Raw genomic sequence first — 112,639 nt, 5'->3', positions numbered from 1 at the left:
CCGGGTGTCCCACGTGACGATGTCCATACGCTCGCGGAGCTTGGCCCACCAGCCGGGATTGGCCTGGGTCAGGGCGATGCCGGGGCCCCCAGGGCCGCCGTAGGCCACCAGCACCGACCCCTTCGAGGCGCCGGTGGCCTTGAGCCGCCCCAGCTTCAGGGTGATCGTGCGGCCGTCGGGTTTGCTCCAGTCGGCCGGGACCTTGAGGTCGGTGCAGACCATCCCGATCTTGTCTCCGGGGCAGGGGCGCCACTCCTGGGCGGCGGTGGTGGTCGCCGCCGCGGCCGGGGCGGTCAGGCCTGCGCCCAGGAGCGCCAAGGTGAGGGCGAGGGGTTTCAGCATGGCGTTCACGATCCCGCAGAGGGTGGCGGGATCGCGTCAGACCAGGGTTTGATCTTCGCGGCGGGGGTGTCGGACCTGGGTTTGTCAGACCGTCCACTCGGCGCGTGGTTCAGAGGTCAGCTCGGTGGCGGCCTCACGATGTCCGGGCGTGGTGGGTGGGGTGGTGGTCTCGGGGTGTCCGTCCGTGGCGGGTTCGGTCCGACGCTGGGACACCCCGGGTCGGTACGGTGGCCGCCGCAGGCGGCGGGGGTCAGCCCAGCGCCTGCTTGAGGAAGTCCAGCTGCAGCAGCAGCAGGTTCTCCGCCACCACCTCCTGGGGCGTCATGTGCGTCACGCCGGACAGCGGGAGCACGCTGTGCCGGCGCCCCGCCGCGAGCAGCGCCGAGGACAGGCGGAGGGTGTGCGCGGCCACCACGTTGTCGTCGGCCAGGCCGTGGACCAGCAGCAGCGGGCGTTCGAGTTTGCCCGCGTCGGCGAACAACGACGACTTCTCGTACACCTCGGGCTGCTCGTCAGGGTGGCCCAGGTAGCGCTCGGTGTAGCACGTGTCGTACAGCCGCCAGTCGGTCACCGGCGCCCCCGCGACCGCCGCGTGGAACACGTCGGGACGGCGCAGCACCGCGAGCGCGGCCAGGTATCCGCCGAACGACCAGCCGCGGATGGCCACCTTCGTCAGGTCGAGGTCGTCGGGGTACTGCTCGGCCACCCCCTGCAGGGCGTCGACCTGGTCCTCCAGCGCCGGGGTCGCCAGGTCGTTGAGCACGGCCCGCTCGAAGGCCGTGCCGCGGCCAGGGGTGCCGCGCCCGTCGGCCACGACCACGGCGAAGCCCTGCTCGGCGAACCACTGGCTCTCCAGGAAGAGGCTCCGCTGGTTGAGCACCCGCTGGGCGTGCGGGCCGCCGTACGGATTCATCAGGACCGGCAGCCGGCCCGAGCCCTGCTCGTGCCACGACGGCAGCACCACGGCGGTGGCCAGGTCGCGGCGGCCGGAACGGCCGAGCGAGACCCGCATGTCGAGGCCGGGGCGCTCGGCGAACGACGGGATCGGCACCGCCGTGCCGTCGCGCTTCACGACCGTGGCCGACACGCCCTCGGTGTCGAGGCTCTGCTCGGTGAGCACGCCGACCCCGCCCGACATGCGCCCGGAGAACACCCCGGAACGGGTCGAGACGGGCAGCAGCGAGTGGCCGTCCCACGTCCACAGCTGGATCTCTGTCGGGTCGCCGCTCGCGCTGAACAGCACGCTGTCGTGGTCGACGTCGAGTACGGCCCGCACCTGCAACGTCGGCGGCGTGACCGGATGGTCGCCGACGTACAGCCGGTGGCCGCCGTCGGCGGAGGCCACCCAGACCAGCGACCCGTCGTCGAGGTGGGCGGGCACTCCCGTCACGATGTCGACCCAGGCGGGATCGGTGTCCTCGCGGACGAGCGTGGTCGCGCCGGTCGCAGGATCGACCGAGAACAGCCGCATCGTCTTCTGGTCGCGGGTCATCGTCACGATCGACAGCGCGTGGGAGTCCCAGGACGCCGTGGTGAGGTATTCCTCGGTGTACGGCACCGCGACCCGCGACCCGTCGAGCCCCAGCACGAACAGCCCGGTGACCGCGTTGGGCGTGCCGGCCGCCGGATAGCGCTGGACCGTGGCCGGACGGTCGGGGTTGGCCGGGTCGGCGATGTGCCAGACGTTGACCGGCGCCTCGTCGGCCCGCTCGACCAGCAGCGCGTCGCTCGACGGCGCCCACCAGTAGCCGCGCATCCTGTCCATCTCCTCGGCGGCGATGAACTCGGCCAGCCCGTATGTCACCGTCTCCGACTCCGGCGTGGCCAGCGCACGGTCGGCGCCGGAGAGCACGTCCTGGACGCGCAGGGCGCCGCCGGTGACGTAGGCGACGTGCCGCCCGTCGGGGGAGAGCCGGGGGTCGATGACCGCGCCCGGCGTGTCGAGCCGGTGCGCCTGACCGCCGGCCAGGTCGGCCACGTACAGGCCGCCGGACAGGGCGAAGCAGGCCCTGGTCACCGCGGCGTCGGTGGCGTAGGCGACGACGCCGCCCGCGGACTCCCTGCTGCGCTCGCGCCTGGCCCGCTCTTCCTGCGGCAGGTCCTCCTCGTCGGCGTGGAGCGCGCGCGGATCGACGATCAGGCGTTCGACGTGCGTCTCGGTGTCGAGCTCCCACAGGCAGGTCACCGGGTCGTCGCCCGACTTCGACCGCAGGAAGACCACCCGGCCGCCGTCAGGGGAGATCGTGAAGCCCCTGGGCACTCCGAGGGTGAACCGGCGGGTCCTGGCCGACAGTCGCGGGAAGCTCTCACTCATGGGGTCAATCCTGCCAGGAACGCACCATTGTTACGCTCAGGGCTATGACTGATCGACGGCTCCTGCTCGTGCACGCCCATCCGGACGACGAGTCGATCGGCACAGGGGCGACCATGGCGAAATACGTCGCCGAGGGGGCCCACGTCACGCTGGTGACCTGCACGCTCGGCGAGGAAGGGGAGATCATCCCCGGCGATCTCGCCCATCTGGCCGCCGACAGGGATGACGCGCTGGGGCCGTACCGGATCGGCGAGCTCGCCGCCGCCTGCAAGGCGCTGGGCGTCGAGGACCACCGTTTTCTCGGCGAACCCGGGCGCTGGCGCGACTCGGGGATGATGGGCGTGGCCTCCAACGACCACCCGAAGGCGTTCTGGCAGGCGGACCTCGACGAGGCGGCGGGCGAGCTGGTCAAGGTCATTCGCGAGGTGCGCCCCCAGGTGCTCGTCACGTACGACGAGAACGGCTTCTACGGCCATCCCGACCACATCCAGGCACACCGTGTCTCGCGCAGGGCGTTCGAGCTGGCCGCGGACCCCGGCTTCGGTTCGGGCGAGCCGTGGTGGATCGCGAAGTTCTACCACACCGCCGTCGCCAGGTCCGCGCTGCGCCGCACCTCGCAGGCGCTGCGGGAGGCCGCGGTCGGGTTCCTCGTCGAGGACGTCGAGGACATGGCCTACGGCTGCGCGGACCAGGACATCACCACCGAGATCGACGCGCGCCCCTGGATCGGCAACAAGACCGAGGCCATGCGGGCTCACGGCACGCAGATCACCGTAGAGCAGCCGTGGTTCGCGCTGTCCAACAACGTGGGCCAGGAGATCGCGGGCGTCGAGCACTACACCTTGGCGATCGGGTCGCCGGGACTGCCGGTGCCGGGGCCGCCCGTGGAGGCCGGCGGGCTCGGCGAGCCGTACAACCGCGAGAACGATCTGTTCGCCGGTATCCACTAATCTCGATCACTATGGAACATCGCAGCCAGGCCGAGTCGGCGCTGGGCGGGGCGGCGTACGGCATGTTGTTCGTGCTCGGGATCGTGATGGCGGTCGTCGGCGGCTTCACCCACCCGGTGTGGCAGATGGACGGGGTCCCGGTGGCGGCGGTCGTCTGGGTGCTGGCGTTGTTCGGGGTGGGTTTGGGGGCGGGCCGGCTGATGCGCGCCCGGCTGGGCGCGGTCGCGACGGCGATCGGGTGGCTGCTGGTGACGATGCCGTTCACGCTGGAGTTGGGGGCGGGTGACCTGGTGATCGCGCGGGGGGCTCCTGGCTACATCTACCTCTACGGAGGTTTGCTGGCCCTTGTCGGGGCCTATCTGCTTTCGCCCTCGTCGGGGAGGGGTTCATGGCTGTTGCGGGGGTATTCTCCGACTAATCCGATGTAGGGGCATAAAGTAATCTTTGTGCATTTCATCGAGCGGCACGTGGACCCCGCAGCGCATCGCAAGGTCGTCGGCCGCTTCGCCACCGGAGTCGCGATCGTCACGACGCGGCGCGACGGCGTCGATCTGGCGATGACGATCAACTCCTTCACCTCCGTCTCCCTCGAACCGCTGCTCGTGCTCTTCTGCGCCGAGAAGGTGGCCAGGTTCCATGACGCGGTGCTGGAGACCGGGATGTGGGGGGTGTCGGTGTTGCCGGCCTCGATGGAGGACGTCTCGCGTTTCTTCGCCCATCGCGGGCGGCCGCTGAACGGGCAGCTCGCGCGGTGGCCGCATCACCGGGGTGAGACGGGGGCGGCGCTGTTCGACCGGGCGATCGCCACCGTGGAGTGCGTCACCACGGCGGTGCACGACGCCGGCGACCACTCGATCGTGGTGGGCGAGGTGCGGGCGCTGAGCACGCCCTCGGAGGAGGCGCCCCTGCTCTACCACGAGGGCCGCTACAGGAAGCTCTGACCTGCCGTACACGAGCGGGGTCGCATGAGTCGGGCCAGGCACGGAGCCTGGCCCGACTCATCGGTGGCGTTCCCCCGTTACTGGGCGGGGACGCTTTCCGATGGTGACGGCGCGCCCGTGTCCGTGGGGACTCCGGTGTCCGTCGGTGTCACGGTCTGCGTCGGAGGCGCCTCGGTGGGCGGCGCGTCCGTCGGAGCCTCGGTGGGTGGCCCTGAGGGAGGTACGTCGGTCGGCGGCAGCGAGGCCGGCGGGCAGGTGGGGATCTCCTCCGTGGGGCTCGCCGAAGGCGACACGCCGTCGGTCGGCGGCGCGGTGTCGGTCGGCGTCTCGGTGCTCGGAGGCGGCGCGGTGTCCGTCGGCGTCTCGGTGCTCGGAGGGGTTCCGGTGGCGGTTTCCGCGGGCGTCGGGGGCGGCGAGGTCTCGGCCGGCGCCTCGGTGGGCGGCGGCGTGTCGGTCGGTACGTCGGTCGGCGGAGGCGTCTCCGTCGGCGGATCACCGGGCCGGCACGTGACCGTGACCGTCGGGCCGGGCTCGGTGACGGTCACCGTGACCCTCTCCGTCACGGTCGGCAAGGGGATGGGCGTCACTTCGACGCGCGCCTTGCCACGCTTCTTGTACGTGCCCCGGCCCAGCCTCTTCGTGGACTCGGCCGCACCGTCGATGACGGGGATGTCGGCGGTCGCGGTCTTGCACGACCCCCTCTTGCACACTCTCTGCTTGACGGTGAAGAGCGCGGGCCCTTCGTGGGTGAGGGAGACGTCCAGATAGGAGACGCCTCTCTTCTTGACCACCTTCGTCTTGGCGGTGTACTCCCCGGTCGTGGGACTTTCCGATGGGGCTGGAGTCTCGGTCGGGCCGTCGGTTAACGCGACCCTCGCGCCTAGTGGGCTGCCAGAGGATAGGGGTTCGGTCGCTGACGTCTGGGAAATCGCGGCTCCGCCGGCTCCTGCCAGTGCGACGGTGCCGAGCAGCGCGCCCAGGATGGAGAGTTTCATAATCCTGCTCTTGTGGGAGATTTCAGGACCCTGGCCATTATTCCGAGTTGTCAAGATCGGTCAAGACTGAGACGCATGAACAAGCGCTTCCGGTTCCGGCGTGTGGCGAACTGTTTGAACCTCGCCACCCCGCTCGGCCTGCTCATCGCCCGCATCGGCGGCGCCACCCGGCGACCCGGCCCCAACGGGCTCATCCTGGCCTTCGGCTACCGCTACAGATTCCCCGTCGCGAGCGCGTTCACCATCGGAAACGTGGTCCTGACCAGGAGCAACTCGCTGAACCGCCGGCTCGTCCTGCACGAGGACCGGCACGCCACGCAGTGGGCGTGGTGCGCGGGGCTGCCCATGCTGCCGCTCTATCTGATCGCGATGCTCGTCTCGGCGATCGTCTGCGGGGACCGCGCGTCCTACAACGTCTTCGAGCGCCTCGCCGATCTGGAGGACGGCGGCTACCCGTGCGCTCCCCTCCGGTGGCGAACGCGCAGGAGTGGCGATTGACAGCCGTTGTAAAAGGCGCCGTCAGGGGGTGAGCCGGAGCGTGTGCACGGCCGCCTTCTTGACCGACTCCGGCGTGGAGAGCATCGGCAGCAGCTCTCCTCGCGCCCAGGCCTCCGCCTGGTCCTCGTAGTTGTCGTGGAAGGCGTGCCCGGAGGCGCCCGTCAGATTGATCCACTGGGACTTGTCCAGGTCGGACAGGTCGACGATCATGCGCATCGACGGGACGGCGGTGATCTCGTACCCTCTCTGCACGTTCCACCCCGTGGCGTTGACCGCGTCCTTGCCGCCGGGCACGGACAGCGGGCCGCGGTTGAACAGCGCCTCGACCGGCGCGATGCCCGAGGTCCCCAGCGAGCCGTTGACCAGCTCCAGCCGGTGCAGGTCGCCCCAGCGCCACGACGTGACGTCGTCGCCGAGCCGGTCGGCCAGCTCCTGGTGAGCCGAGGCCATCGCCTGGCGCAGGATGTCGTCGCGGGTCTCCTTGCGGTTCTTCGTGGTGACGTCGTCCCAGAAGGGGTCGCCTGGGGCGGCGAGCAGCAGCCTGACGACCTCGTACCATCGGTCGCCGCCGGCCGGCCTGGCCTGCTCGGGCAGGTCGTCGTTGAAGGTCAGCACGAGCACCTGGCGCCACACGGCGTTGAAGTACGCGGCCGCCGCGGAGTCGAGGTCCTCCCGCCTGTCCCACGTCTTCAGCAGCTGCCTGGCCTGGCCGCTGGGCCCTGCCAGGTCGACCCGCATCAGCGCCGGGATCAGCGTCTCCGCGAAGCCGTTGTAGGTGTCCTGCTGGATGCGCGCCATGGCCGCCGCGTCGATCGGGCCCTTCCCGAGCGCCTCCTCGATGAGGTCGCGAATGCGTTCGGAGCGGTAGCCGTACGACCAGTCCTTGGTCAGCAGGGGGCGGTAGCGTGCGGGGTCGATGACGGCGTTGTTCGCCGTGACGATGAACCCGTCGGCCGGCTCCTCCACGGACGGCAGCCGGTCGAACGGGATCGGCTCCGGCTTCCAGTCGTACTCACCCGTCCATCCGGGGACCGGCCAGGTGCCGTCGCCGTTCTCGCGTACGGGGATGTGTCCGGGGGCCTGGTAACCGATCTTTCCTGATGTGTCGGCATAAATCAGGTTCTGGGCGGGCACCTCGAACAACGCCGCCGCCGACTTGAACTGCTCCCAGTCGCTCGCCCTGTTGAGCTCGAAGATGGCGTCGGCCGTCCGCCCCGGCGTCAGCGCCGTCCACTGCAGGGCCACCGCGTTGGCCTCGCCGCTGGGCCGGGCGGTGTCGATCACCTCGTTGATCAGCGGCCCGTGCCGGGTGCTCCTGACCGTGATCGTGACCGGGTCGCCCCCGGCGACCTTGATCTGCTCCTTCCTGGTCGCCAGCTTCAGCCGCTCGCCCCGGTAGAGGTACGTGTCGCCCTCCACCTGCTCAAGGAAGAGGTCGGCCACGTCGGGCCCGAGGTTGGTGAAGCCCCACGAGATCTTGTCGGTGTGCCCGATGATCACTCCTGGCACACCGGAGAAGGTGAACCCGGTCACGTCGTACGGGCACTCCTCCGTGAGCTTCCTGCAGTGCAGCCCCGCCTGGTACCAGACGGAGGGCATCTGCGGGGCCAGGTGCGGGTCGTTGGCCAGCAGCGGCTTGCCGGAGGCCGTGTTCGCGCCGGAGACCACCCACGAGTTGGACCCGACGCCCTCGCGGTCCTCGGTGCTCATGGTGTCCGGCACGGCGTCGAGGGCCTCGGCCGCCTGGGTGAGCAGCCGGCCGGCCCGCCGCCGTGGCTCCGCCTCCTGGTCGAAGCGGCCCTGGGCGAGGGCGCCCTGGGTGACGATCGGGGAGTGGCGGTCGTACGGATAGCCGGGGTAGAGCTGGTCGACCCGCTCCTTGGGCAGCTTGGTGAGCGCGAGCGCGCGGTCGATCTCGCTTTCCACGTTGGAGCGCAGGTCCCACGCCATGGCCTTGAGCCAGGCCACGGAGTCGGCCGCGGTCCACTTCTCCGGCTGGTAGGCGCCGTTCTGGAGCTTCAGCACGGAGTATTCGAGGCTGCGGTCGGAGGCGTTGGGGTTGGCGGCGAGCCAGGTGTTCACGCCCTTGGCGTACGCGTTGAGGTTGTCGCGCGTCTCCGGGGCCAGCCCGCCCAGCTCCTCCTCGGCGACCCGGCGCCAGCCCATGGTCCTGAGCGCCTTGTCGGTCTTGAGCGTGGCGGCTCCGAAGAGCTCCGAGAGGCGGCCGGCGGTCATGTGGCGCCGGAAGTCCATCTCGAAGAAGCGGTCCTGGGCGTGGACGAACCCCTGAGCCATGAACAGGTCCGCGGCAGTCCCAGCGTAGATGTGCGGAATCCCTGATTTATCGCGATAAATCTCCACATTTCCGGATAAACCCGGCAACCGTAGCGATCCATCCACCTGAGGGAACGACGTCCGCACCGTGACGACAAGCACGCCCGCAAGCACCAGCGCCAGCGCGAGCAGAACGGTCAACACCCGAGCGAACCACCGCAACGGCCACGGCATCCACGCATAGGGCCTCACCGACTACCTCCATCATGCCGAAACTGGCATCAAGTCTGACAGCCGAAGATCACTCCTTGGAACGTCGCAACAGGCGCGCTGAGCGCCGGTCACGGGATCAGGACCCGGCGATCAGGCCCAGGTCTGCCCTTCCGGGGTGTCGGCCACGCGGACCCCCATCTCGGCGAGTTCGTCCCTGAGCCGGTCGGACGCCGCCCAGTCTCTCGCCTCGCGGGCCCGGGCGCGGGCCTCCAGCAACTCCCCGGCCCCTGGCGGCAGCACCCGCGTCTTGCCGATCTCGCTCGGCAGGTCCAGCGCGAGCACCTGGTCCAGGTGCAGGAACGCCTCGAGCTTCGCCCCGGGCGCCACCGACTCGTCCCGCTCCAGCTCCCGCAGGGCGCGCAGCGCCGACGGCGTGTCGAGGTCGTCCTCCATGGCCGCCTCCACCCGCGCCACGTGGTCGCGGGGCATGGGCGCGCTGACCGACTCCGACCACTCGGCCACCCGCGAGCGCCACCTGCGCAGCGTGCGGTCGGCGGCCCGCAACGTCTCCCAGGTCAGGTTGAGCTGCTGGCGGTAGCGGTGCTCCATGAAGGCCAGGCGCAGCGCCAGCGGGTCGAGGCCGGCGTCGGCCACGTCGGAGAGCAGCACCACGTTGCCGGTGGACTTGGCCATCTTGCGCCCGTCGAACAGCAGGTGCTCACCGTGCACCCAGTGGCGCACGACCTCGTGCCCGGCGGCCGCGTCGGACTGGGCCCGCTCGTCCTCGTGGTGCGGGAACCTCAGGTCGATGCCGCCGGTGTGGATCTCGAAGCGCGACCCGAGATAGCGCAGGGACATGGCCGAGCACTCCACGTGCCAGCCGGGGAAACCGCGCCCCCACGGCGCGTCCCAGCTCAGCTCGCCGGTGGCGGGTTTCCACAGGGCCCAGTCGGCGTGGAAACGTTTGCGGGGGTCGACGGCGTCGATGCGGTGGGCGGGCTTGAGCGCGTCCAGCCGATTACCAGAAATTTCGCCGTACGAGGGAAAGGTTTGTACGTCGAAGAAGACCGACCCGTCCGGCACCGCGTACGCGTGCCCCTTCTCGACCAGCTTGGCGATCAGCTCGATCATCAGGTCGATGTGCTCGCTCGCGCGCGGCATGTGCTCGGAGGGCCGCAGGCCGAGCGCGCTGGTGTCACGCCTGAAGGCGTCCTCGTAGAAGCGGGCGAGCTCGCTCACCGAGCGGCCCTCGGCCCGCGCCTGCGCGAGGACCTTGTCCTCGCCCTCGTCGGCGTCGTCGGCGAGGTGGCCGACGTCGGTGATGTTCTGGCAGGCCAGCACGCGCACCCGCCGCAGCTCCAGAACCCGTCTGATCAGGTCGGACAGCACGTAGGTGCGCAGGTTGCCCACGTGCGCGTGGCGGTAGACCGTCGGCCCGCACGTGTACATCCGCACCGCCCGCCCGGCGGCGATCTCCTCGACCTGCCGGGTGCGCGTGTCGTAGATCCGCACCATCCGCCGAGCTTAGCCCGAGGTCATCCGCCCAGGAAACCGAGGATGTCCCTGTCGCCGCGCTCGCGCAGCCTGTCCAGGATCTCGTCGCGCGTGGCGAGGTCGGACGCCCCGATCCTGGCCCCGATCAGCCGCAGCCCCTCGATCTCCGAGTTGACCGGCGCGGTGATCCCGATGAGGTAGAGGGCCCGGTTGAGCGGCGGCATGCCGGGAGGAGCGGCGGGCATGTGGCGCGTCAGCAACTCGCCGCCGTCCGACACGGTCAGGAACACGTGGTCGCCGTCGCTCGCCTTGAAGTCGGCAAGCACGTTGCGGATCGACCCCATGGTGGGCTGGTTGTGCCAGCTGATCACCACGTCACCGGACGGCGTGGAGGCGGTCAGCGACCCGCCTGGCGCCATCCCCAGGTACGCCGCGAACCCGGTCGGCAGCGGAGAGCCGGAGCCGCGCAGGTGCTCGGCGTTGATGTCCACCCGGTGCCACCAGCGCCCGTCGCGGGAGCGGAAGCTGCGCCGCGTCTCCGCCACGCCCTTGCGCGGATGGTACGGCTCGGCCTCCCCGCTCGGCGAGGTGCCCGCCACCCGGATCCAGCCCCGCTGCGTCCGCTCGAACCCGGGGCCGCCGGAGTAGGCCCGCACCGAGCTCTCGCTCACGTCGTAGCGGGAGGTCAGGTTCGTCACGATCGTGCTCACCGACGCCTCGCCGCCGGCCCGCTCGATCTCGCGGGCGATCATCTCCCTGATCCCCAGGTATTCGTCGCCGCCCCAGCGGGTCAGGCCGTACTTGTTGCGGTCGATCCGGCGGAAGCGGTCGTCGGCGGTGAGCTGGTTGCGGATGCCGACCAGGCTGTAGTCCTCGCCGATGCGCTCCTGGATCTCCTCCGGCGACAGCGGCGTGCCGGCCACCGCCAGCACCGCCTCCGCCTTCTCGTTGATGCTGCGCGGCCACGGCACCACGTGCGTGCCCAGCACGCGCAGTTGCGGCACGCCCAGGATCCACCGCTCCGCGACGTCCTCCCGCACGCCGAGCTGGGCGACCATGGTCACGGCCTCGGCGAGCGGGTGCGGCCCGTCGGCGAACAGCTGGCGGGTCTTCTCCCTCAGGTCGTCGGCCCCGCCCGCCACGAGCCAGCCGCCGGACTGCTCGTAGCCGGTCAGCAGCGTGCGTACGAACCGCCACGCCGGGATGCCCAGGCTGCGCAGCTCGGCGGCGTGCCACGGGACCGTGGTCTGCAGGTCGTCGGCGGGCACGGCCGAGCCCAGCCGGCCGCGCAGCCACGACACGTGCGCGGCCACCGCGGCGGCCTCCGGCTTGGCGAGCCAGGCCTCCACGTGCTCGCGCAGGTCGCGCTCGATCTGCCTGATCCGCTCCCGCGTCACCGAGAACCGCTGCGCCAGCTCGTCGAGCGTGGCCCGCTGCGTCGCGTACAGCCGGTCGCGGGCGATGGCCCGCTGCCGGTCGTCGAGCGCTCCGAACAGGTCGTCGATCAGCTCGGGCAGCGGCTTGTCCGCCCTGGACGGCGCCGGCACGGCCTCGGGAAGGGGTTCGAGCAGCCGCTCGAACACGCCGGTGAACAACTTCTGCACCACGTCCTTGCCCAGCGTCTCCGGCGTCCGCTCGGCCTCGGCGGGGTCGGAGAAGCGCAGCAGCGGCAGGATGTCGCCGAGCATCAGATGACCCCAGCAGGCCATGGCCAGGCCGGCCAGGTGGCCCGCCACGGTCTGCGTGCCGGCGATGGCGCAGGCACGGTCGAGTGGAATCGCCTGCCACCAGGCCTCGGGCAGCTGCGGCTCCTCCACGATCGGCGCAATCTGACCAGGCGAGGTCCAGCGCAGTGGTGGCGCGAGGTCGCTCAGGCTGAGGTTCATTGAGGTCCAACCGGCAATGGGACGTTATATCCGCAGTTCAGACTATGTGATCAGAGGGACAAAAAGGGGCTCCCCCGTCCGGAATGGGAGATATAGAGCATCGAGCGGGCACGGGTGCAGGCGACGAACAGTATGCTCCGTTCGCGCTGCAGCGCACGAGCCCTGGCGTGTGGTTCCTCCGGCGGCGGCTCGGGCACCACGCCCTCCGCCACTCCGACGAGCGCCACCCGCTCGAACTCGAGCCCCTTCAGGTGGGGGAAGGTCCACGCGCGCACGTCCAGGCCCGACAGCGCCCGCCGGGCGGCGCGCACATGCCGGACGTCACGGGCGCCGACCGCGATCTCCTCGGCGGGCACACCGTCCGCCAGCCACGACTCGACCACGGTCCGCAGCCCCTCCAGCTCCTCCTCCTGGGTGGCGTACGCCCTGACCACCGGCCGGGCGCCGTCGCGCGCCGCGCGCAGGCCGTACATGTCGGTGGCGCCCTTGACCAGGCCGGGCGCGAGGCCGCCGCCGCGCAGCCTGACCACGAACGACAGCAGATCCTGCGGCAGGCGGTAGGAGAGCTTGAGCGTGTGCTGGACGGCGGGAATGCCGACCGCGCCCAGCGCCACCCGCGCGTCGGTGACCCGCTGGTGGGGATCGCCGACCACGAACAGGTCGTCGCGCGCGTGCGGCGCCGCCGCCCGCAGCAGCCGCCACTGGGCCGGGCTGACGTCCTGCGCCTCGTCCACCACGATGTGACGGTACGGCTTGCGCCCGGGATCGACGTCGTCGAGCAGGTCACCCGTCGCGCGCGACAGCAACCTGAGCGCCTCGTCGGTCAGCTCGGCCAGCGAGCGCGCCCCCTGCCCGACCAGCGCCGGTCGCCGGCCCTCCGCGTCGGTCACGATCCGCATGGCCAGGCGATCGGCGTTGTCCACCTCGACCCGCTTACGCACCACCTCATCATCGATCAGAAGGTCGAGTTTCGCAGACAGTTCTTCGGCAAGCCCTTGGGAAAACGTCACGAGCAACACCGGTCCCGCGCCGTGCGCGGCCAGATGAGCGGCCCTGTGCAGGGCGACGACGGTCTTGCCCGTGCCCGCTCCGCCCACCACCAGCACCGGATGCTCGTAGCGTGCGGCCCTGGCCAGCCGGTGGTGCGGCGGATGCAGGAACGTGCACCAGTCAGGCGCGCGCAACACCCGGTCGAGCTCCACCTTGCCGGCCACGAACACCGCCCGGTCCGGGCTGCGCAGCAGCGCCGCGTACAGATCGTCGGGGTCGACCGGCCCCGGCTCCTCCGACGAGGCGCGCCAGGCGTCCAGCTCCCGCCACGCCTGCGCCAGCGTGCCGCCGCGGGCGAGCACCGCGAGCGGGGCGTGCTGGGTGGGCGGCAGCAGGGGTTCCAGCGCCGCCACATCGGCCTCGGTCGTGACCAGCCTGAACAGCGGCAGCGCGTGAAAGTCCAGGCCGAGCGCGAGCAGATCGCCGTCGCAGATCGGGGCGAACAGGCCAGGCGAGCGCACCGACCTGCGTAACGCGGGCTCGACCCGTTCGAGCGCCTCGGCGTCCCACTCCTCGATCACGCCGAGCACCGGGTTGACGCCGAACCTGTGACGCTGCGCGTACGACCAGGCCTCCGGGTCGGGCAGCACCGTACGCAGCCAGAACACGTCCCGCTGCCGTACCACCACCCCGCGATGCCCCTCGGCCAGGCGCAGCGTCGCGACCCTCGCGTCCCTGGCGCCCCGCACCCCCTGCGGATGCGGGGCGCCGGCCACGTTGAGCAGGAACCGGCGCAGCGCGACCACGGCATCCCTGCGCACCGGCGGTGCCAGTGCGCTGAGCTCCCTGGGAAACGCAGGGCCGATCGCGAGCCGCGGCACCGGCTCAGTCCAGGAGAGCGAGCAGGTCGCGGTCCCCGCGCTCGCGGAGCCTGGTGAGCAGGTCGGGCAGGCTGACCGGGCCCGTCATCCCGATCCTGGTGGCGATGACCCGGGCCGCCTGGTCCCTGGTGCCTCCCGGGGCGGTGTACCCGACCAGGCGCAGCGCCTTGGTGATCTTCTCCGCGCCCTGGGCGGCGACCGGCAGGTGCCTGGCCCTGAGCACACCCTCGTCCGACAAGGTCAGGAACAGGTGCCCGCCCTCGCGCGCGCCGACGTCGACCAGGAGGCGCTCGATCGACTCCAGCACCGGCTTGCCGTGCCACGTCATCGTCAGCTCGCCCGCGGCGCTCCTGACCGTCCTGCTCTCGCCCGGCGACAGGCCCAGGTACGACGCGAACCCCGTCGGCAGCGCGCACTCGCCGCCCGCGAGCTGCTCGGCGGTCACGTCGATGCGCAACCACCAGCGCCCGTCGGGCTGCCGGAAACAGCGCCGGGTCTGGGAGACGTCCTTCAACGGCTGGTACGGCTGGCCGGCCTCGTCGGCGGAGCCGCCGTTCGACTCGCCCGCCGGCGCGACCGGCGCGAACGCCTGGAACTGCGGCGGGCCGGCCGGCGGGGGAGCCGCCTGAACCGGGCCGAACGCCGACTGCGCCTGCGGTGCCTGGGCGGCCTGCGGCTGGGGCTGCGGCTGGGGCTGGGGTGCCAGGGTCGCCAGGACGAACTGCCAGGCGGGCACCTCCAGCGCGCGGATCTCCACGTGGTGCCAGTCGGCCGCGCCGATGAGCTGCTCCTTGGGGGCGGCCGGGCCCAGCGTCCGCACCAGGTCGTCCAGGTGGGCGCGGTACGGTGCCGCCTCCTCGCTGGCCAGCCACTGGTCGAGGCGGGCGCGCAGCTCGTCCTCGGTGGCGGTGATCTCCGCCGGGGGGACGGCGAAGAGCTTGGCCAGCTGGTCCACCGCCGAGGGCTCGTCGGTGAAGATCCGGTTCTGCGCCACCGCCCAGCTCTTGTCGTCCAGCCCGGCGAACGCGGCCTCGATGAGCTCCGGCAACGGCTGCTCCTGCCCGGCCGCCTCCATCGGTTCGGGCTCCACGGTGCCCGGCCCGGACGCCGCCCCGTCGCCCTGAGACTCGTGCACCGGCGCCGCATCGGCCCGGGGCCCGGGCTCCGGCGCTCCGTCGGCCCGGGGCCCGGGCTCCGGCGCTCCGTCGGCCCGGGGTCCGGGCTCCGGTGCTCCGTCGGCGTGGGGTCCGGATTCCATCGCTACGGCCTGAGGCTCGGCTTCCGGCGCCGCTACGACGTGAGGCTCGGGTTCCGGCGCGGCGTTGCGCTGGTGCTCGGGCTCCTGCCCGGCCGCGCTCACCGGCTCCGCACCCTCGGGGGAGGACTCCAGCACGTCCTGACCGGGCGCGAGGGCATCGGCCGCGCTTTCCGCCCGCCCACCGAACGGCTGCCACGACTGCTCCGCCTCCGCGGCGGGCGCACCCTCAGCCTCGGCCTCCGCGACCGGCCCCGGACCCACGGCTTCAGCCGCGGGTTCCGCAGCCTCAGGCTCGGCGGCCCGCTCCGGGCTCACGGCTTCAGCGGCAGGTTCCGCGACCGGCCCCGGGCTCACGGCCTCAGCCGCAGATTCAGCGACCGGCGTGGCCCTCGCGGCGCCGGCGCCGGCTTCCGCGACCTGCTCGGCACTCGCGGCCTCAGCGTCGTGGTCGGCCGCCGGCGCGGCTTCGCTCGGTACGGCGGCGAACTGTGCCGGCGCCTCAGCGGCACGCTCACCGGCCGCGTGAGGCGTCTCGTGCTCAACGGCCCGCTCGTGGAGCCCGCCTGCCTCGACGGCCTCCTGACCCCCGCCCGGCTGGCCGGCGGCGACGGCGTGCTCGGCGCCCGGCTGGTCGGCCTCCGCTGGGTGCCCGGCTGCGAGCTCCTGAGACGCGTGCTCTCCCCGCGGGGTCTCACGGGGCGGTTCCCCGGCCGTCCGCGCGGGCTCCGGGCCGGCGGCGACGGGCTCGGACCCGTGAGCCGTTTCCGGTGCGGCCGGTGCGGGGGCCACGATCGGGCCGACCGTGGCCGCGGCCTCGGCCGCCGATGCCGGGCTTTCAGGACGCGGGCGCGCGAGGCGTACCAGGACCGCGGAGAACAGCGTGTTCAGCACCGGCCGCGCCTGGATGAAGGGCTGGTCGACCAGCTCCCGGCTGGTCAGCGCCAGCAGCCCCGCCCACGAGCCGGCCCGGTCGAGCGCGATGGCGACCGCGGGCTCGTCGGCCTCATCGGGGTCCAGGACGTGCAGTGCCGGCAGGACGTCGCCCACCGTCGCCGCGGGCCAGTGCTCCAGGGCGATCTCCGTGAGCAGCTCGCCCAGCGACTCCGGGCCGATGGCCGCGAGCACGTGTGGCATGGGCAGGGTGCGCCACCACGCGTCCGGCAGGTCCGGTTGCCCGGTGAGTAGCGTGATCGTCGACGCGTCGCTCCACCTCAACGGTGGTACGAGGTCGCTCAGGCAGAAATTCATCCCGTTCCGTTCACCAGCCCCTCACGCCGCCGCAGCGGTGCAGCCATAGTCTCGCCGCCCACGGAACAGACCATAGTCCGGCAAAACAGCCCTACGCATCATGCACTACGCATCAGCGCCGAACAGCGGCAAAGCGTAGGCGCACGTAGTCCGCCATCCAGCCACTCTCCCTGCGCAGCGCAGGGGCGGCCAGTTCGTTGACGCGCCGCAACAGGGGCCCCACGATGTCCGGTGGGAGCCCCTCGAGCACCGAGGCGGCGAACGTGTTCACCCAGTCGGCGGCTCCGCCCGGGCACTCGTCGAGAGGTGTCGGCCGGTCGAAGTATTCGAGCAACCTGACGACGAAACCCTCCTGTTCGAGACGCCGGGCGTACTCGGCAGGCGTGGGAAAGTACCACGGCAGGTCCGGTTCGCGCAGGCCGTATTCGCGCCAGGCGGTGAGCATCGCGGCGGTCAGCTCGGCGCAGTTGCCCGCCCCGCCCATCTCCGCGACGAAACGCCCGCCAGGCGTGAGCGCCTCGCGGACGTTCGCGATCACGGTGCCGGGGTCGCGGCTCATCCAGTGCAGCGCCGCGTTGGAGAAGACCGCGTCGTACGGTTCGGCGACGGTGAAGTCGTGCCCGTCGCCGACGATGAAGTCGATGCCCGGATACTGTGCCAGCGCCTTCTCGATCATCCTGGCGGAGCCGTCGATGCCGAGCACGTCGGCGCCCCTGAAGGCGATCTGGGCGGTGAGCACTCCGGTGCCGCACCCGAGGTCGAGCACGCGCTCCCCGGGTCGCGGGTCCAGCAGGTCGACCAGTGGCGCGCCCTGCGTCGAGACGTAGCCGAAGCTGCTGTCGTAGGCGCGACTGTTCCACCGCTCCAAACTCGGCGTGTCGTATCGCAAGACGATCAGCTCACATTCGATCAGACATCGGGCCCCCGTGGCCGTGCTGTCCGTTCACTTTAGAGCCTGAACGTCCCTACGACATATCAAGTCACATCGGACTCATCCCATGCTCTTCGCCCATTGCCGCTTGAGGTACGCCTTCGCCGCGTCTGCCTGCGGAATCGTCAGGATGACCGGAGGGCCGGGCGCCTTGGGCAATTTCGCGGCCTGCTCGGCGTCGAGCGTGCCCTTCATGCGCATCGCCTCGGTGCGCGCGGGCCGGGCGAACCCCTTCATGAGCAGGTTCTGGCCCTCGTCGGAGAACAGGAACTCCTGCCAGAGCCGGGCGGCGGCCGGATGCGGCGCCGTCTTGCTGATCGCCTGCACGTGGTAGCCGCCGAGCGCGGCGTCGCGAGGGATCGTCACCTTCCACGCGTCGGGCTGGTGGGCGCTGCGGGCGGCGTTCAGGTGGTCCCAGGCGACGATCGTGTTGGCCTTGGCCGGGTCGGTGAGCCTGCCCGCCTGCTTGAGCTTGGCGAACAGCGACACCCCCTGCGCGGGCTGCGGCACGCCGGCCCGCATGGAGGCGGCCATCACGCCGTCGAACGCCGACGCCGAGCGCAGCGGGTCGCCGTCGAGCGCGACCCGGTAGCCGGGCTTCAGCAGGTCGGCGAAGGAGGCGGGCGGCTTGACGGCGCGCGGGTCGTACCCGATGGACATGTAGCCCCCGTAGGCCGCGTACCAGCCGCCTGACGGGTCCTTGACCTGGTCGGGCAGGTCCTGCCAGCCCTGCACCTTGTACGGGGCGAACCGCCCGGCTCCGGCGACGGCCACGTCCATCGTCAGGTCGAACACGTCGGGTTTGAGCTGCGCGGCGACGTCGAGCTGGCGCTTGCTGCCGGCGTTGGGCTCGAGCTCGTTGACCTTGATGTCGTACTTGTCGGCGAAGGTGTCGATGATCTCGCCGTAGTTGACCCAGTCGCGGGGCAGGGCGATCACGTTGAGCTCGCCCTCGCGTGCGGCGGCCTCGGCGAGCCGCTCCATGGTGCCGAAGCCCGCCTTCATGGAGGCGGCCTGGGCGTTGACGGGCGGCAGGTTCTTGGCCTCGGTGGAGGCGGAGTCGGTGGACGACGCGCCGCATCCGGCGCTGGCGAGGATGGCTGCTGCGGCGGCGCAGGTACGTACAGTCACACAACGAATACTTACCGCTACATCCGTCCAGGTCGAGGAGGCGCGGCCGGAACGACCCTGGCGGCTACGAGCGTCTCTTCGGGAATCTCCACCAGCGTGCCGTCTTTCTTGCGGACGGTCAGCACCCCGGACTCCCACGACACGAGGATGCCCACCGCGTCGCGAAACCCTTCTGGAACGCGCCTGCGGGTGGTGATCCGTGCGCCGATGTCCTGACTTGTGATCGCGATGACGAGCCGTGCCGCCACGAGTTTGCCACCCTCCGTTTCGGCCAGTCGGCAAGCACGGCAATACTAGGGCGTAGCAAACCGCGGTCAGAGTCATGCCATGGTGCGGAGAGAAGGAGCTCGAGGTGACCTACGTCATCGCGCAGCCTTGCGTGGACGTCCTGGACAAGGCGTGCATCGAGGAATGCCCCGTTGATTGCATCTACGAGGGCGAGCGCATGCTTTACATCCACCCCGACGAGTGCGTGGACTGCGGCGCGTGTGAGCCTGTATGCCCCGTCGAGGCCATTTTCTACGAGGACGACCTTCCCGAGCAGTGGAAGGACTACTACAAGGCGAACGTGGACTTCTTCGAGGACCTCGGCTCGCCCGGAGGCGCCTCGAAGGTCGGGAAGATCGAGAAGGACCACCCGGTGGTGGCCGCCCTGCCGCCGCAGGCAGAGGGCCACTGACGGTCCCGGCACGGAGCGAGCGGGGGCATCCAGGCTGGGTGCGCCCCGTCGCCGAGGCATGCCCGGCGCTCGATACGGCAACGTGACACCCTGGAGAACCGTGAACAACCTGCCCGACTTCCCCTGGGACAAGCTGGAGCCGTACAAAGAGCGCGCGCTGGCACATCCCGGCGGCATCGTCGACCTGTCGGTCGGCACGCCCGTCGACCCCGTGCCCCAGAACGTCCAGGACGCGCTGGTGCAGGCGGCCGACAGCCCCGGCTACCCCTTCACCCACGGCACCAAGGCGCTGCGCGAGGCCGCCGCGGGGTGGCTGCGCCGCCGGCACGGCGTCACCGTCGACCAGCGTGACGTGCTCCCGGTGATCGGCTCCAAGGAGTTCGTCGCCTGGCTGCCCACCTATCTCGGGGCACAGCGGGTGGTCTTCCCCGAGCTGGCCTACCCCACCTACGACGTGGGCGCCCGGCTGGCCGGTGCGGTGGCGACCGCCGCCGACAGCACGCTCGCGCTCGGCCCCGAGCGGGTCGACCTCGTCTGGGTCAACTCTCCCGGCAACCCGACGGGCAAGGTGCTGCCGGTCGAGCACCTGCGCAAGGTCGTGGCGTGGGCGCGCGAGCGCGGCACGGTCGTGGCCTCCGACGAGTGCTACATCGAGCTCGGCTGGGAAGAGGAGCCGGTCTCGATCCTGCACCCCGACGTCTGCGGCGGCTCCCACGAAGGGCTGCTCGCGGTCCACTCGCTCTCCAAACGCTCCAACCTGGCCGGATACCGCGCCGGGTTCGTGACGGGTGACCCCGTCCTGGTCAAGCGGCTGCTGGAGACGCGCAAGCACGCGGGCATGATCATGCCCGCCCCCGTCCAGGCGGCGATGACGGCCGCGCTCGGCGACGACGCGCACGCCGACCGGCAGCGCGAGCTCTACTCCGCCCGCCGTGCCCTGCTGCGCCCCGCGCTGGAGCGGGCCGGGTGGCGCGTCGACCACTCGACGGCCGGGCTGTACCTCTGGGCGTCGAACGGGCAGAGCGCCTGGGACCAGGTGGCCAAGCTCTCCGAAATCGGCATTTTGGTCGCGCCGGGCGAGTTCTACGGACCGGCAGGTGAGCGGCACATCCGCATCGCCGTCACGGCCACTGACGAGCGGATCGGTGCGGCCGTGCGCCGCCTCCAGTAGGATCGCGCGACATAGCCCGCCGCGCGGGCTTGACGCATACATTGATAAGAGCTTCTGCCGAGACAGACCGCGAGTGGAGCGAGCTGATCGATGAGCATGACCTCCATGGTCGTACTCGGGCTGAGCATCGTCACCGTCCTGCTGTTGCTGGGTGCCTTCCTGGCCACCCTGCGGCAGGACAGGAAGGGCCGGACGAGCGCGCCGCCGGCTGAGGTCGCTCCCGTCGAGACCCCGCTGGCCGCGCCGGTGATCGCGCCCGGGCATGCCGGCACCGACTACACCGACCCTCGCACGATCCAGGTCGGCGACCGGATCGAGGTGCAGGGCTCGCCCGCGCGCGTGCTCGGCTCGATGCACGTCTCGTGGCAGGGCAACCAGTGGACCGAATATCTCCTGCGCGACCGCTCGCGCCGCCTGCAGTGGTTGTCGGTGGAGGTGCTCGACGGCGACCCGCCGCACCTTGAGGTGCTGCTCTGGACCGACGTGCCCACCCAGGGCATGGTCCCGGCCAAGAGCATGCTGATCATGGAGGGCGTGGAGTTCTTCCCGATCGAGCGGGGCACGGCCGCGTTCAGGAGCGAGGGAGACACGGGAAACCCCGAAAGGGGCCTGCTCGACTTCGCCGACTACCGCGCGTCGGACGGGCGGCTGCTCTCCTTCGAACGCATCCAGGGCCGCTCATGGACGGCCTGCTACGCCCAGCCGCTGCCGCCCGGCTCGATCTCCATCGTGCGCAGGGCGTCCTGACCGGGCCTCCGGACGGGGCCTCCGGACGGGGCCTCCTGCGGGCGCTACGACAGGTCGACCCGGCGGGCGCTCGCCTGGCCGCCCGTCTGCCAGCCGTCGCGCTCGAAGTCGTTGACCCAGGTGGCGCCGTTGTAGCCGACGCTGTTGAGCGCGTACTTCTCGGCGTGGGCCACCGACCACGCGGCCACCAGCCAGCCGCGCCGCTTCGTGGTGATCGCCGTGCTGCCGAGCGCCCTGGCGAGCTGCTTGCGCGCCGCGGCGGCCCGCGACTTCGGAGCGGGGGTCTTGCCGGCGGGATACCAGCAGTGCACCGCCTGGGGGACACGCCCGGTGAACGCCGCGGCGAGAATCTCGGCCTCGCTTTCGTGCGGGGCATAGGCGTAACCGCCCGCCGAGCGCTGCACGGCCTGCGCCGCCTCCGCCAGCGGGAGCTTGCGGTAGTTCTTCACCTTGACCAGGGCGGCGAAGAACTTGTTGGTGGCGTAGACGGGGTCCATGAGCTGCTTCTTCTTGCCCCAGCCCTGCGACGGGCGCTGCTGGAACACGCCCACGGAGTCGCGGTCGCCGAAGTTGAGGTTGTAGAGCTTCGACTCCTGGATCGCCGTCGCGTACGCGATCACCACCGCCCGCTCCGGCAACCTGCGCCGCGCCGCGACCGCCGCGATGGTGGCCGAGATCTGCGCCTGCTCGGGATCGAGGTTGCGGACGCCGTCGGGCGTGTTGACCACGCAGTACGCGTGCCGCTCGGCCAGCTGGGGTGTCCGCTTGAGAAGGTGGTAGAGGCCCACGGAAATGGCCACAGCGAGAACGATCACGATGATCGCGATGGTGATGACCCCACGGGAGAAGCGCACGCGCACGCTGAAGAACCTACCCGGACGGATAAGCTCCGAGGCCATGAGTCACGTGAGCACCTCGTCACCGATCTCGCCGGTGGTGGACGAGCTGTGGGAGCGCAGGGCGGAGTTGTCGCCCGCCGACGTCGACGCGCGCAACGTGGTGGTCGGCGCTGTCGACCTGCTCGACAAGGGCGAGGCCAGGGCGGCCCGCCTGATCGACGGCGACGTCGTCGTGGACGAGCGCGCCAGGCGGGCGATCCTGCTCAGCTTCACGGTGCTCGGCATGGCCCGCTCGCAGGTGGGCGACTTCCAGCACCACGACAGACACCCGCTCAAGAGCTCGTTCGACGGGGTGCGGGTGGTGCCGGGGGCGATCGCCCGGTGGGGCTCCTACCTGGCGCCCGGGGTGGTGCTGATGCCGTCGTTCACCAACATCGGCGCGTACGTGGACGCGGGCACCATGGTCGACACCTGGGCCACGGTCGGATCCTGCGCCCAGATCGGCAAAAACGTGCATCTGTCCGGCGGGGTGGGCATCGGCGGCGTGCTGGAGCCGCCCGGCGCCGTCCCGGTCGTCGTCGAGGACGACGCGCTGGTCGGCAGCCGGGCGATGATCGTCGAGGGGGCCCGGGTCGGGCAGGGCGCGGTGGTCGGCGCGGGGACGATCCTCTCCGGCTCGATCCCCGTGATCGACGTACGGACGGGCGAAGAGGTCGCCCGCGGCCGCATCCCCGCGTGGTGCGTGGCGGTCAGCGGCACCCGCCAGAAGGAGTTCCCCGGCGGCACGTTCGGCCTGCCCTGCGTGCTCGTGCTCAAATACCTGGAGCCGGGGCAGCGGCACGACAAGGCGGCGCTCAACGAGGTGCTGCGCGAACACGGAGTGAACACCTGATGCTTGACCTGACGCAGGACGTACGCGCGCTGACCGCCGCGATCGTGGACATCGAGTCGGTCAGCGGCGCCGAGCGGCGGCTGGCCGACGAGGTGGAGCGGGCGCTGTCGGCGCTGCCGCACCTGAAGGTCGACCGGTCGGGGGAGACCGTCGTGGCCCGCACCCAGGCGGGCCGCCCCGAGCGGGTGCTGATCGCCGGGCACCTCGACACCGTCCCCGTCGCCGCCAACCTGCCGAGCAGGGTGGAGGGAGACTTGCTGTACGGGTGCGGCACGTCCGACATGAAGGCCGGCGTGGCGGTCGCGCTCAAGCTGGCGGCGGCCGTACCGGCGCCGGGCAGGGACATCACGTACGTCTTCTACGACTGCGAGGAGGTCGAGGCCGAGCGCAACGGCCTCACCAGGGTCGCCAGAGACCACCCCGGCTGGTTGGCGGCCGACTTCGCGGTGCTGATGGAGCCGACCGACGGCGTCATCGAGGGCGGCTGCCAGGGCACGCTGCGCGCCGAGGTCACCGTGACGGGCAAGCGCGCCCACAGCGCCAGGTCGTGGCTGGGGGTCAACGCCATTCACGGGATCGAGCCGGTGCTCGCCAGGCTCAACGCGTACGAGGCGCGGCGGCCGGTGGTCGACGGTCTCCAGTTCCACGAAGGGCTGAACGCGGTCGGCGTGCGCGGCGGGGTCGCGGGCAATGTCATCCCGGACCGGTGTGTGGTGACCGTCAACTACCGCTTCGCGCCCGACCTGTCGATCGAGCGGGCCCAGGAGCACGTACGCGAGGTGTTCGGCGGTTTCGAGGTGGCCTTCGTCGACGCCGCGCCCGCGGCGAGGCCGGGCCTGACGCATCCGGTGGCGGCGGCCTTCACCGAGGCGGTCGGCGGCACGCCGCGCGCCAAGCTGGGCTGGACCGACGTCGCCCGCTTCTCCGCGCTGGGGGTGCCCGCCGTCAACTACGGGCCCGGCGATCCGAACCTGGCGCACCAGCAGGGGGAGTACGTGTCGCTGACGAAGATCGTGGAGAGCGAGCGGGCCATGCTCGACTGGCTGTCCACATGAAAGTGGCCTTCCTCGCCGGCCATTTGGCGGGGAAGACCACTTTCAGTCCCGAGCAGCACCCTCGGCAGTTAGACGCGGGGGAGTCGAAATTCGGTTCCCTGCTTCTTCCAAGAATTTTTATTGGCCGTTGTCAAGGCACTTACCTGCGGTTTTGCCCTGATAGGCACCTTTATCCGCCGGCACGGTACGGCTCCGGCCGCCGAGCGGAGGTGGAACCGGCCGCGCCCGAAGGCGACTAGCGTGACCCGCATGGAACAGTCACGTCGGGAACGCCGTCAGGGGCAGGCCGTCGTCCGCGGCCGCCTCGTCCCCACCTCCACGCACGACCAGCGCCTGCTCGCCCGGCAGGGGCCCTCCGACTGGGTGCACATGGACCCGTGGCGGGTGCTGCGCATCCAGGCCGAGTTCGTGGAGGGTTTCGGCCAGCTCGCCGAGCTGCCGCGGGCGGTCACCGTCTTCGGCTCGGCGCGCACCGGTGAGGAGTCCCCCGACTACACGCAGGGCCGCCGGCTGGGCCAGGCGCTGGCGGAGGCGGGCTACGCCGTCATCACGGGCGGCGGGCCCGGCGTCATGGAGGCCGCCAACCGGGGCGCGCGCGACGTGGACGGCGCGGTGTCGGTCGGGCTCGGCATCGAGCTGCCGTTCGAGCAGAGCATGAACGACTACGTCGACCTCGGCATCGAGTTCCGCTACTTCTTCGTGCGCAAGACGATGTTCGTCAAATACTCCTGCGGCTTCATCGCACTGCCCGGCGGCTTCGGCACGCTCGACGAGCTGTTCGAGGCGCTCACGCTGGTGCAGACGCGCAAGGTCACCTCCTTCCCCGTGGTGCTGGTGGGCGCCGAGTTCTGGGGCGGGCTGCTCGAGTGGATCAAGGCCGCCCTGCTCGGCACCGGGAAGATCGCGCCCCAGGACCTCGATCTGATCACCGTCACCGACGACGTCGACGAGGCCGTGCGCATCATCGCCGACGCCGACCGGGCACGGTCGAAGCAGCAGGAGGAAGAACTGGCGTCCGCCGCCGCCCAGCCCGCAGAGCCCCAATAGGCTGGCCCTTCGTGAACATCTGCGTCTTCTGCGCCTCCAGCCTGCGTATCGACCCGAAATACATCGAGCTGGCCCGGCAGGTCGGCACCGAGCTCGCCAAGCGCGGCCACACGCTGGTGAGCGGCGGTGCCACCGTCTCCTGCATGGGCGCGGTCACCTCGGCCACCCGGGCCGCCGGCGGGCGCACGGTCGGTGTGATCCCGCAGGTCCTGGTGGACATCGAGGTGGCCGACGAGGAATCCGACGAGCTGGTCGTCACCGACGGCATGCGCGAGCGCAAGGGCGTCATGGACGCCCGCTCCGACGCCTTCCTCGTGCTGCCGGGCGGCATCGGCACGCTGGAGGAGCTCTTCGAGATCTGGACCGCGCGGGTGCTCGGCATCCACGACCGCCCCTTGGTGATCCTCGACCCCTGGGGCCTGTACGAACCGCTCAAGACCCTCGTCAGCACCATGTACGACCAGGGCTTCACCCGGGCCGACGTCTTCGACGCGATCTCCTGGACGTCCACCGTGGACGAGGCGTTCGCCCACCTCGAAGCCCGTTCGCAGCCCGTGCGGCCCAGCGTCGCCGAACTCGGCGAGGCGACCGGCTGACCGGATTGCGCTGCTTGCGGTGATGCTGAACGAGCCCCGCCGTATGAGTACGATGCCAATGTGCTGGTCGTACTCGCCATCGCCGCGATCGCCATCTTGGCATGCGTGGTCTTGGTCTCCCTTGGCAGGGGCGGTGAGCTGACCGACTTCCCGCCGGACGTGCCGCCTCTCGAACTTCCCGAGCCCGCGCAGCTCACGGCGGTCGACTTCATGGCGCTGCAGTTGCCGGTCAACCTGGTCGGCTACCACACGCAGAGCGTCGACGAGACCCTGCGCAGGGCCGCCAGCGCGATCAGCGCCCGTGACACCCGGATCGCGGTGCTGGAGCAGCGCGTCTCCGAGCTGTTGTCGAGCCGGCTGTACGCGCGGCAGGAGAGCCACGCCGCGCCGGGAGCCGGTCCGCGCACGGACCACGCGCCGCAGGCCCCTGCCACCTACAGGGAGCTGCCCGAGTCGGGCGACCCGGTGCCCGGTGGGGGGCCCTGGGACGACGACGCGGAGGGGCAGTACGCGCAGTGGCGCGTCCCACCTCGGGATGCCGCCGTCGAGCAGGCCTCCAACGGAGCCTCGCAGGCCGGTGCCGAGTCCAGGGAAGGCGATGACGGCACCGGCGCCGGTCCCAGCTCCGGCGACGGGCCCGCGGACGGTGGCGAGGCCGCGGACCAGCCGGAGGGCGTGCCCCCGGACGGCGAAGGTCCGCAAGACGTGACCCGCGACGGCGAGCGGGGAGAGCCGCCCGCCGACCCGATCGAGGCGGACACGGCCGGTACGGACACGGCCGGTACGGAGACGGCCGGCACGGACACGATCGGCACGGAGATGGGCAGCGAGCCGGTGGCCGGGGAGGCGCGGGGAGAGGCGGAGACGCCCGCGCGCTCCACGCCGGGAGACGATCGGTCGTGACGGAGCCGATCCGCTGCACCTGGCCTGGCATGGCCGACCCGGTCTACCTCGCCTACCACGATGAGGAGTGGGGCCGCCCCGTCAAGGGTGACGACGCGGTCTTCGAGCGTGTGGCGCTGGAGGCGTTCCAGTCGGGCCTGTCGTGGCTGACGATCCTGCGCAAAAGGGAGAACTTCCGCGCCGCCTTCGACGGCTTCTCGATCGTCAAGGTCGCCGCGTACACCGAGCAGGACACCCAACGGCTGCTGGGCGACGCCGGCATCGTCCGCAACCGGGCCAAGATCGAGGCCGCGATCAACAACGCCAGGGCCGCGCTCGAGCTGCCCGAGGGGTTGTCGGACCTGGTGTGGCGCTTCGCCGAGCCCGACGCGGCCGTGCCGAGGGCGATGGCCGACGTGCCCGCCACGACCCCTGGCTCCAAGGCGCTGGCCAAAGAGCTGAAGAGGCACGGCTTCACCTTTGTCGGCCCGACCACGGCGTACGCGCTGATGCAGGCCATCGGCCTGGTCAACGACCACATCGAGGGCTGCCTGGCACGCTCACGCCGACCGTCCTGACACGGTCCGGGGAGACCCGTCAGGCGGCGCCCGACAGCAAGGACGGGCGTGCCCGTCAGGTGCCCTCGAATGTGGGGCGTTCCTTGGCGAGGAAGGCCCTGGTGGCGTTCTGGTGGTCGCGGGTGGCGGCGCACGCGTCCTGCAGGTCGGCCTCCAGCGCCAGCGAGTCGGGCAGCGCGTGCGTCGCGGCGTAGGCCAGCGCCCGCTTGGTGGCGGCGTACGCCACGGTCGGGCCCTGAGCCAGCGACCCGGCGAGCTCCCGCGCGGTCTTCAACACGTCGTCCGGGGGGACCACGCGCGTGACCAGCCCCAGCTCCAGCGCGCGGGCCGCGTCGACGGGCTCGCCGAGCAACATCAGCTCGGCGGCCCTGCCCCGGCCGACCAGCCGCTGCAGCGTCCACGACGCGCCCGAGTCGGGCGCCAGCCCGATGCCCGCGAACGCCAGCGCGAACTTGGCCCTGTCGGACGCCACCCGCAGGTCGCAGGCGAAGGCCAGGGACGCGCCCGCGCCCGCCGCGACGCCGTTGACGGCGGCCACCACCGGCTTGCCCATGGTGGTGATGAGCTCCACGATCGGGTTGTAGTGCTCGCGTACGGTGTCGGCCAGGCCGCGGCCCGCCTCCAGGTTGCCGGCGTGCTCGTGCAGGTCCTGGCCCGCGCAGAAGGCCCGCCCCGAGCCGGTGAGCAGGACGGCCCTGACCGCGGGGTCGGCCGCCGCCCGGCGCAGGGCGTCGAGGAGGGCCTGCTTGGTCTCGGCGGTCAGCGAGTTCATCGCGTCGGGACGGTCGAGGGTGATGGTGGCGACGGCGTCGGCCACGTCATAGCGGATCAAAGCAACTCCCTGTCGACGAACGCGGCGGCTGCGGGCAGCAGCCGGGTGGCTTCCTGCTCGAAGTAGAGCCTGGCCTTCTCGCCCGGCCAGCCGGCGGGCAGCAGTTCGGGCGGCAGCCCCGGGTCGCGGAACAGGAAGTTGCGCCAGCCGTGCACGAGCCTGCTCCTGGTGGCGAACACCTGGTCGGCCGGTGCCCCCTCAGGGAGCCCGCTGATCAGCGTGTCAGCCTCGGCCAGCCAATGCTCGTATGCCTCGCCGATGGCGGCCAGATCCCACGCCCTGGCGACGAGCTCGCGGGGGTCGCCCTCCAGGGCCGAGTCGAACCTGTCGGCCCGCACGCCCTCGCTCTCGAGCAGGTTGTCCAGCTCGATCGACGAGCGTGGGCCGATCCAGGCCGTCTCCGACAGCGCGGCGTAGCCCAGGAACGTCAGATCGGCGCGGAGCCGCTCCCTGCGAGGGCGGTCCTTGACCGGTCCGAAGACGATCAGATGCCACCTGCCGTGCCAGATCAGCGTTCCGGCTCGGTAAATTCTCAGTGCCGCCTCATCCAGGCGCCTGACGCACTTCGGCGTCAGCCCGTAGCCGGGGCCCTGAGGGAGCCTGACCGGTTGCAGCCAGCCCTGCCGGACCATGCGCGAAACCGCCGTACGCACGGCGGGAGCGGCGATCTCCAGGGGTTTCATAAGCCGGACGAGAGCGGCCACGGTGGCCTGCCCACCGCGCGAGCGCAGGTGGTCTCCATAGAGGTCGAACAGAGCGGCGCGAGCGTGCACGAAGTCCAGTTTGGACGCGATCGCCGACCTCGACAACGCATTCTGGGAGGAGATCGTTACCCATGAGCGCTCTCGATGCGGGAGAATAGGACATCACAGAAGACGTGAATGCGCCGACCACCCCCGATGGGCGGTCGGAAATCGCGGGCCGCGGGAGCCCAAGGCAGGAAGGGAAACACGCATGGCGGCGATGAAGCCGCGGACCGGCGATGGTCCGCTCGAGGTCACCAAGGAAGGGCGCGGCATTGTCATGCGGGTCCCCCTGGAAGGTGGCGGCCGGCTCGTCGTGGAGATTTCCGCCGACGAGGCCAAGGCGCTCGGCGAGGCGTTGAAGAACGTCGTCGGCTGAGCGCTCCCGAGAGACACCTTTTGGTTCTACGACCCTGGCGATAATCCGGCGCCAGGGTCGCTGACGTTCGAGGAGAGATTCCGTGCCCATTGAGACCACTGCGTCGGTGGTCGCCGAGGTTTCCGACGATCCCGAGCTGCTGGCCGTCCCCTACACCTCTGACCTCACCCCAGCGCACGCGGTCGAGCTGCACCTGCCCGTGACCGACCTGCTGGCACACTACGAGGCCAAGGGGGAGGCTGGAGAGGTTGTCGAGGTCCCGGTGGCACGGGGCGGCGGCGTGGGCCGCGTGCTGCTCTACGGCGTCGGCGACGGCTCCCCGCGCGCGCTGCGCCGGGCCGGTGCGGCGCTGACGCGCAGGGTCAAGGGCAAGGACACGCTGACCGTGGTGACGCCCGGCGGCGACGAGGCGGCCTTCGCTGAGGCGGCGCTGCTGGCGGCGTACTCGTACAAGATCGGCAAGGTGGGCAAGCCGGCCGTGCGGACGCTCGCGTTCGCGGGGGCGGACGAGGCTCAGGTGCGCCGCGCGCAGGTGGTCGCCCAGGCGGTGGCGCTCGCCCGCGACCTGGCCAACACGCCGTCCTCGGTGAAGAACCCCGCCTGGCTCGCCGAGCGGGCCGCCGAGAGCGGCCTGCCGGTCAAGGTGTGGGACGAAGAGCGCCTCCAGGCCGAGGGCTTCGGCGGCATCCTCGCCGTGGGCCGCGGCTCGGCCAGCCCGCCCCGGCTCATCCAGCTCTCCTACACGCCCGAGCGGCCGGCCGACCGGCACGTGGTGCTGGTGGGCAAGGGCATCACGTTCGACTCCGGCGGGTTGTCGCTGAAGCCGACGGACAACATGAAGACCCAGAAGACCGACATGGCGGGCGGAGCGACCGTGATCGCCGTGCTCGGCGCGCTGGCCAGGCTGGGCGCGCCGGTGCGGGTCACCGGGCTGGTCGCGGCCGCCGAGAACATGCCGTCCGGTACGGCGCAGCGGCCCAGCGACGTCATCAAGCACTACGGCGGCCGCACCGTCGAGGTGCTCAACACCGATGCCGAGGGGCGCCTGGTGCTGGCCGACGCGCTCGCCTACGCCGACGCCGTCCTCGACCCCGACGCGGTGGTCGACGTCGCCACGCTCACCGGGGCGATCACGGTCGCGCTCGGGCGCAACGTGGGCGCCGTCTACTCCACCGACGACGCGCTGGCCAAGCAGCTCGTCGACGCCGGTCAGAGCGCGGACGACCGGCTCTGGCGGATGCCGCTGATCGAGGACTACGTGCCCGCGCTGAAGTCGCCGATCGCCGATCTCAGCAACGTCGAGTCGGGGTCGAGGTTCGGTGCCGGGTCGATCACGGCGGCGTTGTTCCTGCGGGAGTTCGCGGGGCAGCGGCCGTGGGCGCACCTCGACATCGCCGGCGTCGGTCGCAGCACGGTCGACGAGGGCACGCTGAGCAAGGGTGCCACGGGGTTCGGCGTGCGCGTGCTCCTGGAGTGGCTCACGCGCACCTGACGGGCGTCAGCCGGCGATCTTGATGGCGGCGAGCAGGCCGTCGCCCAGCGGCATCAGCACCGAGCGGAGCCGGTCGTCCGACTGCACCAGCTTGCCCACCTCGCGCAGCGTCACCGTCTCGGGGTCACGCTGCGCCGGGTCGGCCACCCGGTTGTGCCACAACATGTTGTCGAAGGCCACGATGCCGCCCACGCGCAGCAGCCGGACCGCCTCGGAGAGGTAGTCGGCGTATTCGTGCTTGGCGCCGTCGGCGAACACCATGTCGTAGCCGCCGTCCGACAGCCGTGGCAGCACGTCGAGCGCCCGGCCCGAGATGAGCCGCACCCGCCCGCCGGAGAAGCCCGCCTCGGCGAACGCCTGCCGGGCCAGCCGCTGGTGCTCGGGCTCGACGTCGACACTCGTCAGCGTGCCGTCCGTGCGCATGCCGCGCAGCAGCCACAGACCGGAGACGCCGCAGCCCGTGCCGATCTCGACGACGGACTTGGCGTTGACCGCGGTGGCCAGGAAGCACAAAGCCGCCCCGCCACCGGGAAGGATGGGCGTGGCCCCCATCTCCAGCCCGCGCTGCCGCGCAGCGTGCACGATCTCATCCTCATGATGGAACTGCTCCGCATAGGCCAGAGTGGCCTCCACCGGAGTGGTCATCGGCCGCCTCCCCCCACTTTCGTGCGATTGTCGCAAAAGGTCATACACGTGATTGGTGTCGATCGCAGCCTATGGGAGACACGCCGGGACGGGAACTCAGGAGGGACCTGAGGCGTTGCAGGTTTAAACGGGCTTTGCCGGTCCGGAAGGCAGGCAGTGCGCACGAAGGGACGAAACCAGGCACTATGGCGGTAGCGGTGGTCCCAGAGAGAGGAGTTCTGGTGGACGAAAGCGACCACCAGACAGATGCTCCGGTGTCGTCTGACTGGACTCCTCCCACGTGGGAGGAAGTGGTGCGGACCCACTCCGCACGGGTATATCGGCTGGCGTACCGGCTGACCGGCAATGTCCACGACGCGGAAGACCTGACCCAGGAGGTCTTCGTCCGGGTCTTCAGATCGTTGTCGAGCTACACCCCCGGCACCTTCGAGGGATGGCTGCACCGGATCACGACCAACCTGTTCCTCGACATGGCGCGGCGCAAGCAGCGCATCAGGTTCGAGGGGCTGGCCGACGACGCCGCCGAGCGGCTGCGCGGTCGTGAGCCGTCTCCTGCCCAGGCGCTCGACGACGCTCATCTGGAGCCCGACATCCAGGCCGCCCTCGACGCGCTCGCCCCGGAGTTCCGGGCCGCGATCGTGCTCTGCGACATCGAGGGCCTGTCCTACGAAGAGATCGCGGCCACGCTCGGCGTCAAGCTGGGCACGGTCCGAAGCCGGATTCACCGTGGCCGGGCGCAGTTGCGGGAGGCACTCGACCATCGAGCCCCCCGTAATTCTCAACTCCCCCCGACCGTGACCCGTGGGGAGGAAAACTGATATGGCTCATCTTGGAGAACGCGTATCCGCGCTTGTCGACGGGGAGCTCAACCACACCGAACGCGAGCGCGCGCTTGCCCATCTGACCTTCTGTGCTGACTGCCGGCGAGAGGTCGAGTCGATGCGGGCGCTGAAGTCGCGCCTGCGCTCGCTCGACGATCCCGCGATGCCGGCCGACCTGACGATGTCCCTGCTCCGGATGGCGGAGCCGGGAGGGCCGCTGCCCCCGAGGGAGCGCCCTTTCCCCACCCGCACCTTCGGCGGGGTGCCCATCCCTGGGCCGCACAGCATCGCGCCTCTCGACAACCGCCCGCGCCGGGACGCCGCTGGTGGGGCCACGGGCCCTGGGCGCGGTGGTAGGCGGCGCACGACCTACGTGGCGGTCGGGGTGGTCTCCGCGGCCGTCGCGCTCGGCACGTTCTTCGCAGCCACCGGCGTGGGCCAGAGCAACCCCGCGCCCCCGGTCGAGCTCTTCCAGCGGCCCGATCGCAACTCGCCGACGAGTGCTCCCCCCACCGCCACACCTTGAGATCGCACCATGCCTGGGATACTTGGGGTGGCGTAGTCAACGACGCGCGGGGCATACGATCTGGGTTCGGGATTTGTCACAGGCGATTCCTGACAAATGCTTTATGACCCTCGTATGCCGCGAGAGCGAGGATTGCGGTGGCCGAGCCAAGGAGTGGTGAGACTTAGATGACCGACGAGACGCGCCCCAACGAAGGACGCACGACGTCGGACTACCCCGAGCCACAGGGGCGGCCGGACTTTCTGCCCGCGGATGACGCGTCCGAGCACGAAGGCAAGCGGCCCGAGCCGCCCGCCTCGTTCGGCACCTCCTGGGGCGACCCGTCGGGCCGTTCCGAACGTTCCGGCGCGCCACCGTACGACAGCCGCCCGTCCGGCGGCTCTCCCACCGGCGGCGGGGCCGCGCCGGACACTTCCGGGCCGCGGCCCGGTGCACCCTCGTTCGGCCCGCCCGACCCGGGCACCCGCTCCCATGACGATCCGCCGTCCGAGCCGGGCGTGCGCCCCTACGGCGGCCCGCCGTCCGATCGGGACTCACGCTTCCATGACGGTCCGTTCTCCGGGCTCGCCGAGAGCGGCACGCAGGAAAATCCCGCCTTCGGCCGTCCTGACGGCGGTGAGGGCGGCTACGACCGTCCCGATGGCGGCACGCAGGAGAACCTCGCGTTCGGCCGCCCTGACAGCGGCACGCGGGTGTACGAAGCCCCGCTCTTCGGCGGCCCGCCATCCTACGGAGGCGCGCCCCCGCCGCCTCCGCGCCAGGCACTCGGCATGGGCGCGGGCTGGGCGCCGCCGCCCTCGGGCGCGCACAGCCACGGGAGCAGGCCGCGCCGCATCCCGAGCACCGGCTTTCTCATCTCGACCGCCGTCGTCATCGCCCTGATGGCCTCCCTGCTCGGCAGCGTCGGCACCTACCTGCTCACCAAGCCGGCCAGCGACAACGACCCCGGCTACAGCCTGGGCCCGGTGCCGACCGGCGCCACCGACCGGGCCCCCGACTCGGTGGCGGGCGTGGCGGCCCGGGTGCTGCCGAGCGTGGTCTCCATCGAGGCCGGCAACGGCACGGCCACCGAAGGCGCCTCGGGATCCGGCTTCGTGATCAAGAACGGTTACGTGGTGACCAACAACCACGTGGTCTCCCCGGCCGCCAAGGGCGGAGAGATCAGGATCATGTTCAACAACCGCAAGACCACCTCGGCCCGCATCGTCGGCCGCGACCCCGGCTCCGACCTGGCCGTGATCAAGCCCGAGGACACGTTCGGCACGCCCGAGATCACCCTCGGCAACTCCGACCAGGTCGTGGTCGGCGACCCCGTGATCGCCGTCGGCTCCCCGCTGGGCCTTACCGGCACGGTGACGACCGGCATCGTCAGCTCGCTCAACCGCCCGGTCATCGCGGGCGACGACACCGGCGCCAGTTCCGAGGAGCCCGCCTACATCAGCGCGATCCAGACCGACGCCGCCATCAACCCCGGCAACTCCGGCGGACCGCTCGTCAACGGCCGCGGCGAGGTCGTCGGGGTCAATTCGGCGATCGCCACCCTCAGCCGCTCGCTGAACAGCCAGAGCGGCAGCATCGGCTTGGGCTTCGCGATCCCCGTCAACCAGACGCGGCGGGTGGCAGAAGAGCTGATCGCCACCGGCAAGGCCAAGCGTCCCAAGATCGGCATCCTCCTCGACCGCGACTACAAGGGCCAGGGCGTACGCATCGCCTCCGAGCCGGTCGGCGGCCAGCAGCCGGTCGACGCCGACGGGCCCGCCGGCAAGGCCGGGCTCAAGGCGGGTGACGTCATCCTGGAGATCGACGGGCTCGCGCTGCAGGACGGCAACGAGCTGATCGCGCTCATCCGCAGCAAGGCGCCCGGCTCCACGATCAACATCAAGTTCCAGCGCGCCGGCCAGGAGCAGAGCGCCACGCTGACCGTGGAGGCCGACGACCAGCCCGCCCCGACCCCGTCCTGAGGGCGTTCCGTCGTCGGTAGATCGGCTGCTCCTCCGCAGCAGCCGATCGCTCCTCCCTTTACGGCACAGCCGACGGAGCCCCACCCGCCGTCGTGCGTGACCGGCCTTCCAGGGTGACGCTCACCGGCTTCCCCGCCGCGCCGCCGTAACGAACCGGGCTCGGCCGTCCGCGTGGTGACAAGGCACCCGGGTCCGCGTGCGGGGATTCGTGGGCGGCGGCTCGGCTGTTCGTGCGGTGTGCGGGCGTTCCAGGCCACGGGTGACGGTCCGTGGGCAGGTGGGGGACCGGGCGGCTGGGCGTGGAAGCGGATCGGGCGGCTGGGCACGGGATTCGCAGCAGAAATGACCATGGGGGCGGCGACCGACCTACGCCGGAGAGCCCTTAGTCTGTGGATAGGCCGGGGTTGTCCTCGGAGAGGTTGGACTGCGGTAGGAGCTCACGGTGTTCGGACTCGGGTGGGGGGAATTCGCGGCGCTGATCGTTATCGCGCTGCTCGTCTTCGGCCCCGACAAACTGCCTCAGGCCGCCTCGCAGGCGGGACGGACGCTGCGAAACCTGCGGCGCATGGCCACCAACGCGCGCGACGACCTGCGTGCCGGGCTGGGCCCGGAGTTCTCGAACTTCGACCCCGCCGACCTCAACCCGCGCACGTTCGTCCGCAAGCATCTCCTCGACGACATCGAGGACGACTGGAACAACAAGCCGCGCGAGCTGGAATCGGTCACCACGGCCCCCGCCACGCCCGACCCGGTGGACGAGCTGGGCTACGGCGAACTTCCCCCGTACGACTCCGAGGCCACCTGACCGAGTCGATTGACGCCCGCCCTTGTGACAGGCCACCCGATTGAGCCGGGTAACGTCCGGCTGTCCCCAAGCGCCCCGCCTGACGATGACGTTCGCGTCCCTGCTTGAGCGGCGAGTGGCGCGCCTTCAGTGGTGAAGCCGGCGACCCTTGCTGATAGTTGCCAAGGTTATAGTATTCGAGTTTACTATCTGCCATGGATCTCAAGCGGGAGAAGGTGCCGTCGACCGGCTGGCTGATCTGGCAGGTGGCGTTGCGCTGCAGGACCGCGCTCGATCGAGCGCTGGCCCCGTTGGGGCTGACCAACGCGCAGTACGGCCTGCTGGCGGCCCTGTGTGAGCTGTCCCGCAGCGGGGCGCCCCCTTCCCAGCGTCAGCTCGCCGAGTTCGCCGGCCTGGAACCGATGTACGTCTCCAAGCTCGCCCGCACGCTGGAACAGGCCGGGCTCATCGAGCGCCGGGACGACCCCGACGACACCAGGGCCGTCCGGCTCACCCTCACCGGCTCCGGAGCCGAGCTCGTCGCGGCCGCCCGCCAGAAGGTCGTGGCCCTCGACGAACGCATCCTCGCTCCGTTCGGCGGGAGATCCAGTGACGATACCGCCCACCTGCATGGCCGGCTGCTGACCCTGCTTCACCACCTCGACCAGGAGAAGCCGTCATGAGGATCGTGGTTCTGGGCGCGTCCAGCCGCACCGGGCTGTGCCTGCTGACAGAGGCGCGGCGGCGCGGTCACCACGTCGTCGCGTTCACCCGCCGGCCTGACGCGCTGGCCGGTGTCGCGGCCCCGGCGGAGATCGTGCACAACGACGGCCGCGACCTGGACACAGTGCGTGCCGCCCTGACCGGCGCCGACGCGGTGATCTCCCTGCTGCCCGGAGGAGGCCGCCGCGACCCCCACCTGGCGGCCGAGTCGGCCCGCGTCCTCACCACCGCCATGGCCGACGCCGGTGTCCGCCGGCTGGTCGTCGTCAGCGCCTATCCGATCGTGGGCGTGCGGCCCCGCGTGCCGATCTGGATCCTCCGCCGCGTCCTGGCCACGCCGTACGCTGACGTGTCGCGGATGGAGCGGATCGTCTCCGCAGCCGACCTCGACTGGACCATCGCCCGCCTGAACCGGCTCGTCGACAGGCCTGCGACCGGCGCCATCACCACCAGCACCGGCCTGCTGGCGAAGCCTCGCCCGCACAGCCGCGCCGACACCGCCGCCACCCTCCTCGACCTCGCCGAGGTCCCCGAGACCGCCCGATCCGCGCTCAACGTCAGCGGCTCCTGAGCCCACGCGCGGGCCGGGCGGCGGGGCCGGGGGTCAGCCGCGGGGTGCGAGGCCGAGCTGGAGGCCCTTGAGGCTTGAGGAGCGCTTGCTCAGGGCGCCGGCGATCGAGCGCAGCTCCGCGGCGGCCGGCGAGTCGGGGTCTGTCAGGACCAGGGGCTTGCCCTCGTCGCCGCCCTCGCGCAGCCGCAGGTCGATCGGCACCTGGCCGAGCAGCGGCACCCTGGCGCCGAGGATGCGGGTCAGCGCGTCGGCGACTGTCTGGCCACCGCCCTCGCCGAACACCGCGATGCGCTCGTCGCAGTGGGGGCACGGCAGCCAGGCCATGTTCTCGATGACGCCGGCGATCTGCTGGTGTGTCTGCGCGGCGATGGAGCCGGCGCGCTCGGCCACCTCGGCGGCGGCCATCTGGGGCGTCGTCACGACCAGGATCTCCGCCGAGGGCAGCCGCTGCGCCACCGAGATGGCGATGTCGCCGGTGCCCGGGGGCAGGTCGAGCAGGAGCACGTCGAGGTCGCCCCAGTAGACGTCGGCGAGGAACTGGTGCAGGGCCCGGTCGAGCATCGGCCCGCGCCACACCACCGCGGTGTTGCCCTCCGGCTTGAACATGCCGACCGAGATGACCTTGATGTCGTGGGCCACCGGCGGCATGATCATGTCTTCGACCTTGGTGGGCTTCTCGGCGGCGCCCAGCATGCGGGGCACGCTGTGGCCGTAGATGTCGGCGTCGACGATGCCGACCTTGAGGCCGCTGGCGGCCATGGAGGCGGCCAGGTTGACGGTGACGGACGACTTGCCGACCCCGCCCTTGCCGCTGGCCACCGCGAAGACGCGGGTCAGCGAGCCTGGCTGGTTGAAGGGGATCTCCTTCTCCGGGCCCCGGTCGCCTCTCAGCTTGGTCTGCAGGGCCTTGCGCTGCTCGGTGCTCATCACGTCGAGCTCGAGTTGCACGTCTGTCACGCCGTCGAGCTTGCTGACGGCGTTCTTCACGTCGCGGCGGATGGTGTCCTTCATCGGACAGCCGGCCACGGTGAGGTAGACGCCGACGCGCACCGCGCCGCCGGAAGCGATCTCGATGCTCTTGACCATGCCGAGGTCCGTGATCGGGCGGCGGATCTCGGGGTCGATGACGGTGGCGAGAGCGGCCGTCACGTTTTCCTGGGTTAGTGCCATCGAAGTCTCGGCACGAGGGAGTGCCGTCCCTCCTTTGTCGGTATATGTGTGACAGGCGCTGGACGCCAGTGAGGATGCCCCTCCATCGTATGAACCGAAGGCCTCGCTGGGTTAATCCGAGCTGTTAGATGTTCGTGCAACAACGTCCTAAGGTTACTCCGTGTCTCTTCTGCGCCACGAAGGCCTCACTGCCGACGAGCTGGCGGTCTGGCGGATGTTGCAGCGGGCCCAGGTGCGCATCACCCGTCACCTGGAGGCGGAGCTGCTGGTCGCCCACGACCTGCCGCTGGCGTCGTACGACGTGCTCATGCAGCTGGCCGAGGCGCCGGAGCGGCGGTTGCGCATGAACGATCTCGCCGAGCGCGTGCTGCTCTCCCGCAGCGGGCTGACCAGGCTCATCGACCGCCTGCAGCGCGACGGCCTGGTGGCGAGGGAGGCCTGCGCCGACGACGCGCGCGGGTTGTTCGCGGTGCTGACCGAGCGCGGGGAGGTCAGGCTGGCCGAGGCGACGCCGACCTACCTGCGCGGCATCAGGACCCAGTTCCTCGACATGCTGGGCCCTGACGAGATCGGCGAGGTGCGGTCGATGCTCGCCAAGCTCGACATCACCGGCGCTCCCTGAGCTCCTCCAGCAGGCGTCCGAGCTCGGAGCGCAGATAGTCGCGGGTGGCCACCTCGTTCAGGGCCAGGCGGAGCCCGGCGATCTCGCGGGTCAGATATTCGATCTCCGCCTGGTTGCGCTCGGCCGTCTCGCGGTCCTGCTCGTACTGGATGCGGTCGCGGTCGTCCTGGCGGTTCTGGGCCAGCAGGATCAGCGGCGCGGCGTAGCTGGCCTGCAGCGACAACATCAGCGTGAGGAAGATGAACGGGTACGGGTCGAACTTCAGGTGATCGGGCACGGCCACGTTCCAGGTCACCCAGGCCGCCACGAAGACGGTCATGTAGACGATGAACCGGGCGGTGCCCAGGAAACGGGCGATCCGCTCCGACAGCCGCCCGAAGGCCTCGGGGTCGTAGTGCGGCCGCAACGACCGCCGCAGGTCACGGGGCTGGTCGAGGCGTTCAGACGTCATGGTCGGCCCCTTCGCGCCAGTCCTCGGGAAGCAGGTGGTCGAGCACGTCGTCGACGGTCACCGCGCCGACGAGCCGGCCGAGCTCGTCCACGACGGGGGCGGCCACGAGGTTGTAGTTGGCCAGGTAGAAGGTGACCTCGCGCAGGGTGAACTCCGGCTTGATGGGGTCGATCGAGGGGTCGAGCACGCCGCCGAGAATCGTGGACGGCGGCTCGCGCAGCAGCCGCTGGAAGTGCGAGACGCCCAGATAGGTGCCCGTCGGCGTCTCCGTGGGCGGCCTGGTGACGTAGACCTGCGCCGCGACGGCCGGCGTCAGGTCCTGCTGGCGGATGTGGGCGAGGGCCTCGGCCACCGTGGAGGTGGGCGGCAGGATCACCGGCTCGCTGGTCATCACGCCGCCCGCGCTGTCGGCGGGGTAGGTCAGCAGCCGCCGCACCGGGGCGGCCTCTTCCGGCTCCATCAGCGCCAGCAGCCTGGCCGCCTGCTCCTGGGGCAGGTCGTGCAGCAGGTCGGCGGCGTCGTCGGGCGCCATCTCCTCCAGCACGATGGCGGCCCGCTCGGGCTCCAGCGTGCCGAGGATGCCGATCTGGTCGGCGGGCGGGAGCTCCTCCAGCACGTCGGCCAGCCGGTCGTCGTTGAGCGCGCGGGCGATCTCGACGCGGCGCTTGGTCGGCAGCCCGTGCAGCGCGCTGGCCATGTCGGCGGCCCGCAGCGACTCGAACGCGGCGATCAGACCGGCGGCCCCCTGGTCCTTCTGCAGCGTGTCGAACCCGGTCACCTCGGTCCAGTCGACGATCCGCAGGTCGCGCCGGCGGCCCCGGTGGAGCGCGACCTTGGTGATCTCCCACGTGGACGGCTTGACCTCCTCCATGGCCACGTCGTAGACGGTCATCGGCTGGTCGTCGCAGGTCACGGTGAGGTCGAGCATCTCGCCGATGGCCAGCGTCTCCGTGGCCCGCTGCTCGAACCTGCGCATGTTGAGCCGGCCGGTGAAGACCACGGCGCCGGCCTCGATGCGGCGTACGCGGGTGATGGGCAGGAAGACCCGGCGGCGCGGTTGCACCTCGACCACCAGGCCGTGCACGTTGGGCCGGCGGGTGAGGCGCAGGCCCGCCACGACGTCGCGCACCCTGCCGATCTGGTCGCCGGCGGGGTCGAAGACCGGGGTGCCCTGCAGCCGGCCCACGAAGATCTGCACGTGGCCAGGCTAACAGGGCTATCCCGTTGCGCCCCGTACGCCGGACGTGTCAGTATCAAACCCGCTTAACGGTCATTACGCTTCGGATGGTGTGCGATGAGGTATGCGGGGCTGGCGCTCGCGTTCGTGGGCTCGTGGTGTTTCGCGTTCGCCGGGCCGATGGCCAAATATCTCATCGCGGCCGGGCTGGCGCCGATGGAGGCCGTCTGGACGCGGATGGCGGGGGCGGGGCTGCTGCTCGTGGCCGTGCTCGCCGTGGTCAGGCCGCGCGCGCTGCGGATCACCCGGTCGAAACTGCCGTTCTTCGGCCTTTACGCGCTCATGGGCGTGGCGGGCGTGCAGTCCCTGTACTTCGTGGCCATCACCAGGCTGCCGGTGGGGGTCGCGCTGCTGCTGGAGTTCATGGCCCCGGTGATGGTGGTGGCCTGGGTGCGGGTCGTGCGCAGGATCAGGCTCGCCCGGGCCGCGTACGTCGGCGCGGTCGTGGCGGTCGTGGGCCTCGCGATCGTGGTCGAGGCCTGGCAGGGGCTGCGGATCGACGCGCTGGGCCTGCTGCTCGGCCTGCTGGCCGGGGCGTGCTGCGCCGGATATTTCCTGATGTGCGATGGCTTCGGCGACGACATCGACCCGCTGGGCCTGATCGCCTGGGGTCTGCTGGGCGCGGCCGTCCTGCTCATCCCGATCTCGCGGCCCTGGAACATCCCCTGGGAGGCCTTCACGGTCTCCGCCACCCCGGAGGGCGCCGTCACGCTGCCGGTGATCGGGGCCTACCTCTGCATGGCGGTCGTCGCGACCTCGATGGCGTACATCCTGAGTATGTACGCCGTGCGGCGGTTGTCGGCCGCCGTGGGAGCCACGGTCGCGTCCCTCGAGGTCATCGCGGGCGCGGTGGTGGCCTGGGCGCTGGTCGGTGAGACGCTGGGCGTGTTCCAGATCGTGGGAGGGCTGATCGTGCTCTCGGGCGCGCTGCTCGCCCAGACCGCCACCGCATCCGCCCAGCCCCCGGAGGCGCCCGAACCCCAGGTCATCGAGGAACCGGCCGCGGTCACCGCTCCGGGGTGAGGCGCACGACGGTGCACTCGCGGGCCCAGCGCTCGGTGAGGCCCTCGCTGTCGCGGGCGTTGAGCCGCTCCTTCGCCAGCGCCGCCACGGCGTCGCCGGCCGAGGCCTGGTCGACGACCGACACCGCGGCGTCGAACTCCACCAGCCTGGCGCCGTTGTCCTTGCTGCGCAGCGTGACGTGCACCCGGTCGAGCTGGTCGAGACCGGGCAACTGCTGCTCCTCGCCGCCCGTCACCACGTAGATCGCGCCGTCGTGCCAGGAGTGCCAGGCCAGCCGCGGGCGGTCGAGGGTGAGCCAGAGGATGCCCGACTTCTTCGCGCCCTCTTGGATCGCAGGGGTGTTGTCGCTCACAGCTCCGACTGTACGGCCGAGCCGGGGCCGGGGACGAGTACCGTGTGCGCATGCGCTCCCGTCGTTCGGTGCTCGCCGTGCCAGGCAGCAACCCCCGTTTCCTCGACAAGGCCCAGACCCTGCCCGTCGACGAGGTCTTCCTCGACCTGGAGGACTCCGTCGCGCCCCAGGCCAAGGAGGAGGCGCGCAAGAACATCGTGACCGCGCTGCGCGAGGGCGACTGGTCGGGCAAGACGCGGGTGGTCCGGGTCAACGACCTCACCACGCAGTGGACCTACCGCGACGTGATCGAGGTCGTCGAGGGTGCGGGGGAGTTCGTCGACTGCCTGATGTTGCCCAAGGTGCAGGACTCCACCGAGGTCGTCTGGCTCGACACGCTGCTCACCCAGATCGAGAAGGCCATGGGCCACGAGGTGGGCCGCATCGGCATCGAGGCGCAGATCGAGAACGCACGCGGGCTGGTCAACGTCGACGCCATCGCGGGGTCGTCGCGGCGGCTGGAGACGCTGGTCTTCGGCCCGGCCGACTTCATGGCCTCGATCAACATGCGCACGCTCGTCGTCGGCGAGCAGCCGCCCGGCTACGTCGAGGGCGACGCCTACCACTACATCCTCATGCGCCTGCTCATGGCGGCCAGGATGCACGACCTGCAGGTCATCGACGGCCCCTACCTGCAGATCAAGGACGTCGAGGGCTTCGTGAAGGTGGCGCGCAGGGCGGCCGCGCTCGGGTTCGACGGCAAGTGGGTGCTGCATCCCTCCCAGGTCGACGCGGCCAACGAGGTGTTCTCGCCGGCACAGGAGGACTATGACCACGCCGAGCTCATCTTGGAGGCGTACGACTACTACACCACGGTCGAGAGGCGCGGCGCGGTCATGCTGGGCGACGAGATGATCGACGAGGCCTCCCGCAAGATGGCGCTCGTCGTGGTGGCCAAGGGGCGGGCCGCCGGGCTGACCCGTACAACCTCCTTCACACCTTGAAGCCGACGGCGGTGAAGAACCAGAACGACGAGGTCAGCCAGAGCCCGACGAGCACCGTGAACGCCGCCCCGCCGAGCACCGGCAGCGTCCAGCCGGGCGCGCCGCGCCTGGGCAGGGCGAGCATCTTCGCGGTGAACACCCCGTAGAAGAAGCAGCCGAGCAGCGAGTGCACCAGCACCCTGGGCACGTCGTACTGCAGGCCCAGGGCATAGAGGCAGTGGAAGGCGACGGGGATCGTCAGCAGGAACGCGATCCTGCCCGACCAGCGGTGCACGCCGGGCGGGATGGTGACGCCGAGCCTGCCCCACATCGACAGGGCCGAGACCACCTGCACGATCGCCAGGACGAACGCGCCCGTGGTGAGCCAGACCTTCATCGGCAGCGCGGCGGAGAACCCGGCCACGCCGACCGCGAACCCGGTGGGCGTGTGGGCCCGCCCGAAGACGCCGAGCGCGACCACGACCAGCCCTCCGGCGATCAGCGGCCACAGCAGCGGGGTCAGGCTGCGGGAGGGCCGCTGGTGGATGGCGGTCATGACATCTCCTCGATGAAGCCGTCGACGTCCTTGGGGTAGACCGTGGTGTCGTCCACGGTGAGGGGGGTGGTGGGCCGCTCGCCGTCCAGCCGCGGGATGTCGAGCTGCTCCTCGCCGAGGACGGCGGCGCCGACCTGGGTGAAGCCGCCCTGCGGGTTCTTCAGGACGATCCAGCCCGCCCTGAGCTTGGCGCCCCTGACGATCGCGGTGGCGCGGTAGAGGCCCGACGGCTTGACGACCGTGGGCGCGACGAAGCTCCACTTCTCGCCGCCGAGGGCGACCGTGCCCCTGGCCTTGCCCCCTCCCAGCGCGGCCGTGACCTTGGCGCTGCCGAAGCCGGTCAGCGACAGCTCGCCCGCCGACTCCTTGCCCTTGAACCAGGCCTCGGTCCTTCCGTCGCAGAAGTAGCCGATGGCCTTGCCGTTCCTGATCGAGATGGCGATGAGGCCGCCGTTGCCCTTGACGCGCCCGCCGTAGTCGGCCCTGGTGATCTTCTCGGGCTCGGTGCGGGAGGGCGAGGGGGAGGGTTGCGCGGTGTTCGTCGCCGCGGGAGGCGACTCCGTGGTGTTCTCCCGCGCGGGGGTCGTCTCCTCTGCGGAGGGCGCCTCCGCTGCTGTGTTCGCGGCCGTGTTGCCGGCCGTGGGTGCCGCGTTGATGCTGGCGACACCGAGTCCCGCGGCGAGCACCGCGCCCGCCGCGAGGGTGATGACAGGTCCCAGCCTTGACATGGACTGCTCCCAGGGTCGAATGCCTACGACCCCGAGCATCCGCCCAAAAGAGCGCGCCGTCTGTGAACTAATGCGCACCAAGCGGACAGAATGTATGGATGCAGGAAAACCCAGGGTCCCAATTCCCGTACGGCGCGCCGCCGCCGGGCTACCCGTACCCGCCCCAACGTCAGCCCTGGTTCCTGCCGACACCGCGCGGGGCCCGCTACGACCACATGGCCAGGACCGCCGCGTCCCATCCGTGGCGGGCGATCGTCGGGACGCTCATCATCGCCGCGGGCTTCTTCACGCTCGGCCTGGTGGTGGTGTTCGCGGGCATGCTGGTGTCGCTGCTGGCCGGCATCCCGTTCACGATCGAGCCCAGCGGGCAGCTTTCGGGCAACCCGGAGTTCGCTCTGGTGGTCCTGCTGCTGTCGCTCGCGCCGATGATCCTGCTCGTGCTCGGCACGGCGGCGCTCATCCAGCGCCGCCGCCCCGGCACGGTTTCGTCCGTGGCCGGGCGGCTGCGCTGGTCCTGGATGGCGCGCTGCGCGGGGCTGGCGGTCCTGGCGCTGGCGGCCGGCCAGGGCACGCAGCTGCTCGTCATGTCGGCGTCGGGCGAGAGCAGTGAGATGTTCGGCTGGGCTGGTTGGGAGGGCTTCCTGCCGGCGCTGATCGTGATCGTGCTGCTGGTGCCCTTCCAGGCGGCCGCCGAGGAGTACGTCTTCCGCGGCTGGTTCGTGCAGGCGGTGGGCGCGCACGTGCGCAATCCGATCTGGTCGATCCTCATCGGGGCGGCGTTGTTCGCGTCGTTGCACGGGTATCAGCCGGCCGGACTGGTCGACGTGTTCGTGTTCGGGGCGGTGATGGGATGGCTGACGGTGCGGACGGGAGGTCTGGAGGCGGCGATCGGGCTGCACGTCATGAACAACGTGCTCGCCTTCGGGCTGAGCGCGGCGGCCGGCAGCCTGGAGGAGGCCCTCGACCAGCCGAACGTGCCGGTGCCCTGGCAGGCGCTGCTGGGGACCGCGGTGCAGCTGGCGGTTTACGCCGGTGGTGTGTTGTATCTAGCCAAAAAGCGGTCAATAAGCACTGTTTCTGGATAAATCAGGCGCAGGGTGCCGGGAATCTCGCTAGAGAGGTCTCGCTATTCCGGCCGAGTCATGCTGGTCTGGATCCTGTGGGGACGGCGAGGTAGTCGTTTCGACCGTTCCCATGCCCGGACACGACCCGATTGATCGACCCGTACGACACGTTCGACGAGGAGGTACGGCGCGTGGCCTCCGGCCCCAGCGAACCGCCACGGCGACCGCCGGGTGACGACGACCCGCGTTCTGAGGGGGCGTCGGAACCGCAATCTTCTGAAGAGCCCAGGATCAGCCATGCGCCGCCAGGGCCCACCGACGACCGGGCCAGGGGGTTACCGCTGGCATCACCCTGGGACATGCCGCCGTTCGCCGCCCCCGTCCCGGAGGACGAGCCGCAGGAACCGCCCAAGGGACGCCGGCCGTACAGCTCGCCGACGGTGGATTCCGAGGCGGAGCCCGAGGTGGAGCCGCGCCGCCGCCCCCGCCGCATCGTCAACCGTCCCGACAAGCTCGTGGCGGGCGGCCCGCCCCCGGAACCGGAGCCGGATGCCGTCGAGGAGGAGGCGGCGCCGTTCCAGGGCACCCGCATCCCCCCGTACGTCCGGGTCTACCCCGTCGAGGAGCCCCCCGAGACCGAGCCGGCGCCCGAGCCCCGGGAGGAGCACCCGGAGGAGGGCGAGCCGGAGGTGCGGCGCGTCGGACGGCCGCCCGCGGGACGCCCCACGCGCCCCGACCTCCTGGTCGCCACAGGACCGCCCCGCCCGCAGGGGTCGAGCGGCAGGCACCACAGGGGTCCGGCGCCGGCCGCCGTCCGCAGGGCGGGCCCCGTACGCCGCGGCAGCAGGGCGACCCCCATCGTCCTGACCGTGGCCGCGGCGGTCCTGGTGGCCGCCGGCGTGCTCGTGTGGCAGTGGAGCGGCGACGAGGCCCCCGGCCTGCGCCTGGAGGCGGGCACCGGGCGTTCGGGCGACGAGTTGTTCACCGTGCCCGCCGCGGGCGACGGCGTCAACCAGAAGCTCAACGACATGGCCTCGGCGGGCCGGGCGGTGGTGGCGGTCGGCAGCGACACGACGAGCCCCACGCCGCGCCCGCTGTTCCTGTTCTCGCCGGACGGGGGCAGGACCTGGCAGCTCGGGCAGGTGCACGGCGTCTCCTCGCCCACGGTCCAGCGGGTGGTCGGCGGCGACGGGCGGTGGCTGGCCAGCGGCGGCGACGGCCTGGCGGGCGAGCGCGGCCTGTGGACCAGCACCGACGGGTTCAGCTGGACGGCCGTGGAGCAGCCGGGCGGGGCCGCGTTCCGGGCCGGTGACCACATTCACGACATCGCGCGGACGGGCTCGGGGTTCGTCGCGGTGGGGCGTACGACGGGAGAGGACGGCGGTTCCGGGCCCGCGGCCTGGCGCTCGGACGACGGAGCCAGGTGGGAGCGCGTCGAGACCAGAGGGCTGGAAGTACGCGAGATCAGAGCCGTGGTCGCCAGGGGTGACACGGTCGTGGCCATCGGGCAACCCGCGGTCGGCGAGGGATCGCGGGTGCTGCGCTCGGCTGACGGCGGCCGTCACTGGCAGGCGACCGGCTTCCAGCTCCCCGAGGCCGTGCCGCGTACCGGGACGCTGGGCCTGCTGCCCAAGCAGTTCGTCCTGGTGCCGACGCGGCAGCGCACGGTCACGGGTGACGTACGCGTCTACTGCTCGCCGACAGGGGCGCAGTGGAAGCAGTGCGGCACCATCGGCGGCCTGAGCGGCGAGAGCCCCGGCGTGGAGTCGCTGATCTCCCACAAGTCCGGCGTCGCGGCGATCACGCAGGCCGGCCTCGGCAAGTACACGGTGCTGACCAGTACGAACGCCCGCGACTGGGACAAGCGGGCCGACTTCGCGGACCTGCGGGGCGCGACCCTGCGCGGATTCACGATCTCCGACGGCGGCACCCTGTTCGCCGGCGGAGACCAGGCGGCGTCCGACGTCGACAACCAGCTCGTGCTCATGGCCGCGCCCCCGCGCGGCGCGGCGGCGCGGGTCAAGCTCGGCGAGGTCGAGGGCCTGTCGCGGATCGCGCGCGAGACGACCGCGCTGACCAGCTTCTCCGGCAGGTACGTCGCCGTCGGCTCGGCGTCCGGCGACGCCGGCCTGTGGACGATCAAGAACTGGCAGAGCTGGAAGTCGATGAGCCTCGGCGGGCCGGGCAGGCAGTCGCTGGAGGACGTCACGCACGGGGAGCGGGGCTGGCTGGCGGTCGGCGCCACCGAGACGAACGTCGCCGTCACCGACCCCCTCCTCGTCACCTCCGCCGACGGCGAGAGCTGGAAGAGGCTCGACGTCTCCGGCGACCTGGCCCGCGACAAGGACCACCCCTCGCTGACGACGCACGTGGTGACGGCGGGCAAGCAGGGGTACGTCCTGGTGGGCGAGTCCAAGGACCAGGCGGGCGTGTCGAGCACGGCCCTCTGGTTCACCCCTGACCTGCGCACGTTCACCAGGTCGGAGAAGTTGCCGCACGGCGGCTCCGGCGTGCGCGTCCACGACGCGGTCGCCAGCTCCGACGGCTTCGTGGCCGTGGGGGGCTCGGGCGCCGCCGGACAGGAGAACAGCGTCGTGTGGCACTCCGACGACGGCGTCAACTGGACCGCTCGCGACGCGGTGTCCCCACCCGGCGCCACCTCGGCCGGGCTCCGGCGGGTCACGGCGTACCAGGGCAAGCTGGTGGCGATCGGCACGGCGCTGGTGGACGGCGCGCGGCGGGCGTTCGCGGCCGCCTCCGACGACGACGGCGCCACGTGGCGTACGGCCTGGCTGCCCGCGGAGCAGGCGGCGGCGGTCTACGACCTGGCGGCGGCCGATGAGGGCCTGGTGGCGGTCGGCTGGCACGGCGCGCCCGGTGAGGGCGACAGCGCGGCCTGGACCTCGCAGGACGGGTTGTCGTGGAACCGGATGGAGCTGACGAAGGACAGGCTGGCGGGGCAGGGCATGCAGTGGTTGTCGGCGGTGGCGGTCTCGCGTGCCGACGCGTCAGGGGCGGAGGTGGTGGCCCTCGGCCGGTCGACGACGTACAACGCCGACCATCTGATCCTGTGGACCTCCAGCCTGTCCGCCAGCAGGTAGGAGCCGAGACCCGGCGAGTGGGGCGGGCGGCGCCGCGAACCCCTCATCGCCCGGCAGGCGCTTCGGCTAACGGGGCAACACGCCCCAGCCCGTCAGCGTGTCGAGCAGTCCTTCGGTGAGCGGCAGCCGGGCCAGCTCGTCCATGCCGCACCACCGCACGTCCGCGGCGTCGTCACCGGCCGCGGGGGTCCCGCCGGTGACGGCCGCGAGATAGTCGCGGATCACGTACGTGACCCCGCCGGGTCCGGGGCGCTCCACCGTGCCGGCCAGGCGGCCCACCTCCACGTGCAGCCCCGTCTCCTCCAGGACCTCGCGCCGCAGTCCCTCGGTGTCGGTCTCGCCGGGCTCCAGCCTGCCGCCGGGGATGGACCACAGGCCCATGCCGGGCGGATGCCCCCGCTGCACAAGAAGAATTCGGTCAAAGGCGTCAAAAACTATCGCCCCAATACAATTTACGCGCACATGACCAAGATTACGACGAGATAACGAGAACCGCCCTTGACGCAACGCCGCGGAAGGAAGCACCGTGGGTAGCTGTGAGAGCGGCTGCAACGTGCCCACGGTGTTCTGGCCGGCTTCACGAGCCGAGCGCCTGGTCGAGCGCGTATCGATGCGACACGCACGGGGATGTCCTGCCCTATCAGCCTCCATTGCCGCCGACCAGCACGGCGCTGGAGGCGATCCGCAAGAGCTCCGTGGTTCCCGTGTGGCTGCCATGGCCGTTGCCGGCCGGCTGGCTGGTGACCGGTTTCGGCGAGGTGGGCGACCAGCGCACCGGCGGTCGCGCCAGCGTGGTCGCGCTGAGCGGGCCGTCGCTCACGGAAGGGCCTGCCGACCTGCTCATCATCGCGGAGGAGCCGGGCATCGGGCTGGGCGCGGCGTACGCCGGGCTCGACGGCCCCGACCCGGGCTCGGGGTTCGACGCCGGCCCGCCGAACGCCAAGATCCAGGTGCTCGGCCATCCCACCGCCATGTGGTGCGTGAACGGGCAGGCCGACCGTGCCGTCTACGCCGGCGAGGCGCTCGGCAACTGGTTGTGGGCGATCGCCTGGCCGGCCGACGCCGGCTGCCTCATCGCGCTCACCGAGCTGTCGCTGATCGACGCGCGGGATCACGACCTGGATGTCCCTTTCGGCGCGTTCTCTCCGCGGCTCGAGGAGTAGGACGGGCGACGGCGATTCGCGCTCTCCTGTAGACGGGCTAGAGTTCGGAGGCGTGACAGCGCGTATCGAGCGAGTGGTGACCGAGGGCGTCGTCGACATCGACGGCACCGAGCACAAGGTCGAGAACAACACCTGGATCGTGGGTGACGACGACGAAGTGATCGTCATCGACGCGGCGCGTGACGCCGACAAGATCCTTGAGCAGGTGGGCGAGCGTGAGGTGCTGGCCGTCATCTGCACGGCGGGCCTGCCCGACCACGTCGGCGCCTCCATCGAGGTGGCCAGCAGAGACGAGGCCGTGGTCGCCCTGCATCCCAAGGACAAGCCGCTGTGGCGGGAGACCTGGTCGGAGACCTGGCCCGACATCGACATGGAGGACGACGGCGTCTTCGAGGTGGCCGACGTCCAGCTCGACGTCATGGAGACCCCCGGCGTCACTCCCGGCGGCGTGTCGCTCTACTGCGAGGGGCTCGGCGCCGTGTTCACCGGCAAGGCCCTGCAGGCCGACGGCCCCGGCAAGCTGGGCGGCGAATACCCCGCCCTGGCCGACCAGCTGACCTCGATCGGCGGGCGGCTGTTCACGCTGCCCGGCGACACGCGGGTGCTGGCCGCCCACGGCGACGAGGTCACGGTCGGCGACCTGGAGCCGCACTTCGACGACTGGGTGTCCGGGTCGCTGACCCGCGTCGACACCGAGCCCGCCGACGACGGCCCGCTCACCGACGGCACCAAGATCTCCGGCATCCGCCTCGGACCCGGCGACGAGTGAGGCCATGAGCAGGGTCGGCGGGTCCCGTCCGGCCGCCTCGCGGGGTGAGGGCGGATGAACACGCAGCTTCCGCTGGAAGGGATGCCGCGGCGGCTCTACTCCTGCACGCCGTCGCGGCTGAACGCCTGGCTCGACTGCCGCCGCCGCTACCGGTTCACCTATCTCGACCGGCCGCAGCCGTCCAAGGGCCCCGCCTGGGCGCACAACAGCGTCGGGGCGAGCGTGCACAACGCGCTGGCGGGCTGGTGGCGGGAGCCGTACGAACGCAGGACCTCGCTGACGGCGGCCGTCCTGGTCACGAACGGGTGGATCACCGAGGGGTTCAAGGACGCCGAGCAGTCGGGCCGGTGGCTGGGCCGCGCTCGCGACCTCGTGTCCGGATATGTCGCGACTTTAGATCCTGCTGACGAGCCGGTCGGCGTCGAGCGCACGGTCGCCACCCGCACCAAGGTCGTCGCCCTGTCCGGCCGCATCGACCGGCTCGACCGGCGCGGCGACGAGCTGGTCGTGGTCGACTACAAAACCGGCCGCCGCCCGCTCACCCAGGACGACGCCCGTTCGTCGCTCGCCCTGGCCGCCTACGCCATCGCCGCCTCCACGATGATGCGCACGCCCTGCCGCACCGTCGAGCTCCACCACCTGCCGACCGGCGAGATCGTCCAGTGGCGGCACACCGACGAGTCGCTCACGCGCCACCTGCGGCGCGCGGAGGAGGTCGCGACCGAGGCCGCCGAGGCCGACGAACGCTACCGCGAGCTCGTGGCGGCGCCCGCGCGCAAACCGGCGGCCCCGCCGGGCGAGCGGCCGTCCGTCGGGCCGGCCGCCGTGCCGGCGGAGGTCGACGAGCTGTTCGCGCCCGCACCAGGCCCCATCTGCTCCTGGTGCGACTTCCGCCGCCACTGCCCAGAAGGGCAGGCCGCAGGGCCGGAGCGCCGCCCCTGGGACGGGCTTGCCGACTAGGCAGGCGTGGCGTCGGCGTTCAGCCAGTTCGGGCTCGACTCGCTGGTCTTCGTGCAGGCGGGCGGGCGCGACACGGGCGGCTGGGCCATGGCAGGCGTGTCGGCCGCTTCACGGGCGTGCTCGCGCCCGTCAGGCGGCCGGGGACTTCGGCCAGCGGCGGGGATCGGTCAGCCCCTTGAGCCCTCTGCTCACGTCGTAGCCCGCGGCGCCGAGCCGCTCCCTGGAGGCCCGCAACATCCGCCGCGTGGCCGGCATGAACGCACGGTCGTGCACGGGCTCGGGCAGCGCGTTCATGGCCAGCCTGAACGCCACGAGCCCGGCCGTCACGGCCGCCGCGGGCACCTCGGGCAGCGCGCCGTACAGGCGCCTGGCCCAGTCGGGCAGCGTGAAGTAGCAGAGCGCGCCGAAGGGGAAGTAGCCGGGTTTGCCGGGGGACAGCAGCCTGAGCTCGCGCGGCAACCGCGGCCACATCAGGAAGCGCACGGTCGAGGCCGCCTCCTCCGTCACGCGCAGGCTGGGACGCATCTGCTTGAAGTAGGCGTCCATCTCCGCGCACGAGCCGGGCACGTCGTCGAGGTGCAGGCCGACGTACGTGGCGCTCTTGCGCTGCTCGCGCAGGTAGCGGTCGGCCTGCCGCTCGGTCAGCCCGAGCCCGCCGCGCCTGGCCACCTCGAGGTACGACGAGACCTCCGCGCAGTGCACCCAGAGCAGCAGCTCGGGGTCGTCGACCCGGTGAGTCCCGCCGGTGTCGGGATCGTGGATGCGCAGGGCCCGGTGGATGCCGCGCACCCGCCTGCCGATCTCGTCGGCCTCCTCCGGGCTGCCGAACGTCACCCGGCCCACGAAGTCGGCGGTGCGGCGCAGGCGGCCGAACGGATCGTCCTGGAAGGTGGAGTTCTGCCAGACGCCGCGCATCGCCAGCGGATGCAGCGCCTGCAACATGAGCCCGCGTACGCCGCCGACCCACATCGAGCGGTCGAGATGCACCTGCCATGTCGCGCTCTGCGGCGGCTGGACGACGATGTCTTCGATGCCCCTCATGGTGAACGCAGGATTACACGGCAGTGGACCTTGTGTCCAAGTAATGTTTCTCGGCCGTGTTCCAGAACCTCACCAGCGCCGCCGCCGTCGTCTCCGGCGCCTCCACTGCGGGGGAGTGCACCGCGCCCGGCACGACCACGGAGTCGGCTCCGAGCCTGACCGCCATGTCCGACTGCGCCTCCGGCGGCCACCCGTCGTCGTGCTCGCCGAACAGGACGAGCGTGGGCACCTCGATCTGGCGCAGCTCGTCGGTGCGGTCGCGCATGGTCAGCACCTGCTCGGCCATCCGTGTCAGGCCGGTCGGCGAGTTGCTGATCAGGCGCTTGCGCAGGAACTCCCTGATGTCGTCGGACACGTCGCCGGCCAGCGCCTCGGGCTCGAACCTGTGGTGCCACAGGTGTTCCAGGCCCAGCGCCGGCACCTCTTCGGTGATCGTCCTGGCGTTGCGCGCCCGTCGGCCCTCGATGGGCCCTGGACCCGAGCTCATCAGCGTGAACGACGCGAACTTCGTTACCCCGTCGATCACCGCCTCCCTGGCCACCAGCCCGCCGAAGGAGTGGCCGACCAGGTGCACGGGATCGCCGCCGCCGACGACCTGGGCGAGCGTGTCGATGTCGGACCCGAGCGCGGCGCACGTGTAGGCCCTGGGGTCGTCGGGGCCCGGCGTTTGGTACTGGCCGCGCAGGTCGACGACCACCACCCGGCGGCCCGACTGGGCCAGCGTCACCAGGACCGCGAGGAAGTCCTCCTTGCTGCCCGTCAGGCCGGGGACCAGCAGCGCGGGCCAGCGCTCGATCACACCACTGACCGGAACCGCCTCCAGGACCGCGAACGTGCCCTGTGGCGTTTCGATCTTCTGTGGTGCGACGCCAGGCGGCAGGTCGAGGAATCGCGGCGTACTCACGTGGGGCAACAATACCCAGAGGTCAGCGCCTCGACACCGGCATGGCCACGACGCCGGTGCGAGTTCTCGGGAGAGACGAGCTGTGCGCGGTGCGGGAAACCCGCCCGTCTGAGCCCTGGTGCGCCCTCAGACCCCCGTGGCGGGCGCTGAGCGCCTCCTGGGGTGGCCTGCGTACGCGGGCGGTGCCCATCCGGGCTGGTGCGCCGCGGCATCCTGTGAGGGCCCTTACGGCCCGTCGCCCGGCATGCGAAAGGCGCGCACCCGCTCGGGGTGCGCGCCTCTGAGTCGCCTCCTCAGCCGGCGCGGCGGCGGTTGCCGCCACCGCCGTTGCCGCCGTTGCCGCCACGGGACTGGCGCCGCTGCTGCTTGCGCTCGGTCGCCGCGGACGGGGCGATGTCGTCGTCGTCCGTGGCCAGATCGGGTGACTGGAAGATCACCGCGAACGGGCTCGGCGGGATGATGCGGTCGGGCTCCTTGCGCGCCGGTGGCGGCGGCGTCGACAGGAAGCTCGGCTCGGCCGCGGCCGGCGTCACCGGCTCGGGCCCTGAGGTGGGCCCGGTGGTGGGCCCGGTGGTGGGCCCGGTGGTGGGCCCGGTGGTGGGCCCGGTGGTGGGCCCGGTGACAGGCGCGGCGGGAGCGACCGGCGCGGACTCGGCTCCGGCGTCGCGCTTCGAGCGGGTGCCGGTCCCAGTGCCGGTCCCAGCGCCGCTCCCGGTGCCGGGATCGGCGTCGGTCCCGGCGTCGGCCGCGGGCTTGGCGGACCGGCGCGAGCGGGTGGGCTTCGCCGGCGCCTCCGGCGCCTCGGCCAGCGCCTGCTCGATCGCCGTGGACGCCGCCCCCCTGCGGGTGCGGCTGCGCTTCGGCTCGGCGGCCTGGACCTCGTCCGGCGAGAAGATGGCGGGAGTCTCCTCCGTCTTGGTCTTCACGGGCTCGACCTCCGTCGTCTCGGCGGGTGCGGTCTCCGCCAGCTCCCTGCCGCCGCGGGTGCGGCGGCGCTGGCGCGGCGTGCGGGCGGGGCGCTCCTCGCGCTCGTCGCGGCGGCGGCCGCCGCGCCCGCGGATCCTGCCGGTCTCACCGAGGTCCTCGATGCGCTCCGCGGACAGTCCGGCGCGCGAGCGGCTCGCGTGCGGCAGGACGCCCTTGGTGCCCTCGGGGATGTTGAGCTCGGTGTAGACGTGCGGCGAGGTGGAGTAGGTCTCCTCGGGTTCGGCGAAGTCGAGCCCGAGCATCTGGTTGATCATCTTCCAGCGGGTCAGCTCCTCCCACTCCACGAACGTGACCGAGATGCCCGTGCGCCCGGCCCGGCCGGTGCGGCCGATGCGGTGCACGTAGGTCTTGTCGTCGGTGGGGCAGTCGTAGTTGACCACGTGGGTGACGTCGTCGATGTCGATGCCGCGGGCGGCCACGTCGGTGGCCACCAGCACGTCGATCTTGCCGTTGCGGAACGCGCGCAGCGCCTGCTCGCGCTGGCCCTGACCGAGGTCGCCGTGCACGGCCGCGACCGCGAAGCCGCGGGTGTCGAGCTGCTCGGCGACCATGTCGCAGGCCCGCTTGGTCTCGCAGAAGACCATGGTGAGCCCGCGGCCCTCGGCCTGCAGCAGCCGGCCGACAATCTCGATCTTGTCCATGCGGTGGACCCGCCACACGAGCTGGCGGGTGAGCGGCGTGGTCTCGCCCTCGCCGCTTTCGAGCTCCGCGCGTACGTGTGTCGGGCGGTTGAGGTATTTGCGCGACAGCGCGACGATCTCGCCCGGCATGGTGGCCGAGAACAGCATCGTCTGCCGCTGCGCCGGGATCAGTTTGAAGATCCGTTCGATGTCGGGCAGGAAGCCGAGGTCGAGCATCCGGTCGGCCTCGTCGAGGACGAGGGTGGTGACCTGGCTCAGGTCGAGATGCTTCTGCTTGACCAGGTCGAGCAGGCGGCCGGGGGTGCCGACGATGACGTCGACCCCGGCCTTGAGCGCCTCGATCTGCGGCTCGTACGCCCGCCCGCCGTAAACGGTCAGAACCCGGGAACCGAGCTTGCCCGCGGCGGTGACGAGGTCTTCGCTGACCTGGACGGCCAGCTCGCGGGTCGGTACGACGACCAGCCCGCGCGGCTTCTTGCGGTTTTTGCGCGGCTTGCCGATGCCCTGGAGCATGGCGATGCCGAACGCGTAGGTCTTTCCCGTGCCCGTGCGTGCCTGACCGATGAGGTCCTGGCCGCTCAGCGCGAGCGGGAGTGCCATCTCCTGGATGGGAAACGGTGCGACGATGCCCTCGGTCTCAAGGGCATCGGCGATCTCTGGTGTGACTCCGAGGTCTCGGAAAGTCGTCAGCGTGGCCTGCCTCAGTCTCAAATGAAGGCGGGCCTGCCGGGACCGACGGGCGGAAAACAGCCCCCGTGTCGTGGGTCCGCGCGGTAGAGCCAGCCCTCTCGCGTCATCAGCGACCGCGCACCCGGGGAACGGGGGGCAATCGGGGGGAACCCCCCGAATTTACACAGTGCGGTCGCACTTTCACAGAGCAGTGTACTCGATACCACAACGCTGACCGAGCTTACGTATGTTCCCGAAGATTCCCCCAAGTACGCTGCCTTGTTATGAAGGAGTCTCCTGGAGTCGTCGACCTGCTCGGTGTGCTGGCCTACGCGGAGTTGAGCGCCCACGCGCGGATGACCGAGGACGCCGCGTCTCTGGCGCCCTCTCTCGCCGACCGGGCGGCGCTCAGCGAGCTCGCCGTCACCGAATTCGCCCACTTCCGCCTGCTGCGCGACCGGCTGACCGAACTGGGCGCCGATCCCGCCGAGGCGATGACGCCGTTCGTCGCGGCGCTGGACGCCTGGCACGCGCAGACCAGGCCGGCCGACTGGCTGCAGGCGCTGGTCAAGACGTACGTGGGAGACGGCATCGCGCTCGACTTCTACCGGGAGGCGGCCAGGCACCTCGACCCGTCGATCGCCAGGCTGGTCGACGAGGTGCTGGTGGACGAGGGGCGGTCGAAGTTCGCGGTCGAAGGGGTGCGGGCGGGCATCCAGGCGGACCCGGCGGCGAGCGGGCGGCTGGCGCTGTGGGCGCGGCGGCTCGTCGGCGAGGCGCTCAGCCAGGGCCAGCAGGTGGCCTCGGCCCGGCCGGAGCTGGCGCTGCTGCTGATGGAGTCGGCCGGCGAGGGCCACACGGACATATCCCGACTTTTCGCGAAGTTGACCGAGGCGCACAACAAGCGGATGGCGGCCATGGGCATCTGAGGCAGGCACGTTGCCGGCATCGGGCGGCGCGCGGGCACGCAACGGTTGTACCGTGCCAGACATGAGGGCCTCGCGTCGCTACGGCAGTATCTTGACGAGATGTGAGCCGGCCCGCTGGACACCGCGGGCGGTGCTGCGGAGACAGAGCGCGGCCTGCCCAGCCACGGAGCGCAGGCGGGATGCCGTGCCCCGGCCGCGCAGGCCCCGGGGTTGCCTGATCGGCCAGCCGCCCGCGCAGGGCTGAGCCGGGAGCCGAGCCAGGAAGAAACCGGCGCGAGCCCGTGCACGAAGGTGGGGGAGGCGGGGCACGGCGCGTTTCGCCGCACCCCGCTCACAAGTCTCTAGAGCGTGCCGCCGAACCCGACCGGCCGCGACTCATCCTCACCGATCTCGATGAACCCGAGCGAGGCGACCGGCACGACGATGCGCCTGCCCTTGACGTCGGTCAGGGCGAACACGCCGCGCTCGACCGACAGCGCGTTTCTGATCTCCTCCTCCACCTGCTCTGCGGTGAGGTCGGTCTCGACAACGAGCTCGCGGTGCACGGAACGCACGCCGATCTTGATTTCCATCCTGGCTCCCTAGTCGACGGGGCTGGCTCACACCCCATGGTGACCGCTCGTTCCGGCGAAAATGGCAGACGATCGCGCCCAGCGAACGGGTTATGCCGTACGCGGAAAACCGCTGATGCCGCGCCAGGCGAGCCGAGCCATGAGCTGCTCGGCCGCGTCCTTCGGGATCGAGCCCTGCGTGGTGACCCAGTAGCGGGCGCTCACCTCCGCCATGCCGACCAGGCCGACGCCGAGCAGGTGCGCCTCGTCGCTGGTGCACCCGGTGTCCTCCTGGATGACCGCGCTGACCATCTCGGCGCACTCGCGCAGCGACCGCTCCACCCGCTGCCGCACCGGTGCGACGTTGCGCAGATCGGACTCGAAGACCAGGCGGAACGCCTCGCCCTGGGTGGAGACGAAGTCGAAGAACGCGCTGAACGTGGCCTGCACGCGCAGTTTGTTCTCCTGGGTGGAGGCCAGCGCCTCGCGGCAGCGGTTGACCATGTCGTCGACGTGGAGGTCGAGCAGCGCCAGATAGAGCTCGAGCTTACCGGGGAAGTGCTGGTAGAGCACCGGCTTGCTGACGCCTGCCCGGTCGGCGATCTCGTCCATGGCGGCCGCGTGGTAGCCGTTCTCGACGAACACTTCCTGCGCGGCGCTCAGCAGCTGCCGGCGTCGGGCGAGTCGGGGCAGCCGGGTGCCCCGGGGCTTCGCGTCCGGGGTTGCGGTCACGCGGGTCTCCATAGATCTCTCAGCGGGGCTGTGCGGACATCCTACGGGCGCGTCAACGGGCCCTCAGTGACAACGGTCACCGACGGGCCGCCATCGCACAGGTCATCGCCGTGGAGCCGGCTCAGCCAGACCGGCTCAGCGATAGTCGTCATCGTCGAGCTCCACGACGCGGTCCTGGTCGGCCGCGTCGGCGGGATCGACGTCGAGCGGCAGCTCGCTGCGCAGCCTGCCGACGGGGCGGATCTCACGTTGCTGCTCGGCCGCGTCGGCCTCGGGCGTCTCGATCGAGAAGCGCCCCTCCTCCTCTTCGTAGGTGCTCGCGTCCCCGCGTATGTCCATCTCTGACATGTCGGTCCCCCTCTTGGTGTGGACGCGTCCAGACTACGCCCGGCTGAAAAGGTCGCCGCGTTTCTCCACTCTGGCGAGTACGTCCGGCGCCGTGAACACCAGTTCCTCGGGGCGCTCGCAGTCCTCGACCTCCTTCCACGACAGGGGGGTCGAGACCGTCGGCCGCTCCCTGGCCCGCAGCGAGTAGGGCGCCACGGTCGTCTTGGCGGGGTTGTTCTGGCTCCAGTCGATGAACACCTTGCCCGGCCTGGCCTTCTTCGCCATCACGCTGACGACCTCCTGGGGATGCTCCTTCTCCAGGAGTTGTGCCAGCCGTTTGGCGAAGGCGGAGGGCTCCTCGCGGCGGTCCCAGTCGGCGTACAGCTGCATGCCCTTGTTGCCACTGGTCTTCGGCACCGCGACAAGCCCTTCGCCCTTGAGCACCTCGCGGAGCATGAGCGCGACCCGGCAGCACTCGACGATCGTGGCGGGCGGGCCGGGGTCGAGGTCGAACACGAGCGTGTCGGGCGGCAGCGCCTCGCCGTCGTCGTCGACGCGCCACTGGGGAACGTGCAGTTCGAGCGCGGCCAGGTTGGCGTAGTAGACGAGCGTGGGCAGGTCCTCGACGACGGCGAAGTCGATGCTCTCGCGGTTCTTGGTGCTGCCGGGCGCGGGCAGGTTGACCCGCCTGACCCAGTCGGGGGTGTGGTCAGGGGCGTTCTTCTCGAAGAAGGACTGGCCGGTGACGCCGTTCGGGAACCGCTTGACGGTCAGGGGCCTGCCCGCGAGATGCGGCAGCAGGACAGGGGCGATGCGGCTGTAGTAGTCGATGATCTCGGCCTTGGTGAAGCCGTAGTCGGGATAGAGCACCTTGTCCAGGTTGCTCAGCGCCAGCTCGCGCCCGTCGACCTTGACCGGCACCTTCATGGCGTCACCTCCGAGGGGAGCTTGTCGGGGCGCAGCCCGCGCCACACGGGGTGCCGCAGCCGCTGCTCGTCGGTCCACATCGTGTAAGCCACCTCCCCGACGAGATCAGGCCTAACCCACCGGTTCCGCCACGGAACCTCGTTGCAGAACGGGCTGCGCGCGACCTCGAGCGGGCGCAGCCTCCCGTGGAGATCGTCCAGTACGGCGTCCGTGAACCCCGTGCCGACGTGCCCCACGTACGTCAGCCCGGCGCCGGTGAACACCCCCATGACCAGCGACCCGATCCCGCCGGACCGGCGGCCCTTGCCCGGTTTCCAGCCGCCGATCACGACCTCCCTGGTGCTCAGGTTCTTCACCTTGACCCACCACGGTGAGCGCGTGCCCGGCCGGTAGGGTGCGTCCAGCCGCTTGGCGACCACGCCCTCCAGCCCCTGCTCGTACGTGGCCGACAGCAGGTCGGAGTCGCCGGGGAAGTACGGGGGCGCACCGACGTCCAGCTCGTCGAGGAGTGCCCTGCGGTCGCGGTAGGGCAGGTCGAAGAGGGGCGTGCCGTCGAGGTAGAGCAGGTCGAACGGCATGTACGTGACGGGATACCGTTTCAGCATGGCCGGGTCGGGATCGGTCAGGTGCATCCGGTGCTGCAGCCGGCTGAAGCTGGGCCGGCCCTGCGGATCCAGCGCCACGACCTCGCCGTCGATGATCGCGTGCTTGACCCCGAACTCCGCGATGAACCCCGAAATCTCCGGATACCGCCGCGTGTACTCGACCCCATGCCGCCCCGTCACCCGTACGCCGTCCTCGATGTGCACGAGAGCCCGGATGCCATCCCACTTGACCTCGAGCCCGTACATGTCGCGATCGGTGGGTAGTTCTCCGGGGACAGCCAACATCGGTTCGACCGGGTATGGCATTGGTTGCCCCATGACGGGTATGTGCCCATCGGTGGGCCGTTGAGTGCTGAGGAGTTGCGTATGCGCAGCATCTGGAAAGGTGCGATCTCCTTCGGGCTGGTCACCATCCCGGTCAAGCTCTACTCGGCGACCGAGCAGAAGGACGTGACGTTCCACCAGGTGCACCGCGAGGACGGCGGGCGGATCCGGTACAAGCGCGTGTGCACGGTCGACGGCGAAGAAGTCCCCTACGCCGACATCGCCAAAGGGTACGAACTCGCCACCGGCGAGGTGGTCGTGCTGACCGACGAGGACTTCGAGGACCTGCCGCTCAGCAGCTCGCGCCGGATCGACGTGCTCCAGTTCGCCCCCGCGGACCAGATCGACCCCATCTACTTCGCCAAGTCGTACTATCTGGAGCCCGACGCGCAGGGGGCGAAGCCGTACGTGCTGCTGCGCGACGCCCTGGAGAGCTCCGGCCAGGTTGCGGTGGTCAAAGTGGCCCTGCGCCAGCGGGAGTCGCTGGCCACGCTGAGGGTCAGGGACGGCATCTTCGTGCTGGAGACGATGCTCTGGCCCGACGAGATCCGCACACCCGACTTCCCCTTCCTCGAAGAGGACATCGAGGTACGCGCGCAGGAACTCAAGATGGCCGAGTCGCTGATCACCACCATGGAGTCCGACTTCGACCCGAGCGAATATCACGACACGTACCGCGAGGCCCTGCAGCAGGTCATCGAGGCGAAGGTGGCGGGCAAGGAGGTCGTCGCCGCCCGCGAGGAGGAAGAAGCGGGACCCGCCGTGGACCTCATGGCCGCGCTGAGGGCGAGCGTCGAGGCGGCCAAGAAGGAACGCGAAGGCGAACCGGCCAAGCAGAAGAAGGCGGGCGGCACGTCGAAGGACGAGGACAAGGCCGCTTCCAAGCGCAAGACCCGCAAGTCCGCGTAGCGCTCCGCCCGGGCCCGGGAGCCGCCTGGGCGCGCGCGTCCTACCGTAGGGACGCCCTCGGCGTGGCGGGCCGCTCGACAGCGGAACCTGGTTCGTTCTGGCAGAACGCCTGGGGGCGGGCGTAGCGGATGTGGCTCGACGCCGGCGGCAGACGACGGCCGGCGATGTCACCGTCCAACCTCGCCCCGGCGAACCGCACCATCGTGTACGGCGCCCCGCCGTGCCCCGGCGACGGGTTCGAGGTCTCGCCACCTGACATCTCCGTCCTGTGCCCGGAGGCACTGCGGGCTGGGACGGTTCCGTCGGCGGCGAGAATCTTCCAGCCGGAGCCGGTGTCCCGAGCCCCGCGCAGCCTGGACGGACACACGGCCGTCAGCGACCTCCTCGGACCACTGAACCCTGCCTGGCCATGGCCGTGCGCCGGCCGACGCGGAAGTCGGGAACGAAGCCGCCGCCATGATCAGTCACCGAATCGGACAAACCGGATAATTCATAGCATTTCATTGGATAAATGTTTAATAGAAGCAATAACATTGTTAATGCCTAGCAAAATGGGGCGATAGCTGTTTGTCTCCCTGCGTGGCGGAAATGACATTCCGTGGATGACTCTTCAGCAGCCGTCCAAGACTGTTTTCTGTTTATCGGGAAACGCGAGAACGGGGCAATCGATCCTTTAGGGGGAAAACGCAATGCCCAAGCTCAAGAGTGCTATCGCAGGCCTCGCCATCAGCACGGCCCTAACCGGTGGCGTCGTCGCCGTCGGTGCGGCGACGACCTCGTTCGCCGCCGGTGCCGCCACCCAGGTCAGCACCGGCACATCCGTGGTCGCGGGTGGCTGTAATGGCTGGTGGCGCTGCGGATGGCGCCGTCACCACCGTCAGAAGACGCACGTGAGGGTGAAGGTCCACAACAGGAACCGCAACATCAACAGGTTCCCGCGTCCGACTCCGACTCCGACGATCACTATCACCGCCACTCCTGCAGAAGACGAGTAAGGTGACCCGCCGGACGGCATGGAAATGAGCAGTCGTCTTTCACGTACGGTCGCCGCTCGCGGGGAGCGGTAATTGACCGGGTGAAATCTCGGCCCTCGGGAACGGCCCGTGCATCCATCGCACGGGCCGATCCTGAGCTTTGTTTCCACGTGTCTCCACGGCAATTACTGGTGAGGGCTCTGCCGGCATCCGTCGGGGGGTCCTCGCTGCCGTCTTATAAGTGGTGGGCCAAGAGCTCTATTTCATGGCGCATGGCGTAATAGCCATGATGATGTATGCGGCCGGAAAAGGCTTGCTAATTCCAGTTAGATGGACATTGTCTCGGTTAGATGCAGGATGCGGATGAATCGCTAGCGAGACATCCGATCCCGCTTCCCGCCGATCCTCGCGATCGCAGGAAATGGGAGAACGGGGCAATCGATCCTTTAGGGGGAAAACGCAATGCCCAAGCTTAAAAGTGTTATCGCAGGCCTCGCCGTCAGCACGGCGCTGACCGGTGGCGTGGTCGCCACGGGCGCGACCACGACCGCTGCCAGTGCCGACACCCAGGTCAGCGCGGGCACGTCCGTCCTGGCGGGCAGTAACTGCCACAAGCGCCGCTGCGGTTGGGGCTGGGGCCGCTGGGCCCGAGGGGGCGGCTGGGGCAAGTGGGGCCGGAACCGCCACCACGGCCACGGCCGCATCCGGATCGTCATCGTCAACCGGAACCACAACGTCAACCGCTTCGACCACGACCGGTTCAGGTGATCGGCTCGCTCGTGGTCTGAGCCCGTGGCGCAACTTCCCTGCGCCACTGTAGGAGTCCGCTAAGTGCGATGTACTCCTGCATGGGAACGGGTGCCCGCATTTGACGGGATCGACGTCATCTCTCCGTAGAAAACGGCGTCCTCCCACAAATGCGGGCACTCGACTTTTCGCCGCCGCCGCCCCCCACCACCGACCGCTCACCCCCGTCACCCACCCTGGCAGCTCCCCGCCGCTCCACCCTGACCGCCTTCCCGCCCCACCCGGGGCGGTTCCCTGCCGCCCCACCCGATCCACAGCGCCCTGCCTGGCCCGTGCCGCCGCCTTCACCACCGCCGTCAACGCCTCCACTGCAGCAACCCCAGGCGGCGGGCAGACGCACAGCGCACAGGTGGGCATGCCTGCCGCGCGGCCGGCATGGCACGATCGAGGGCGCCGGCCAGGGCTCCAGCGGGGACATGGGACATGGTGCCTGAGCACGCGGGGCATGGTTGCCGGAGCACGGGCGAGGCACGGTGCCGGAGCGTAGGTGCCGGAGAACAACGGCACCCGAGGCGAGGCGGACGCAGCGTGCGCGGTGGATATCAGAGGACGTGATGTTGACCGGGCGGCTCATGCGGCGATGACCACAACCTGCGTGCCCGGCCCGCTGGTGCGCCCGCCGCTGCGTCGGCCTGCTCGTCCGTGCGCCGGTGGTAGGTGCGTCCGTCGGCCCGCCCGTGCGTCCGCGCGCCTGCCCCCCGGTCCATCCGGTGTTCGTCGTCGGCGACGAGGAGGCTCCCGGGAGTGGCGACGAGGAGGCTCCCGGGAGTTCGGTACGAGGAACGTGAAGTGCCCGCATTCGCTGGGTGGACGTCGAGACTCCGAAAGGAGGACGTCGGTCGCCGCGAATGCGGGCACTCTGTGGTGAACCGGAGTTCATCGCCGTGGCGGACTCCGGGGGTGGCGCAGGGAGCGCGCCACCGGGCTCAGGCTATGGTGTGAGCCCGATCACCTGAACCGGTCGTGGTCGAAGCGGTTGACGTTGTGGTTCCGGTTGACGATGACGATCCGGATGCGGCCGTGGCCGTGGTGGCGGTTCCGGCCCCACTTGCCCCAGCCGCCCCCTCGGGCCCAGCGGCCCCAGCCCCAACCGCAGCGGCGCTTGTGGCAGTTACTGCCCGCCAGGACGGACGTGCCCGCGCTGACCTGGGTGGCGGCACTGGCAGCGGTCGTGGTCGCGCCCGTGGCGACCACGCCACCGGTCAGCGCCGTGCTGACGGCGAGGCCTGCGATAACACTTTTAAGCTTGGGCATTGCGTTTTCCCCCTAAAGGATCGATTGCCCCGTTCTCCCATTTCCTGCGATCGCGAGGATCGGCGGGAAGCGGGATCGGATGTCTCGCTAGCGATTCATCCGTGGTCTACATATATCCGAATCAAGGACCAACTAACCGTAATTGTCCAGTTTTGCCGGATAGTAGAGACCTGCATGGCTTTGTGGGGATGGCCGCCGCCGCTGAATGTTCGTACAAATGCAGCGAGGGCCCCCTGGCTGATGCCAGTGGAGCCCTCGCCGGGAGTGCCGTGCGAGATGTAGAGAAATGAGCCCGATATTCGCTGGCCGTGTTCACGTCGCTGTGCACGACGGCCATTCACGGATAACGGGTGCTCATTCCCGTGCCATCAATTCACGGTCATGTCACCAGCCACCGTCGTGGTGGTGGCGGCGGTGGCGGCGCTCGCCGTTCTCGTTGCGGTTGTCATTGCGGATGACGACGCAGATGTTCTGGCGGTGGTGACGGCGGTGTCCCCAGCCCCAGCCCCAGCCGCCACCGTGGTGGCCGTGACGCTTGCAGCTTTGACGGTGGTGACGCCGGTGTCCCCAGCCCCAGCCCCAGCCGCCGTCGTCCCCAGTGACGACGGACGGGCCGGTGCGGACCGGGGTGTTGGCCTCGGCGCTGGTCGCGCCCAGGCCGACCACGCCGCCGGTCATCGCCGTGCTAAGGGCGAGGCCTGCGATAACACTCTTGAGCTTGGGCATTGCGTTTTCCCCCTAAAGGATCGGTTGCCCCGTTCTCGACGTTTCCGGGTTACCTGAAAACAGGTCTTGGACGGCTGCTGAAGAGTCATCCATGGAAAGTCATTTCCGGGGCTGTGGGCGGGCAAACAGGAATCACCCTATTTTGCTGTGCATTAACAATCTTATTGCTCGGCTTAAACATCTATCCAATGAAATGGCATGATATGTCCGATTGTGCCGCCACCGAGAGGGTCGCAGCGCGAAATGGCGGATACTGCCCGTCCCGGCGTCCGGATGTCCTGGGCGCGCGAGCGCAATACCCTGATCTGAGTTTCTGGTGTACGTATTCGCCGACACGATGGAATGGCGCGATCGACCGGTGGCACCGAATCGTGCGTCGGCGGGCACGCCCGAATGGGTGCGGCGGCGCCGCCCCTTCGTCGATCCCGCCATTAACGGTAAGTGCTCCGGCGATTACGCTAGGTGTCGCTGGTCTGATGCTTTCCGAGCCGTGCCTGCCATAAACGGCAAACGGCGGCTTTTGCCGCAGTCTTGGGCTGTCATGAGATCCCTTAGATGTCTATGAAGCGATATATGCCGATATGTCCGTATCGACGTGGCGCGGCATGCCCAGCCGCCGCGGCGCCGGCCGCCTCAGGAGGGCGTGGTTATCGTTGAGGAGAGGGGAAGAGACGTCCCAGCGTGACGAAGGAGGCTCGATGATGACCGCGGAGCCGGTCCCGCACTGGCCGGGACGCATGATCGGCTCGGTGCACGTCCGATCCACCCAGCCGGCCCCGGGCGAGACCTGGGCCGGTTCCTCCACCGCCAGGCCGCCCCATGGCGAGGGTCCGGGCGCGGCGCACGCGCACGCGGTCAGGGAGGGCCCGACGGAGCAGGCCGTCTTCGTGCACGGGCTGGCGGGTTCTGCGACCAACTGGACCGACCTCATGGACGAGCTCAAGGACGAGGTCACCTGCCACGCCCTGGACCTCCCCGGCGCGGGTCACTCGCCGGTCCCCGCCGACGGCGACTACACCGTCGCGGGCCACGCCAAGGCAGTGATCGGCCTGCTGGAGCGGACAGGCCCCGCCCACCTGTTCGGCAACTCGCTCGGCGGCGCGGTCTCCGTCAGGGTCGCCGCCTGCCGTCCCGACCTGGTCCGCTCGCTCACCCTCATCTCGCCCGCCCTGCCCGACCTGCTCCCCAGGTACGGTCCCGTCCGCGTGGCCGCCGCCGCGCTGCCCAAGCTGGGCGAGTGGGCGGCGAACACGATGCGGCTGCTCCCGGCGGAGCAGCGGGTCAGCGCATCCCTCGCCATGGTCTACGCCAACGCCGGCGCCGTCCATCCCGAACGCCTGCGCGACGCCGTCGCAGAGCAGCGCAGGCGCGACGACCTCCCCCACGCCGGTGAGGCCGTGATCGCCTCGGCCCGGGGCATCGTCGCCGAATACTTCCGCTTCGGCGAGGACAATCTCTGGCGCCAGGCGGCGAAGGTCGAGGCGCCGACCCTGATCGTGCACGGGCGGCACGACCGTCTGGTCCGCCCGGCCATGGCCGCGAAGGCGTACCGTACATTCCGGAAGGTCAGGCTGGTGTTGCTGCCCACGGCCGGTCACGTGGCGATGATGGAGACACCGCAGGTCGTGGCGGCGGAGGCACGCCGTCTGATCGGTGAGACTCGATTGGGGAATGCCCGACTCGCCAGCTAGGTTTCAAGGTGAGATAAGACCCCCTGCAAACGGGAGCGTAGAAAGTGTCGTTGCCACCGCTGGTCGAGCCGGCCGCAGAGCTGACCGTCGACGAAGTGCGCCGCTACTCGCGTCACCTGATCATTCCCGATGTGGGCATGGCGGGGCAGAAGCGGCTGAAGAACGCCAAGGTGCTGTGTGTGGGCGCCGGGGGCCTGGGCTCGCCCGCGCTGCTCTATCTCGCGGCGGCGGGCGTCGGCACCCTCGGCATCATCGACTTCGACGTGGTCGATGAGTCCAACCTGCAACGCCAGGTCATCCACGGCCAGTCCGACGTGGGCAGGCCGAAGGCCGAGAGCGCCGCCGCGTCCGTCCGTGAGATCAACCCGCTGGTCGACGTCGTGATCCACAACACGGCGCTGAGCACGGAAAACGTCATGGAGATCTTCTCCGGCTACGACCTCATCGTCGACGGCACCGACAACTTCGCCACGCGCTACATGGTGAACGACGCCGCGGTGCTGCTCGGCAAGCCGTACGTCTGGGGGTCGATCTACCGCTTCGACGGGCAGTCGAGCGTGTTCTGGGCCGAGCACGGGCCGTGCTACCGCTGCCTCTACCCGGAGCCTCCGCCTCCCGGCATGGTGCCGTCGTGCGCCGAGGGAGGCGTGCTCGGCGTGTTGTGCGCGTCGATCGGCTCCATCCAGGTCAACGAGGCCATCAAGCTGCTGACCGGCGTCGGCGAGCCGCTGGTGGGGCGGCTGATGATCTATGACGCCCTGGAGATGAAATACCGCGACGTCAGGGTTCGCAAAGACCCCGAGTGCGTGCTGTGCGGGAAAAACCCGACGGTCACGCAGCTGCTCGACGACTACGAGGCGTTCTGCGGTGCGGTCTCCGACGAGGCCGCCGAGGCGGCCAGCGGCTCCACGATCACGGCGCTCGAGCTCAAGGGCATGATGGACCGCGGCGAGAGCATCTTCGTCGTCGACGTCCGCGAGCCCAACGAGTACGAGATCGTCTCCATCCCCGGCGCCAAGCTGATCCCCAAGGGCGAGTTCCTCAACGGCTCGGCCCTGGAGAAGCTGCCGCAGGACAAGAAGATCGTGTTGCACTGCAAGTCGGGCGCGCGTTCGGCCGAGGCGCTGGCGGTCGTCAAGGACGCCGGTTTCTCCGACGCCGTCCACGTCGGCGGCGGCGTGCTGAGCTGGGTCAAGACGGTCGACCCGAGCCTGCCCAGCTACTGACGGTCTCAAAGGGGCGCTCGCCGTGGATTCCGCACGCCCCTGGCCCACCCTGGTGACGGCCTCCGCGCTGACGCTGATCTGCGCGGTGGCCGCCGGGGTGGCCGGCAGCGCGGCGGGCACGGAGCTGACCCGCGGGCCGAGCACGGCCGAGCTGCACGCGGCGGCCCAGCGCGAGATCGCCGAACGCTGGCGCGCCTGGCCCACGGGCCGCATCTTCCCCACCACGCTGGCCTACGCCGCTGAGCAGGGCGGGCGAGAGCGCGCCATGAGGATCGGCATCTCGCCGCACACCTCCTGCGCGGACTCCGTGGACGCCGAGGCCGCCACGGCGTTGCGCACGGCGGGCTGCCGGGGCGTGCTCCGGGCGACCTACATCGACGCGCTGCGCGGGGTGCTCGTGACGATCGGCGTCGTGGCCATGCGCGACGAGCGGGGTGCCCTGCAGGCCAAGTCCGCCTTCTCCGACAACGGCGAACCCGAGCCCGGGCTGCGGCCGCTGGCCTTTCGCGGCACGGTGGCCGACCGGTTCACTCCTGCCGTACGCCAGGCGGGCTCGGTGCGCCACGCGGGCCCCTATCTCGTGCTGACCACCGCCGGCCAGGTGACCGGGCGGCCCGCCGGCACCGTGGGCGAGCAGCGGCCCGCCATCTTCGCCTTCGCCACAGAGATCTCCGAGCACGTGCTGTCGAAGCTGAGCACGCCACGGATGCCCGACTGCACGGCCAAGGAGTGGGCGTGCTGAGGCGGGGCAGAGGCGGGGCTGTGCTGAGGCGGGGCGCGGTGGTGGCGGCGCTCGGGTCGTTGCTGCTCGCGACGCCGCCCGTCTGGGCCGACGACGTGCGGGGCGGCCAGCAGGCGGTGATCGAGACGCTCGACCTCACGAAGGCGTGGCGCACCAGCAGGGGCGCGGGGGTGCTGGTGGCCGTGCTCGACTCCGGTGTCGACCGGCGCCATCGTGACCTGGTCGGCTCGGTACGCGTGGGCAAGGATTTCACTGAGGGCGCAAACCCGCGGGGCGTGACTCCGCGCAGGTTGCACGGCACGTACATGGCCTCGCTGATCGCCGGGCACGGCCACGGGCCCGAGGGAAAACGGGGGATCATCGGCGTCGCGCCCGAAGCGCACGTACTGTCGGTAAGGGTCATCCTCGAGGATGAAGAGCCCGGTTTCCGGGAGTTCAACTCCGCCGAGCGCTTCGAGAACGTGGTGGCCCGCGGCATTCGCTACGCGGTGGACGAGGGAGCAGACGTGATCAACATGTCGATCTCCAAAGAGCTGGCGACCCGGCAGGAGCGTGCGGCGATCCGTTACGCCATCTCCAAGGGTGTCGTGCTGGTGGCCGCCGCCGGCAACCACGGCGACAACAAGATCGACGGCGACTTCGCACCCTATTCCTACCCGGCGGCGTTCCCCGGGGTCGTCTCGGTGGGGGCGACGGACCGGCGGCTGCGGCGGGCAGCGTTCTCCAACCGCAACTCGTCGGTGCTCGTGTCCGCGCCCGGCGTGGACATCATGGGCGCGGGCCCTGGCGGCGAGTACTGGGTCGGCAGGGGCACTTCGCAGGCGACCGCGCTGGTGTCCGGGGTAGCCGCCCTCATTAAAGCGAAATATCCGGATATGTCGCCGCCGCTCGTCGCCCGAGCCCTCTCCACCGGCGCCACCGACCGCCCGCCCGGCGGCTACGACACCGCCACCGGCTTCGGCGTCGTGAACGCCACCAGGGCGCTGGCCGAGGCCGGCAAGCTCGCCGGGCACACCGAGACCGCAACCGGCGCCGAGGCCCACGACCCGGCCAAGCCGCTGGCCGGCGGCGGCGCGGGCCCCGTCAAGGTCATCACCAGGGACCAGCGGCAGGTGACGCTCTACTCCGCCATCGCCGCCGCGGCGGGCGCCGGTGCGCTTCTGTCCCTGGCGGTCATCTTCGTCCTGGTCAGGCGCGTACGCCGGGTGCAGAGCTCACAAGAGGCATGATCCGCCTCCTTAGGGGGACGAAATAGACAAGCGAACGCGGGAACGAGGCGGTGGTGAAGGCACGTAGGACGACCTCAGGGCTTCCGCGCGCCGGGGGAGAGGCCACGCAGCGACGGAGCAACCCGCTCGGCGCCGCGACCGGCCGCAGGTCACGCGTCCGCGCATGGCCCGCGGCCAATTCCCGCACGCGCACGGCCGCCCGGCAGCGCGCCCAGATGGACGACCTCAGGCAGGGCATCCACTACCGGCGCATCTTCGTCGTGCTGCTCGGCGTCATCCTCGCCGTCTCGACCATCGTCGTGCTGCTGGGCACGGTCGGGCTGGTCGCCGAGACCCGCTCGCGCCCGCTGACCGCCGCCGAGCAGAACCAGTACAAGGACGAGGAGATCGCCAGGCGCTGGCAGGCGTGGCCGGCCACGGGCGTCTTCCCGGAAGAGGTGAAGTACGTCGGCCTCGACCGCGCCCAGCAGTACGCCAGGCGCGTCGGCATCGCACCGGAGACCGACTGCGGCAAGGGCGTGGACGCCTCCGTGGCAGGGGTGCTGCGGAGCCACGGCTGCGTCACCATGTTGCGGGCCACGTACACCGACCAGACGGCCGCGTTCGTCATCACGGTCGGCGTCGCCGTGCTGGAGGACGAGGAATCCAGGGTCTCGGCGACGGACGAGCTCACCAAGGACGACCGCGTCGGCGTGCTGCCGGTCGCCTTCCCCGGCACGGTGACCGAACGCTTCGGCCCCCAGCAGCGCCAGCGCATCGGCTGGGTGGGCGCGGGGCCGTACATCGTGTTCTCGACGGCGGGCTATGCCGACGGGCGCACCAGGGCCGCGGTCCCGCCCGAGGAGATCCTGCACAGTGAGTTGTGGCCCGCGGCCAAGTCGGTCGGCAACCAGATCGCCTACTTCCTGGCGGACCCGCCCAAGGTGCCGCCCTGTACCCAGGGGAACGTGTGCTGAACGCCGTACGCACGCTCACGGCCGCGCTGCTCGTCCTGGCAGGGCCCGCCGCCGACCCCGTACGCGACCAGCAGCAGTGGGTGCTGGACGCGCTCAACATCGAGCGGGCGTGGTCGGTCACCAAGGGCGCGGGCGTCACCGTCGCCGTCGTGGACAGCGCGGTGGACGGCAAGGTCAAAGAGCTCAAGGGCCGCGTGACCGCCGGCCCCGACATGACCTCGGGCGCGGTGAGCCGCGAGGTGTCGCCGGGCAGGCACGGCACCGCCATGGCCGGGCTGATCGCCGGCTCGGGCGAGGGCGACGGGTTCACCGGCGTCGCCCCGGCCGCGCGCATCCTCTCGCTGCCCCTGGTCACCGACGAGGAGCCCACGATGGTCACGCCGGCGCCGGACGATGGGCGCTCGCGGGAGAGCCCGCTGGCCCGCGCCCTGCGCTACGCCGCCGACCACGGCGCCCAGGTCGTCAGCATGTCGATCGGCTCCTACGGCCCGCTCAGGTCCGAGCGCGAGGCCGTCTCCTACGCGCTCGGCAAGGGCGTCGTGCTGGTGGCCGCCGTGGGCAACGACGGCCAGACCGACTACGCGAAGAAGGAGGGCACCTCCTACTGGAGCTTCCCCGCCGGCTACCCGGGCGTCATCGGCGTGGCGGCCACCGACAGGCAGGGCAGGCGGGCGACGTTCAGCAGCGACAACCTGTCGGTGCTGGTGGCGGCGCCCGGCGTCGGCGTGCCCGTGGTCAAGCGCAGGAGCGGCTACGAGATGTCGCAGGGCACCAGCTCGGCCGCCGCGCTCGTGGCGGGCGTGGCCGCGCTGATCAAGTCGCGCTATCCGGCGATGCGGCCCGAGCAGGTGGCCCAGGCGCTGTCGTCGAGCGCCAGGGGCCGGCCCGCCGCCGGTTACGACGACCAGACGGGGTTCGGCGTGGTCGACGCGGCGGCCGCGCTCAACGCCGCCGGAAGCCTCACCGGCGCGAAACGCAGCGTCGTGCCGGGGATGGAGCACTTCGGGGAGGGCGAGGACGCACCCGTCCCGGCGCCTCCAGGGCCCGACCCGCTCCGCCTGGTGTTGTACGGCGGCGGCGTGCTGGTGGCGCTGGTGGCGTTCTGCGGCGCGATCATCATGCTCAATCAGCGCAAGGAGTGAAAGGCTCCGTACGACGGGAGGAGTGAACATCCGCTATGGTCCCCCGTCATGGGATACGAGCTGCGGGTGGTGCGTGAGTCACCACTCGCCTTCGCGGAGCTCGCGAAGGCCATCGCTCCGGCCGGTTTCGAGCTGCGCGGATCTGACGAGATCGTGGCCGGTCACGGGGGCGCCGCGCACGCGGTGGCACGCTGGGATGACCAGCTGGTCGGCGAGCCGGGCTCCGACTGGCAGGTGGCACAGCTTCTGCGGTTGTCGGCCGCGCTCGGCGCCCGGCTCGTGGGCGAGGACGGCGAGGTCTACGCTCTGCGTGACGGCGTCATCGAGGTCGAGGCGGGCGGCGGCACGGTGGAGATCGGCAAGTTCGACGAGATCATCGACGCCGGGCCGGCCTCATGGGCTCCATGAACCCGTTCGCGGAGAAGGTGCTCGATCTCGTGGAGCGCATCCCGCCGGGCAGGGTCATGGCCTACGGCGACATCGCCGAATACCTCGGCGAGGGCGGTCCGCGTCAGGTCGGCGCGGTGATGTCGACCTGGGGCGGCGGCGTGCCGTGGTGGCGGGTCGTCCACGCGGACGGCAGCGGCGCCGCCCCTGACCACCTGCGGAGATGCCTGGCCCACTGGCGCGAGGAGGGCACTCCGCTGCGCGGCGAACGGGTGGACATGCGGCTGGCCCGCTGGGACGGGCGTTCAGCGGATTTTCAGTAAGCGGCTTGACCAGCACTTTCGCCGAACGGGCGATTCTGTGACATGTGACGCGCATTACCATGGGCAGAACACTGATGGCGGCCCGAAAGGCGGTGCCTCCCTATGGCCACCGGCGTTACAGCCCAAAGCCAGGGCGGCGATTCGCTCGCCGACCGCCTGAAGGCTGTCCAAGATCTTTGTGATCGTGGTGAGCCTCTCGAAGCGGTCATGCGAGCGGTCGGTCCAGGCGGTTGCGACGCGGCATTCGACACCGAGGTGCTGAGCGGCCCTCTGGGGAACCGCATGGACCTCGCGGTCAAACGCGGCGCGGCGCGCCGGCGCGAGATGCTCCAGCTCATCCGCCCCTACCTGGCGGGCGTCGACGCGCGCGTCAAACGTGACCTGCCGGTCGCGCGCCGCGTCATCTGCCACCTGATCGAGCACCGCCCCGACGAGGAGCTCGTCGAGGGCGAGACGCTCACCACGGTCGTGGCCGCGGCGGCCGAGCCGTCCAAGCGCATCCGCAAGGGCCTGCGCTGGTACGCCGAGCTGCCCTTCAGCGACGAGCTGCCGTCGGACCTGCTCCGGCTGCGCCGCTCCGACCTGGTCCCGGTGACCCACATCGACGACATCGTCTGGGTCGACGGCAAGCTGCGCGTCACCGGCTTCGCCTACCTGGCGGGCCTGTCCGTACGCAGCCGCAGGTTCAACTGGGCGACCGTGGTGCTGCGCGGCCCCCGGTGGTTGCCGCCCATCCGCATGCGCACGCGCCGGGTCCTCGCTCCCGAGGCCACCCACGGGGCGCGCGAGCCCGGCTGCAACTACGACTGGTCCGGATTCACCGCGGAGCTCAGCCCGTGGTCGCTGCGCTGGCGCGGCGCCGTGCGCGGCGCGGTGTCCGCCGTGCGCCGCCGGATGCGCCACCGGCCCTCCGTGCCTGACGCCACGACGTGGCGCGCGGAGATCGTGTTCTGGAGCCGGGGAGCGCGGGCCACCGGCCTGCTGCGCGGCTTCTCGATCGGCAGGGCGGAGCGGCCGGCCGGGCGCCGGCTGAGGCACGGCTGGTGGGCCAGGCCGGTCTGGACGTCCGACAGGGCGCTGCAGATCGTGCTCCAGCCCAACCGGGCCGAGTTGAAGGGCGTGTCCGTCGACGGCGAACGCCTCGAACTCAAGATCTCCCTGCCCGGACGTACGGTGACCAAGGGCCACGCCAGGCTGGGCGGCCACCGCATCGCCGCCGACTTCACGCCCTCGGGCGACGGCACGCAGGTCGTCGTCGGGCTGGCCGTGCCCGCGCTGCTGCAGGAGAAGGACGGCCGGCGGCTCTGGGTCGAGCCCAAGGGCGACCCCGCCGCGTCGGTCATGCTCGCCGACCTGCCGGGCACCCGCACGACCGTGGGCGACCGCGAGATCACCGTGCTCGGCGACCGGCGCGACCGCGTCGTCGTCTCCGCCCACCGCACCCGGCCGGTGATCACCTCGGCCGCCTGGGAAGGGCCGGTGCTCGTCCTGCGCGGCGACTATCCCGACGCGCCGGGCCCCCGCACGCTCACGTTGCGGCACAGGTCAGGGCTGTCCTACTGGATTCCCATGGAGCGGTCCGGCGCCGCGTTCACCGTACGCGTCGAGCCGGCGGCCATGGACCGTTTCGGCGATGCCGTGCCGCTGGCGTCCGGCACCTGGAACATGTCGCTGCGCCACCCCTCGGGTGAGATCGTGCCGTTGCGCGTCGACCACGCCGCGCTGCCCGGGTTCGACGAGGATCCGCGCACGTTCGACGGGCGCACATACCGGATGATCTCGACGCGGTTCGACGTGCCGGTGGTGACGGTCGAGGAGGACCGGCCCGCCGACGAGCGCGGCGTGGCGGGCACCCACGTGCTGCGCCGCGTGTTCTACCCGGCCCAGCGCACCGAGCCGCTGACGGACGCGACCGCCTACGTCGTCAACGACGGGCGCCTGTACGCCGACAGCGTCCGCGCCATCTACGAGGAGCGGCTGCGGCGGGGCGACGACCGCGAGCACATCTGGATCGTCAAGGACGGCGCGTTCGTGCCGGAGGGCGGCGCGACCGTCGTGCGTGCCGGCAGCCGCGAGCACCACGCGGCGCTGGCCAGGTCGCGCCACATCATCACCAACGCGTTCCTGCCCACGTGGTTCCGCGCCCGGGAGGACCAGGTCGTGGTGCAGACCTGGCACGGCACCCCGGCCAAGCACCTCGGCAACGACCAGCCCCACATGCAGCGCGACCCGAAGCCGCCGATCTGGTACCGGCAGGCGGCGGAGGTGCGCGGCTGGGACCTGCTGCTGTCGCAGTCGCCGTGGGCCACGCCGGTGCTGCGCAAGGCGTTCGGCTACAAGGGCGAGGTGCTGGAGAGCGGCCTGCCCCGCAACGACCTGCTCACCTCGCCCGACCGCGACGCGCTCGCGGCGGCGGTGCGCGAGCGTCTCGGGCTGGCGCCGGGCAAGCGGGTGGTCCTGTACGCGCCGACGTGGCGTGACTACGACCGCAAGAACGCCATGGTCAAGCTCGACCTCGCCAAGGCCAGGCAGGCGCTGGGCGCCGACCACGAGATCCTCGTACGCGCCCACCCGATGCAGGCCATGCCCGCTGTCCCCGACATCGCCCGCGACGTCACGACATATCCGGACATCGCCGAGTTGCTTCTGGTGACCGACGTCCTGGTGACCGACTACTCCTCGGTCATGTTCGACTTCGTCTGCACCGGCCGCCCGATCGTGTTCTACGGCTACGACCTGGCGAAATACTCGTCGAAGCGGGGCCTCTACCTCGACCTGCCCGAGCTGGCGCCGGGGCCGGTGTTGTCGACGTCGGCCGAGGTGATCGACGCGCTGAGGTCGATCGACGAGGTGGCGGCGGCACACGCGGACCGTTACGACGCCTTCCGCGCCACGTTCGCGCCCAAGGACGACGGCAAGGCCACGGCGCGCGTGGTGGACCACCTCTTCCCCTGACGGGGACGGCCGGTCGTCAGAAGAGGTCGGGCAGGTCCGGCAGGAGGAGGCGCCTGCCGGGATCGTGCGCGGGCTCGGCGGGCGGCCGTGCCGCGCCACCGTGGGGGGTGTGCTCGACCAGGAGGTAGAGCAGCGCCGCCACGCTGGTGCCGCAGACCATCTCCCCGTCGGCGATGAGCCCGCGGACCAGGGAGAGGTGGAGCCACTCCACCCGCGTGGCCTCCGACGGATCGGCGGGCGGCCCGACGCGGGTGGCCGACTCGGCGCGGTAGACGTGGTGCAGGCTGTCGGAGAGCCCGTTGAACGGCTGGACGGACAGCAGCGGGCGCAGCGGTCCAGGCCGCCATCCGGTCTCCTCCTCGGCCTCGCGGGCCGCCGCCGCGATCGGCATCTCGCCCTCGTCGATCCGCCCGAGCGGGATCTCCCAGCCCCAGGTGTCGGTGATGAAGCGGTGCCGCCAGATCAGCAGCACCCGGTCGTGGCCGTCGGTGACGACGACGCCCGCGCCGGGCGCGGTGCGGACGAGCCGGTGGTCGAGGCGGCGCCCGTCGGGCAACTCCACGTCGGCGATCCTGAGGTCCAGCCACTCGTCGGAGTGGAGCGACGTCTCGGAGTGGACCAGCCAGCGCATGACTCCAGGTTACTGGACATCACTTTCCGTAGACAGGGTGAAGCCCGGAGCGAACGGCGGGGCGGCGTGTCGCCGGGGATCTGGATATTTGCCTCGATACGGTAGGCGGATCGCGCGAGGAGACCGGGCAAGTCGGCACGATCTACCCCTGTGGTCTGGTGGAATCTAGGGTTGTGAGTGGTCAGACCTGGCGCCTGGTGCGTCGCGGCAACGGCGGCCCTGTTGTGCCTCCTGTGCTCGACGAGCACCAGCGTGCCGTGGTCGAGCACGAGAGCGGCCCCCTCCTCGTCCTCGCCGGGCCCGGCACCGGCAAGACCACCACGATCGTGGAGAGCGTCGTCGACCGGATCGAGCGGCGGGGTCTCGACCCCGAGCGGGTGCTCATCCTCACCTTCAGCAGGAAGGCCGCCGAGGAGCTGCGCCAGCGCGTCACCGCCCGCCTGCGCCGCACCACCCGCACCCCGCTCGCCCTCACCTTCCACTCCTACGCCTACGCCCTCCTGCGCCGCGAGGCCGTGCTCGAAGGCAAGCCTCCGCCGCGCCTGCTCACCGGTCCCGAGCAGCTCCTGGAGATCCGCCGCCTGCTCCACGGCGAGCTGGAGAACGGCGCGCTCGACTGGCCGCCGTCGCTGCGCGAGCCGCTCAAGACCCGCGGGTTCGCCGAGGAGCTGCGCGACTTCCTGTCGCGGGCCAACGAGCGCGGCCTCGACGCCGAGCGCCTCGTCGCGCTCGGCCGGCGGCACGGGCGCGCCGACTGGGCGGCGGCCGGCAGGTTCGCCGAGCGTTACCAGGACAGGTTCGACCTCGACCCCGAGGAGACCTACGACTACGCCGAGCTCGTCAGGGCCGCCTCGGCGCTGCTGTCCCGGCCCGGGGTGCTGGCGCGCGAGCGGGCCGCGCACGACGTGGTGTTCGTCGACGAATACCAGGACACCGACCCGGCTCAGGAGCTGCTGCTGGCCCAGCTCGCGGGCGACGGCCGTGACCTGGTCGCGGTGGGAGACCCCGACCAGTCGATCTACGGCTTCAGGGGCGCCGACGTGCAGGGCATCATGCAGTTCCCCGAGCGGTTCCCGGCCCGCGACGGCCGCCCCGCGCCGGTGCTGGCGCTGCGGGTGTGCCGCAGGAGCGGCGCCGACCTGCTGGAGGCCTCGCGCCGGGTCGCCGCCCGGTTGCCGGTCGCCCCCATGCCCGACCACGCGTACGGGCACGAGCACGACCACCGCGACCTGGCGCCGCTGCTCGACGCCGAGGCCGGTGACGTACGGGTGCTGCTGGCCGACAGCACCAGCCAGGAGGCCGCCATCGTGGCCGACACCCTGCGGCGGGCCCACCTGATCGACGGCGTGCCGTGGCGCCGGATGGCGGTGCTGGTCCGCTCGGCCAAACGCCAGGTGCCGCTGCTGAGGCGGGCTTTGACCAACGCGGGCGTGCCGACGATGATCGCGGGCGATGAGGTGCCGATCGCCCAGGAGCCCGGCGTGCGCCCGCTGCTCACGATGTTGCGGGTCGCGCTCGACCCGGCCCAGCTCGACGAGCCGGTGGCGGAGGAGCTGCTGACGGGCCCGCTCGGCGGCACCGACATGATCGGCGTACGCCGGCTCCGCCGCGCTCTCAAGATCGCCGAGAACGACGCCGTGGCCGCGCTGCGCGAGGCGGGCGCCGGTGACGACGAGCGGCCGTTAGTGGCACGCTCGTCCGGCGAGCTGCTCGTCGCCGCCGTGCAGGACGTGCGCGAGCTCACCCGCGTCGAGCCCCACATCGCCCTGCCCGCCGAACGGGTCGCGGGGCTCCTCGCCACCGCCAGGGAGGCCGCACAGCAGGAGGGCACCGCCGAAGACCTCCTGTGGGCCGTGTGGCAGAGCAGCGGCCTGGCCGCGCGCTGGACCGACCTGAGCCTGGCGGGCGGTCCCAGGGGCGCGCAGGCCGACCGCGACCTCGACGCCGTGGTGGCGCTGTTCGACCACGCGGCCAGGTTCGTCGACCGCATGCCCAAGGCGGGCCCCGAGGTGTTCATCGACGACCTGGCCGCCCAGGAGATCCCCGGCGACACGCTGGCCGACCGGGCGCCCGACGGCGACGCCGTACGCGTGCTGACCGCCCACCGCTCCAAGGGCCTCGAGTGGGACGTCGTCGTGGTCGCGGGTGTGCAGGAGGGCGTCTGGCCCGATCTGCGCCTGCGCGGGTCGCTGCTCGGCGTCGACGACCTCGTCGAGGTGGTCGAGGGCGCCGAGCCGAGCGCCGCGTCGCTGGCCTCCAAGCTGCTGGCCGAGGAGCGCAGGCTGTTCTACGTGGCCGCGACCAGGGCCAGGCGCAGGCTCGTGGTGACGGCCGTGGGCGGCGACGACACCGACGAACGGCCGTCCAGGTTCCTGAGCGAGCTGATGCCGGGCGCGGTGGAGACGGCCACGGTCGACGACCGCGCCCGCTGGCTCACCATGTCCGCGCTCGTGGCCGACCTGCGCAGCGCGGTGACCGACCCCACCAAGCCGGCGAAGATGCGCCGGAAGGCCGCGAGCCAGCTCGCGCGCCTGGCCGCCGCGGGGGTCCAGGGAGCCCATCCCAACGACTGGTACGCCCTCACCCCCATCTCCGACGACCGCGCCCTGAGCTGGCCTGACGGGGTCGTCAGCATCTCGCCGTCGGCGGTCGAGAGCTTCACCAAGTGCGGCCTGCGCTGGCTCCTGGAGACGGCGGTCGGGGCCGCGGGCACCAGCACCGCCCAGGGCCTGGGAAACGTCATCCACGCGCTGGCCGTCCTGGCGGCCACCGACCTGCCCAGCGAGGATCTCCTCGGTGACCGCCTCGACCAGGTCTGGAACGATCTCGACTTCGGCGGCGTCTGGTACAACCGCAAGCAGCGCCAGGTCGCCGAGCAGATGATCGGCAAGTTCCTGCGCTGGCACAAGGAGAATCCGCGCGAGCTGGTGGCGCTGGAGGAGGCGTTCACCGCGATGCTCTCCGACGGCGTGCAGATCAAGGGCCGGGTCGACCGGGTCGAGCGCGACGGCGACAACCGCGCGGTCATCATCGACCTCAAGACCGGCGGCGCCAAGCCCAAGGCAGGTGATCTCGACCGCCATCCGCAGCTGGGCGTCTACCAGCTCGCGGCGCTGCTCGGCGCGTTCGCCCGGCACGGCATGACCGAGCCGGGCGGCGCCGCGCTGGTGCAGCTGGGCAAGGCGGCGGGCAAGAAGGAGGCGCTGGAGCAGCGGCAGGGCGCGCTGGCCGACGACCGCGACCCCGGCTGGGCCGCGGACCTGGTCGACACCGTGGCGACCGGCATGTCGGGCCCGTTCTTCCAGGCCAAGGTCAACGACGGCTGCCGCACCTGCGCGGCCAGGGCGAGCTGCCCGGTCAACGACAACGGGGGCCAGGTGTGCTGACCCCGGCCGAACTCGCCGGCAAGCTCGGCATCCTGCCCCCCACCCGCGAGCAGGCCGCGGTCATCGAGGCGCCGCTGGAGCCGACCGTCGTCATGGCGGGCGCGGGCTCGGGCAAGAGCGAGACGATGGCCGGCCGCGTGGTCTGGCTGGTCGCCAACGGCCTGGTCAAGCCGGAGAACGTGCTCGGCCTGACGTTCACCCGCAAGGCCGCGGCCGAGCTGGCCACGAGGGTCAGGGAGCGGTTGGCCGGCCTGGCGGAGGCAGGCCTGGTCGAGCCGGGCGCGCTCGACAACGAGCCCACCGTGTCCACCTACCACGCCTACGCCTCCCGCCTGGTGACCGACCACGCGCTGCGCGAGGGGCTGGAGCCGACCATGCGCCTGGTCACGCCCGCCGTGTCGTGGCAGCTCGCGTCGCGGGTGGTGGCGATGTACGACGGGCCGATGGACAAGATCGAGCTGGGGCCGCCGTCGGTCACGGCCGCCGTGCTGGAACTGGCGGGCGAGCTGTCGGAGCATCTGCGCTCGCCCTCCGACGTCAGGCGGCTGGGCGGGTGGCTGAAGGACCGCCTCGCCGCGCTGCCCGGCCGCACCACGCTCGCGCAGCGCAGGCCGCTCGGCGTCCAGGAGGCCAGGGAGCAGCTGCTGCCGCTGGTGGAGGCGTACGAACTGCTCAAGCGCCGCCGCGAGGTCATCGACTACGGCGACCAGATGTCGCTGGCCGCCAGGATCGCCTCCGGTCACAAGGAGGTCGGCGAGATCGAGCGCGCCCGCTTCTCCGTGGTGCTGCTCGACGAATACCAGGACACCAGCCACGCCCAGCTCGTGCTGCTGCGCTCTCTCTACGGCGGCGGCCATCCGGTGACCGCCGTGGGCGACCCCTGCCAGTCGATCTACGGCTGGCGCGGCGCCTCCTCCGGCAACCTTCGCCGCTTTTCCCGAGATTTCCGGACCAGCTCGGGTGATCTTGCCCCGGTCCGCCAGCTCAGCGTCAGCTTCCGCAACGGCGACCGCGTCCTCGACGTCGCCGCCCGCGTCCAGCTCCCGCTGCGCATGGAGGCCCGCGAGGTGCCGGTCCTCGTCCCCGGCCCCAACCGCGTCGACCGGGGCCGCGTCACCTGCGCCTTCCACGAGACCGCCGAGGACGAAGCCGCGTGGATCGCCGACGGCATCGCCAGGATCCTCGGCCAGGAGGTCGCGCCCGACGGCATGCCCTGGGGCGAGCAGGAGCGCAAGAAGACGCTCGCCGTGCAGCCCCAGGACGTCGCGATCCTGGCGCGCAAGCGCTCGCAGTTCCCTGCCCTGCGCAGGGCGCTCGAGGATCGCGACATCCCGGTCGAGGTGGTCGGCCTCGGCGGCCTGCTCACCGTGCCCGAGGTCAGCGACATCGTGGCCACCCTGCGTGTCCTCTACGACGCCACGGCCGGCGACGCGCTGGCCAGGCTGCTGGCCGGGCCGCGCTGGCGCATCGGCCCCGCCGACCTGCGGGTGCTGGGGGAGCGCGCGAGAGACCTGGCCCGCGAGCTGAGCGAGAGCCACCGCGAGGACGACCCGCTCGACCAGGTGGTGGCCGACCTGGCGGAGGAGCGCGGCAGCCTGGTCGACGCGCTGGACGAGCTGCCCGACAGGGAGGAGTGGCTGGAGGCGTTCTCGCCGCTGGCCCGCACCAGGCTCGTCGCGCTCGCCCACGAGCTGCGCCAGCTCAGAGCCCACACCGCGCAACCGCTGCCCGACCTGATCTCCGAGGTCGAGCGGCGGCTCGGTCTCGACGTCGAGGTGGCCGCGCGCAGCGGCACGGTCAGCGCGTTCGCGGCGCGGGCCGACCTCGACGCGTTCCTCGACGCGGCGTCCAGGTTCGCGGGCGACTCCGAGGATCCGACGCTCGGCGCCTTCCTGGCCTACCTGCAGGCGGCCGAGAGCGAGGAGTTCGGGCTGGAGGCCGGACGGGTCGGCGAGAGCAACAGCGTCAAGCTGATGACCGTGCACGCCTCCAAAGGGCTGGAATGGCCGATCGTGGTCGTGCCGGGGTTGTCGCAGCTCGTCAGCTCGAAGGGGACGATCGCCACGGGCAGCGTGTTCCCCGCCACCCCGGTCACCAACAGCCGCTGGACGGACAACCCGCGCAAGCTCCCCTACTCCCTGCGCGGCGACGCCGCCGACCTGCCCAGGCTCGGCGGGCTGAGCAAGGAGGAGCTGGCCGCGTTCGACGAGCGCTGCCGCGAGCGCGACCTGATGGAGGAGCGCAGGCTGGCGTACGTCGCGGTGACCCGGGCCCACTATCACCTGATCGCCTCCGGCTACCGCTGGGGCACCGCGACGAAGCCGCTGGAGCCGTCCGACTTCCTGCTGGAGATCCGCGACACCGCCGACCGCGTCTCGTTCTGGGCCGGCGACCTCGCGGAGGGGGTCACCAACCCGCTGCTCGCCGAGCCCGCCGAGGCCGTCTGGCCCGTCACGCCCGAAGGGCTGCGCTACGAGTCGGTGCTCGACGGCGCCCGCCTGGTCGAGGACGCCCTCTCAGGCAGGCTCGCCGGCTCACCCGCCGAGGAGGAAGAGGCCGGGGAGCCGCTGCGCTCGTTCGAGGAGGAGCGCCTGCGCGCCTGGGAACGCGACACCGACCTGCTCCTGCGCGAGCGCGAGCTGCACCGGCGCCGGCCCGCGACGACCGTCGAGCTGCCCGCGAAGCTGACCGTGTCGTCGCTGGTCACGCTGGCGGCCGACCCGCGCGAGCTGGCCCGCAGGATCCGCCGTCCCGTCCCGGCCAAGCCCGCGCCGCTGGCCCGGCGCGGCACGTCGTTCCACAAGTGGCTGGAGACGCGCTGGGACCAGCAGCGGCTGATCGACGACTTCGAGCTCGACCTGTACGACGAGCTCGAAGAGGCCGACGTGCGGCTGGCCGAGCTGCAGGAGCGGTTCGAGGAGAGCGAGTGGGCCGACCGGCGGCCGGTCGAGCTCGAGGTGCCGTTCGAGACCATGATCGCCGACCGGCTGGTGCGCGGGCGGATGGATGCCGTCTTCGAGCGGCCCGGCGGCGGCTACGAGGTCGTCGACTGGAAGACCGGGCAGCCGCCCAGGGGCAGGAAGGCCAGGGCGGCGTCGGTGCAGCTGGCGGCGTACCGGCTGGCCTGGTCGCAGCTGGCGGGCGTGCCGCTGGACCGGGTGGGCGCGGCCTTCCACTACGTACGCGCCAACCGCACGGTGCGCCCGGTCGACCTGCTCGACGCCGACGGCCTGGTGGCGCTCATCGAGAGCGTCAGGATCGCAGATAGTGGAAAGCCGGCTTCGGGTGCATGAGGAAGTCGTGGTGCGAGATGTTCCAGGCGTAGGCGCCGGCCATCTCGAAGACCACGGTGTCGCCCACGCGGGCCGTAGTCACGATATTTCGGGCGAAAACGTCTTTCGGGGTGCACAACTGGCCGACGAACGTCATCGGCTCGTCGGCGACCCCCGGCCCTGACCCCGTGGGAAGCACCGTGAAGGGCTGGTCGTGGCCCTTGGTGGCCGGCGTGCGCAGGTGGTGGGTGCCGCCCAGCACGATCGCGTACGCCTCGCCGCGCACCCGCTTCACGTCCACGACCCTGGTCACGTAGAAGCCGCAGTAGACGGTCAGCGCCCGGCCCGGCTCGATCCGAAGCCGCCGCCCCCGGCCCAGCGCCGCCAGCCCGGCCCCGTACGCCTCCCAGTCGAACCTCCTCTCCGGCGCGGCATAGGAGACCGCCATGCCGCCGCCCAGGTTGACCTCGTCGTACGCGCCCCCGAGCAGGATCCCGGCCAGCCGCAGCAACTCGTCCGCGTCCAGCCCGCTGGCCAGGTGCGCGTGCAGGCCGCGCAGCCGCACCCGCTCGCCGAACAGCGGCAGGCACTCGGCCACGCCCTCCTCGTCCATCCCGAACGGGCCGCTCATCGTGAGCGCCGCTCCCTCCACCGGCAGGTCGGGGTTGAGCCGGAGCAGCACGTCGGCCTCCAGGCCCGTGGCGAGCAGGCGGCGCAGCTCGTTCGGCGACTCCACGTGGATGCGGTGGTGCGGCAGGCGCAGCTCCGCGTCGGTCTTGCCGGGTCCGCCGAGCGCCACCGGCATGCCCGGGAACAGGCTCGTGACGTGGGCGTGCTCGCCACCCGACGACACCTCGAACCCGTCCACGTGCCCGGCCAGCACGCGCAGCAGCTCGGCGTCGGGGTTGGCCTTGACGGCGTAGTACAGCTCGGCCGCACCCAGCGCCTGCCGTACGGACGCGACGTGCTCGTCCAGCGCGGGCAGGTCATAGAGGTAGGCCGGGACGGCGGGCAGGCTCGTGGCGGCGTCCCCGACGCGGGCGCTGATCACGCGAGCGGGTTCGCGATCGGGACGTAACCGGCGGTCCGGTCGGCGGCCCTGGCCCAGCGCACGCCCAGGTTCGCCTTGGCCGGCAGCGGCGCCCCTGCCAGCAGGTCCGACAGGGGCAGCGGCCGGCCCAGCTCGCCGGCCTGGCGGGCCAGCAGGTCGCGGGCGACGTGCCACAACGCGCGCAGCAGCGCGTCGTCGGGTCCGGCGAGCGTCGCGGCGATCTCGGTGAGGTGGTTGACGAGCAGGCAGTAGACCACCCGGGCCCAGCCCTGCTCGGCGTCGTAGGTGAGGGCCCTGGTGACGTCGGGGTGCAGGCCGCCGAGGTCGTGCCGGCCCTCGACGAGCTTGGTGCCCTCCAGGTCGCGGAAGACGGCCTGCGCGGGCAGCCCGGAGGTGTCCAGGCCGACCAGGACGTTCTGCAGGTGGGGCTCCAGCACCACGCCGTGGGTGAAATACAGCTCCAGCACCGGCAGCGCCACCACCCGCACGTACGCCTCCCACCACGGCAGCGGATCCAGGGCGGGAGCGTCGAGGGCGAGGGCGGCGGCCAGCACCGGGGTCACGCCGGGGGAGCAGGCGGCCCACGGGCTCTGCCTGACGATCACGCCCAGCCCTTCGAGCATCCTCAAGCCGAGGGTGGCCGAACGGTAGCCGGGTTCGGGCAACCAGCGGGTGGCGGGATGCCGGGCCGACACGTCACCAAATATGGGTTCGAGTCGCCTGGTCAGCTCCACGGCCCCGGCCAGCTCGTACCAGGCGTTCTTCCGCACGCAGTTCGTGATCCGTACATCCAGGGAGAACTTCAGGCAAACCTCCGCCTCCGGGGCGTACACCGTCCGTACGGACGAGGTCGGCTGCACCACAGGGCCGGGCCCGAGGTCGACCAGCTCGGCCCCGAACGCGGGCCGCAGCAGGTCGAGCTGCCACGGATGCGCGGGCAGCAGCCGGTAGCCCGCCGGCGCGTCGCCCATCGCGTCGAGCGCCGACGCGTCCCCGTCCTGCGCGACGAGGTCCGCCCGCACGCCGAGCAGCCTGAGAGGGAACTCGGCGTGCGCCTCCGGCGCGTACCGCAACCAGCCGGCCCCGCCCCGCGCCTTCGGGCTGGGGTGGAACGGATGGCCGAACACGAGCGACTGTTCCGACGCCAGCCACGGATCGGCGGGCGGCCCGGCCGCGCCCCTGGCCGTCAGGATCGCCGCCACGGCGTCCCTGCTGGCCGCCACCTGACCGGCGAACTCGCCGTTGCACTCGAGCCCTCCCAGCTCGGCCTCGGCCAGCCCGATCAGCTCGTCCGTGGTCAGCGCCTGCCACGCGCCCCCGGCCAGGCGCTCCGGCGGGCCGTCGAAGCGCAGCGCGGCGCCGCCGTGGGCACGCACGCGCAGCAGCGTGCCCGCGACCCGCAGCAGCAGGTACGGCGGCGCCGGCCACACCAGGCCGCGCGGCCCGGCCACCTCCCGCACGCAGCAGCGCAGCAGGGCCGCCAGCGTCGCCTCCTCGGCCAGGGCGGAGGGCGCCGCTACGGCCAGTCCGTCAAGGCTCGGCATTCACGCTCTCCTCAGATAGTTGGGCCCGCTGGTCCCGTAGAACTTGTTGATGTCGCGGGCGCCGGACCGCTCCTTCGCCACGAGCGTCCCGGCTGTGATCATGGACTTGCCGGTCAGCCTGGCGGCGTCGAGCGTCCGGGCGCGCAGGAGCCTGGCCATGGGGTCGTCGCCGTACTCGGCGAGCGCCTCGGCCAGCGTGTCGCGCAGCAGCGCGGACGCGCGGGCGTGCGGCAGCGCCCCGAACGTGACCGCCGCGGCGGCCAGGTGCAGGGTGATGGTCACGAACACGTCGGCCAGCGCGTGCGGATCGTCGTTCAGCATGCGCCGGTCCCCGAACTCCGGCACCGCCACCCCGGCGGCGGCCAGCCGCGCCGGTGAGGCCAGCAGCCCGTCGTTGTCCTTGACGAGCAGCTTCATGCGGTCTCCCCCGAGAACCAGGGCGAGGTTCTGCTGGTGGGCCTCCAGCGCGACGCCGTAACGCACGAGAAGCCGTACGTTCCACCGCAACAGCAGCCGCAGATAGCCGGGCAGCACGTCGCCCACCTCGTCGAGCACGCCGGGAGCGGTCAACGCGGCGACCGGCACGATCTCGCCCGCGGGCAGCCGCCTGGCCATCCACGCCAGATGTTCGTCCCCGGTCTGCGCGTAGGTCTGCTCGTCGGCCAGCAGCACGTCCGGGCCGGCCAGCTCGCGCAGCAGCAGCTCGGCTCTGGCGCCGTCGGCCAGCGTCCCCGGCCTGATCGAGCGGCGGTTCCTGGCCCCCAGCGTGCTGATCGGCAGCGGCAGCTTGAGATGCAGCCGGGGGGCGACCTCGACGGTCCGCATGGACAGGGTGGGCCGCACGGTGACCGCGGCCTGGTCGAGCAGGCGCACGCCGTCGATCTTCCGTACCTCGCCGGTGGTCAGCGGGTGCACGGGGAACAGCGCCTCGCGCGGCCCCACGGGCAGGCCGGGGTCGGCTTCCGCGGGAAGGCGCACGGCGGAGCCCGGCGCGAGCGCGTCCCGCGGCACGGCCGCCCACCGCAGCTCGAAGGCGGGCCCGAACTCCGGCGCGTAGGCCACCAGCTCGTCCTCGGACAACCCCGGCCGGGCGCGGGAGGTCGGATAGACCGGATGGTCCACGAACGCGGCCCGCGTCTCGTACGACGGCCGCCGCGCCAGCACCTCGTCCGCCCGGGAGTCGTGCGCCTCCAGCGCGGCCAGCGCCGCCAGGCACTCCTCGAAGAACGCCGCCACCCCTTCGGCGTCGGCGGGGTCGGCCACCTCCACGAGCGTCTCCAGCACCTGCTCCAGGCCCAGCCGCTCGCCCTCGGCGACCACGAAGTCCTGGAACAGCAGCCCTGGCGCCAGGCGCACCCAGCGGCCGTCCGCCAGCAGCAGCCCGACGCCGTCCCTGGTCCTGGTGACGCGGGAGGACAGCCCGCCGTAGTCCTCGCGCAGCAGGGCGTTCAGCACCCGCGCGGCGAGGTACGCCTCCCTGGCGCTCATTCGAGCACCCACGGTCGGCGGGCCCGGTAGCCGGCGATGGCCGCGTCGACCCGCGCCCGGTCGGGCCCGACCGCGCGGACGACGGCCAGGTAGTCGCGGTTGGTGTGGGTGAGGGAGACGACGTCGCCGACGGCCCGCAAGGGCCGGTGCCAGAGCCGTACGTCTCCGGCCTCGACGGACTCGTGGCCGGGCGCCTGCTTGATCGTCCCCGGCCGGTCGGCGACCAGGCTGACCGCGCTCCCGTATCCGGCGGTTTCTGGGACGGCGGGCGCCGGCTCGCCGAGGTGCACCCGCAGGATCCACGCGAACAGCGGCACCCGGAGCATGTCGCCCAGCAGGAAGTCGCAGTGGTCGCCGATCACCCGGTAGTTGACCTCGACGATCCTCGGCCCGCGCGGGGTGACGACGTACTCGGTGTGGCAGGCCCCGAACCCCGCTCCGAGCGCCCGCAACGCCTCCAGCACGTGCTCGTGCGGCCCGCCGGGCGCCCAGTCGAGCCGCTCTTCGACGAAGTACGGCAGCGGCCCCAGCGTCGTCTCGAACCCGCCGAGCACCCGCAGCCCGGTGCCGTCGCCCAGCGTCTCCAGCGTGCGCAGCGGCCCTTCGAGGTATTCCTCCACGACCAGCGCCTCGCCGGGCCGCCGCTTCCTGACCTCGGCCACGGCCCGGTCCAGGTCTCGCTCGACGAGCATGACGTCCTCGCTGGCCACGCCCTCGCGCGGCTTGAGCACGACCGGGTAGGGCGGGTCGCCGGGCACCGGGTCTCCGGGCGCGAGCCGTACGGTGAAGACCTGCTCGACCCCCGCCTCCCGCAGCCGGCGCCGCATGAGGAACTTGTTCTTGGCCGCCACGCACGCCCGCCAGTCCTTGCCGGGCAGCCCGAAGTAGTCCGCGGCCAGCGCCGTCTCCGCCTGCAGGTGGTCGGAGTTGGAGAAGATCGCGTCGGGTCTGCCGAGCTGCTCGACCGTGTCGATCAGCGCGCGCGGATCCCGCACGTCGCACGCGACCGCGTGCGGATGCTGCTCAGGCCGGTCCGTCAGGATCGTCACCTCGCAGCCCAGCGCGCGTGCCGCGGGCAGGAAGCCGTCCGTCACGGAGTCGGTCGGTTTGAGCGCGGTCAGGTAGAGCCGCAACGCGAGGACCCCCAGAAGAATCAGGTAAGCCTTACCTAACTCATCGATCGTAGCTCAGAGAGATCATCGCGTCGCCCGGATACGTTAATCGGCCGCCAACTGCGAGGTCATAGGATGACATGGAATTCGGGAGGGGACGATCGGTGGGAACGACCGCGGAAGAGCAACTCGTCGGACCACTGCTTCTGGCGCGGGGCACCGTCGACAGATCCGTGCTGCTGCGAGCCGACGAACACCGGCTGGAGCAGGCGTGGTCGGATCCGGCGACCAGGGTGCTGGTGATCGACAACGGTCACACGCTGGTGCGCCGGCAGGGAGATGAGGTGCAGGCGGTGCTCTTCACCACCGCGGAGGCGCCCCCGGGGCCGCGCTATCTCCTCGGCGTGGAGGGCGGAGCCGCCTACTTCGCGGTCGCCGCGCCGCTGCCCGGCGTCTCCAGAGGCGACGGCAACGGCCGCGTGACCGTCCCGATGGGCCTGCGTGACACGCCCGAGGGCGTGCCGGTGCCGGCCGGGCTGCGCCAGGCGGGCGGTCTGCTCGGCGACCGCGACGCGGGCCTGCTGGTCTACGCCGTGGCGCTGGAGGCCTGGCACACGACCCACGAGTTCTGCCCGCGCTGTGGCGCCCGCACCACGATCCAGGCGGGCGGCCACATCCGCGTCTGCCCGCAGGACTCCAGCCAGCACTTCCCGCGCGTCGACCCGGCCGTGATCATGCTGATCCGCGACCCCGACGACCGCTGCCTGCTCGCCCGCGGGCCCCAGTGGCCGCGGGGCCGCCTGTCGATCCTGGCGGGGTTCGTCGAGCCGGGCGAGTCGCTGGAGGCCGCCGTCGCGCGCGAGGTGGCGGAGGAGGTCGGCATCACCGTCGTCAACCCGCGCTATCTCGGCAGCCAGCCGTGGCCGTTCCCGCGCAGCCTCATGCTCGGCTTCTTCGCCGACGCCACGACCACCACCCTGACACCCGACGCCGAGGAGATCGCCGAGGCGCACTGGTTCTCCCGCGAGGAGCTGGTGCGGGCGCTCGACTCGGGCGAGCTGCGCCTGCCGCCGCCGGTGTCGATAGCCCGCCGCCTGATCGAGACGTGGTACGGCGGCGAGCTGACCGGCGACTGGTGATCAGGCGGGCGCGAGCAGGGCCTTGACCTCGATGGCCGACGGGTTGGTGCGCACGACGCGGCCGCCCGGGGTGTCGATGACGACGGTCGGCACCACCTGGTTGCCGTTGTTGACGCTCATCACGAACTCCGCGGCGGCGGGGTCACGCTCGATGTCGACCTCGTCGTAACTGATGCCCTCGCGGGTCAGCTGGGACTTGAGCCGCTTGCAGGGGCCGCACCACGTGGTGCTGTAGATCGTGAGCGCCATGTTGGGAAATCCCTCCAAGGTCAGGAAGACAGGCGCTCGGTGCAACAACGCGACCCTGCCGCTTAATCCCGCCCGGTCCCCGGCCGTCAGCCGATGCGCTCGGCGATCCAGGCCTGCACGCGCTCGGCCACGCCGGGCATGCGGTAGAGGGGGGCGCTGTGGTTGCTGCCCGGCGCGGCGTAGACCGTCACGGGGACTCCGACCTGGCCCAGCATCTGCTTGAGCAGCTGGCTCTGCACCGGCGGCACGAACTCGTCCTTCGAGTGCACGGCCAGCACCGGCGCGTCCTTGCGGCTGGCGTGCCAGGCCACCTCCATGCTGGCCCACACGCGCGAGCACTTGCCCTTGGGATGGCAGTCGCCCGCCAGGCGGATGGCGGCGGTGCGCAGCTTGCGCTTGTTCGGCTCGATGGCCTTCGCGCCGTCGGCGTAGGCGCGCAGCGGCGAGATGATCGGCGACAGCCCCACCACGCCCTTGAGGCCGGCGATGCCGTCACCGTAGGTGCCGACGGCGGCCGCGATGTGGCCGCCGGCGGAGAAGCCGACCACCACGTAGTTGCTCGGGTCGAACGCCCACCTGTCGGCGTGCTTGCGGGCCGTCGCGATCGCGGCCAGCGCGTCGGTGCGCTGCGCCGGCCAGGCGGCGTCGCCGGACAGGCGGTAGTTGAGGTTGAAGACCGTGTAGCCGAGCTCGGCGTAGCTCCGCGTGATCTCCTTCATGTATCTCTTGTCGCCGCTGGACCACCAGCCGCCGTGGATCAGGAAGACACCCGGGCGCTCCATGCCGTCGGGGGTCCACCACACGTCCATGCTCTGGCGCTTGTGGCGGCCGTACGCGACGCTTTCTAACGCGAGGCCCCCAAGCCCATCCGGATTCAGGGGATTACTCACCGTAGGGCCGGGTGTGGGCTCCCTGGTCGCATTCGCGGCGACGACCGGTGTGAGCACAACGGCAGCGAGCGTCAGAGCACCCACAGTCACCGCAGTTCGCACGGCCTTCCTTTCCCCCATGCAGATGGTCGGCCCCATTGTGGGGGAAGAGACCAGTAGTTTGCATCTTGTTGGCTATGAACATACGCCGGCAGGCATGTTGCCAGAATAAAGCGCATGGCCGCCACTCCTTGGGAATATGTACGGGTGAACAACGGTGAACAACGTGGATGACGTTCTGATCGGTCTCGATCCCGAGCAGCGGGCGGTCGCCGAGGCCGTGCGGGGGCCGGTGTGCGTGCTGGCGGGCGCGGGCACGGGCAAGACCAGGGCGATCACCCACCGCATCGCGTACGCGGTCCGCAGCGGCGTCGTCGAGGCGCGGAGCGTCCTGGCTGTGACGTTCACCACGCGCGCGGCGGGCGAGCTGCGCCAGCGCCTGCGCACGCTGGGCGCGCCCGGGGTGCAGGCGCGCACCTTCCACGCGGCGGCGCTGCGCCAGCTCACCTACTTCTGGCCGCGGGTCATCGGCGGTGAGGCCCCTTCGGTGATCGAGTCGAAGCTGCCGGTGCTGGTGGAGGCCTGCCGCCAGGTCCGGAGAAATCCCGACCGGTCCGAGCTGCGAGACATCGCGGCCGAGGTCGAATGGGCCAAGGTCACCCAGATCGGCCCGGAAGACTACGTCGCGGCCGCGGCCAAACACCACCGCACCCCTCCCGTGCCGGCCGAGGAGGTGGCCCGCCTCTACGCCACGTACGAGCAGATCAGGCGCGAGCGCCACCTGGTCGACTTCGAGACCATTCTCGAGCTGACCGCGGCCGTGATGACCGAGCACCAGGAGGTGGCGGCCCAGATCCGCCAGCAGTACCGCTACTTCGTCGTCGACGAATACCAGGACGTCAACCCGCTGCAGAAACTCCTGCTCGACACCTGGCTCGGCGGGCGCGACGACATCTGCGTGGTCGGCGACCCCAACCAGACCATCTACTCCTTCACCGGCGCCAGCCCCCGCTACCTCTCCGGGTTCGCGGTGGAGCACCCGGAGGCCGCCGTCATCAAGCTGGTGCGCGACTACCGCTCCACCCCCCAGGTGGTCGACCTGGCCAATCTCGTCATCGCCAAGGGCAGGTCCCCCCACCGCCTCGAACTCGTCGCCCAGCGCCCCGACGGCCCCAAGCCGGCGTTCGCCGACTACGACGACGAGCCCGCCGAGGCCGCGGGCGTGGCCAGAGCCATCAGGAAGCTCCTCGACAAGGGCGTGCCCTCGCGCGAGATGGCCGTGCTCTTCCGCGTCAACTCCCAGTCCGAGGCCTACGAGGAGGCCCTGTCCAAGGCCGAGATCCCCTACGTCCTGCGCGGCGCCGAGCGCTTCTTCGAACGGCCCGAGGTGCGCCAGGCGGTCGTCCTCCTGCGCGGCGCCGCCCGCTCCGCGGCCGGCGAACCCCTGGCCTCCGAGGTCCACCACATCCTCGCCGGCATCGGCCTGACCCCCACGCCCCCCTCCGGAGGCGGCAAGGCCCGGGAGAAGTGGGAGTCGCTGAAAGCCCTGGCCGACCTCGCCGAGGACATGGCCGCCGAGGGCGCCGACCTGCCCACGTTCGTGGCCGAGCTCGAACGCCGCGCCTCCGAGCAGCACGCCCCGCCCGTCGAAGGTGTCACCCTCGCCTCACTCCACGCCGCCAAGGGCCTGGAATGGGACGCCGTGTTCCTGGTCGGCCTGACCGACGGCATGGTGCCCATCATCTACGCGGAAACCCCCGACCAGATCGAGGAGGAACGCCGCCTCCTCTACGTCGGCATCACCCGAGCCCGTGAACACCTCTCCCTGTCCTGGGCCCTCGCCCGCGCGCCGGGCGGGCGCAAGAGCCGCCGCCCCTCCCGGTTCCTCGACGGCCTCACCGGCCGCGCCTCCACCCCGGCCCGCGTCGCGTCGCCGTCCCGCGAACGCCGCCAGGTGGCCGCGCCGGTCAGCTGCCGCGTCTGCGCCAAGACGCTGGTGGCGGCCGCCGAACAGAAACTCGGCCGCTGCTCGACCTGTCCCGCCGACTACGACGAGGCCCTCCTCGAACGCCTGAAAGCCTGGCGTACGGCCACGGCCAAGGAAGCCAAGATTCCGCCGTACGTCGTCTTCACGGACGTCACCCTCCAGGCGATCGCGGAACGCGCGCCCGAGACGGAGCAACAACTGCTGTCGATCGCGGGCATCGGCAAGGTCAAGTTCGACCGCTACGGCGAAGCCGTCCTCGCCCTCTGCCGCCACCCCTGACCACTCCAGGCTTCGCTTCGGTCACCAGGAGCTGACACGATCATGTCCATGACCTTCGCACCGCCGCCGGAGGCCGCCGCCTGGCGACACCTCGGCGCGCGCACCGGCTTCGAGGTGGTCTACTTCCGTCCGACGGGCGGAGGCGGGCACCGCGTCGAGGGCTGCACGACGGCCGTCGAGGACGGGGTGGCCTGGGCGGTCGACTACGCGATCGACGTGGACCGCGACTGGGTCACCCGGCGTGCGGAGATCAGGAGCCGATCGGCGGCCGGACCCCGGCACGCCGTCCTGGAGGGCGACGGTGACGGCGGCTGGCGGATCGACGGCGTGCCGGCCTCTCACCTGGACGGCTGCCTGGACGTGGATCTGGAGTCGTCGGCGGTGACCAACACGTTCCCCGTGCACCGGATGCGCCTGGCCGTGGGCGGGGGAGCCGGAGCCCCGGCCGCGTACGTCCGCGCCGCCGATCTCACCGTCGAGCGCCTCGACCAGCGCTACGTCCGGGTCGCCGACGACGGCCAGGGACAGCGTTACGACTACGAAGCGCCGGTCTTCGGCTTCGCCTGCCGCCTGGTCTACGACGCGTCAGGGCTCGTCCTCGACTACCCCGGTCTGGCCGCCCGGGCTCTGTGAGCTCGGCGAGGCGGTCCCCGGCGTCCAGGACGGATGCCTCAAGAAACGGCCCGGCGAAGCAGGCGGCGAGGGCTTGCCCCGAGAGCTGGACGCGCCGTCGCGAGAGTCGTGGGCCGGATGCCCGAAGCGGCCACGATCTGTCCGCTACTCCTGCGAGGGTGGTCTCCGGGAACCGAACGACAGGGCCTACGCCTCCGGAGGGGCGGGCCGGAACGGGCCAGGAAAGGGAGCAGGGTATGGGGATGCGCACGCTGGGCCGTACCGGAATCCAGGCCGGCCACGTACTGCCTGGGCACCATGATGGCCGGCCCGCTCGGCATCCCCGACCACAACGACTCCACACACCGGGCCATGGGGATCGACGTCATCGAAGCCGCCGACGTCCCGGCCGACACGCACCCCCTGCTACGCCGCGGATCAGCCGTCGAGTGCGTCGCGGCATGGTGATCCGATGACCGTTCTCGACACCAGGGCGCTCAACCGCGCGACGCTGGCCCGGCAGTTGCTGCTCGACCGCGCCGGCCTGCCGGTCCTCGATGCGGTCGGGCACCTTTGCGGCCTGCAGGCCCAGGAGCCGCAGGAACCGTTCGTCGGGCTGTGGTCGCGGCTGCGCGCGTTCGACCCGGCGGTGCTCTCGGACCTGCTGGTACGGCGCAGCGTGGTGCGTACCCATCTCATGCGCCGTACCGTCCACCTCGTGACCGCCGAGGACGTCCTGGCATGGCGGGCCCGCCACAACCCCATGCTGCGCCAGCGGGTGCTCGGGACCTACCGGAGTCAGCTCGCCGGGGTCGATCTCGACGAGCTCGCCGCGGCCGGGCTCGAGGTGATGGCCGACGACCAGCCCCGCTCGATGTCCGAGCTCGCGCGGGCGGTCGCCGGCCGCTGGCCGGAGCCAGGTCCGCGACCTCTGGGGGAGATGCTGGTCGCCGCCCTCATCCCGATGGTGCAGCTCCCGCCACGCGGGCTCTGGCGCGCGAAGGCCGGAGTGCGCAACGTCCCCATCTCCTCCTGGCTGGGCCGCGACATCGACCCGCCCGCCACGGACGGCTCCGACCTCGCGGGCCAAGCGCTGGTACGCCGCTACCTCGCCGCATTCGGCCCGGCCGCCACCGCCGACCTGCGCGCATGGTCAGGCCTGGCCGGACTCCCGGCCGCCGTCTCCGCGATACGCGGCGAGCTGATCAGCTTCCGCGACGAGAGAGGCCGGGAACTCCTGGACCTCCCCGACGCGCCGCGCCCCGATCCCGGCACACCGGCCCCGATCCGGTTCCTGCCGGCCTTCGACAACGCGCTTCTCGGCTATCACGACCGCAGCCGTATCGTCGACGACGCCCACCGCGGCCTTTCCGTGGCCGGCGAGCGCGTGGTCCTGGTCGACGGCCGGGTCGCCGCAACCTGGACCGTCAAGGACGACACTGTGCACGTCACCCCGCTGCGTCCCTTCTCCCGGGCCGACCGCGACGCCGTTGCCGAGCAGGGGCAGGCGCTGGCGGCGTTCCTGTCCGACGGCGACAACCACCGCGTACAGCTCGCCGCCCCTGCTGGATGAGAACGACATCTTCGCCGCCCTCGAAGTAGCGACCGCCCTGCCCGGGCGAAACCGTGGCACGAAAGGAAATCATCAGACAAGCCAGGCCCCCTTGCGGCCTGAATCCAGCGGCACGTCACACTTGTCCCGAAGACCGGAGAAGCGAAGGGGACCGACACGTGAACGAGGCGCTGAAGGAGTTGCTGGACCTGCTCGACCTTGAGCAGATCGAGCTGGACATCTTCCGGGGAAGAAGCCCGGAAGAGCGCATCCAGCGCGTCTTCGGCGGTCAGGTCGCGGCCCAGGCGCTGGTGGCGGCCGGCCGTACGGTGCCCGAAGACCGCAACGTGCACTCCCTCCACGCCTACTTCATCCGCCCGGGCGACCCGTCCATCCCGATCGTCTACAACGTCGACCGCCTCCGCGACGGCCGTTCGTTCACCACCCGACGCATCGTGGCGGTCCAGCACGGCAAGGCGATCTTCACGATGTCGGCGTCGTTCCACGTCGCCGAGGAGGGCGTGGCGCACCAGGCGTCCGTGATGCCGGTGGTGCCGGACCCCGAGACGCTTCCCACGTTCAAGGACAGGATGTACGAGCTGGTCGCCGATCATCCTGACTTGCGCGACTGGTTGTCACGTCCGCGCCCGGTCGACGCGCGCTACGCCTCGCCGCTCACGTGGGAGGCGTACCAGAATCCGGAGCTGCGCAGCGCCGAGACGAACGTGTGGTTCCGCTATGACGCCGAGTTGCCCGACGACCCGCTGCTGCACGTCGTTCTGGCCGCGTACGCCTCCGACTTCACGCTGGTCGACACGATACTGCTGGCGCACGGCATGGCCTGGGGAGCCTCGGACATCGTGGGCGCCTCGCTGGATCACGCCATGTGGTTCCACGGACCGTTCCGGGCCGACGACTGGCTGCTCTACGCGCAGGAGTCCCCATGGTCGGGGAGGGCGCGGGGCCTCGCGCGGGGCGAGATGTTCAACGCGTCCGGCGAGCTCGTGATCTCGGTCGTCCAGGAGGCGATGATCCGCCAGACGAAGTAGGCCCGAATCGCCTGCCCATCGGCAGGCCGCAGAGCCTGTGGAATGTAACGAAATCGCAGGTAGAAAATATGTTGCCGGTTCCTGGGTTCCCGGTTTAGGGTCTTGGTCAAGCGAGTCGGGCAGTCCTGTTCCGACGATCTCAGAGGGAGGAGAGTCACTGTGATCAGCATCAAGATGCCAGCCACGACGTGGCTCGCCTCCGCGTGCCGTGACTCGGTGAGACTCGTCGATGGTCCCACGAAGTTCCGGCAGGAGAAGTCTGTCCGTAGTCAGGCCGCCGCCTACGCGCACGCCCACTTCGGCGCTGCCGCCGCTCAGGCAGCTCCTGTCTACACCGCTCGTATCGAACTGTCGGCCAACCAGCTCACCAAGGGTGGACTGCGCGGTCCGCATCCCTGGCGGGATACCCCGGTCATAACCTGACCGGGAAGACCCCACCAGGCCGCGGATCCGCAGACAGGATCCGCGGCCTTCTTGTTTGTCCGTGATCCCCGACCACCCACGAGGTGCCCGAACAAGATCAAGAGATCGATCAAAGGAGAAAGCAGATGGGGGCGAAGACGATCATGGACCTGATCGACGAAGCCGAGATCCCCTGTCGTACCGACCCTGACCTGTGGTTCGCCGAGTCGCCGGAGGACGTGGAGTTCGCCAAGGCTCTCTGCGGCGGCTGCCCGATCCAGAAGGCCTGCCTGGCTCGTGCGCTCGAGCGCGAGGAGCCTTGGGGCGTCTGGGGCGGCGAGCTCATCCTCAGGGGAACCATCATTCCTCGCAAGCGTCCGCGCGGGCGTCCCCGCAAGCACCCGGTCGCTGCCTGAAACACCGCACCTACGAGCAAGAAAGCGAAACGTGATGATCACTCAGTCGACGAGGAGCCTCGCAGTGCCGGATCTCATCCATGAGTTGGTGAATGACCGAATACAAACGCTTCATCGAGAGGCGGAGGAGCAACGCCTCATCGCGCGCCTGCGTCGCGTGGAGCGAGCCCGGCGTGGGGTCAGGCGGGCGAACGACCGCCTCCGCAAGGCCATGAGCCACCCGTTGTGATCGGAGAGATCCTGCCGCCGGCGCAGGATCTCTCCTTGAGCTCCAGCCGATGAGAGCCGGGCGCGTCCAAGCGCCCGGCTCTTCCTTTTGCCCCGAGACGTTGCCCCAAGGGTCTCGCCTTGCCCTGCGAGGGATCTCACCCCCAACGACGAGCTGCCCAGCAAGGGCCTCCCGGTGATCCGTGCGGACGGTCGGACCTCGCGGGACGGCACCGCTGGGCAGCTCTGCCACATCGCGGGGCACGGTGTCGGACGCCGGGTCAGGGGTGCAGGGCGTCGCGTGCCTCGCGCGCGCCGAGAGATCCAACTGGGCCGCGGGATCACTCGCCACGATCTCTGCCGTGCCTCTCCTCAAGGCACGGGACCGGTCAGGGGCCGGCCAGGCAGTGTACGGCGGGGATCTCGGCGGGCACGCCCGGCGCCGACGGGTCGACCACGGTGGTGAGCTCGCCGACGCTGGAGGCGAGGCAGCCGGCGATGGCCGATGGGTCGACGACGGCGTTCGCCGGGGGCGCGGCGGAGAGCAGGCCCGCCGCCGCGAAGGCGGTAACCACTAGCAGACGCGCGGATCCATCCATGAAGGTCCTTCCAACAGTGTGACTCTTTGCATTCAAATAATTACACACAGTAGTCAAGTTATGGTAGAGGGAACGTCGAATTCTCATCTGGCAGCCCGGCCAGGCGCCTCGTTGACCCATGACCTGTCACCCGTCCAGCCCTGGCCAGGTTGTGTCCGGTCGGCAAACCCGTTCGACCCAGGCCAGGCGCACATCGATCCTGGTCGACCTGGCGCAGGATTCACCGCGGGGGAAAGGCGGCGTCGCCGAGCCAGGCCGGAATCGGCAGCGGTCAACCGAGGGCCAGGGCCTCGTCATCGGGGTCGTCGGCGAAACCGGGAACCCAGCGGATCACCTCGTCGCGGAAGCGCGCTGTTGCGCCCAACTGGCACAGAACACCCACGCCCGCCGCATGAACCCGGTGGATGAGCACGTACGACGTCGGCAGGTTGAGCTGGCGGACCACGTTGGTGGGGCGGAGGTCCGTGACGCTGGCGACCTGCGCCTGCAGCCACTCCCGGCTGAACGTGAATTCCTCCACCGCGGTCGGCTCGACATAGGGGGCGAGGAAGGCCCGCAACGCGTCGGGGTCGATCTGGATGTCCTCGCGGATGAAGCCCTCATTGCGCAGGCCCCGCACGACGGTTTCCATGTCGCCCTGGTTGAAGATGCGGGTCAGCTGGCCGAACGACTTGGGGTAGCCGTCGGGCAGGCGGTTGACCGCGCCGAAGTCGAGAACGCCGAGCTTGCCGTTGTCGAGCATGCGGAAGTTGCCGGGGTGGGGGTCGGCGTGCAGCATGCCGACGCGCGCGGGGGAGCAGAAGAGGAAACGCACGAGAAGCAGGCCGGCCCGGTCGCGCTGCTCCTTGGTGCCATCGGCGATGATCCGGGACAGCGGTGTGCCGTCCATCCACTCGCTGACCAGCACCATCTCGTTGGCCGCGACCACGTCGGGGACGTGGAAGTCGGGGTCGCCGTCGAACTCCAACGCGAACGCGTGCTGAGCCTCGGCCTCCCTGAGATAGTCGAGCTCCTCGGCGATCCGCTCCCGCAATTCGCTCAGCACGGCCTTCATGTCGAGGCCGGGCAGCAGCGTCCCGAACACCTTGCCCAGGCGTGCCAGCTGTGCGAAGTCGCCGAGCAGCGCCTTGCCCGCCCCTGGATACTGGATCTTGACGGCCACGTCGCGGCCGTCGTGCCACACGGCCCTGTGCACCTGGCCGATGGAGGCGGCGGCCGTCGGCTGGTCGTCGAAGGACAGGAAGTGCTGCCGCCAGTCGTCACCCAGTTGTTCGGTGAGCACGGTGTGAACCGTGGAGGCGGGAAGCGGGGGAGCGGCGTCCTGCAGTTTGGTCAGCGTGGCGCGGTAGGGGCCGGCGATCTCCTGAGGCAGCGCCGCCTCGAAGATCGACAGCGCCTGCCCGAGCTTCATCGCTCCGCCCTTGAGCTCGCCCAGGACCTTGAAAACCTGCTCGGCGGTACGCTGCTGCACCTCCTGAGCCACGATCTCGGCGGACTTGCCGCCGAGGCGTTTGCCCAGCCCCAGAGCGGTGCGCCCCGCGAAACCGAGCGGAAGGGCGGCCAGCTTGGCGGAGCGCGTGACGGCACGGCGTGGAAGATCGCTCACACTCATGCGCGAACCTCGAAAGATCCGCTTCCCCCCTTCGTGGTCGTCCCTGAGCACGTCAGTCGCGGTTGTCATGCCATGACCATTCTTAGCGAATAAGGATTGTTTCGCATACAACGACATTGCGGGTGAATGGTCCAGGACCGCCTTTTCCAACGCCAATCAGGGGTTACGTCCATTGTGCCGTTGGTCACAGCGGACTCCCGGCCATCGAGATGAGCAAGCGCGTGGCCGGTCGCCGCGGCTGCGACCAGGGCAGCCAGCGTCGAGTCGCAGGCGATCTCGCCGGGCGGATAACCACCCAGCCTCGCAGTGACGATAGGCCAAGCCGGGTCGTGGTCGCGCCGGGTCAGGTCGAGACAGTGCAGGCACGCGCTCTCTCCGGGCAGGACCAGCGGGCCGACAATGCCATGGCCCTCGAAGGCCGACACCAGGAGATGCGGGATGCGCAGCGCGGTCAGCTCGTTGACCAGCACCCCGTCGAGCGGGCCGACCGGCGCCAGCACGACCAGGTCGGGCCGATCAGTGGTGTCCCCCAGATACGGTCCTCCCGCCAATGCGTTGACGGACGGCGCGACCTCCCCTTCCCCAGGAGAACCCGCCCTGCCAGGCCGAGGCCCGGCGTCCCGAGCAGGCGGTCGACGAACCCCACGCCCGCCCTCGGACGCCGGCGAATCAGACCGAGAACCGGACGAGGACGCAGCGACTCCCACAGACCGGATAGGGCGCTCGGACTCGGCGTCATGGTCGGGCTGGGATGGCCGGCCGCCGTTGGGACTGCGGCGGCGCGGGCGATCGGCGTCGGGGACCGCCCGGAATGGTCGGGATGGCCGGGGCGTTGCCGGCCCGGGAGATGACGGCGCGGGGACGGGTGGCGTGCGGCCGCCGGAGGTGAGCCTTCTGGCGACCGTGACCGCGCCGGCCTCGCGAGTCAGGCCCAGCTCTGCCCACGTCAGACCGCCCGGTGTGATGTCGCCCGGCCGGACGACGCCCGGGTCGAACACCCGGATGTTGCCCACCCCGGCGCCCGCGAGCAGCGCCACGACCTGCGCCCCCACCCGCCCGGCCCCATAGGCCCGCACCCGCTTGTCCCTGCGCCGCTCCAGCACGGCGATCCCGCCTTCCGGCGAGGTCGATGCCAGGTCGAGGGCGTCGAGGTCCGGCCGCAAACGGTCTCGCTCGGCCAGCGGGAGGTCACGAAGGGCGCCGGGGCCGGCGGAGGCGTCGTGGAGGGCTCCTTGCAAGGTGAGCTGGTCGAGCAGGGAACGGGCTCGGTCTTCCTCAAGACCTGCGCGGGCCGCCTCGCGCAGGACCCGCTCCAGATCGCGGGTGCCGTCGAGACTCTCGATCCATGCGCGGACCGGGCGGGTCAGACCGCTCAGCATGACGGCCCTGAGGGGGTGCACACCGAACTGGAGGGTGTGCTCGTCGCGGACGATACGCCGGAGGGCGGGCTTCACACGTGGCCTCATGGCGGGAAGGCTCGCACGCGACGGCAAGATCCGGTGCGGATTCCTCCGTGGCTGTGGATAACTGCGGACCTGCCGGAGCAACTGTGGACAACGCGCCGCTTCAGCCCGTTCCCAGAGTAGGCTCTTCCGAAGCAGAACCGCCCGGCGGGACACGAGCGTGCCAACCCGTGGGCCGGGGACGGCCCGTGGCATCACGGCCAGGCCGGGTTACGCTTCCCGGCATGACCGAGCTCCTGGTTGATCGCCATGACGACGGAGTCGTCCTCATCACCCTCAACCGCCCCGACATGCGCAACGCCATGACCGACGCCATGACCGCCCAATGGCGGGCGACGATGTCGTCGCTGGCCAAGGACCGCGACGCCCGCTGCGTCGTGATCACCGGGGCGGGCACCGCGTTCTCCTCCGGCGGTGACCTGTCATGGATCGGCGATCGCGGCGCGGAGGCGGTGCCGTTGTTGCGCGACCGCATGCTCGACTTCTACCGCACCTGGCTCATGGTCACGGAGCTCGAGGTCCCCACGATCGCCGCCGTCAACGGTCCCGCGGTGGGCGCGGGGCTGTGCGTGGCGCTGGCCTGTGACCTCGTGTACGCCGCCGCCGACGCCAAACTGCTGGCCCCGTTCACGTCGCTCGGCCTTCATCCCGGTATGGCGGCCACGTATCTGCTTCCCAGGAGGGCGGGCACGGGCCTGGCGCGGGAGATGCTCCTGGCCGGCCGTACGGTGACAGGTGCGGAGGCAACGGTTAAAGGACTAGTAAATGAATGCTTCCCGAAAGATGACCTTATGTCGGAAGTACGGTCCATCGCCGGGAAGATCGCGAAGAACGCACCGATAGCCACAAGACTCACAAAAGTCGCCCTGAACCAAGACCATCAGGACCTGGAAGCCGCGCTGAGGTGGGAATCCCTGGCACAGCCGGTGACCATGGCATCGTCCGACATGATCGAAGGGCTGGCCGCGCATCGGGAAAGGCGTGTGCCCAAATTCACCGGCTCTTAATCATCTGACCAGCAGAAACAACGTCCACCCTCTGTGGAATTTCGTCAGTCTCGGCTACCGTGCATATGTGCCCCCCGAGACAGTCGAGGTTCGTCGCAGTTCTCGTCGCAGGCGTACGGTCTCCGCCTACCGCGACGGTGACAAGACGATCGTGCTCCTGCCCGCCTGGCTGAGCGGCGAAGACGCGGATGAATGGGTGAGCCGGATGCTGGATCGGCTGGCCGCGAAAGAGCGCCGGCGACGGCCGACGGACGAGGCTCTCCTCGAACGGGCCAAGGAGCTGTCGGCCAGATACCTCGACGGCAAGCCCGACCCCGTGAGCGTGCGCTGGGTCGACAACCAGCAGCACCGGTGGGGCTCGTGCACCCCGGAGAACGGCACGATCAGGATCTCGACACGGCTCAAGGGCCTGCCGGAATGGGTCATCAACTACGTGATCATCCACGAGCTGGTGCACCTGCTGGTGCCCAGCCACGGCCCCAAGTTCTGGGCGCTGGTAGAACAGTATCCGAAGGCAGAGCGGGCGCGCGGGTTCCTCGAGGGATTCTCCGCCGCGGCCCACACGGCACCGGAGGAGTGTTGACGCGCATAGCCGCGGTCCTGGCACGACGGCGCATGTCGCAGGCGGCGCCCCCGGGCGTCGACCCGGCGATGTTCCTCGAGGCGGTGGCCGAAGACACCTACGAGATGGTCGCCGGGCTGGAGCTCGTCACCCCGGTCCTGATCACCAGCGTGCCCGAGCTCGACGCGATCGTCTGGCCGGGCACCCAGGTCATCCTGGTCGACGAGGACGAGCCGTTGAAGAGCATCCTCGCCCGCCTGGACGCCGACCAGGCCGCCGTGATCGCCGCGGACGCCCCCGATCTTCCTCCGCTGCTGGTGGGAAAGTTGTTCAGGGAGCTGGGCAGGGCCGAGATCACGATCTGCCCCGCGGAGCGCGGCGGAGCCGTGGCACTGGCCTGCGCGCTTCCCGCACCGGGCTGGGCCGACCCCGACCTCGACGACGCCGACGTGGTGGCCACGTTGCGCGCCCAGGCTCCAGGGCCGCGCAGGGTCGCCACCACCCCCGGCTGGCATCGCCTGCGCACCCGAGGCGACGTCGAACGCCTCGACCCCGGCCTCGAAGGCTGGGACAACACGCGAGCTCTGATCGCCGCGCGCTGACTCAGGGCACGGCGAGCTCGGCCAGCAGGGCACGGTGGTCGGTGCCCGGCACGTCGTGCACGCTGACCTCCTTGACCCCGACCCGCTGGTCGACCAGCACGTGGTCGATGGTGATGATCGGCGGCACCCGTTTGTTGGCCGGCCACGTGGGGATCAGCCCGGCCCCCACCTGGTCGGCCGCGTCTTTGTAGCCGCGTGCCAGCAACGAGCGCATGGGCGCGTGGTCGAGCGAGGCGTTGAAGTCGCCCGCCAGGATCCGCACCCGCTCGCGTGAGGCGGAGGGAAACGCCTCCAACGCCTCGTTCCAGTCGGCGTAGTTACGGCCGAGCGGCGGATAGGGATGCGCGTCGACGAACTCGATCGGCGGCCCGCCGGGCAGCGAGACCAGCGCGGCCGGCATGCGGTGCCCGATCTCCGGCATCACGCCGGGCAGCTCCTGCATCGGGTGCTTGGAGTAGAGCCCGCTCCCCCCGGCGCTCCACTCGGCTTCCAGCACCCGGTGCGGCATGATCTCCTTGAGCCCGGCCGCGTCCAGATCGGAGATGGCCCCCGGGGTCAGCTCCTGCGTGCTCAGCACGTCAGGCTCGAACTCGCGTACGAGCCGCATGATCGTCGCCACGTCGGCCCTGCCGAACAACATGTTGATCGTCATGACCTTGAGCGGCCGGCCCGCCGTGGCGTCCGCGGTGCCCAGCGCCCTGGGCAGCACGCTGAAGCCGAGCGCGGTCGTGGCGAGCAGCGCGACGGCGGTCGCGGCTCGCTTGCGCCCGACCGCGGCGATCAGCAGCGGGATCAGCGAGCCCGCCGCCGCGTACGGGGTCGCGGTCATGAGCTGTGTGGGCAGTGACCCGCGCTCCAGCCCGGCCACCCGGGCGACGGCCCAGGCGGCGAACGGGGTCACGGCCAGCCAGGTGAACGCCGCCGCCGGAAATCTGCGTCGCTTACGGACCGGCACCACGATCGTGCCGCCGACGGCGGAAGTCTCCACGCAAGCCCCCTTTGGAACGACCCAAGAGGACTCTAGCCAAGTGCTCGCGAGCCGAGCGCGTCCCGTCCGCGCGCGGCCAGTCGCCGCGTCGCCTCGTCGGACAGCTCGGGGATCTCGTCGACAGGGAACCAGCGCAGGTCGAGTGACTCCTCGCTGATCACGGCCTCTGCCCCTTCGGGCGCCACGGCGGCGTATTCGACGTCGAGATGCCAGCTGTGCGGCGGATGGCACCACACGACGTGCTTGTCGACGGCGAGCGGCCCCGGCAGTAACTCGAGCCCGGAGATCCCCGACTCCTCCCATGCCTCCCGCAGCGCCACGTCGGCGAGCGACATGTCGGAGATCTCACAGTGGCCACCCATCGGCAGCCACATCTTGGCCTTCGGATGCAGGGTGAGCAGCACCTGGGAGCCGTCGTGCGACAGCACGGCCGTCGTCGCCGTCAGATGCCCCGGCACGCAGGCGCGCGTCATCGCGTCGTCGTGGGTGCGAAGGTGCTCGAGGAACTCCGTGCGCAGCGCCTCTTCCTCGGGCGTGGGCGCCGTCCAGCCGGACAGCACCGCCACGGCGTCGCGGTGCAGGCTCAACTCTTGTCGCCCTCGCCCTCGTCGTCCGGCTTGGCCTCCAGCTGGGAGATGTCCCAGGCCTGCTCACCGCGTACGAACGCCTCGGGGTCGTCGAGGTCGTCGGCCGTCGGCATCAGGTCGGGGTGTGACCACAACCCGTCGCGCCCGTCGACCCCCCGCTCGCTCTCCAGCGCGCGCCACAGCGCGGCCGCCTCGCGCAGGCGCCTGGGCCGCAACTCCAGCCCCACCAGGGTGCCGAACGTGAGCTCGGCGGGACCGCCGGTGGCGCGCCGCCTGCGCACGGTCTCCGCCAGGGCCACGGCGGAGGGCAGCTTGCCCTGGGCGGCCTGGTCGACCACGGTGGCCACCCAGCCCTCGACCAGGGCGAGCATGGTCTCCAGCCGCGCCAGGGCGGCCTTCTGCCGCTCGGTCTCCTCGGGCTTGAGCAGGTTGCCCCCGCTGAGCGCCTCCTGGATGGCCTCGGGGTTGTTGATGTCGAGACCGCGGATCTGCTCTTCGAGGGCAGAGGTGTCGACGGTGATGCCCCTGGCGTATTCCTCGACCGCGCCGAGCAGGTGCGAGCGCAGCCACGGAACATGCTGGAACAACCGGTGGTGCGCGGCCTCGCGCAGCGCCAGGTAGAGCCTGATCTCGTCGGACGGCACCTCGAGGCCCTCGCTGAACGACGCGATGCCGCCGGGCAGCAGCGCGGCCGTGTCGGACAGGGGCAGCCCGATGTCCGTGGTGCCGACCACCTCGCGGGCCAGCGAGCCGATCGCCTGCCCGATCTGCTGGCCGACCATCATGCCGCCCATCTGCTTGAGCATGCCCATCAGCGGCCCGGCCATCTGCTGGGCCTCGGGAGGCAGCCCCGAGCCTCCGAGCGCGCCGCCCATGGTCTCGACCATGCGTTCGGCGATGGGCTCGCAAAGCTTTCGCCAGATCGGGATCGTGTTCTCGATCCACTCGGACCGGCTCCAGGCCTGCGGATTGGACACGCCGCTGGGCAGCGTCGTCGCTTCGTTCAGCCACAGGTCGGCCAGGCTGAGCGCCTCGACGATCTGACGGCGCTCGCCTTCCATGACGCTCGGATCGCCCTCGGCGGCCACGGAGTGCCGGGCGATGTTCTTGGCCATGTCCCAGTTGACAGGGCCTGAACCCTGCGGCGCCGACAACATGTCGGCGAACTGGCGCATCGCCTGAGCCATCTGCTCAGGGTTGCCGAACATGGCGAACGGGTTCTCGTTAGGGTCGTTTTCGCGACCTGGCAGGTCAGTCACCGCTCTACCTCGTGCAGGATGGAGGAGTCCACATCCGCCACGTTAGTCGTCCTACGGCGGATCAGTGCAAAGTGAGGACCTGGTGCCTACCTCGAAACGCCCGCGTCAACCCGTCGTAGCCGTCACCGGCGCGGCCTCCGGCCTCGGCCGCGAGCTGCTCGCTAGGCTCGTATCCGCTGCGGATTTCCGCAGGGTGGTGGCCATTGACGAGCAGCGCGGCGACGTCGGTGAGGCCACCTGGAGAGTGCTCGACGTACGTGATCCGCTCTTGGCGAACCGGATCTCCGACATCGACGTCCTCGTTCATCTGGCCGGCGACTACACCGTCGACTCCGACCCCGGCGAGCGGCGCGCCTACAACCTGCGCGCCGCCCAGACCGTGCTGACGGCCTGCGCCGCGGCGCGCGTCCGCCGCGTGGTGCTGGTCACGAGCGCGATGGTGTACGGCGCCGCGCCCGACAACGAGGTGCCCCTGCCCGAGGACGCCCCGGTCACGGCAGAGCCCGACACCGGCGTCGTCGGCGACTTCCTGGAGATCGAGTCGCTCGTACGCAGGTCGCTGCGCAGCCATCCCGGCCTCGAGGTGACCGTGCTGCGCCCGGCCGCGGTGGTCGGCCCCGGCGTCGACACAGTGATCACCCGTCACTTCGAGTCGCCCCGGCTGCTGACCGTGAAGGGTTGCAGCCCTCACTGGCAGTTCTGCCACATCGACGACCTGCTCTCGGCGCTGGAGCTGGCGGCGCGCGGAGCCGTCACGGGCGTGGTGGCGGTCGGGTGCGACGGGTGGATGGAGCAGGAGCAGGTCGAGGAGATGTCCGGCATCCGCAGGTTCGAGCTGCCCGCGGGGCTGACGTTCGGCACGGCGCAGCGCCTGCACCGGCTCGGCATCACCCCGGCACCCGCGACCGACCTGCACTACGTCGTCTACCCGTGGGTGGTCGACTGCACGGCGCTGCGCGAGGCGGGCTGGAAACCGGCGTGGACGAACGAGGCCGCGTTCGAGCAGCTTCTGGAGCTGCGCGAGAACAGGACGACCGTGGTCGGCAGGCGCCTGCCCGTCAAGGAGGCGACGCTCACGGCCGCCGGCGCCACCGTCGCCGTGATCGGCACCGCCGCGATCGTTCGCCAGGTGCGGAAGAAGAGGCGTCAGTGAAGGCCGGTGCGAAAACTCCCAGGTGATCTGCTGCAACGTCCCTGACCAGGCACGACATCAGAGCGGCAGGCCGGCGGGCAGATTTCTTGTTGGTAGTCTCTTTCCGTGGACGTCATCCGGTTGCTCGGCATTCGTGAGACCCCGCTGTCCGTGGACGAGGTGCTGGCCGCCGTGGGCGACCACGCCGCCGGCGGCACCACGATCTTCGTGGGCACCGTCCGCGAGCAGGACCAAGGAAAGCAGGTGACCCGGCTCTCCTATTCGGCGCACCCCTCGGCCGAGGCCGAGCTGCGGCAGGTGGCCGAGAAGGTGGCCGCCGACTTCCCCGTGACGGCGCTGGCCGCCGTCCACCGCGTGGGCGACCTGGCGCTGGGCGACACGGCCGTGATCGTCGCGGTGGCCGCGCCGCATCGTGACGAGGCGTTCAAGGCCTCGCGCCGGCTGATCGACGAGCTGAAGGCGCACGTCCCGATCTGGAAACACCAGTCGTTCGCTGACGGCGAGGCCGAATGGGTCGGTGCCGGCGAATAGGCTTTCCACCATGTCACGACGCGCCCTGACCCTGCTGCTGTCGGGGTTTCTCGTGCTCGCTCTCGGCGTGGTGGGCGCGCTCCAGAAGGTCCCCTACGTCGTGCTGAGTCCCGGCCCGACGGAGAACACCATCGGCGAGGTCGACAAGAAGCCCGTGATCTCGATCAAGGGCCGGCAGACCTATCCCACCAAGGGCGCTTTGAGCCTGGTCACGGTCGCCTATCAAGGCGGCCCTGCCGCCCAGATAGACCTGCTGACCGCGTTGCGCGGTTGGATCGATCCGACCGTCGCGGTGGTCCCGCAGGAGACCATCTTCGCTCCCGACCGTGACCCCAAGGAGGTCGAGGAGGAAAACACGGTCGAGATGTCCAACTCCCAAGACTCGGCCACGGCCGCCGCGCTCAACGAGCTCAAGATCCCCTACAACATGGTCGTGTCGGTCGTGTCCACGGAGAAGGGCAAGCCCGCCGAGGGCAAGCTGCGCAAGGGCGACGAGATCAACGCTGTCGACGGCAAGCCGGCGAAGAACGTCGATGTCGTGGGTGACGCGGTCAAGGCCCGCAAGCCGGGCGAGAGCATCGTCTTCAACGTCACCAGGGACGGGGCGAAGCTCGACGTCACCGTGCCGACGATCGCGGGTCCCGAGGGGCAGACCCTGGTGGGCGTGCTGATGCAGGCCACGTACAAGTTCCCGTTCGACGTCGACATCAACGTGGGCGACGTCGGCGGGCCCAGCGCCGGGCTGATGTTCTCGCTCGGCATAGTCGACAAGCTCACGCCTGGCGAGCTCACCGGGGGCAAGCGGATCGCCGGCACCGGCACCATCCAGCCGACGGGCGAGGTCGGGGCGATCGGCGGCATCGCCCAGAAGATGGTCGGGGCGAAGGAATCGGGCGCCACCGTCTTCCTGACGCCCGCCGACAACTGCGCCGAGGCCTTGAAAGCCGTCCCTGACGGGCTCCGGCTGGTCAAGGCCGACACTCTGCACAACGCGGTGCTTGCGCTGGACGCTCTGCGTACGGGTAAGGGCAACGCGCCCGCTTGTGACGCTGGATGAAACTTTCGGCAAGGCCCATGCGTTAGTCATTGGGCTGGCACAGCGGTGTAGGTTGCCAGACACGGACCGATTTTCATGACGACGAGGGGTTGGCCTTGAGCTTCCGGACCCCAGGAGCCGGCCGGGCGATGCGCTTGCCCCGCCGACCGCGACTGCTTCTGCCGGTGGCGATCGCCCTTGTGGTGATCGTTGCGCTGTTCTTTCTCTTCTCCGGTTTTTACACCGACTACCTGTGGTTCGACGCGACGAACTACACGTCGGTCTTCACCACTGTCCTGCTGACCCAGATCGTGCTGTTCCTGGTCGGAGCGGCGCTGATGGTCGGCATCGCCGGCGGCAACATGTTGCTGGCCTTCCGGATGCGGCCGATGTTCGGGCCCGCGGTGTTCGGCGGAAGCAGCGGCGCCGACCGCTACCGCATGGCGCTCGACCCCCACCGCAAACTCATCTTCATCGTCGGCATGGCGCTGCTCGCGCTCTTCTCCGGCTCCTCGTTTGCCGGCCAGTGGCAGACGTGGCTGAAGTTCATCAACGGCGAGACGTTCGGCAAGCTGGACCCGCTGTTCCGGATGGACATCTCATTCTTCATGTTCGACTATCCGTTCATCCGGATGGTGCTCAACTTCCTGTTCACCGCGGTGATCATCTCCATCATCCTCGCGGCGATCACCCACTACCTTTACGGCGGATTCCGCCTGCAGTCGCCCGGCGTCCACGCCTCCAGGGCCGCCCGCACGCACCTGTCCGTGCTGCTGGGCGTCTTCCTGCTGCTCAAGGCCGTCGCCTACTTCGTCGACCGCTACGGCCTGGTCTTCTCTGACCGCGGATTCGTGGACGGCGCCTCCTACACCGACGTCAACGCCGTCCTGCCGGCCAAGACCATCCTCGCGATCATCGCCCTGATCTGCGCCGCCCTGTTCTTCGCCGGTGTGTTCCGGCCCGGCGGCATGCTGCCCGGGGTCTCCGCGGGCCTGCTCGTGCTCTCGGCCGTCCTGATCGGCGGCGTCTACCCGGCGCTGGTCGAGCAGTTCCAGGTCAAGCCCAACCAGCAGGGCAAGGAATCCCCTTACATCCAGCGCAACATCCAGGCCACGCGAGAGGCGTACAACGTCGACAAGACCGAGGTCGAGACCTACAACGCGCAGGCAGACCCGGCAAAGGTCGAATCCAACGGCGACGCCTCCGTCTCCGGAGTGCGGCTGCTCGATCCGGCGCTCGTGTCCTCGACGTACGAGCAGACCCAGCGCATCCGCGGCTTCTACAGCTTCGCCGACACGCTCGACGTCGACCGCTATCCCGACAGCACGGGCAAGCTGACCGACCACATCGTCGGCGTGCGCGAGCTGACCAGCCCGCCCCAGGACCAGAACAACTGGATCAACCGGGCCCTGGTCTACACCCACGGCTACGGCTTCGTCGCCGCGCCCGGCAACCAGGTCGACTCCAGCGGCCTGCCTGCCTACGACGCCAAGGACATGCCGGTCACGGGCTCGCTGGTGAACAGCGCCAAGCTCAAGGAATCGCGCATCTACTTCGGCGAGGACCCATCATCCTCCGAATACGTCATCGCCGGCGGCAACCCCGACAACCCGCAGGAGCTCGACTACCCGGAGACGGGCGGTACGGGCCAGAAGAACACCACCTACACCGGCAAGGGCGGAGTGCCCGTCGGCTCGTTCATCAACCGGCTCCTCTACGCCGCCAAGTACAGCGAGGCGAACATCCTGCTGTCGGGCGACATCAACGACAACTCCAAGATTCTTTACGTCCGTAACCCGCGTGACAGGGTCGAGCAGGTCGCGCCGTTCCTCACGATCGACGGCAACCCCTACCCGGCGATCATCGACGGGCGTGTCACCTGGATGCTCGACGGCTACACGACGTCCAACGACTACCCCTACTCTCAGAGCGAGAGCCTCGGCGACATGACGCGCGACACGTCCACCGACCGTCGCGTGATCGCCCAGCAGCCGCGTGACCAGATCAACTACATCCGCAACTCCGTCAAGGCCACGGTCGACGCCTACGACGGCACGGTCAAGCTCTACGCCTGGGACAACAACGACCCGGTGCTCAAGACCTGGAGCAACGCCTTCCCCGGCGTCGTCCGCCCGGCCTCGGAGATGAGCGCTGACCTGCGCAGCCACGTGCGCTACCCGGAAGACCTGTTCAAGGTGCAGCGCTACACGCTCTCGCGCTACCACATCACCGACCCTGCCGCCTTCTACAGCGGCCAGGACTTCTGGAACGTCCCCAACGACCCGACGCAGGGCGAGCAGAACGTCAAGCAGCCGCCCTACTACCTGACCACCACGATGCCGGGCGGCACGCCGACGTTTTCGTTGACGACGACCTTCGTGCCACGGCAGGGGCCCAACCTGGCGGCGTTCATGGCGGTCGACTCGTCGTCCGGTTCCGGCTACGGCCGGATGCGCATCCTCCGCATGCCGTCCAGCACTCCCATCCCGGGCCCCGGCCAGGCACAGAACGCCTTCCAGAGCCGTTTCGCGGGTGAGCTCAACCTGCTGGGCGTCGGTGCGTCGTCGGTGCGTTACGGCAACCTGCTGACGCTCCCGTACGCGGGCGGCCTGGTCTACGTCGAGCCGGTCTACATCCAGGTGGCCGCGGGCGGCGGTCAGGAGCCCTATCCGATCCTGCAGCGCATCCTGGTGTCGTTCGGCTCCAAGATCGGTGTGGCCCGCACGCTGGAGGAGGCGCTGCAACAGGTCTTCGGGGGCGAGCAACAGCAACAACCCCAGGAGAACGAGCAACAGACCCAGCCCAACCAGGCCAACACGGCGCTCAACTCGGCGATCGCCAACGCGAAGAAGGCATACGACGACGCGCAGAAGGCCCTGCAGGCGAGCCCGCCCGACTGGGACGCCTACGGCGACGCGCAGAAGCGGCTGGAAGAGGCCCTGAAGACCCTGGAAGGGGCCAACAAGCAAGAGCCGGCGCCCACGGGCACACCGAGCCCATCGCCCTCGGCCACGCCGTCTGCGACGCCCACAGGCACAAGCTCGCCGCCGGCCTCCGCACCACCGTCAGTCGCGCCGTCACCCACCGGATCACAGGCGGGAGGCACCTCTTAGCGCAATCAATTTGCGCCCACCCCGCGCCGCCGATACGCTTACAAAGCACGACGACGCGGGGTGGAGCAGTTCGGTAGCTCGCTGGGCTCATAACCCAGAGGTCGCAGGTTCAAATCCTGTCCCCGCTACCAGGCCAGAGGCTCGGGATTCGGAAACGGATCCGAGCCTTTGATCGTTTCAGAGTCTGACCGTCACAGGCACTTCTCTGAAGGCTGTATAGTTGTTAGCAACACACCGACGCGGGGTGGAGCAGTTCGGTAGCTCGCTGGGCTCATAACCCAGAGGTCGCAGGTTCAAATCCTGTCCCCGCTACCAAAGAAAGTCCCCGGCCATCGGATCATCCGATGGCCGGGGACTTTTTCGTTTCTCCGATAACGGGTGTTCACTTCTGCCTGTTCCGTGATTACATGATTACATGTCTGATGAGGCAGTTCCCACGATCTACGAATGGGCCGGTGGAGTCGACGCCTTCGAGCGGCTGACCGAGACCTTCTATCGCAGCGTCATCAAGGACGACCTGATTGGGCCGCTGTTCGCACACATGGACGCCGATCATCCGAAATATGTGGCGATGTGGCTCAGCGAGGTCTTCGGTGGCCCTGACCGCTACACCAAGGAACGCGGCGGATACCCCAACATGCTCCGCCACCACCTGGGCAGGGCGATCACGGAGCCGCAACGCCGCAGGTGGGTCAGCCTGCTCATGGACGCGGCCGACGAGGTGGGGTTGCCGGACGATCCGGAGTTCAGGGCGGCGTTCGCCGGCTACATCGAGTGGGGCACCCGGCTGGCCGTACAGAACTCCCAGCCGGGCGCGGAGCCTCCGCCGCAGGCGCCTGTGCCGAACTGGGGGTGGGGCGTGGCGCCGCCGTATCAACCTTGAGCCGTTCGGGCGGTCACCGGCTCCACTCGTCCGGTTCCGCATAGGCGTCCGGCTCGTCGAGCGGGTTCACGTACGTGTCGGAGTCCCGGAGGTCCTCTACACGAACCCAACGGGAGATGCCCCGTGAAACCTCGTCGTCGATCTCGGCGATGCGGTGCAGATAGGGCAGCCGGTCCCGGTACATGTCGATGATCGACAGCTGGAGGTCGTCCCCCATGTCCTGGCCGATCTCGTAGAGGTTGTCGTCCATGGCACTCAGGCCTTATTGATCATTTCGATCGCCTTCTGCACGGCCCAGCCGAGGAGCAGGACCCCGAAGACGACTTGCACGATGCGCATCCACAGGGACGAGAAGTGATCGGCGTAAACAACGATGCCGACCCACATCAGGCCGAATATCCCGACGAGGAGGATTGCTGCCCAGTTCAGCCCTCGCTGCCACATATGTGAAGTCTCGCAGCTGGTCCGCCAATGGCGGGTATGCCGGGAGTCGTCATCGGGTCACTGCGCTGGGGCCCTTCAGCGGGGGAGCGTCCTGCCCGTGCCGACACAGCGCCGCAGGCGCACGCCGCGCCGATGGCGTCGCTGAGGTGGCTCCTCCAGGCACGCGAGCAACGCGGCCGCCGTCGCGGCGTCGGCAAGGACGCGTTGCACGGTCTCGTCGCCCTGGGGCAACTGGCCGTGTTCAGCCAGCTCGTGCTTGAGGAACGCCATGGGATCCGGCGCGTGCGCGGCGTCGGCGGCCACGGTCGCCCGTGCGGACGTCAGCAGCCGCAGGTAGTGGGTGCGTAGGATGGCCTCGCGCATGCGGGAGTGCTCGAGATCGTCGATCAGCATCCTGGCGATGTTCAGCAGGTCTCCGGCTTGGGTCGTCTCATCGGCGAGGAAGGCGCGGATGTCGTCGAACTCCGAGCGGGTCATGGCGGACACCTCCGAGAGCGCAGTCTGCTCGTAGGTACATTCGTAGCGGCGGGCGATTGCGGATGGCTTGCCGTCGGCTTGCGCCGCGAGGTCGCCCAGGGGAGTTCATCGGCAAGGTTTGGGCGTCCGCTGGCGAGGGAAGAACCTCCCGATTACCTGAGTGGGCCGAAGTAGGTGCCACAGGCTGCTAGAGTTGCTTCGCGCAGGGCGGTCTGGAGGTTCCTCGGAGCCTCGGAGATGCCCGGCAAATCCCACTACCTTCACGGTCGTCCGTCATGGTTTCGCACCGGTTCGGACGGGCTGGTAAGTTAGAGGGGTTGTCTCCGAAAGGGGGCGGCGCTTAATTCCCGCAGGTTGTGCAGATCCGGTCAATTTGACAGGGACTTGAACGGCTGAAAGAGTTAAGACACAACGAAATGAACGCCTCTGAGCGGAGATCCCGGGTTCGGGGTTTTGGTGAGGATGGACGCGTGCGTTTCTTGAGAACTCAACAGTGTGTTAAAAGCCAGTGCATGATGCACAACCCCGTCGATCGACGTTAGTCGGTTTTTGACGGATTCCTTTTGTTAGTTGGGTTCAGACCTTTTTTGGAG

The 112,639-nt window shown here is 70.6% G+C and carries 108 protein-coding genes and 2 tRNA genes (1 of these 110 cut by a window edge); 62 read left to right on the top strand and 48 right to left on the bottom strand.

The genetic code is table 11. The annotated features are described in order from the left end of the window. A protein-coding gene (locus tag ABGA98_RS37730) for an alpha/beta fold hydrolase (RefSeq protein ID WP_347623235.1) crosses the window boundary here: on the bottom strand, window positions 1–342 show its 5' end (the start). 1,050 nt of this gene lie to the left of the window's left edge; the window shows 342 of its 1,392 coding nt (coding positions 1–342); it begins with the start codon at window positions 340–342; its stop codon lies beyond the left edge, outside the window. Between the two features lie 250 nt (window positions 343–592). After that, on the bottom strand, window positions 593–2,656 hold the full coding sequence (locus ABGA98_RS37725) for a prolyl oligopeptidase family serine peptidase (RefSeq protein ID WP_347623234.1): 2,064 nt from the start codon (window positions 2,654–2,656) through the stop codon (window positions 593–595). 44 nt (window positions 2,657–2,700) lie between these two features. Here ABGA98_RS37725 and mshB point away from each other — a divergent pair, with 44 nt between their 5' ends. Genes mshB through ABGA98_RS37710 form a run of 3 tightly spaced genes read left to right on the top strand, consistent with a single transcriptional unit; the run spans window position 2,701 to window position 4,547 of the window. Continuing rightward, entirely contained in the window at window positions 2,701–3,606 is a 906-nt protein-coding gene (mshB, locus tag ABGA98_RS37720) for an N-acetyl-1-D-myo-inositol-2-amino-2-deoxy-alpha-D-glucopyranoside deacetylase (RefSeq protein ID WP_347623233.1), read from the top strand. Between the two features lie 11 nt (window positions 3,607–3,617). Continuing rightward, complete coding sequence (locus ABGA98_RS37715) at window positions 3,618–4,034, top strand: DUF6113 family protein (RefSeq protein ID WP_347623232.1); 417 nt, start codon at window positions 3,618–3,620, stop codon at window positions 4,032–4,034. Between the two features lie 18 nt (window positions 4,035–4,052). After that, window positions 4,053–4,547, top strand: coding sequence for a flavin reductase family protein (locus ABGA98_RS37710; protein ID WP_347623231.1), 495 nt, complete (start codon window positions 4,053–4,055; stop codon window positions 4,545–4,547). Between the two features lie 77 nt (window positions 4,548–4,624). Here the strand turns inward: ABGA98_RS37710 and ABGA98_RS37705 are convergent, their stop codons facing one another. Further along, window positions 4,625–5,596 carry a hypothetical protein gene (locus ABGA98_RS37705; protein ID WP_347623230.1) on the bottom strand — a complete coding sequence of 324 codons (972 nt, stop codon included), beginning with the start codon at window positions 5,594–5,596 and terminating at the stop codon, window positions 4,625–4,627. 21 nt (window positions 5,597–5,617) lie between these two features. On the opposite strand from ABGA98_RS37705, the gene ABGA98_RS37700 reads away from it, so the two are divergent. Next, window positions 5,618–6,040: a hypothetical protein gene (locus tag ABGA98_RS37700; protein ID WP_347623229.1), complete on the top strand. Its 423-nt coding sequence runs from the start codon at window positions 5,618–5,620 to the stop codon at window positions 6,038–6,040. A gap of 21 nt (window positions 6,041–6,061) precedes the next feature. Here ABGA98_RS37700 and ABGA98_RS37695 read toward each other — a convergent pair whose 3' ends face one another. The 8 genes from ABGA98_RS37695 to ABGA98_RS37660 all read right to left on the bottom strand — a co-directional run bounded on the left by ABGA98_RS37695 (window position 6,062) and on the right by ABGA98_RS37660 (window position 18,594). Next, window positions 6,062–8,548 carry a penicillin acylase family protein gene (locus ABGA98_RS37695; protein ID WP_347623323.1) on the bottom strand — a complete coding sequence of 829 codons (2,487 nt, stop codon included), beginning with the start codon at window positions 8,546–8,548 and terminating at the stop codon, window positions 6,062–6,064. A gap of 129 nt (window positions 8,549–8,677) precedes the next feature. Next, complete coding sequence (gene cysS, locus ABGA98_RS37690) at window positions 8,678–10,042, bottom strand: cysteine--tRNA ligase (protein WP_347623228.1); 1,365 nt, start codon at window positions 10,040–10,042, stop codon at window positions 8,678–8,680. Between the two features lie 20 nt (window positions 10,043–10,062). Beyond that, window positions 10,063–11,907, bottom strand: a complete 1,845-nt coding sequence (locus ABGA98_RS37685) for a sigma factor-like helix-turn-helix DNA-binding protein (RefSeq protein ID WP_347623227.1) — start codon at window positions 11,905–11,907, stop codon at window positions 10,063–10,065. 50 nt (window positions 11,908–11,957) lie between these two features. Beyond that, window positions 11,958–13,778 (bottom strand): UvrD-helicase domain-containing protein, encoded by a 1,821-nt coding sequence (locus ABGA98_RS37680; protein WP_347623226.1) that lies wholly within the window; start codon window positions 13,776–13,778, stop codon window positions 11,958–11,960. 4 nt (window positions 13,779–13,782) lie between these two features. Next, a complete protein-coding gene (locus ABGA98_RS37675; protein WP_347623225.1) occupies window positions 13,783–16,284 on the bottom strand; it encodes a hypothetical protein in 2,502 nt (833 codons plus the stop codon). Window positions 16,285–16,396: 112 nt separating this feature from the next. After that, window positions 16,397–17,173 carry a methyltransferase domain-containing protein gene (locus tag ABGA98_RS37670; protein WP_347623224.1) on the bottom strand — a complete coding sequence of 259 codons (777 nt, stop codon included), beginning with the start codon at window positions 17,171–17,173 and terminating at the stop codon, window positions 16,397–16,399. 102 nt (window positions 17,174–17,275) lie between these two features. Next, window positions 17,276–18,346, bottom strand: a complete 1,071-nt coding sequence (locus tag ABGA98_RS37665; protein ID WP_347623223.1) for an ABC transporter substrate-binding protein — start codon at window positions 18,344–18,346, stop codon at window positions 17,276–17,278. A 17-nt stretch (window positions 18,347–18,363) separates the two neighbouring features. Then, entirely contained in the window at window positions 18,364–18,594 is a 231-nt protein-coding gene (locus tag ABGA98_RS37660) for a hypothetical protein (RefSeq protein ID WP_132335927.1), read from the bottom strand. Between the two features lie 104 nt (window positions 18,595–18,698). Between ABGA98_RS37660 and fdxA the strand changes: the two genes are divergently transcribed. From fdxA to ABGA98_RS37645, 3 genes are all read left to right on the top strand, one after another. After that, window positions 18,699–19,025 (top strand): ferredoxin, encoded by a 327-nt coding sequence (fdxA, locus tag ABGA98_RS37655; RefSeq protein WP_132335925.1) that lies wholly within the window; start codon window positions 18,699–18,701, stop codon window positions 19,023–19,025. Window positions 19,026–19,125: 100 nt separating this feature from the next. Then, on the top strand, window positions 19,126–20,196 hold the full coding sequence (dapC, locus tag ABGA98_RS37650; protein WP_347623222.1) for a succinyldiaminopimelate transaminase: 1,071 nt from the start codon (window positions 19,126–19,128) through the stop codon (window positions 20,194–20,196). A gap of 90 nt (window positions 20,197–20,286) precedes the next feature. Further along, window positions 20,287–20,943, top strand: coding sequence for a DUF4178 domain-containing protein (locus tag ABGA98_RS37645; protein ID WP_347623221.1), 657 nt, complete (start codon window positions 20,287–20,289; stop codon window positions 20,941–20,943). A gap of 44 nt (window positions 20,944–20,987) precedes the next feature. Here the strand turns inward: ABGA98_RS37645 and ABGA98_RS37640 are convergent, their stop codons facing one another. Further along, window positions 20,988–21,803, bottom strand: a complete 816-nt coding sequence (locus ABGA98_RS37640) for a hypothetical protein (protein WP_347623220.1) — start codon at window positions 21,801–21,803, stop codon at window positions 20,988–20,990. 37 nt (window positions 21,804–21,840) lie between these two features. Between ABGA98_RS37640 and ABGA98_RS37635 the strand changes: the two genes are divergently transcribed. The 6 genes from ABGA98_RS37635 (at window position 21,841) to ABGA98_RS37610 (ending at window position 26,832) form a co-directional block, all read left to right on the top strand. Then, window positions 21,841–22,674 carry a 2,3,4,5-tetrahydropyridine-2,6-dicarboxylate N-succinyltransferase gene (locus ABGA98_RS37635; protein ID WP_347623219.1) on the top strand — a complete coding sequence of 278 codons (834 nt, stop codon included), beginning with the start codon at window positions 21,841–21,843 and terminating at the stop codon, window positions 22,672–22,674. Next, entirely contained in the window at window positions 22,674–23,729 is a 1,056-nt protein-coding gene (gene dapE, locus ABGA98_RS37630) for a succinyl-diaminopimelate desuccinylase (RefSeq protein ID WP_347623218.1), read from the top strand. The genes ABGA98_RS37635 and dapE overlap by 1 nt, the downstream gene beginning before the upstream one ends. 249 nt (window positions 23,730–23,978) lie before the next feature. Next, a complete protein-coding gene (locus ABGA98_RS37625; protein ID WP_347623217.1) occupies window positions 23,979–24,776 on the top strand; it encodes a TIGR00730 family Rossman fold protein in 798 nt (265 codons plus the stop codon). An 11-nt stretch (window positions 24,777–24,787) separates the two neighbouring features. Beyond that, window positions 24,788–25,372, top strand: coding sequence for a TIGR00730 family Rossman fold protein (locus ABGA98_RS37620; protein WP_347623216.1), 585 nt, complete (start codon window positions 24,788–24,790; stop codon window positions 25,370–25,372). Window positions 25,373–25,432: 60 nt separating this feature from the next. After that, window positions 25,433–26,275, top strand: a complete 843-nt coding sequence (locus tag ABGA98_RS37615; protein WP_347623215.1) for a hypothetical protein — start codon at window positions 25,433–25,435, stop codon at window positions 26,273–26,275. Further along, window positions 26,272–26,832 carry a DNA-3-methyladenine glycosylase I gene (locus ABGA98_RS37610; RefSeq protein ID WP_347623214.1) on the top strand — a complete coding sequence of 187 codons (561 nt, stop codon included), beginning with the start codon at window positions 26,272–26,274 and terminating at the stop codon, window positions 26,830–26,832. Before ABGA98_RS37615 ends, ABGA98_RS37610 begins: the two co-directional genes overlap by 4 nt. Window positions 26,833–26,887: 55 nt before the next feature. On the opposite strand, the gene ABGA98_RS37605 is transcribed toward ABGA98_RS37610, so the two are convergent. Both ABGA98_RS37605 and ABGA98_RS37600 read right to left on the bottom strand, forming a co-directional pair. Next, window positions 26,888–27,664 (bottom strand): enoyl-CoA hydratase-related protein, encoded by a 777-nt coding sequence (locus ABGA98_RS37605; protein WP_347623213.1) that lies wholly within the window; start codon window positions 27,662–27,664, stop codon window positions 26,888–26,890. Next, the gene (locus tag ABGA98_RS37600; RefSeq protein ID WP_347623212.1) at window positions 27,661–28,437 is read right to left on the bottom strand and encodes a PaaX family transcriptional regulator C-terminal domain-containing protein; all 777 of its coding nucleotides are present in this window, start codon (window positions 28,435–28,437) and stop codon (window positions 27,661–27,663) included. The genes ABGA98_RS37605 and ABGA98_RS37600 overlap by 4 nt, the downstream gene beginning before the upstream one ends. A gap of 181 nt (window positions 28,438–28,618) precedes the next feature. On the opposite strand from ABGA98_RS37600, the gene ABGA98_RS37595 reads away from it, so the two are divergent. Beyond that, window positions 28,619–28,786 carry a DUF3117 domain-containing protein gene (locus tag ABGA98_RS37595; protein WP_020545024.1) on the top strand — a complete coding sequence of 56 codons (168 nt, stop codon included), beginning with the start codon at window positions 28,619–28,621 and terminating at the stop codon, window positions 28,784–28,786. Between the two features lie 82 nt (window positions 28,787–28,868). Continuing rightward, the gene (locus tag ABGA98_RS37590; RefSeq protein WP_347623211.1) at window positions 28,869–30,278 is read left to right on the top strand and encodes a leucyl aminopeptidase; all 1,410 of its coding nucleotides are present in this window, start codon (window positions 28,869–28,871) and stop codon (window positions 30,276–30,278) included. 6 nt (window positions 30,279–30,284) lie between these two features. Here the strand turns inward: ABGA98_RS37590 and ABGA98_RS37585 are convergent, their stop codons facing one another. Then, a complete protein-coding gene (locus tag ABGA98_RS37585; protein ID WP_347623210.1) occupies window positions 30,285–30,923 on the bottom strand; it encodes an O-methyltransferase in 639 nt (212 codons plus the stop codon). Between the two features lie 185 nt (window positions 30,924–31,108). Between ABGA98_RS37585 and sigE the strand changes: the two genes are divergently transcribed. From sigE to ABGA98_RS37555, 6 genes are all read left to right on the top strand, one after another. After that, window positions 31,109–31,741: an RNA polymerase sigma factor SigE gene (gene sigE, locus ABGA98_RS37580; RefSeq protein ID WP_347623209.1), complete on the top strand. Its 633-nt coding sequence runs from the start codon at window positions 31,109–31,111 to the stop codon at window positions 31,739–31,741. A 1-nt stretch (window position 31,742) separates the two neighbouring features. Next, on the top strand, window positions 31,743–32,270 hold the full coding sequence (locus tag ABGA98_RS37575; RefSeq protein WP_132515090.1) for a zf-HC2 domain-containing protein: 528 nt from the start codon (window positions 31,743–31,745) through the stop codon (window positions 32,268–32,270). A gap of 167 nt (window positions 32,271–32,437) precedes the next feature. Continuing rightward, complete coding sequence (locus tag ABGA98_RS37570) at window positions 32,438–34,231, top strand: trypsin-like peptidase domain-containing protein (protein ID WP_347623208.1); 1,794 nt, start codon at window positions 32,438–32,440, stop codon at window positions 34,229–34,231. Between the two features lie 442 nt (window positions 34,232–34,673). Beyond that, complete coding sequence (locus ABGA98_RS37565; RefSeq protein WP_347623207.1) at window positions 34,674–35,036, top strand: sec-independent translocase; 363 nt, start codon at window positions 34,674–34,676, stop codon at window positions 35,034–35,036. Window positions 35,037–35,230: 194 nt separating this feature from the next. Then, the gene (locus tag ABGA98_RS37560) at window positions 35,231–35,698 is read left to right on the top strand and encodes a MarR family transcriptional regulator (protein WP_347623206.1); all 468 of its coding nucleotides are present in this window, start codon (window positions 35,231–35,233) and stop codon (window positions 35,696–35,698) included. Next, on the top strand, window positions 35,695–36,309 hold the full coding sequence (locus tag ABGA98_RS37555; protein WP_347623205.1) for an NAD(P)H-binding protein: 615 nt from the start codon (window positions 35,695–35,697) through the stop codon (window positions 36,307–36,309). The genes ABGA98_RS37560 and ABGA98_RS37555 overlap by 4 nt, the downstream gene beginning before the upstream one ends. Before the next feature lie 33 nt (window positions 36,310–36,342). Here ABGA98_RS37555 and ABGA98_RS37550 read toward each other — a convergent pair whose 3' ends face one another. Then, on the bottom strand, window positions 36,343–37,479 hold the full coding sequence (locus ABGA98_RS37550; protein WP_347623204.1) for an Mrp/NBP35 family ATP-binding protein: 1,137 nt from the start codon (window positions 37,477–37,479) through the stop codon (window positions 36,343–36,345). A 160-nt stretch (window positions 37,480–37,639) separates the two neighbouring features. Between ABGA98_RS37550 and ABGA98_RS37545 the strand changes: the two genes are divergently transcribed. Next, entirely contained in the window at window positions 37,640–38,101 is a 462-nt protein-coding gene (locus ABGA98_RS37545; RefSeq protein WP_347623203.1) for a MarR family transcriptional regulator, read from the top strand. Here the strand turns inward: ABGA98_RS37545 and ABGA98_RS37540 are convergent. Together ABGA98_RS37540 and ABGA98_RS37535 are read right to left on the bottom strand one after the other, a co-directional pair. Then, window positions 38,085–38,552 carry a DUF1003 domain-containing protein gene (locus ABGA98_RS37540; RefSeq protein WP_347623202.1) on the bottom strand — a complete coding sequence of 156 codons (468 nt, stop codon included), beginning with the start codon at window positions 38,550–38,552 and terminating at the stop codon, window positions 38,085–38,087. The genes ABGA98_RS37545 and ABGA98_RS37540 overlap by 17 nt on opposite strands. Next, the gene (locus ABGA98_RS37535; protein WP_347623201.1) at window positions 38,542–39,750 is read right to left on the bottom strand and encodes a CBS domain-containing protein; all 1,209 of its coding nucleotides are present in this window, start codon (window positions 39,748–39,750) and stop codon (window positions 38,542–38,544) included. The genes ABGA98_RS37540 and ABGA98_RS37535 overlap by 11 nt, the downstream gene beginning before the upstream one ends. A gap of 96 nt (window positions 39,751–39,846) precedes the next feature. Between ABGA98_RS37535 and ABGA98_RS37530 the strand changes: the two genes are divergently transcribed. Continuing rightward, a complete protein-coding gene (locus ABGA98_RS37530) occupies window positions 39,847–40,812 on the top strand; it encodes a DMT family transporter (protein ID WP_347623200.1) in 966 nt (321 codons plus the stop codon). On the opposite strand, the gene ABGA98_RS37525 is transcribed toward ABGA98_RS37530, so the two are convergent. Beyond that, on the bottom strand, window positions 40,796–41,164 hold the full coding sequence (locus ABGA98_RS37525; protein WP_347623199.1) for a hypothetical protein: 369 nt from the start codon (window positions 41,162–41,164) through the stop codon (window positions 40,796–40,798). The genes ABGA98_RS37530 and ABGA98_RS37525 overlap by 17 nt on opposite strands. Window positions 41,165–41,214: 50 nt before the next feature. Between ABGA98_RS37525 and ABGA98_RS37520 the strand changes: the two genes are divergently transcribed. Continuing rightward, the gene (locus ABGA98_RS37520) at window positions 41,215–42,147 is read left to right on the top strand and encodes a CoA ester lyase (protein WP_347623198.1); all 933 of its coding nucleotides are present in this window, start codon (window positions 41,215–41,217) and stop codon (window positions 42,145–42,147) included. Here ABGA98_RS37520 and ABGA98_RS37515 read toward each other — a convergent pair. Further along, complete coding sequence (locus ABGA98_RS37515) at window positions 42,137–42,682, bottom strand: DUF6529 family protein (RefSeq protein ID WP_347623197.1); 546 nt, start codon at window positions 42,680–42,682, stop codon at window positions 42,137–42,139. The two genes, ABGA98_RS37520 and ABGA98_RS37515, sit on opposite strands and share 11 nt — an antisense overlap. Then, window positions 42,679–43,410 (bottom strand): hypothetical protein, encoded by a 732-nt coding sequence (locus tag ABGA98_RS37510; RefSeq protein ID WP_347623196.1) that lies wholly within the window; start codon window positions 43,408–43,410, stop codon window positions 42,679–42,681. Before ABGA98_RS37510 ends, ABGA98_RS37515 begins: the two co-directional genes overlap by 4 nt. Window positions 43,411–43,508: 98 nt before the next feature. Here ABGA98_RS37510 and ABGA98_RS37505 point away from each other — a divergent pair, with 98 nt between their 5' ends. Together ABGA98_RS37505 and ABGA98_RS37500 are read left to right on the top strand one after the other, a co-directional pair. Beyond that, complete coding sequence (locus ABGA98_RS37505; RefSeq protein WP_347623195.1) at window positions 43,509–44,495, top strand: CPBP family intramembrane glutamic endopeptidase; 987 nt, start codon at window positions 43,509–43,511, stop codon at window positions 44,493–44,495. Window positions 44,496–44,833: 338 nt separating this feature from the next. After that, window positions 44,834–47,575, top strand: a complete 2,742-nt coding sequence (locus tag ABGA98_RS37500) for a hypothetical protein (protein ID WP_347623194.1) — start codon at window positions 44,834–44,836, stop codon at window positions 47,573–47,575. 66 nt (window positions 47,576–47,641) lie between these two features. On the opposite strand, the gene ABGA98_RS37495 is transcribed toward ABGA98_RS37500, so the two are convergent. Beyond that, window positions 47,642–48,037 (bottom strand): NUDIX hydrolase, encoded by a 396-nt coding sequence (locus tag ABGA98_RS37495; protein WP_347623193.1) that lies wholly within the window; start codon window positions 48,035–48,037, stop codon window positions 47,642–47,644. 74 nt (window positions 48,038–48,111) lie between these two features. On the opposite strand from ABGA98_RS37495, the gene ABGA98_RS37490 reads away from it, so the two are divergent. The 3 genes from ABGA98_RS37490 to ABGA98_RS37480 are packed head-to-tail and all read left to right on the top strand — an operon-like array spanning window position 48,112 to window position 50,467. After that, window positions 48,112–48,738 carry a DUF6758 family protein gene (locus tag ABGA98_RS37490; protein ID WP_347623192.1) on the top strand — a complete coding sequence of 209 codons (627 nt, stop codon included), beginning with the start codon at window positions 48,112–48,114 and terminating at the stop codon, window positions 48,736–48,738. A 52-nt stretch (window positions 48,739–48,790) separates the two neighbouring features. Next, entirely contained in the window at window positions 48,791–49,507 is a 717-nt protein-coding gene (locus tag ABGA98_RS37485; protein WP_347623191.1) for an MBL fold metallo-hydrolase, read from the top strand. Between the two features lie 54 nt (window positions 49,508–49,561). After that, complete coding sequence (locus ABGA98_RS37480; RefSeq protein ID WP_347623190.1) at window positions 49,562–50,467, top strand: PD-(D/E)XK nuclease family protein; 906 nt, start codon at window positions 49,562–49,564, stop codon at window positions 50,465–50,467. A 129-nt stretch (window positions 50,468–50,596) separates the two neighbouring features. On the opposite strand, the gene ABGA98_RS37475 is transcribed toward ABGA98_RS37480, so the two are convergent. The 3 genes from ABGA98_RS37475 to ABGA98_RS37465 form a co-directional block, all read right to left on the bottom strand. After that, window positions 50,597–51,508, bottom strand: a complete 912-nt coding sequence (locus tag ABGA98_RS37475) for an oxygenase MpaB family protein (RefSeq protein WP_347623189.1) — start codon at window positions 51,506–51,508, stop codon at window positions 50,597–50,599. Between the two features lie 13 nt (window positions 51,509–51,521). After that, window positions 51,522–52,412: an alpha/beta hydrolase gene (locus ABGA98_RS37470; protein WP_347623188.1), complete on the bottom strand. Its 891-nt coding sequence runs from the start codon at window positions 52,410–52,412 to the stop codon at window positions 51,522–51,524. Between the two features lie 293 nt (window positions 52,413–52,705). Then, the gene (locus ABGA98_RS37465) at window positions 52,706–54,640 is read right to left on the bottom strand and encodes a DEAD/DEAH box helicase (protein WP_347623187.1); all 1,935 of its coding nucleotides are present in this window, start codon (window positions 54,638–54,640) and stop codon (window positions 52,706–52,708) included. 353 nt (window positions 54,641–54,993) lie between these two features. On the opposite strand from ABGA98_RS37465, the gene ABGA98_RS37460 reads away from it, so the two are divergent. Then, window positions 54,994–55,638, top strand: coding sequence for a ferritin-like fold-containing protein (locus tag ABGA98_RS37460; protein ID WP_347623186.1), 645 nt, complete (start codon window positions 54,994–54,996; stop codon window positions 55,636–55,638). Between the two features lie 341 nt (window positions 55,639–55,979). On the opposite strand, the gene ABGA98_RS37455 is transcribed toward ABGA98_RS37460, so the two are convergent. The 5 genes from ABGA98_RS37455 to ligD (ABGA98_RS37435) form a co-directional block, all read right to left on the bottom strand. Beyond that, complete coding sequence (locus ABGA98_RS37455) at window positions 55,980–56,210, bottom strand: DUF3107 domain-containing protein (RefSeq protein WP_347623185.1); 231 nt, start codon at window positions 56,208–56,210, stop codon at window positions 55,980–55,982. A 90-nt stretch (window positions 56,211–56,300) separates the two neighbouring features. Next, on the bottom strand, window positions 56,301–56,921 hold the full coding sequence (locus tag ABGA98_RS37450) for a TetR/AcrR family transcriptional regulator (protein ID WP_165975053.1): 621 nt from the start codon (window positions 56,919–56,921) through the stop codon (window positions 56,301–56,303). A 135-nt stretch (window positions 56,922–57,056) separates the two neighbouring features. Then, window positions 57,057–57,269: a hypothetical protein gene (locus tag ABGA98_RS37445; RefSeq protein ID WP_347623184.1), complete on the bottom strand. Its 213-nt coding sequence runs from the start codon at window positions 57,267–57,269 to the stop codon at window positions 57,057–57,059. A 33-nt stretch (window positions 57,270–57,302) separates the two neighbouring features. Continuing rightward, window positions 57,303–58,175 carry a non-homologous end-joining DNA ligase gene (gene ligD / locus ABGA98_RS37440; RefSeq protein ID WP_347623183.1) on the bottom strand — a complete coding sequence of 291 codons (873 nt, stop codon included), beginning with the start codon at window positions 58,173–58,175 and terminating at the stop codon, window positions 57,303–57,305. Beyond that, window positions 58,172–59,026, bottom strand: a complete 855-nt coding sequence (gene ligD / locus ABGA98_RS37435; protein ID WP_347623182.1) for a non-homologous end-joining DNA ligase — start codon at window positions 59,024–59,026, stop codon at window positions 58,172–58,174. Before ligD (ABGA98_RS37435) ends, ligD (ABGA98_RS37440) begins: the two co-directional genes overlap by 4 nt. Window positions 59,027–59,146: 120 nt before the next feature. Between ligD (ABGA98_RS37435) and ABGA98_RS37430 the strand changes: the two genes are divergently transcribed. From ABGA98_RS37430 to ABGA98_RS37420, 3 genes are all read left to right on the top strand, one after another. Continuing rightward, window positions 59,147–60,013 carry a Ku protein gene (locus tag ABGA98_RS37430; RefSeq protein ID WP_347623181.1) on the top strand — a complete coding sequence of 289 codons (867 nt, stop codon included), beginning with the start codon at window positions 59,147–59,149 and terminating at the stop codon, window positions 60,011–60,013. 689 nt (window positions 60,014–60,702) lie between these two features. Continuing rightward, on the top strand, window positions 60,703–61,008 hold the full coding sequence (locus ABGA98_RS37425; RefSeq protein ID WP_347623180.1) for a hypothetical protein: 306 nt from the start codon (window positions 60,703–60,705) through the stop codon (window positions 61,006–61,008). 441 nt (window positions 61,009–61,449) lie between these two features. Then, window positions 61,450–61,755, top strand: a complete 306-nt coding sequence (locus ABGA98_RS37420) for a hypothetical protein (protein WP_347623179.1) — start codon at window positions 61,450–61,452, stop codon at window positions 61,753–61,755. A gap of 987 nt (window positions 61,756–62,742) precedes the next feature. On the opposite strand, the gene ABGA98_RS37415 is transcribed toward ABGA98_RS37420, so the two are convergent. Beyond that, window positions 62,743–63,048, bottom strand: a complete 306-nt coding sequence (locus tag ABGA98_RS37415) for a hypothetical protein (RefSeq protein WP_347623178.1) — start codon at window positions 63,046–63,048, stop codon at window positions 62,743–62,745. 384 nt (window positions 63,049–63,432) lie between these two features. Then, window positions 63,433–63,774: a hypothetical protein gene (locus tag ABGA98_RS37410; protein ID WP_347623177.1), complete on the bottom strand. Its 342-nt coding sequence runs from the start codon at window positions 63,772–63,774 to the stop codon at window positions 63,433–63,435. 698 nt (window positions 63,775–64,472) lie between these two features. On the opposite strand from ABGA98_RS37410, the gene ABGA98_RS37405 reads away from it, so the two are divergent. From ABGA98_RS37405 to ABGA98_RS37365, 9 genes are all read left to right on the top strand, one after another. Next, on the top strand, window positions 64,473–65,465 hold the full coding sequence (locus ABGA98_RS37405) for an alpha/beta hydrolase (protein ID WP_347623176.1): 993 nt from the start codon (window positions 64,473–64,475) through the stop codon (window positions 65,463–65,465). Window positions 65,466–65,509: 44 nt separating this feature from the next. Further along, entirely contained in the window at window positions 65,510–66,691 is a 1,182-nt protein-coding gene (gene moeZ / locus ABGA98_RS37400; protein WP_347623175.1) for an adenylyltransferase/sulfurtransferase MoeZ, read from the top strand. Window positions 66,692–66,713: 22 nt separating this feature from the next. Beyond that, window positions 66,714–67,433, top strand: coding sequence for a hypothetical protein (locus ABGA98_RS37395; RefSeq protein ID WP_347623174.1), 720 nt, complete (start codon window positions 66,714–66,716; stop codon window positions 67,431–67,433). Further along, complete coding sequence (locus tag ABGA98_RS37390) at window positions 67,427–68,662, top strand: S8 family serine peptidase (protein ID WP_347623173.1); 1,236 nt, start codon at window positions 67,427–67,429, stop codon at window positions 68,660–68,662. Before ABGA98_RS37395 ends, ABGA98_RS37390 begins: the two co-directional genes overlap by 7 nt. Window positions 68,663–68,715: 53 nt before the next feature. After that, window positions 68,716–69,618 carry a hypothetical protein gene (locus tag ABGA98_RS37385; RefSeq protein WP_347623172.1) on the top strand — a complete coding sequence of 301 codons (903 nt, stop codon included), beginning with the start codon at window positions 68,716–68,718 and terminating at the stop codon, window positions 69,616–69,618. Beyond that, window positions 69,612–70,760: a S8 family serine peptidase gene (locus ABGA98_RS37380; protein WP_347623171.1), complete on the top strand. Its 1,149-nt coding sequence runs from the start codon at window positions 69,612–69,614 to the stop codon at window positions 70,758–70,760. Before ABGA98_RS37385 ends, ABGA98_RS37380 begins: the two co-directional genes overlap by 7 nt. Window positions 70,761–70,808: 48 nt before the next feature. Continuing rightward, window positions 70,809–71,168, top strand: coding sequence for a hypothetical protein (locus ABGA98_RS37375; RefSeq protein ID WP_347623170.1), 360 nt, complete (start codon window positions 70,809–70,811; stop codon window positions 71,166–71,168). Then, on the top strand, window positions 71,156–71,470 hold the full coding sequence (locus ABGA98_RS37370) for an MGMT family protein (protein WP_347623169.1): 315 nt from the start codon (window positions 71,156–71,158) through the stop codon (window positions 71,468–71,470). The genes ABGA98_RS37375 and ABGA98_RS37370 overlap by 13 nt, the downstream gene beginning before the upstream one ends. Before the next feature lie 207 nt (window positions 71,471–71,677). Further along, window positions 71,678–74,425 carry a CDP-glycerol glycerophosphotransferase family protein gene (locus ABGA98_RS37365; protein ID WP_347623168.1) on the top strand — a complete coding sequence of 916 codons (2,748 nt, stop codon included), beginning with the start codon at window positions 71,678–71,680 and terminating at the stop codon, window positions 74,423–74,425. Window positions 74,426–74,441: 16 nt separating this feature from the next. Here ABGA98_RS37365 and ABGA98_RS37360 read toward each other — a convergent pair whose 3' ends face one another. Then, window positions 74,442–75,056 carry an NUDIX domain-containing protein gene (locus ABGA98_RS37360; protein ID WP_347623167.1) on the bottom strand — a complete coding sequence of 205 codons (615 nt, stop codon included), beginning with the start codon at window positions 75,054–75,056 and terminating at the stop codon, window positions 74,442–74,444. A gap of 173 nt (window positions 75,057–75,229) precedes the next feature. On the opposite strand from ABGA98_RS37360, the gene ABGA98_RS37355 reads away from it, so the two are divergent. Together ABGA98_RS37355 and ABGA98_RS37350 are read left to right on the top strand one after the other, a co-directional pair. After that, the gene (locus tag ABGA98_RS37355; protein ID WP_347623166.1) at window positions 75,230–78,442 is read left to right on the top strand and encodes an ATP-dependent DNA helicase; all 3,213 of its coding nucleotides are present in this window, start codon (window positions 75,230–75,232) and stop codon (window positions 78,440–78,442) included. Continuing rightward, entirely contained in the window at window positions 78,436–81,735 is a 3,300-nt protein-coding gene (locus tag ABGA98_RS37350; RefSeq protein WP_347623165.1) for an ATP-dependent DNA helicase, read from the top strand. Before ABGA98_RS37355 ends, ABGA98_RS37350 begins: the two co-directional genes overlap by 7 nt. On the opposite strand, the gene ABGA98_RS37345 is transcribed toward ABGA98_RS37350, so the two are convergent. Genes ABGA98_RS37345 through ABGA98_RS37330 form a run of 4 tightly spaced genes read right to left on the bottom strand, consistent with a single transcriptional unit; the run spans window position 81,695 to window position 86,930 of the window. Beyond that, window positions 81,695–82,765, bottom strand: coding sequence for a type III PLP-dependent enzyme (locus ABGA98_RS37345; protein ID WP_347623164.1), 1,071 nt, complete (start codon window positions 82,763–82,765; stop codon window positions 81,695–81,697). The two genes, ABGA98_RS37350 and ABGA98_RS37345, sit on opposite strands and share 41 nt — an antisense overlap. Next, entirely contained in the window at window positions 82,762–84,309 is a 1,548-nt protein-coding gene (locus ABGA98_RS37340; protein WP_347623163.1) for an IucA/IucC family protein, read from the bottom strand. Before ABGA98_RS37340 ends, ABGA98_RS37345 begins: the two co-directional genes overlap by 4 nt. Continuing rightward, window positions 84,310–85,797 carry an IucA/IucC family protein gene (locus tag ABGA98_RS37335; RefSeq protein ID WP_347623162.1) on the bottom strand — a complete coding sequence of 496 codons (1,488 nt, stop codon included), beginning with the start codon at window positions 85,795–85,797 and terminating at the stop codon, window positions 84,310–84,312. Then, the gene (locus ABGA98_RS37330; protein WP_347623161.1) at window positions 85,794–86,930 is read right to left on the bottom strand and encodes a siderophore biosynthesis protein; all 1,137 of its coding nucleotides are present in this window, start codon (window positions 86,928–86,930) and stop codon (window positions 85,794–85,796) included. The genes ABGA98_RS37335 and ABGA98_RS37330 overlap by 4 nt, the downstream gene beginning before the upstream one ends. A 143-nt stretch (window positions 86,931–87,073) precedes the next feature. On the opposite strand from ABGA98_RS37330, the gene nudC reads away from it, so the two are divergent. After that, entirely contained in the window at window positions 87,074–88,048 is a 975-nt protein-coding gene (gene nudC, locus ABGA98_RS37325; RefSeq protein ID WP_347623160.1) for an NAD(+) diphosphatase, read from the top strand. On the opposite strand, the gene ABGA98_RS37320 is transcribed toward nudC, so the two are convergent. Together ABGA98_RS37320 and ABGA98_RS37315 are read right to left on the bottom strand one after the other, a co-directional pair. Next, window positions 88,049–88,297, bottom strand: coding sequence for a mycoredoxin (locus tag ABGA98_RS37320; RefSeq protein WP_347623159.1), 249 nt, complete (start codon window positions 88,295–88,297; stop codon window positions 88,049–88,051). A gap of 86 nt (window positions 88,298–88,383) precedes the next feature. Continuing rightward, a complete protein-coding gene (locus ABGA98_RS37315) occupies window positions 88,384–89,106 on the bottom strand; it encodes an alpha/beta hydrolase (RefSeq protein ID WP_347623158.1) in 723 nt (240 codons plus the stop codon). Between the two features lie 346 nt (window positions 89,107–89,452). Between ABGA98_RS37315 and ABGA98_RS37310 the strand changes: the two genes are divergently transcribed. From ABGA98_RS37310 to ABGA98_RS37280, 7 genes are all read left to right on the top strand, one after another. After that, window positions 89,453–91,492 (top strand): ATP-dependent DNA helicase UvrD2, encoded by a 2,040-nt coding sequence (locus ABGA98_RS37310; RefSeq protein WP_347623157.1) that lies wholly within the window; start codon window positions 89,453–89,455, stop codon window positions 91,490–91,492. 48 nt (window positions 91,493–91,540) lie between these two features. Beyond that, complete coding sequence (locus tag ABGA98_RS37305; RefSeq protein WP_347623156.1) at window positions 91,541–92,125, top strand: putative glycolipid-binding domain-containing protein; 585 nt, start codon at window positions 91,541–91,543, stop codon at window positions 92,123–92,125. A 297-nt stretch (window positions 92,126–92,422) separates the two neighbouring features. Next, window positions 92,423–92,572 carry a hypothetical protein gene (locus ABGA98_RS37300; RefSeq protein WP_347623155.1) on the top strand — a complete coding sequence of 50 codons (150 nt, stop codon included), beginning with the start codon at window positions 92,423–92,425 and terminating at the stop codon, window positions 92,570–92,572. 4 nt (window positions 92,573–92,576) lie between these two features. Continuing rightward, complete coding sequence (locus ABGA98_RS37295) at window positions 92,577–93,677, top strand: winged helix DNA-binding domain-containing protein (RefSeq protein WP_347623154.1); 1,101 nt, start codon at window positions 92,577–92,579, stop codon at window positions 93,675–93,677. 158 nt (window positions 93,678–93,835) lie between these two features. Further along, entirely contained in the window at window positions 93,836–94,705 is an 870-nt protein-coding gene (locus tag ABGA98_RS37290; protein ID WP_347623153.1) for an acyl-CoA thioesterase II, read from the top strand. 159 nt (window positions 94,706–94,864) lie between these two features. Beyond that, window positions 94,865–95,128: a hypothetical protein gene (locus ABGA98_RS37285; protein WP_347623152.1), complete on the top strand. Its 264-nt coding sequence runs from the start codon at window positions 94,865–94,867 to the stop codon at window positions 95,126–95,128. 125 nt (window positions 95,129–95,253) lie between these two features. Beyond that, window positions 95,254–95,523 (top strand): WhiB family transcriptional regulator, encoded by a 270-nt coding sequence (locus ABGA98_RS37280; protein ID WP_132333100.1) that lies wholly within the window; start codon window positions 95,254–95,256, stop codon window positions 95,521–95,523. Window positions 95,524–96,119: 596 nt separating this feature from the next. Here the strand turns inward: ABGA98_RS37280 and ABGA98_RS37275 are convergent. From ABGA98_RS37275 to ABGA98_RS37265, 3 genes are all read right to left on the bottom strand, one after another. After that, complete coding sequence (locus tag ABGA98_RS37275; RefSeq protein WP_347623151.1) at window positions 96,120–96,329, bottom strand: hypothetical protein; 210 nt, start codon at window positions 96,327–96,329, stop codon at window positions 96,120–96,122. Window positions 96,330–96,600: 271 nt separating this feature from the next. Next, entirely contained in the window at window positions 96,601–97,935 is a 1,335-nt protein-coding gene (locus tag ABGA98_RS37270) for an AarF/UbiB family protein (protein WP_347623150.1), read from the bottom strand. 71 nt (window positions 97,936–98,006) lie between these two features. Beyond that, window positions 98,007–99,407 carry a thiamine biosynthesis protein ThiF gene (locus tag ABGA98_RS37265; RefSeq protein ID WP_347623149.1) on the bottom strand — a complete coding sequence of 467 codons (1,401 nt, stop codon included), beginning with the start codon at window positions 99,405–99,407 and terminating at the stop codon, window positions 98,007–98,009. 221 nt (window positions 99,408–99,628) lie between these two features. Here ABGA98_RS37265 and ABGA98_RS37260 point away from each other — a divergent pair, with 221 nt between their 5' ends. From ABGA98_RS37260 to ABGA98_RS37250, 3 genes are all read left to right on the top strand, one after another. Beyond that, window positions 99,629–100,411: an enoyl-CoA hydratase-related protein gene (locus tag ABGA98_RS37260; RefSeq protein WP_347623148.1), complete on the top strand. Its 783-nt coding sequence runs from the start codon at window positions 99,629–99,631 to the stop codon at window positions 100,409–100,411. Between the two features lie 67 nt (window positions 100,412–100,478). Then, complete coding sequence (locus ABGA98_RS37255) at window positions 100,479–100,994, top strand: M48 family metallopeptidase (RefSeq protein ID WP_347623147.1); 516 nt, start codon at window positions 100,479–100,481, stop codon at window positions 100,992–100,994. Next, window positions 100,991–101,575: a hypothetical protein gene (locus ABGA98_RS37250; RefSeq protein WP_347623146.1), complete on the top strand. Its 585-nt coding sequence runs from the start codon at window positions 100,991–100,993 to the stop codon at window positions 101,573–101,575. The genes ABGA98_RS37255 and ABGA98_RS37250 overlap by 4 nt, the downstream gene beginning before the upstream one ends. 1 nt (window position 101,576) lies before the next feature. Here ABGA98_RS37250 and ABGA98_RS37245 read toward each other — a convergent pair whose 3' ends face one another. The 3 genes from ABGA98_RS37245 to ABGA98_RS37235 are packed head-to-tail and all read right to left on the bottom strand — an operon-like array spanning window position 101,577 to window position 104,358. Then, window positions 101,577–102,563 (bottom strand): endonuclease/exonuclease/phosphatase family protein, encoded by a 987-nt coding sequence (locus ABGA98_RS37245; RefSeq protein ID WP_347623145.1) that lies wholly within the window; start codon window positions 102,561–102,563, stop codon window positions 101,577–101,579. Window positions 102,564–102,595: 32 nt separating this feature from the next. Then, window positions 102,596–103,150, bottom strand: coding sequence for an NUDIX domain-containing protein (locus tag ABGA98_RS37240; RefSeq protein ID WP_347623144.1), 555 nt, complete (start codon window positions 103,148–103,150; stop codon window positions 102,596–102,598). Continuing rightward, window positions 103,147–104,358, bottom strand: coding sequence for a zinc-dependent metalloprotease (locus tag ABGA98_RS37235; protein ID WP_347623322.1), 1,212 nt, complete (start codon window positions 104,356–104,358; stop codon window positions 103,147–103,149). Before ABGA98_RS37235 ends, ABGA98_RS37240 begins: the two co-directional genes overlap by 4 nt. Before the next feature lie 130 nt (window positions 104,359–104,488). Between ABGA98_RS37235 and ABGA98_RS37230 the strand changes: the two genes are divergently transcribed. From ABGA98_RS37230 to ABGA98_RS37200, 7 genes are all read left to right on the top strand, one after another. Further along, on the top strand, window positions 104,489–105,562 hold the full coding sequence (locus ABGA98_RS37230) for an NAD-dependent epimerase/dehydratase family protein (protein WP_347623321.1): 1,074 nt from the start codon (window positions 104,489–104,491) through the stop codon (window positions 105,560–105,562). Window positions 105,563–105,667: 105 nt separating this feature from the next. Next, window positions 105,668–106,093 (top strand): molybdenum cofactor biosynthesis protein MoaE, encoded by a 426-nt coding sequence (locus ABGA98_RS37225; RefSeq protein ID WP_347623142.1) that lies wholly within the window; start codon window positions 105,668–105,670, stop codon window positions 106,091–106,093. A gap of 10 nt (window positions 106,094–106,103) precedes the next feature. Beyond that, window positions 106,104–107,150: a PDZ domain-containing protein gene (locus tag ABGA98_RS37220; protein WP_347623141.1), complete on the top strand. Its 1,047-nt coding sequence runs from the start codon at window positions 106,104–106,106 to the stop codon at window positions 107,148–107,150. Between the two features lie 128 nt (window positions 107,151–107,278). Further along, window positions 107,279–110,242 carry a UPF0182 family protein gene (locus ABGA98_RS37215; protein ID WP_347623140.1) on the top strand — a complete coding sequence of 988 codons (2,964 nt, stop codon included), beginning with the start codon at window positions 107,279–107,281 and terminating at the stop codon, window positions 110,240–110,242. Window positions 110,243–110,296: 54 nt separating this feature from the next. Then, window positions 110,297–110,373 (top strand) — tRNA-Met (locus ABGA98_RS37210). 107 nt (window positions 110,374–110,480) lie between these two features. Next, window positions 110,481–110,557, top strand: a tRNA-Met gene (locus ABGA98_RS37205). A 100-nt stretch (window positions 110,558–110,657) separates the two neighbouring features. Next, window positions 110,658–111,125 carry a group II truncated hemoglobin gene (locus tag ABGA98_RS37200; protein WP_347623139.1) on the top strand — a complete coding sequence of 156 codons (468 nt, stop codon included), beginning with the start codon at window positions 110,658–110,660 and terminating at the stop codon, window positions 111,123–111,125. Window positions 111,126–111,138: 13 nt separating this feature from the next. Here ABGA98_RS37200 and ABGA98_RS37195 read toward each other — a convergent pair whose 3' ends face one another. From ABGA98_RS37195 to ABGA98_RS37185, 3 genes are all read right to left on the bottom strand, one after another. Next, complete coding sequence (locus ABGA98_RS37195) at window positions 111,139–111,375, bottom strand: hypothetical protein (RefSeq protein ID WP_347623138.1); 237 nt, start codon at window positions 111,373–111,375, stop codon at window positions 111,139–111,141. A 5-nt stretch (window positions 111,376–111,380) separates the two neighbouring features. After that, the gene (locus ABGA98_RS37190) at window positions 111,381–111,569 is read right to left on the bottom strand and encodes a hypothetical protein (protein WP_347623137.1); all 189 of its coding nucleotides are present in this window, start codon (window positions 111,567–111,569) and stop codon (window positions 111,381–111,383) included. A 75-nt stretch (window positions 111,570–111,644) separates the two neighbouring features. Beyond that, window positions 111,645–112,046, bottom strand: coding sequence for a hypothetical protein (locus ABGA98_RS37185; protein ID WP_347623136.1), 402 nt, complete (start codon window positions 112,044–112,046; stop codon window positions 111,645–111,647). Between the last annotated feature and the right edge of the window lie 593 nt (window positions 112,047–112,639).

Origin of the sequence: Nonomuraea sp. B1E8, assembly GCF_039871515.1 — a bacterium.
Lineage (GTDB): Bacteria > Actinomycetota > Actinomycetes > Streptosporangiales > Streptosporangiaceae > Nonomuraea.
The sequence above is the reverse complement of the archived record's forward strand: the minus strand, read 5'-3'. Positions and strand labels throughout refer to the sequence as shown.

What these genes read in the sequence shown, in the direction of transcription:
- ABGA98_RS37725 (WP_347623234.1), bottom strand. Translation starts at nt 2,656, where the DNA reads ATGAGTGAGAGCTTCCCGCGACTGTCGGCCAGGACCCGCCGGTTCACC.
- mshB (WP_347623233.1), top strand. Translation starts at nt 2,701, where the DNA reads ATGACTGATCGACGGCTCCTGCTCGTGCACGCCCATCCGGACGACGAG.
- ABGA98_RS37715 (WP_347623232.1), top strand. Translation starts at nt 3,618, where the DNA reads ATGGAACATCGCAGCCAGGCCGAGTCGGCGCTGGGCGGGGCGGCGTAC.
- ABGA98_RS37700 (WP_347623229.1), top strand. Translation starts at nt 5,618, where the DNA reads ATGAACAAGCGCTTCCGGTTCCGGCGTGTGGCGAACTGTTTGAACCTC.
- ABGA98_RS37695 (WP_347623323.1), bottom strand. Translation starts at nt 8,548, where the DNA reads ATGCCGTGGCCGTTGCGGTGGTTCGCTCGGGTGTTGACCGTTCTGCTC.
- cysS (WP_347623228.1), bottom strand. Translation starts at nt 10,042, where the DNA reads ATGGTGCGGATCTACGACACGCGCACCCGGCAGGTCGAGGAGATCGCC.
- ABGA98_RS37685 (WP_347623227.1), bottom strand. Translation starts at nt 11,907, where the DNA reads ATGAACCTCAGCCTGAGCGACCTCGCGCCACCACTGCGCTGGACCTCG.
- ABGA98_RS37675 (WP_347623225.1), bottom strand. Translation starts at nt 16,284, where the DNA reads ATGAATTTCTGCCTGAGCGACCTCGTACCACCGTTGAGGTGGAGCGAC.
- ABGA98_RS37645 (WP_347623221.1), top strand. Translation starts at nt 20,287, where the DNA reads ATGAGCATGACCTCCATGGTCGTACTCGGGCTGAGCATCGTCACCGTC.
- ABGA98_RS37635 (WP_347623219.1), top strand. Translation starts at nt 21,841, where the DNA reads ATGAGTCACGTGAGCACCTCGTCACCGATCTCGCCGGTGGTGGACGAG.
- dapE (WP_347623218.1), top strand. Translation starts at nt 22,674, where the DNA reads ATGCTTGACCTGACGCAGGACGTACGCGCGCTGACCGCCGCGATCGTG.
- ABGA98_RS37625 (WP_347623217.1), top strand. Translation starts at nt 23,979, where the DNA reads ATGGAACAGTCACGTCGGGAACGCCGTCAGGGGCAGGCCGTCGTCCGC.
- ABGA98_RS37595 (WP_020545024.1), top strand. Translation starts at nt 28,619, where the DNA reads ATGGCGGCGATGAAGCCGCGGACCGGCGATGGTCCGCTCGAGGTCACC.
- ABGA98_RS37585 (WP_347623210.1), bottom strand. Translation starts at nt 30,923, where the DNA reads ATGACCACTCCGGTGGAGGCCACTCTGGCCTATGCGGAGCAGTTCCAT.
- sigE (WP_347623209.1), top strand. Translation starts at nt 31,109, where the DNA reads ATGGCGGTAGCGGTGGTCCCAGAGAGAGGAGTTCTGGTGGACGAAAGC.
- ABGA98_RS37575 (WP_132515090.1), top strand. Translation starts at nt 31,743, where the DNA reads ATGGCTCATCTTGGAGAACGCGTATCCGCGCTTGTCGACGGGGAGCTC.
- ABGA98_RS37570 (WP_347623208.1), top strand. Translation starts at nt 32,438, where the DNA reads ATGACCGACGAGACGCGCCCCAACGAAGGACGCACGACGTCGGACTAC.
- ABGA98_RS37560 (WP_347623206.1), top strand. Translation starts at nt 35,231, where the DNA reads ATGGATCTCAAGCGGGAGAAGGTGCCGTCGACCGGCTGGCTGATCTGG.
- ABGA98_RS37555 (WP_347623205.1), top strand. Translation starts at nt 35,695, where the DNA reads ATGAGGATCGTGGTTCTGGGCGCGTCCAGCCGCACCGGGCTGTGCCTG.
- ABGA98_RS37550 (WP_347623204.1), bottom strand. Translation starts at nt 37,479, where the DNA reads ATGGCACTAACCCAGGAAAACGTGACGGCCGCTCTCGCCACCGTCATC.
- ABGA98_RS37540 (WP_347623202.1), bottom strand. Translation starts at nt 38,552, where the DNA reads ATGACGTCTGAACGCCTCGACCAGCCCCGTGACCTGCGGCGGTCGTTG.
- ABGA98_RS37530 (WP_347623200.1), top strand. Translation starts at nt 39,847, where the DNA reads ATGAGGTATGCGGGGCTGGCGCTCGCGTTCGTGGGCTCGTGGTGTTTC.
- ABGA98_RS37520 (WP_347623198.1), top strand. Translation starts at nt 41,215, where the DNA reads ATGCGCTCCCGTCGTTCGGTGCTCGCCGTGCCAGGCAGCAACCCCCGT.
- ABGA98_RS37515 (WP_347623197.1), bottom strand. Translation starts at nt 42,682, where the DNA reads ATGACCGCCATCCACCAGCGGCCCTCCCGCAGCCTGACCCCGCTGCTG.
- ABGA98_RS37510 (WP_347623196.1), bottom strand. Translation starts at nt 43,410, where the DNA reads ATGTCAAGGCTGGGACCTGTCATCACCCTCGCGGCGGGCGCGGTGCTC.
- ABGA98_RS37505 (WP_347623195.1), top strand. Translation starts at nt 43,509, where the DNA reads ATGCAGGAAAACCCAGGGTCCCAATTCCCGTACGGCGCGCCGCCGCCG.
- ABGA98_RS37500 (WP_347623194.1), top strand. Translation starts at nt 44,834, where the DNA reads ATGCCGCCGTTCGCCGCCCCCGTCCCGGAGGACGAGCCGCAGGAACCG.
- ABGA98_RS37480 (WP_347623190.1), top strand. Translation starts at nt 49,562, where the DNA reads ATGAACACGCAGCTTCCGCTGGAAGGGATGCCGCGGCGGCTCTACTCC.
- ABGA98_RS37475 (WP_347623189.1), bottom strand. Translation starts at nt 51,508, where the DNA reads ATGAGGGGCATCGAAGACATCGTCGTCCAGCCGCCGCAGAGCGCGACA.
- ABGA98_RS37465 (WP_347623187.1), bottom strand. Translation starts at nt 54,640, where the DNA reads ATGGCACTCCCGCTCGCGCTGAGCGGCCAGGACCTCATCGGTCAGGCA.
- ABGA98_RS37460 (WP_347623186.1), top strand. Translation starts at nt 54,994, where the DNA reads ATGAAGGAGTCTCCTGGAGTCGTCGACCTGCTCGGTGTGCTGGCCTAC.
- ABGA98_RS37455 (WP_347623185.1), bottom strand. Translation starts at nt 56,210, where the DNA reads ATGGAAATCAAGATCGGCGTGCGTTCCGTGCACCGCGAGCTCGTTGTC.
- ABGA98_RS37445 (WP_347623184.1), bottom strand. Translation starts at nt 57,269, where the DNA reads ATGTCAGAGATGGACATACGCGGGGACGCGAGCACCTACGAAGAGGAG.
- ligD (WP_347623183.1), bottom strand. Translation starts at nt 58,175, where the DNA reads ATGAAGGTGCCGGTCAAGGTCGACGGGCGCGAGCTGGCGCTGAGCAAC.
- ligD (WP_347623182.1), bottom strand. Translation starts at nt 59,026, where the DNA reads ATGTACGGGCTCGAGGTCAAGTGGGATGGCATCCGGGCTCTCGTGCAC.
- ABGA98_RS37430 (WP_347623181.1), top strand. Translation starts at nt 59,147, where the DNA reads ATGCGCAGCATCTGGAAAGGTGCGATCTCCTTCGGGCTGGTCACCATC.
- ABGA98_RS37425 (WP_347623180.1), top strand. Translation starts at nt 60,703, where the DNA reads ATGCCCAAGCTCAAGAGTGCTATCGCAGGCCTCGCCATCAGCACGGCC.
- ABGA98_RS37420 (WP_347623179.1), top strand. Translation starts at nt 61,450, where the DNA reads ATGCCCAAGCTTAAAAGTGTTATCGCAGGCCTCGCCGTCAGCACGGCG.
- ABGA98_RS37415 (WP_347623178.1), bottom strand. Translation starts at nt 63,048, where the DNA reads ATGCCCAAGCTTAAAAGTGTTATCGCAGGCCTCGCCGTCAGCACGGCG.
- ABGA98_RS37410 (WP_347623177.1), bottom strand. Translation starts at nt 63,774, where the DNA reads ATGCCCAAGCTCAAGAGTGTTATCGCAGGCCTCGCCCTTAGCACGGCG.
- ABGA98_RS37405 (WP_347623176.1), top strand. Translation starts at nt 64,473, where the DNA reads ATGATGACCGCGGAGCCGGTCCCGCACTGGCCGGGACGCATGATCGGC.
- ABGA98_RS37375 (WP_347623170.1), top strand. Translation starts at nt 70,809, where the DNA reads ATGGGATACGAGCTGCGGGTGGTGCGTGAGTCACCACTCGCCTTCGCG.
- ABGA98_RS37370 (WP_347623169.1), top strand. Translation starts at nt 71,156, where the DNA reads ATGGGCTCCATGAACCCGTTCGCGGAGAAGGTGCTCGATCTCGTGGAG.
- ABGA98_RS37365 (WP_347623168.1), top strand. Translation starts at nt 71,678, where the DNA reads ATGCGAGCGGTCGGTCCAGGCGGTTGCGACGCGGCATTCGACACCGAG.
- ABGA98_RS37360 (WP_347623167.1), bottom strand. Translation starts at nt 75,056, where the DNA reads ATGCGCTGGCTGGTCCACTCCGAGACGTCGCTCCACTCCGACGAGTGG.
- ABGA98_RS37340 (WP_347623163.1), bottom strand. Translation starts at nt 84,309, where the DNA reads ATGCCGAGCCTTGACGGACTGGCCGTAGCGGCGCCCTCCGCCCTGGCC.
- ABGA98_RS37335 (WP_347623162.1), bottom strand. Translation starts at nt 85,797, where the DNA reads ATGAGCGCCAGGGAGGCGTACCTCGCCGCGCGGGTGCTGAACGCCCTG.
- ABGA98_RS37320 (WP_347623159.1), bottom strand. Translation starts at nt 88,297, where the DNA reads ATGGCGCTCACGATCTACAGCACCACGTGGTGCGGCCCCTGCAAGCGG.
- ABGA98_RS37315 (WP_347623158.1), bottom strand. Translation starts at nt 89,106, where the DNA reads ATGGACGTGTGGTGGACCCCCGACGGCATGGAGCGCCCGGGTGTCTTC.
- ABGA98_RS37305 (WP_347623156.1), top strand. Translation starts at nt 91,541, where the DNA reads ATGACCTTCGCACCGCCGCCGGAGGCCGCCGCCTGGCGACACCTCGGC.
- ABGA98_RS37300 (WP_347623155.1), top strand. Translation starts at nt 92,423, where the DNA reads ATGATGGCCGGCCCGCTCGGCATCCCCGACCACAACGACTCCACACAC.
- ABGA98_RS37295 (WP_347623154.1), top strand. Translation starts at nt 92,577, where the DNA reads ATGACCGTTCTCGACACCAGGGCGCTCAACCGCGCGACGCTGGCCCGG.
- ABGA98_RS37280 (WP_132333100.1), top strand. Translation starts at nt 95,254, where the DNA reads ATGGGGGCGAAGACGATCATGGACCTGATCGACGAAGCCGAGATCCCC.
- ABGA98_RS37275 (WP_347623151.1), bottom strand. Translation starts at nt 96,329, where the DNA reads ATGGATGGATCCGCGCGTCTGCTAGTGGTTACCGCCTTCGCGGCGGCG.
- ABGA98_RS37265 (WP_347623149.1), bottom strand. Translation starts at nt 99,407, where the DNA reads ATGAGGCCACGTGTGAAGCCCGCCCTCCGGCGTATCGTCCGCGACGAG.
- ABGA98_RS37260 (WP_347623148.1), top strand. Translation starts at nt 99,629, where the DNA reads ATGACCGAGCTCCTGGTTGATCGCCATGACGACGGAGTCGTCCTCATC.
- ABGA98_RS37235 (WP_347623322.1), bottom strand. Translation starts at nt 104,358, where the DNA reads ATGTTCGGCAACCCTGAGCAGATGGCTCAGGCGATGCGCCAGTTCGCC.
- ABGA98_RS37220 (WP_347623141.1), top strand. Translation starts at nt 106,104, where the DNA reads ATGTCACGACGCGCCCTGACCCTGCTGCTGTCGGGGTTTCTCGTGCTC.
- ABGA98_RS37215 (WP_347623140.1), top strand. Translation starts at nt 107,279, where the DNA reads ATGCGCTTGCCCCGCCGACCGCGACTGCTTCTGCCGGTGGCGATCGCC.
- ABGA98_RS37200 (WP_347623139.1), top strand. Translation starts at nt 110,658, where the DNA reads ATGTCTGATGAGGCAGTTCCCACGATCTACGAATGGGCCGGTGGAGTC.
- ABGA98_RS37195 (WP_347623138.1), bottom strand. Translation starts at nt 111,375, where the DNA reads ATGGACGACAACCTCTACGAGATCGGCCAGGACATGGGGGACGACCTC.
- ABGA98_RS37190 (WP_347623137.1), bottom strand. Translation starts at nt 111,569, where the DNA reads ATGTGGCAGCGAGGGCTGAACTGGGCAGCAATCCTCCTCGTCGGGATA.
- ABGA98_RS37185 (WP_347623136.1), bottom strand. Translation starts at nt 112,046, where the DNA reads ATGACCCGCTCGGAGTTCGACGACATCCGCGCCTTCCTCGCCGATGAG.